Here is an 89,805-nt window from a genome sequence, read left to right on the forward strand (position 1 = left end):
CAGTTTCATCTGTTGTTATTAATATACCGTTTCTAGCAGTATCTAAACCATTTATATCATGTGTAAATGATAGTGTATTTCCATGTCCATTTATAGTTACTGCTCTATCAACTTCTATTCTCTCATCTATACCCTCTCTATCATTACCTATTGATTTATTTATATTTATTGTCTTTATATTATCATCTTCTAATGCTGTTTTTAATCCATCTAAATCCAATACATATGCTTCAGTTGAATCATATACTGTAGCAGTATAGAAATATTGATGCTTTCCTTCATTATGTTCACTACCGTATAAATTATTACCATTTTTAATATCTACTACAGTTGTTTTTAATCCATCATTTCCATCACTTGCAAATCCATCAATCCATATAACTGGTTTTGATTCATCAGCATATATCTTTGTTACATCTACTGTTAAAATTGGGTCGTCTAGGCCCTCTGCTGTACCTTTTGATACTTCTATTCCTCCAAGTTTATTTCCACTTACATCTACTTCTCCTTTTAATGTTACTTCAGATCCATTTACAAGTATTCCACCATCTGCTCCTTTTGATGATATATTATTTAATGTAACATTTTTCGCATTATAAACTTGAATTCCGTACACTGGTTTCAATTGACCATCAACATTCTTCATTTTTACTTTTAAATCATTTATTATAGTACTAGTACTAGTTTCAGTTTCATCTGTTGTTATTAATATACCGTTTCTAGCAGTATCTAAACCATTTATATCATGTGTAAATGATAGTGTATTTCCATGTCCATTTATAGTTACTGCTCTATCAACTTCTATTCTCTCATCTATACCCTCTCTATCATTACCTATTGATTTATTTATATTTATTGTCTTTATATTATCATCTTCTAATGCTGTTTTTAATCCATCTAAATCTGTTACACTTGCTACTGACGATACAGATCCACCTCCACCGCCTCCAGTTGAACCACCTGGTCTATTTCCTTCTATATCTGGTGTTTGATTTCCTGTTGGATTATTAGTTATAGTACCACTATTATTTATTACAGTTCCTGATGCATCATTTTTTACATTTGTTACTGTTCCTTTATTTACTACTTCTACGTTACTAGCACTTCCTTGAACTTCTATATCAATTATTTTTGATCCGCTCGTATTTTCAATTTTTCCACCAACACTATCTTTAACTACAATTTTAGATATTGTACCTTTGTTTACTATACTTGCATTTGGCGCACTTACAGTTATAGTATTTTTGTAGTTTCCTGATAAGTTTATTGCTATAGCTTTGTTAGTTTTTATAACTATTTCTTCATTTATATCAGCTGTATTGTTTGCGTCACCTTTAGCCATCGCTTTATTAAGCGCAGCTGGTGCCATATTTATAACATCATTTGCATCAGCTTTAGCCATAGTTTCATTAAGCTTAGCTACAGTAGATACATTATATGTAGTAACTTGTTGCATAGTTTTTAATTCATTAAATGAAGCTTCATTACTTCCTCCACCAACTTGAGTTATAGTTTTGAAAGTCTTAGTATTAGTTACATCCTTTTGACCTTGACTTAAGTTTTTTCCAACTAATAAAACTGGTGAATCGTTTTTAGCAGCTAATACTCCAACAGCTAATCCATCTATTAGTTCATTTTCTTTAGTCATACCATTTTTAGCTACATAAACATTCTTTAATTCCTTTTCTTTATAGAATGTTTCTATAACCTTTGCATTAGTTTCATTTCTATCTTTACCTTCTACTCTTGTTGCATTTGGAAGTTTACTTGTTACTTCATTTGATACTGAGTTTGTTCCACCTATTACATATGAAGATTTTATAGACTTTTCTGCTATAAATTTATCTGCTACTTCAGTTCCCTTACTTGGACTTGCAAGTATTATAGGCATATCTTTCTCTGCTGCTACTGGAGCTATACTTATAGCATCTACTATACCTTTTTCTCCATTAGCTACTGAGATTTCAGATACTTTTTTTATATTGTCTAAATTTTTTGCTAATTCTAGAGAAGTTTCGTATCTAGTATTACCCCAAATTCTGTCAGTTGATATTTTTTCAGAATTTAATGCAGATTCTACAGATTTATTTAATGAACTTTCTCCACCTATTAAGTATACCTTTGTTACTCCTAGTCTTTTTAATTCAGCTTTAGTTCTATCATCTAATTTATTATTTTGTGTTAAAAGTATTGGAGCATCTTTTGCCTCTGCAAAAGGTGTTGCAGTTAGTGCATCCGCTAAAGAGTTATCATTTACTATTACTGCTTCTTTAGCTTTTGTCCATCCTTTTTTACTTATTTCTATTGCAGTTTCCCATCTTCCATTTCCCTTTAATGTTTCACTTGATACACCTTCTGCTGCATCTACAGTTGCTAAATTTCCTAGTCCGCTTCCTGCTACTAATGTTACAGTAAGCAGTGATACTATTTTCTTTGGTAGTTTCATTATTCTTATCCTCCTAATTCTAAATTCTCTCTTATTTTATTGTAGCATACCCATTTGTCATATTTTGTCATTTCACGCAGTAATATATTGTTTTTTTATAGAATCTTGTCATAATATAAAAAATGTATGCTTCGCCTTTTGCTCTGCATACATTGTACTCACTACATCTTATGTTTTTCTTTAAATCTGAAATATGTACATTATCTCCTACTATAAGTCTCTTTCAAATGAATTTCAATAATATTAGATCTACTAATAAATAACAAACCACTTACTTATGTTATTGTTCTATGTTAAATAGGAAACATTATCTACATATTGTCATAACTAAAACAATTAAGGGTGGTTTGTAAAAACCACCCTTAGTTTCTGGTATATCAGAAATTTTTATAATATCTAAGTAAAATAAAGTTAATTACTTTACTTAGATTCCTTATTATCTAAAATAATAACCTCTGACTTAACTTCCTTTGCTTCCTTCTTTGTATGATTTACAAGTTTTATAACATCTTTATACGATTGCTTTGCTCCCTTTATAAGCAAGGGTACTCCTATAAAATCAATTTTAAGCCACCTAGAAAATAAGCCACCAAAGGTCATTGATAAGGGAACCGTCGGCGATGTATTGGAAAATATAATTTTCTCCTTTAACAGATCTTGTTTATGAAGCATAGAAGCTAAATTATATAATCCTGGAATTAGAACCTTTGAACGTCCCCTACCTATAGTATAGACTTTATTTCCATCCTTATCACTTCCATAATAAAAAAGTTCTGCGCGATTTCCAGATTCTAACTTATTAAAGTTAGGTAAATTTAGTATTTCTTCATTAGTCGGTTCTCGAGTTTCATCCAGCATTTCTAAGTGATAAGCAATTGCTAGAATAGATGAATGGGTTCCTCCAAAACAATTATAAATGTATATCATTAAAATCACCTAATTTCTTATTTTAATAATTGTAGTATATGCATTGAGCATTGAAATTAAACAATATTTGAACAAATTCGATCCAAGGTCTTATCTATCTTGGGGTTTAATCTTCATTACGTTCAATAAGTTTTTTAGCATATTTGTATCTAATAGCCGGGTCTTTTACAATCGCTGTAATGATTCATTTATTGTATTTTATCATTAAAAACACCACTAATAAACCAATGACACTTTCAGCATCATTGGTTTATTTCTTAGTCTCTATTAATCTTTACTTATATCAAGCTTTTCATCTTATCTTTATATAAAACTGTAAATATTCACATTATTTATTAAGGATTTTCATTTCATTATTAACATATGCTTCACAAGAACGCATAGCTTGAATTGTTTCTTCAAACAATTTATCTAACTCCCATCCAAGCATCTCTGCACCTTGTTTAATTACATCACGCGAGCATCCAGCTGCAAATTTTTTATCCTTGAATTTTTTCTTAAGACTTGAAAGTTCCATATCCATAGCACTCTTAGATGGACGCATTCTTGCTGCTGCACCAATAAGTCCGGTAAGTTCATCAACTGCAAACAATATTTTTTCCATCTGATGCTCTGGTTTAGGCAGTTCTCCTGAGCAAAGTCCATATCCATGACTAGCTACCGCTCTTATTAATCTTTCATCAATACTTCTTTCTCTCATGATTTCTTGAGTTTTATTACAATGTTCTTCTGGATACATTCCAAAGTCTAGATCATGGAGCAATCCAACCATGGACCAAAATTCTACTTCATCTCCATATCCCAATTTCTCTGCAAAATACTTCATAGCTCCTTCAACTGTTAAAGCATGTTGGATATGAAACGGCTCTTCATTATATTCATTAAGTAAACTCCATGCCTCTTCCCTTTTTATCATAATAATATCCTCCTTTAAAATTATAAAATATGATACAGAAATTAATCTGGCTAAAATACTTCAGTTCACTATTTCTAAATGTCAAAATAAATTTTTTCTATTTATTTTCCTTGTTTCATTTAAGTGATTACTGTATAATATTTTACGAACGTTAAATATATTTATCGTTAATTTTATTTTACTTTCGTTAATTATATTTGTCAATACTATAATAGGAGGTTATACCTTAGTGAATATAAATTTAATTATTGCAGAAAATCTTAAAACACTTCGTATTGAGAGAAATTTAAGCTTAGGTCAACTTGCTGAATTGTCTGGTATAAGTAAAGTCATGCTATCTCAAATTGAAAAAGGTGATACTAATCCAACTATAAACACTTTATGGAAAATAGCTAATGGGTTAAAAGTTTCTTATACCTCATTACTTGAACAAAAGGAGCATGATACCTATATTATAAGAAAAAGTTATATTGAAGCTCAGCTTACTGAAGAAGGTCACTATCGAGTATATTGTTATTACACTAGTACACCCTATCGTAATTTTGAACTTTTTCAAATTGAAATAGATGAAGGTTACTCATATAAATCTATAGGTCATTCTAATAAGTCACAGGAATATATCATGGTTTTAGAAGGGGAATTGACATTAGAAGTAAACAATGAAACTTATAAGCTAACTCCTGATGATTCAATAAGTTTTTCTGCATCTAGTCAACATATATATGTTAATAGTGGAAGAGGAACTTTAAAAGCTACTATAACAAATTTTTATCCTGCTTAAGATTAGGATGATTACCTAAATTTAAATAACTTAGAGCAAAAAGAATATTTATTTCATTCAAGTTATCAGCATAAATATTTCTCGTTTAAATAGAAAAAGGAATACTCATAGTTCTTGTTACTCTGAGTATTCCTTTTGTTATATTATCTTATTATAATTATTTTTAATTTCATCATCAATTCAATTCTTATAATTAACTCTTAACTTCATACTTTTTTACCCTTATTTGTGATAAGGTTCTCCGTATTAAGGAAGCTAAACCTTTTTTATAGTTAATATAATATCTCAATATTTTTTAAATTAAGGTCGTGAATTATATAACAAAATAAACATATTATCTTTTAGCGTATTTAGTAAAAGTATTTTTAATCTTAGATGTATCTATTGAATAAGCCATAAATGTTAACAATGTAAATACAGTTACACCTAAGCTTCTGTAAGTAAACCAAAAATGCATATAGGAGTGGTTCTTTAATACTGAATACCATATAAATGGATAAAGGCTTACGGTAAGTATAGGAAGCATATTGACTATTTTATTTTTTCTACACAAAACTAATAATATTAGCCACAAAATAAGTATTACTAAAAATATCTTTAATGTAAAGTCATTAAATATTAAATCGCTATTTTTTTGTATTACTTCTTGTTTATTTAATATTGTATTTTCTGCCGTTGAAGATGTTCTAACTAATATTTGTGATAATGACTCTTTTACTATATTTTTTCTAAGTACAAGACTTGCTAACAGCCATTTTGACGCCCATGTTATACCGTATCCTAAAGTCCACATAATAGATAGTTTTATTGTATCTATTATATTTTCTATGAATTTACTTTCTCTTCCCTCTAATAAAATATATGTTACTAAAGGTATACCTAAGGATAAAACAGGTGTAGTCAATAAGTCCATAAAACTTGTTACAGCACCTATTGCAAAGAAAGTATATATACTCAAATCATCTTTCTTCATTTTTTTATGATAAATAAGTACTACTATCATACTCAAAAATGTTACATAAAACATATTTGAAAATTGTAGTGACATAGGCACTATAAGTATCCTTATTGTAACCATAGTTATTAAAAAGATCAATGAATACCTAGTCCCAAGTTCTCTTTTAATAAAATAACACACTGACATAAACACACTCATTATCATAAATGTATTTAGATATCTTATCTCTTCATAATTAAACTTTGTTAGTAGTGGTCTAAGTATTGTCAAATAACCATGCCAATACCTACTATAAGACCCCCTATCTGTACTATTACGGTCTATTGTCTTAACTAGGTTGTCTATTTTGTCCTCAGCCGTTTTATCATATTTGAATGAATTCTCGAGTGCCGACTTTATTGGGTGACTATTATCCCCACCTATAGCCATACTCAACATCCATGTATCTGTAAAATTGTCTAGTTGATTGGAGTGATAATTTGACATTACTTTTGGGTACAATCCTTCAGACTCTAATAGTTGTATTGACTCTCTAGTATGATTGATTATACTTTGATTAGGTATAGCATATGATAAAGACATAGTTGCCAAAAATGTAACCATCAAGCCAATGTATAAAAGTGATAATTTCTTACATTTCCAAAAAATATTATTTAATTTATCCAGGTCCATATACTATTTATTACCTTTCTCTAATAAGTTAATTGCTAACTCATAGAATTGATCTGAATGCTTCTTAACTGTATCAAGTATAAGTCCACACGCTAGTGATACTAATGCCGATGTTATAAGCCCAATTGATACTATCAAAGTTGGAAATTTGGCCACTAGCCCCGTTTTTATAAATCCTAAAAATACAGGTACGAATGCTAATATACCTATTATAAATAATATTAATGATATGCCTCCAAAAAATGAAAGTGGCTTATAATCTTTATATAAGTTTAATATAGTTTTTAGTACCCTGAATCCATCTCTAAACGTATTTAATTTTGATTCACTTCCGTCTGGTCTATCTCTATAGTCTATTTCTACTTCTCCAATTAAGAATCTTTTATCTAGTGCATGTATACTCATTTCCGTCTCTATTTCAAAACCTTTAGATAAAACTGGGAAAGATTTTACAAATTTTCTATTAAATGCTCTGCATCCTGTCATTATATCTTTTATATTGCTTTTAAATATTTTATTTATTAGAGCTCTAACTAATTTATTTCCTGTATTATGAAACGGCCTCTTATTTTCTGTAAAATAAGTACTCGATAGTCTATCTCCTATCGCCATATCAGCCTTACCTTCCATAACAAGTTTTGCGACATTATATGCATCCTTAGCAGGATATGTATCGTCACCATCAACCATTATGTATACATCTGCCTCTATATCCCTAAACATGCTTCTCACAACATTACCTTTGCCTTGACGATATTCCCTTACAACTATAGCCCCCTCATTTTTTGCTATTTCTGTAGTTTTATCTTTTGAGTTATTGTCGTAAACATAAATATCAGCATCTGGAATTACATTCTTAAAGTCAGCAATAACCGATTTTATAGTCATTTCCTCGTTATAACATGGTACTAATACTGCTATTTTTTCCATATATTTTTCTCTCCTATTAGATTTTTTCTATCTTTTCATTTTTGAACACAATTAATTTACTAAATATGAAGTTAAGAATTACAACCACTATATTAGTTATTATTTTTACTATGAAATCATTTATTAGTAATAAGTTTTGCATTACAAACATTAATATAAGTTCGATTACTCCTGATAATACTCTACAGCTCATAAATGATAACAACTCTTTTATAACATACTTATATTCAATAGATTTACTTTCAAAAACATAAAACTTGTTTGTTATATATGCAAATATTACAGCAACAAGCCACGCTATTATATTTGAAATATAATAATTAATACCGAGAACACTTGTGTGCAAAAATCATATGTCCCTATATTAATTAATGTTAAAAGTACTCCAAATATCAAATAAAGTATTGTTTCTTTATATTTTTGAAACATCTCCATAGTATACTTCTAAACAGTTTTTACAACTATGATAATATAGTAACACTTATATATACGATCTTACAAGTTTCTAGGTTTAATAACTTTTTGTGCTTAGTCTATATACAGTTGGGTTGGAAGTTTGCACCTTCTTTAGGTACTACATAAAAAGGTTGCCTTTTTGTTTAGGCAACCTTTCCTCCATTAAGTATTTTACAACATCACTTTTCAATCAACTCATTTGCTACTACTACATCTATATCTTCTAAATATATTTCACCTATACCATCACTAGAGAAAATGACAATGACTTCATCTACATAAACAGCTCTCTTCTTTATTACTATCGATTCAACAATATTAATATTATTGATAAACGTATTGCAAATTGCAATACGACATCTCAATATTTAGTACTACTTAATATATCAAACTTTATTTTGTTAAAACCATGCTCCCTTACTTGTGATAAGGTTCTCCGTATCATTGTTAAGGAAGCTATTTATTAACATATTATCATATGTAAAATAATTAAGGATGGTTGTATAAACCATCCTTATTAGAAGACTGAAACATTTCAAATAAATATTAGAATTTATTTTACTTATAATATGGCATTTTTTTTATGTATAAAAATAGCCTTAACCAAGAAGTATAAATAGTTAATGCTAATAAACTACATTATTTGTGACAATATTCTCGTAATAATTATGATTTAAATATGAATAAAAATTAACTATTATTGATTATTCCATTGCAACATACTCAGAAATTGAATATTTATTACTTTTTCTATCTATATATTCATCTAGGCCTTCTCTAAAGTAAGACATAAATATTCCTCTGTTCGGTATCTCAAATAATGCATCTGCTATTATAGCTCTAGTATCATTATTTAATTTAGTAAACGTTTCCCAATCTAATGATAATTCATTTATTAATTCTATTGAATACCTACATAAATAAAATGTATTGTCATCTTTAACTAAAGCACTACCTCTTCCCATAGAACCTCGTTCTCTCAACCCATCTATTTCTCGGCAATCTAAAATTTTAACTATTCCGTAATCTTCAAGTAAATCATCCCAAGCTAATACTTATCTTTATCGCATTAAATTCTATAATCCTCAATCTTTGGAAAAACTCAAATAGTTTTCTATATTTTACTACTCCCATAGCTATGTCTTTTTGATTATTTGTACCTATTGATGTAAGTATTGCCGCTTTTAAATCCTCAAATTGGTCAGTCAAATTCTCTAATCTTTTGCCCTGTATACATGTTATACGAATAAATACTTATAGTAAATATGTTGAAATTTAACATTACTAGCTCTTTATAATATTTAAAATGGGTGTTTATTACCATTTAATATATTAACAGCCGTCATAGCAAATATACCAGATATTTTACTTAATATATTTTCACATATACGAAAGTCACAAGAATGAAGAGAAACTTTTCCTACATTTTCTAAGGGTACACATCCAACAAAAAAGTAGGCACTTTTTCTTTCTTCAGAATAAAAACAAAAATCCTCACCGCCTAGATAACTTTCGTGTGAATACTCAACATTCTCTCTGTGTAGTAGCTGAACAGTAGAATTATATATTATTTCAGTGCATTCTTTATCATTAATAACATGGTTAACTCCATTTGACCATACTACATTAGCCATAGCACCATTTGCTTTTGCCATATTGTAAACCATACTATCTACGTTATTAATCATACTTTCTAAACCTTCTTTAGCTGTGTGTCGTAAGGTACCTTTCATTGTACACGTATTTGGTATAATGTTACCTTTATCAATAGGACCAGCATGTATAGACCCGATAGTAAGAACAGCTGGTTCCATTGGATTTAATTTTCTAGATACAATTTGTTGTAATCCATTGTATATCTGAGTGGATACAGCTATTGGATCTATACATTTATCTGGCCATGAACCATGGCCACCTCTACCTTCAACTATTATACTAAATGGTCTTGTAGCAGAAAAGGCAGTTTTAGCTGGTATAATAATTTTACCAGCTTGGTATTCAGGAAAGCAATGAGCTCCAATTACAGTGTCAACATAAGGACATTCTAATACTCCATTACTGATCATTAACTTTGCACCAGCACCAGTTTCTTCAGCTGGTTGAAACACAAATTTTACTGTGCCTGAAAATCTTTCTTTCAATTTAGACAGAATCATAGCTGACCCTAGTAGCCAAGTCATATGAGCATCATGCCCACATGCATGCATCATACCTTCAGTTAATGATCTATATTCGCAATCATTAGATTCAGTAATTGGAAGTGCATCCATATCGGCTCTTAACATTACACATTTGCCGCTTCCTTTTTTTTCACCTTGTAAAATACCAACTAATCCTGTTTGTCCTTCAATACTTCTAACTTCAATTCCATCAATAGAATTTAGATATTTTTTTATAGTATTACAAGTTAAATATTCTTGCATAGATAGTTCAGGTATACTGTGAAGCTCTCTTCTGATATCAACAAGTTCATTTTGGATTTCGTTCATATATTTTAAGATTTCTTTTTTCATATAAACCTCTTTTCAAATAAAATAGCTGTAGATTAGATTTCTAAACTACAGCTATTTTGTTATTTGTTATTGTAATATTTCTACTCCTTCGGGTGCATTTGAAAAATCCATTCCGTACCATTTATCATAAATCTTTGCTAAAGTTCCATCTTCTTTCATATCTTGTATTGCTTTTGATACTGTTTTACGAAGTTCCTCAGATTTTTTATCTCCTTTTTTAAATGGATAAGCTTTGGCACCTACCGTAACATCTTCTTCAACCATTCTTGCATCTAAAATTCCTTCTTTTATCTTATAAGCAGTTTCTCCAGCAGCAAGAAGCATAACATCCACCTTTTTTTGTTTAAAAGCTTCATCTAAAAGTTCTGCGCTGTCATAAGCAACTACATCTATGTTTATACCTTGATCTTTAGCTACTTGTTCAAATAAATTTTTACCATTTGAACCTGATGTAAATCCACAAACTAAACCGTCAATATCTTTTAATTTTTTGATATTTGTTTTATCAGCATGAACTATTAATTTTTCAGGAATATATGCATAGGCCTCAGAAAAATCGTATTTTTCTAAACGGTCTTCATTTATAGTAATAGTGTTTCCAACAGTGTCTGCTTTACCTGAATCTAAATAGCCGAATAATGAATTAAATTCCCCTGTAATAAACTCTACTTCAAGTCCTGTTTTCTTTGATATTTCTTTCCATATATCAGCTTCTTGCCCTTTATGAATTCCGCTTTCTACATATGAATTAGGTACTGAACTTGATCCAGATGCAACTACAATCTTAGTTGGTTTTTCAGCTTTAGTATCTGCGTCAGTCTTTTCTTTGTTATTATTGCTAGTGCAAGCTGTAAATCCAACAGCCATTAATAGTGATAGTAGAATTGCTGTTACTTTTTTTAGTTTCATTATTAAGTTCCTCTCCCTTAATGATTATTTTTATATAAAGTTTATTTATATACTTAATATAATTTTGCCACATAATTTTCTAATATATTTTGAACTTTCTCTACTAAAACAACTAGTATCAAATAAATTATTGTTACACATAAATATGCTTCAAAAAAACGTGTACTTAATGCTGCTTCAATTTTTGCTGCAGACATAATGTCTGCCAAACCAACTGTGAATCCAAGCGCAGATCCCTTTATTATTCCAATAAACTGATTTCCGATGGAAGGCAAAGCTACTACAAACGCTTGAGGTAATACAGCCCTTATCATAGTTTGATACTTTGTCATACCCATGGAATAACAGGCTTCAAGTTGTCCTTTATTTACAGATTCCAATGCAGCCCTAAAGTTTTCTGCCATAAATGCCGATGTATTAAGAGTTAATGCAATAACAGTTGCTTGGAAAGCAGACATTGATTGCAATGAGACTATTACAGTAGGTAATCCAAAATAAAGGATAAATAACTGAGCAACTAATGGCGTTGCTCTAAAAAATGTTATATAATATCCAAATAAACGGTTAATAACCGGTACCCTATAATACCTGAAAATAGATATAACGATAGATAAAAACAAAGTAAAAATTAAAGATAATAACGAAATTCCAATTGTCATCTTTAAAGAAGGTAAAACTATTGGAAATAAATTAAAAAACCATTCAAAATTAAAATTCATATAAAATTTCCTTTCTATTCTATGCCATTTATTGTATTAACAAATTTTCTAATTCTCTCGTTTTTACAATTTTCAAATATCTCCTTGGGAGTACCCATGCCGGCTACTAATCCATTTTCAAGAAAAATCATTCGGTCTGCAACTTCTTTTGCAAATTTCATTTCATGAGTAACAATTATCATAGTTGTTTTGTTTGATTCTGCTAATTTTTTTATTACATTTAATACTTCTCCTACCAATTCAGGATCAAGAGAAGATGTCGGTTCGTCAAATAATATTACTTTCGCTGATACTGCCATAGCCCTTGCAATTCCTATTCTTTGTTGTTGACCGCCAGACATTTCTCTAGGATAAGCATTTTTTTTATCTAATAAGCCTACTTTATCCAATATATCTAAAGCCGTTTTTTCTGATTCTTTTTTAGGTTTTTTCTGCACAGTAATCATCGGTTCAATAATATTTTGTAATGCAGTTTTATTGTTTAATAGATTGTAATTTTGAAATACCATTGCGGTTTTTTTTCGTAGATTATAGATATCTTTTTTTGTTGCAGTTTTAGCATCTATAGTAAATCCATCAATAGTTATTACACCTTCCGTAGGTTCAGTTAAATAATTTAAGCATCTGAGTAATGTAGATTTGCCTGTACCAGATGGACCTATCAAAGCAACAACTTCACCTTCTTCGATATCTAAACTTATATCTTTAAGAACGACTAAGTCACCAAACTTTTTATTTAAATTTTTAATACTTATCATAACGTTTTCCTTTCTTGAATAACAATTATATTAATAAAAAACTATAAAATTTATATCGATATTTGTCATATTTAATTATATATGAGATATTATTTTGATTCCAATTGATAATATCGATATAAACACTATAACTGATAGGTATTTATTATTCAGAAAATATGTAAGTTCACAATGTTACTTTCTCAAAAAGATAGAGTAGATGACAAAACTCTATCAGAAATAAAAAGATTAAAGCTGGAGGTATAATAATTTCAGTATATTGAGAACAAATAAGCTGAGAGAGTTGCTGGACAAGATAGATATGAAACAGCAGTAAAATTATCTGAAAGACTTCTCATACAAATTACAAACTTCAAACTTCCACAATTTATATCTTTGAAAGACAAAAAAGATAGGTTGCCTTTTTGTTTAGGCAACCTATCCTCCATTAAGTATCTGACAACATCACTATTTATTTGTAGCTCTATACTATCAATCTCTCGTTCTTCATCTATAGTTATCTTAGACACTAAAAGATGTATTAGTTTTTTCCTCTGCTCATTTGTACTTGCACTTAGAAATACTTCTTTAAACTCGTACATTATGGGCTTAGTCATTTTAGGATCAATTATTTCCCCATCTATAAAACTTTCTTCTTTCTTGAGCTCTAAAACTCTTTGCTCTAGTAATGAAACTTTATTATTAATCTTATTTAATCTTTCAGAAAGGTCTACTTTATTATAATCCTTGCACTACCTAAAATTCACATACATGTACTCTTCTTATCTATCAATCTAAGACTTCTTGATCTTAGCCTTCCTTCATAATCTTGCAAATTGATTTAGCATGTTCAACTCTTGGCTTTCCCTGTGGGTGAACTGTGAAAATATATGTTATTCCATTCACTTTATAATAATTTATTTTTCGATTACCATTGTCCCATACAAGTTCTCGCGCCTTCTCCTTACTTGTATCAAATATGTCTACAACAAAATCCTTCTCCCAATTTGAAGTTAAGAAAACTACAAATTTAGGTGAAAATACTTCAATCTCTTTAATAAGTATTTTTTTACATAAATCTTTTTGCTCTTTCATTAATTTAGATTTTGGATTTCCTGACTCTTTAGGTGCAATTTTATACAGATTGGTCCAAGCCACGTGCTTATACCATTCATCACCTAATAATAGGTTCTTGTAAACTTCTTTTATTAACATCCAAAATGATGATCTATTTGAATTATAATAACCATCCCTATTGCCTTCACATTGTTTTACCCAATATATTTGATCCTCTCTTGCAAACACTAAATCATCGTCATATTCTGATAGAACTTCTCCAAATAAAACTTCTATAGGAATCTTCGTATTACCATGCCACCCATTCGATGCTTTACCAACAAATAAAATACCATTCTTTTCACTTATTGGAAACTTATCACCCCATTGTGCACAGAATACCCCTAACTCCTCTTCGGAATTTACTTTATTTAACAACTCTGAATATAGAGGCATTATAGCCCTTTTTAGTGGTACTTTTATATCCAATCTTACACACCCCTTTTTTTACTTTATTGATAGTTTAAATTTCTTCGAAATTAATGTATTTATTTGCATTAATGATAAACTGCTATATTGGTATTTAATTTACCTACCTATCTATTTAATTAAAACTAAGCATTTAGTATTTTTACAACTGATCTATAAGATATGGCTAATTATGTAAAACATAAGTGAATCAAATAATTAGGTGATATTTATGTAAAACGAATTATTATATATTTTTTTATTTTTATTTACTTCAATTATATAACAAACTTCAGACTTCTACAATTTACCTCTTCAAAAGATAAAAAAGATAGACTGCCCTTTTGTTTAGGCAGTCTATCCTCCATCATCAGATACTTTACAACATCACTATTTATTTGTAGCTCTATACTATCAATCTCACGTTCTTTATTTATAGTTATCTTTGACACTAAAAGATGTATTAGTTTTTTCCTCTGCTCAATTGTACTTGCACTCAGAAATACTTCTTTAAACTTGTCCATTATGAGCTTAACCATTTTAGGATCAATTACTTCCCCATCTATAAAACTTTCTTCTTGCTTAAGCTCTAATACTCTTTGCTCTAGTAATGAAACCTTATTATTAATCTTATTTAATCTTTCAGAAAGGTCTGCTTTATTTAATATTCCATCTTCATATAGTTCTATTGCCCTATCTTTTTTATCTTTATTAGACTTTATCTCATTTTCAATCTTTTGCAAGGTTTTTTTAACTGGCTTTGCTTTGGTCGTTTTATTTTTATTTATATTCTCTATCACATTATTTAATAATGTTTCCTGATTTAAGATCTCCATCAACTTAGCCAAAACATATTGATTAGATTTGTCTACTCTAATAGAGTTAGAAGTACATGCTGAGCTACCTTTATTTTTCCACTTACCACAAACGTAATATTCAAGTACATTTTTAGAACCATCCTTTCTTTTGTAAGTAGATCTACCTAAAGTCATCGAACTCCCACAAACAGGGCATTTAAGTATACCCGTAAGTAGATAATTATTATCATGATTCCTTTTATATACTTTACTTCTATCTTTAAGAAGAACCTGCACCTTATCCCATAATTCAAGGTTAATTATAGGCTCTTGTATCCCGTCTGTAATTATCGGATCAGCATTTTTGTTTTTCCTTCTATATTTTGAGTAGTCCTTGTGTACGTTAAAACGTATCTTACCAATGTATACAGGATTATTAAGGATGTCCCTCACAGTAGATACCGAGAATTGATTGTCTCTTTTAGTCTTATATCCATCTTTGTTTAAAGAATTTACAATTGCTTTATATCCATTTCCTTTACTATATAGCTCAAAAATTCTTCTCACAGTATTTGCCTCTTCTTCATTAATAACTAAAGCACTATTCCTTCTTTTCTTCCCTTCATTAGGAAATTCTTTTACATCATATCCTAAAACAACTCCTCCGTTCCATCTACCTTCTCTTGCTCTAGCAATCATCCCCATTTTAACGTTTTCTGATATAGTACCTCTTTCAAACTCAGATATAGCACCCATTATGTTTAATTGAAATTTTCCCGCTGGAGTTTCTGTTTCAAAACCTTCTGTTAACGACCTAAATGCGATATTATTTTTTTCTAATAAATTATATATGCTTAGAATATCTGCCAGATCTCTACTTAAACGATTTAATTTCCAAACAATTAATAGACCAAATTTTTTATCCTTAACATCTTTTATGAGCTCCCTTACCCCTGGTCTTCCTGATATATTTTTACCACTTATACCTCTATCTTGATATACCCTATATATTTCATAACCTTTAGAATTACAATATTCTTCTGCCTTCCTTCTCTGCTCATCTATACTATATCCTTCCTCAGCTTGTTCAACAGTTGATACTCTACAATATATTGCCACTTTTTTATCCATAGTTTTTATCCTCCTATATATTAATTGGACTTTCCAAATAATTTTGAATGATTCTACATATAATCTCCAATACTTCTTCACTGTATATTTCTTCTATCTCCATATCTTCACCTATTTCCTTTTTATAATATATATTTATAAGTGCTTTTGTTCCATTTCTATAGTGATCTATGGAAATAAAGATATCTTTTATTGTAACAATCAAATAACATCTCCCTTCTGATGTATTTGATCGTTAGCATTAAAATAGATCATTATTTTCAATTGATCACCATATAAATTTAAAATGTATTAAATCTAAGTTAACTTTATGAAACTTTTTAAAGTATAAAAAATATTAGGGCAATGGTGGCAAGTAAAATAAAAACTTTTTTAAAATTATATCAATAGTATTTTTCATTATAGTAGCCCCAATAGCCCTTTTTTTTAATATCTTCACCCTATATTTTTTATATATCTAATTCCAGATGATTTTACTTCCTCAATTTCTATCTTTTCAAGTTCAGCCACTCGTCTAAACTCTTTCCAAAATTTCGAGGTGCTATCAGTACCTTTTGTAGCAACAGAATTTACGTTACACCAATCTCTATAATCATCTATAAGTTCTTTTTTTTGTATTTTTCCTCCTTTATCATATTGTATATTTTCACTAAAGTACATTCTGACTGGATCTTGACTACTTTTATATTCTTTAGTAATTTTATTTATTGCCTTAGATTCACTAAAAATATAATTATTTTTAATCAACCTATGCATTCCATCAATAGCCCATTTTAAAATACCCTCTCTTTCTTTTCTAAGCTTGTCTAATAAATTGACATCCTTTTGCTCATCAGATATCATATTTTCAAATGGTATAATTTTGAGCCTTCTATAAAAACCATGACTATTATCAGGTGTATTTGGCAGCGTATTGCTTATAAATACTAGCTTTGATGTGGGTTTATATTCAAAAGGTTCTTTATATTTTTGATTTATTGTAATTGTGTCACCGCTAGTTAAAGCTTTCAGCCTTTCTGTCTCAAAGTCCCCGTCATTTTCAGTAGATACATTTACTTTCTTTCCTACTATATTAGCAATAGTAAAGTTTTCGTTCATCTGTTTAAGTGAAACAGATGATACATTATTGACACCAACCATATCAATTATCACATCTGCTAACACACTTTTACCATTACTCCCTATGCCATAAAGAAGAAAGAACTTTTGAGCTTTATTAGAGTCAATCAGGATATAACCTAACATTTCCTGTATAACGTTTATTAGTTCATTATCTCCGCACATAGACTCCTCAATAAACTTGATAAATTTAGGACACTTCGCATTTTTATTGTAGTTATTGGCTACTTTGCTAGTGACTATAATATTTGGACTATATTCAATAATACTCATAGAATTTATATCATATATGCCATTATTAAAAAAAATATAGTTATTATAAACAGGTATCTCTGTCATAATATCTACCTCTCTCTTTAAAATTTCTTTTACTATACTACTAATACTAAGAGTCCAAAGCCTTCTATCAATTTCATCAATAATAAACTTTATAATTATCTCAAGCTCTAAATCTTTTACTTTATCGGTAGTCCCTGTCTTATAGTTGTATAGCATAAAAGTTCCATCTATACATCTAATATTGACTAGATCCTTGAACTCATTTACAAATTTTTTCTTGTCTAGTTTGATACCTTTTTCATCTTCTATAACTGTTTTCCTGTAAAGATTTTCTATAGTTAACCTTTTTTTATTTATATATAAATATGAAAAATCTTTCTTCGTATTTGTCATCTATTTACCTCCACATTTTAATTTGTAAAAATTTTTAATCATATATCCATTTTTAAATGCGCATTTAATTAATCAAATATTAACACCTATACTTAGTATTTTCAAGTATTACATCTAGCCATTTAAAATGATTATTCATATCTCTGAATAAAATACCGATTTAGTATTAAATTTTATGGTATAATTTCAAATTATAAGTATTTTTTTAATATAACTGTAGAGAAGATTCATCACACCCATTTTATATTTATTCATTAAAAAAAATATATAATAGGAGGACTTTGTATGACATTTGAAAAAAAATATCAAAACCTTTCAAAAAATGATAATAATGACTCTGAGATAGCATTACAAATAATTAAAAAAAATCTAAAAAAACGAAAATTTGAAACGCAAACACAGATGGTAAGTTTTTTAAAAAGCAATGGAATCTATATTTCCCAAGCAACATTATCTAGAATATTAAGTGAAAATAATATTGTAAAAGGTGATGCAGGCTATATGAAGATACTATAGAAAGGATTAAATCTAGCCGATTAAGTGAGATAATGAATAGGTCAAATACTTTTGTCAATAGACCTATGGTGTATGGTTTTACGGCGAACGAAGAAAAAGATAGAAAAATATATTTTCTATTTCTAAAATTAGACATTGGTTTTGAAACTTTTTATATGAAGTTTTATCTGATTACCTTGGTAAGAATACATTTAGTTATTCAGTTGGACATGGTTGTATCCAAGTTTATCATAAAAATCTGGCTGTGTTAAATAGAATCTACAATGAATTATATTTGATCAAAAAGGGTAATAAGTAATAATTTATTTGATTTTAGATATAACTTTAATAGCACACAAAATTATTTTAAAATCTAAAGGTATAAATTAAAAAGAGTCAATCTACTTTTCTAAATAATAAAAGCGATAGCATTAAATAGCTATCGCTTTTATTATTTCAGATTTTTATATATACTTTAACAAGGGCTAAAGTTAACTAATTAAGTACACTCGATTTTAAGATAAAAAACCTTAAAATTCAGCTTCCATCTCAGCTAAACCAATCCAAACTAACTTTTCTTTCTTATTTCAGCTACTTATTATTCAATATTGATTTTAATAGAAATCTGATCCTTCCCCTACTGTTCCATCCCAATATACTATTACACCACCATCACCTTGTTCAATACTAGGGTCAACAGGATATACTTCATAATAATAACCTTGCTCACCACTTATACCTGAGTATAATTCGTACCCTTTCAAATTATTTTGAACATACTCTTCAGCTAACTCTCTAGCTTTACCAAATGTTAACCCAGGAGAACCTTCTTTACTAGTATTGTTATCAGTGTCAGCAATGTCTACATTTGTATTATTATCATCGTATTCTATGTCTTGAGTTAAATCATAATTAAATTCAAATGTAACTCCTAAAACCTCCTCTAACCTCTCTATACATTTAGTATTCTTTACTCCGCTATTTTCTATCATTTTCTTAAGAACTTCTATTTGATTGCTAAATTTATCAATATTCTTTTGATCATCATCCGTAATGTTATCTTTTTCTTTTAATTTATTTTTTTCTTCGATTAACTTTATCATATCACCATTTAGTTTTACTCTATTTGAAAATATATCTATTAATTGATCATGGTATTTATTAACGTTTTCATCATTTGTTCTGAATTTAGATAAGCTCTCAACAAGTTCTTTATGTTGAGCTTTAGATGCCTTATAGTATTCGATACTATCTCTATCTGGATGATGGACTTTTTCACCATATTTTTTATACAATTTATTAAATAAATTTTGAAACTCATCTACATACTCATAGTTTTCTATCTTCTTTGCTTTATCTGTTAACGTAACCTCTACTCCATTTACTATCTTTGTTGTCTTTTCTTTATTTATATCTTGCTTATTATTTGCGTTATTTCCTATGTTACCATTAGAACAAGCAACTAATCCTAATGAAATTATCACAGCAAAAACTAACAGTACTTTTTTCATGTAAATATCTACCTCCATTCTTAATAAAAATGTAAAAAACAATAAACTACATCATATAGTTATTCACTAACTATAGCATCTCTATTTAGTGCTACTTATCAGTTAATGTATTAATATTACTAACCTTTTCATAAACCCTCCTTAAAAAATTTATAAATATTTTTATACTAAAATCTTATAACTAAGTAATAGTGCAGATTCTTACAGATAACAACAAACCTTAATCAATTATTTACTATATAAAACCATAAGTTTTTATTAATTATTTTCCTCAAACAATTCGGATTCCTCTAAATTTGTAGTATCAGTATCATTACTATTTTTAAAGACTTTTTGTGATATAAATTTAATGGTAATAACCACTACTCCTGCTAAAACAGCCCATTTAATAATAGGTAATATTGAAATTATTAAAAATGCTATTCCTTCCCCTAATATACCAACTATAAGACTTGATATTACACAACATATCATCCAGATGCTACCCAATGCTTTAAAACTATAAAATTCAAAAATTCCACTCTTTATGACTCTCCAAAATATAACTGTACCAAGAATTATTGCAATGACTACCATTTTATCACCCCTCATTATTATTTTTAATCTAATAATTCACTATAACTAACTTCTAATACTTCTGCTATTTTTCTAAGTGTATCAATTGAAGGATTACTTCTACCTACTTCAATATCAGATAAAAAAGTATTAGAAATACCTACTTTTTTAGCTAATTCAATCTGTTTAATCTTCTTTTTCATTCTCTCTTCTTTTATCTTACGACCTACTTTCAAAACCCTCACCTCCTATTTTCATTTTACGTTATTAAAGTAATTAAAGCAATATTTTTACGTTTCCAGAGTAATCACACTTATAAAAGATTAACTTTTTTATTTTAATTAGACTTTTTTGATTATATATAGTATAATTTTCTACAAATATACGTTATAAACGTATTAAGGAGGTTTTTATGATATCTTCAAAGTTAAGAGATCTTAGAAAATTTAAAAAAATGAGTTTAAAAACGTTGAGTGAGCTTACAGGAATATCTATTACATTTTTAAGTGATATTGAGCATGGAAGAGGTAATCCTTCTATTGATACATTAAAAGCTATCTCAAGTGCTTTTAATGTAAGCCCATCTTATTTCATTGATGACATAGTTTCTAATAAAAGTGTAAATAATGAAATTCTTGAACTCATTAAAGACTACGACAACTGGAATAACAGTGATAAAGAAGAACTTATCTATTACCTTAAGGCTAAGAAAACGATTAGAAATTATAAAAACAACTAGTTTCTATTGAATTAGCTTTATTTGAAATTTCTATTCATTTTAGACCTGATTTATTATTATATCTAGATTTTTCTATTTATTGTAAATAGACCTTGTTACTTTAAATTAGAAACAAGGTCTATTTTTAAAGATGAATAAACTATTAAATAGTTATCATACATTGTTAGCTAATCTTTAATTTTATTCCATATCTCACTTACTGATATTCCGAATCTATCCCTTGCAATATCAATCGCTTTTTCAGGATCTAATCCTTCAGCGATCAATCTAAAAACAAATGCCATTACTATCCTCCACATAACTTTCTCCCTCTTATATAATTTTTAATCTCTAGTACTCTGTAGCTAACAACATTGTGCTATAATAGCCAGCATCTATTACATAAATCTTAATTGAGGATTTAATTTTATCTGTAATTAAGTAAGATACTTTTATATATCTAGAATCCTCTTGTTTATGTACAATTTCTAAAGCTCCCTCTTCTATTGGGATTAATTCAAATATCTGAAGGTAATCTTTTTCTACTTTTAGTTCATCTATTTTATTCCATAGTATAATTTGTACGCTTACTGGTATTTCATTTTGAACACCTGCTGTCATATATCTGTTCTCTTTATTGAACATATTACCACTCCTTTAGTTTTCTATTTTTCAGATTAAATACAACATCATCTCCATTAGAACGTTGTTTTTAAATTGCTTGTGAAACAATTAATTTGGGCAAAATAAAAAGCACTCTAAACAAATATCTCTATTTGAGTAAAGTGCTATTTTAGTAGCTCATCTGTTATTTTATTTTTTGTAATTACTACTACACTGTAATCTGTTGATAGTAAGTATAGTGTGGAGTTATAAATCTCATTATCTGATGTGTAAATTACATCACTATACTCTTCTATTAGACCTTTTAGTACATTTTCTTTTAGCTCTTTTACTTCTTCTATACTCTTTGGTATGCAAATGTGACCTCCATCATCAGTAAGCTTTCGATCAACCCCATAGTTGTTATTTAGTTTTTTAATAATTGTTTTTATATACTCCGATAATCTATCGGGTAATTCCTTTTCCAACCTTATAATATCTTCTGTCTGAAAGATTTTATCTATCATATTTATACCTCCATTTTTAAATTAAAAAATAAAAAACATATGCTTCGCTATTTGCTATGCATACCTTCTACTCACTACATTTTATGATTTTACTTAAAACTAAAGTATGTATCAATCTCTACTATTATATGGTCAATCACCTCTATTCCTAATGATTCTCCATATTCTTTTAGCATTTTGGTTATATTTCCATCCTCTCTACTGTAATTTGGATTGCCTACGGATGGATATGAAAACATATTATTTTTGAAGCATCACACAGAATACCAGCTTTAAAAATTACCCTTGGATGAAATATCACTGAATCTATGCTTCCTATGCTTACTAAAATTTTATCTACCATTATATTTTTATTTGTTTTTTTATACAGCTATAAATTTTTATAAATAAAATAGCATTTTACTCAAATAATTTGAATAGAATGCTATTTTGTTAAATCGTTTATTTGTACTTTTATTTAGTAATTTCATCTATTTCCTCTAATAAAATCTTTGTCATATCACTACTCTTTTTCTCAATACTATTTAATAAACTTTCTATTGAAATAATATTTATAATTTTATCCATCAACTTTCCATCATCTTTAATCTCATTATAAATAAAATCAAGCAATAAAAAAGCTATCTGATCCTCGATATCATAATCTTCAGGACTCGCAATTCTATGGTTTATTAAATCCCAATTTCTCTAGATTTATTCCCAATATTAATATATGTGGAATTATAACACTCTGAGTCTTCTCCATACACAGCTATTACTAAATCAATATTACCTAAAAGTGTTATTTTTGTCTTATTAATAATAGCTAATTTAACTTTGTTTTCTGCTGTTTTATCCATATAAATATTTGTTTTATCTGGTTTTGGAATGTTTACAAACTCTACTAATCTTTCTTTTAGGAATTCTTCATATTCTCTTAAAAACAAACTATACTCCTTTTGCAACTCTTCCTCAAAGCAATTAATTAAATCTTTATACTCCTCTAATAATTTTTTAGATTCTAAAGAAAGGTAAACTCTTTTAGATGCTTTCAAATATTCAAATGGTTTTTTCAAATTTATAAACCACTGTTGTAAAATGTCTTTATCTAAATTCTTCTCCATTGTATAGACTTTATTAATTTCTGCCATAACGTCTTCTAAGCAAGTACAATATGGAATTAATATTTGTTCTAATTTCTCCCTTTGTAATTGAATCTTATTTTTTACTTTTTCTGCTCTGGACGTCGATACATAGGATATAACTCCACCTATTATTACTGCTATTATTGTCCAAACTGGCTCAAATTTTTTATCTAGTAATTCAAATAACTGCTCCATTGTAATCTCTCCTTAATGATATATATGTAATTATTCGACTAATTCCAAACCTAATTATATAAATTTTTTTATTTACTCTAGAAATCCCTTTTTTCTCTTAACCTATCTATAATGAATCACCTCATGGCATACTGCATATAGTATTACAATATCATGACTTAAAGCATTTCTTTCTTTCCAAATTTAGTACCATAACTATATATTATCATGCAATCTATTATATTACTATTTTTAGGAAATCTATTATTAATTAAGTGTGTAAAATATTATCTATTTGTATTATATACAATCTATATTTAATTCATCTATTTAATTCAATAGTACAATTTGTACGCCTACTGATATTTCATTTTAAACAATAAAGTGTAGGGTTGTATTTCTCTCTCTGACATGTAAATCACTTCGCTGTACTCTTCTATCTGATCTCTTATTATATTTTTCCTGAGTTTTTCACGTCTTCGACACACAGTAGTATACAAATATATCCGCCGTCAACAGTGAGATTTAGTAAACCATTGTAATTATCATTTTTAAGCTGACTTTTATGAACCAATACCAATTTTAAATAATATATCTTTGAATAAAATTAATTATCTAATCTATTTTATTAATATTGTTAAATTATGGATTATATATTTTTTATGATATAATTGAATATATCGTAAAAAGGAGTATAAGTGAATATGCAGAAATTAAGAATATATGGCGATAATATTTTAGAGTGTGAAAAAACACTGGATTTAATTTATAAAAGCATTAAAATAAATACAGTTAATAGTACAATTATTTTAAAATTTGATTTTAAAAGTAATATTTTTTGTCCTTTGTATATAATACAATCATCTAATGATAATAAAGGTCTTTTTGAAATCCAACTTTTCGCTGGGTACAATAGGTGGACATCTAATATTCTTGATAAATTAACATCTCTAGGTTCTTCATTAAATGAAGGTGCAGATTCAATTGTTACACAACTCATGGATGATAGAGAGGAAATACTTTTTGGTTGTGAGTATTGTGGTGCTTTACCCGCTGGTAACAATGCTTGGCAAAGGAGTGGGAGAGCATTACTTTTGCTGAAGCAAAATACCTTTCTTATACTATTCAGAAATAGGTGGTATGGAATTAGATTCTGATAGAAAACTTAAATCTGGGAGATTACCTAATCCATTGGTTCCTTTTTCATATATTACGGCTAATATAAATTATGAAGATTCAATAATAGCTCCAATTTATATACCAAGCCCTACTATTTCAGATAATAATTTAGACTTATATAAAAATTGCTTTATTAATGATGAAGATTTAAATATAATCTATGGTCTAATAACAGGAAATAAAGAAATATATTTATTAAATAGTAAATATATTCGAAATAAATCTTTAGAAATAACTAAACTATTAATAGATAATAGACGAATTAAAGATACTCTCACTTCAGAACAGCTATTTATGTTATTAGACTTAATAATGAAAAGCTCTAGCAAACTCCTTTTTGAAAAAGATATAATGAAATGGAGTAAATCCATTACTATAAATCTAACTGATTCTATGGAAAATATATTTAAATATTGTAAAAATTATTGTTATGCAATGGGGAGTAAAACTCTTCCTTTTTGTCTAATTCCAGAAGATAAGAAAAACGAATTTATCTCATTATTAGATTCTATTTATAAAGATAAAAATATTATTGATAAAATTAAAAACTCTAAGAAACCAATTGCATTAGTTTGGATAGCAGGATTTAAACCTCGTGGAGATGATTCTCGACCAGATAGAGGATTACTTCCCTTATTTAAAATGTTATTTGGAGATGAATATACTGTATTATCATTAATATTTGGTCCTATGAAAAATACAGCAATAAATACTCTTATTAATAACCCACATAAATTAATTAATTCAAATGGATTATGGAAATCATTATATACTCAAAGCGATTATATAATAGTTGACAATTATATATCAGGAACCTCAGATTTAGGTTTATGTAAAATCTTTGGGACAAATACATACACTATTGCTTCTAATAACATTATTTATAACCCATGTAGTACTATTCCTAAATTAGGTGAAGACGATATAGATACTATTATTCATTCTATTTTTAGAACTTTTTTTAATAATAATTTTTCTTCTGATACAACTTTTATATATGAAAGCCTTTGTAACCCTCCCGGCGGTGACTGGAGTGGAATTGAATTTCTTGATATAACTAGAAATATACTATTTAGATGGAGCTCGCTACCTAGGGTATCTGGTGAAGATAAAAGACCTGACCATATTGTACAATTTAAAGACAAATTCTTAATTGTTGAAAGTAAATTGTATAAGAGAAATCTTGAATGTAATATAGGGCCTAGACTGAAAAACTATGTAAGGAAATTAGTTAATATTCCAGCTATAGCTTACAAAAATTATCCTCTTGGAAATTGGACCTTGAATAACAATACAATTGCCAATACATATAACTATGACTATCTAAGTGCCATTGCATTTTTAAAAAATAATAAAACACATGATATTTATTACTCTAATACAAAAGAAAATACTTTTTTTGATTACAATGAAGAATATTACTCTGAATTATTTAATTTAACGAATACTGATATTATTTTTGAAATTACAATTTACTCAAATACTGTGTTAATAGATATATCCAGTAGAAATGAAATGGTTAAAAACTGGGTTGAAAATATGGTAAAGTATAATAAAAATATAGTATCGCTTAAAAATAGTAAAAATATTTATATAAATATTTTTTAAAAATAAGCCTCCTGATTTAAAGGAGGCTTTGTTTCGTTTCAATGGTATTTTTAAATTTTTTAAATCATTGTTACTATTCGTTCTTTATTTATATTATCTAACCAATATATAATGATTCATATACTTTTTCAATTTTCTTGTCAATTACTTTTCTAAATGTTGAGTTTCCTGACTCTAAAAGTATATGTTCATTGTATAAATCTTTTGGTATATCAACTATATATGATATATCATCTCTTGTTCCATCATACGACAAAATATAGTTAATTTTTCTTTTTTTCAAGTCGTATAGATATTCTATAAAATCACTGTAATCTATAGTCCCAAAATATCTTCCTTTCGTTGAAAAGTAAGGTGGATCCAAATAAACTAAATCTCCTTCTTTTGCATCTTTTGTAGTTTGCCTATAATCAGCATGTATAAACTGTATATTAGCTATTCTTATTGACCATTTCATTATAGTATTTTTTAAGGTTTTGGGATTTATACCTGGCCTTGAATGATGAAAAGAATTATTAAATTTACCATAATTATTATATCTAATTAGACCATTAACGCATGTCCTACTTAGGAATAACAAATCATATGGCGATCCGCAATTATTAAATCTTTCTCTTACTTCATAATAATATAAATGACCTTTTGCTTGCAAATTATTCCACCTTGACTCATATTCATCAGCCAATTTGTTAGGATTATACTTTATTTCATTCCATAAGTCAATTAGAGGTTTATTTATATCTCCTGCAACACCACTCAAAGGATTAGCAGCATACAAAACTGCACCGCCTCCAATAAATGGCTCATAATAGTTTCTATATTCACCAAAATAAGATATAATAATATGAGCTTGAGATCTTTTTGAGCCTGACCATTTTATAATTGGTTGAAAACTTTCTTTTTTTATTTCTAACATAATGAACTATTACTCCTCAACTATATCTTTCATATATATTTGTACTTCTTTTTTATTATTTAATTCTCCATTTATTCTTTTTTTCGCTATTTCTATATACTCATCTTCAATTTCAAAACCTATAAACTTTCTATTTAACTTTAATGCTGAAATACATTCTGATCCTGCTCCTGCAAAAGGTGCTAGAATAATATCCCCTTCATCTGAAGATGATAATATTATACGTTCGCATACCCTTATAGGTTTTTGAGTAGGATGTTTACCATATGCTAGTTCTTCTTTCTTTTTATTATTTGGAATATCCCATACAGTCCTAAGCTGTTTACCTTTTTGTTTTAATAAGTCACCTTGGAACTCAGACTCCTTCATTAAGTCATAATTAAATTTATAGGATCTCTTTTTACCTCCTGAATGTCCCCATAAAATGTTCTCATGACTAGCTGTTAATCTTCTACCGCTTAAATTCGGGAATGAATTTCTCTTATACCATATAACTTCATTTATTATTTCAATTTCCAATAATTGAAATATGAAATTAATTATTCCAATATTGTGATAGGATCCAAATACCCATATAGAGCCTGTCGGTTTAAGTATTCTCTTACATTCTGTTAACCAATTGACAGTAAAACTAAAATAGTCAACTAATTGAATATTATCCCACTTCTCCATTACCTTATTCCAATCACCACCAAAGCCTTTAACTTTAATACTATTATTCCACTTTAAATCTTTCCCTTTAGAAAGGTTATATGGTGGATCAGCAATAATTAAATCCACTGAATTGTCTTCAATTTGTTTCATACCGTCGATACAATTTTGTTTTATTATTTTATTTATATAATTTTTTATCATAATTATCATTCCTTATTGTTATAAATTGAATTTCTATATTCTATACTAAAATAATAATTCATACAAGTCAAATTCGAAGACTATTATTTCATTAAATAGTTTATCTTTTATAGAATAACCTCTGCCTTTACTTGTGATAAGGTTCACCACAATTAATTCTGTAAGCCCTATAAATCTGCTCCAACAAAATCAACCTCATCAACTGATGAGGAAAAGTCATCTTAGAAAAAGACAACTTAAAATCGGCCCTCTTCATCACCTCATCAGAAAGCCCTAGAGAACCTCCAATCACAAAAGTAAGACTACTGTTGCCCGTAACAGCCAAATTGCTCATATGGCCTGCTAATTCCTCGGAAGATAGGTTCTTACCATCTATAGCTAGTGCAATAACATAACTGTTTTGCTTTATCTTACTTAAAATCTTGTTTCCCTCTTTATCCTTAACTATCTCCCTGCCTTTGTCACTCAAATTCTCAGGAGCTTTTTCGTCGTCTAACTCTACTATATCGAGCTTGCAATACTTGCTAAGCCTTTTGTTAAACTCTTCAATTCCAAGTTTTAGATATTTCTCTTTAATTTTTCCAACCGATACTATTTGTATATTCATAAAAACCTCTCAAAATTCAACTCTTCGTTTTACGTTTCTATTTTACTCTGTAAATCTTAGATGGACTGTTTCTTAAAAGTATATCCAAAGTTACATCTTGTCCCACTGCCATGTCGTTTGCAGCTAGAGTCCCATTCGCAGTTTCAAACGCTAATTCTGGGAAGTTGTTTTCTTTACTTAAATGCGCTAATAAGATTGACTCCGTCCCGTTATTGATTAAATCCACACAGAATTGAGATGCTATATCGTTTGATAAGTGACCTATATCTGACATAACCCTCTTCTTTAGAGAGTAAGTATAAGATCCCATCATCAACATATTTTCATCGTAGTTTGATTCTAAAACCACTAGCCTTGATTTATAAAGATGTTTTTTTACGTTCTCTGTTACACACCCTATATCTGTAGCTATAGAAATCTTCTCATCATTATCAGCATAGAAATTGTATCCTACTGGATCTGCTGCATCATGTTGTATCGAAAATGGTCTTAAAACAATATTCTCAAGAGCGTAAGTCTTGTCGTTTTCAAAAACCTTCATGTTCTTATCCTTAATTTCACCTATCTTGTCCTTCATTGAACACCAAGTCTTTATATTCGCATAAATAGGTATATCAAATTTTCTAGATAAAATACCCGCACCCTTTATGTGATCCGAATGTTCGTGAGTAATAAAAATCCCCTTTAAACTCTGTGCATCTATATCAATATCCTTTAGACCTGTAGTTATAGTCTTTCCACTTAAACCCGCATCTACTAATATATTTGTTCCTTTATATCCTACGTAGTGGCAGTTTCCACTACTGCCGCTTCCAATTGAACAATACTCAATCATGTCTCTGCCCTCTCTTCCTTACTCTATAAGTTACATTATACCAAAAAAGAATACTAGAAACGGTTTAAAGTATTTCTTGTATTAAATTTACAGTTTGTGTTGACTTTAGTCGCTAAATTATATTACAAAAATATAAAGGGCAAGTTCTAAAAGTCCTAATACCTTTAAAACTTACCCTTTATACTAAATAAATCTTTATTATAACTACTTACCATTAATTTACTTATCTTTAGTTCACTTTATTTATCTTTACTTATATATTGCTTACTGCCTTTAAATTAATTTTACTTCTGTAGAGGCACTACAATATTATATTTCTAACAATACTTACTCGCATTCACTTATTATTTTATCAATATCTACGCCCTTACTGTTCCAAAGATCTACAAAAACCCTACCGTTTACATTTTGGTGTTTATTCTTGTTGTAGTATTCTTTTAAAGTACTGAAAAATACTTTATCCCCTACTTCTTTTCTAACATTATGTAGTGCTACAGCTCCTTTTGTATATACGTTTAAGCTGTAATCCGTTGAATTTTTATAGTCAGTTGTAGGTTTAAATATATTTTCACTTCTGTAGCTCTTCGATTGTACTTCCATTGTCTTCATAAGCTTTTCAGCCGTATCTTTTCCGTATTTATTTTCAAAATAAAGAACTGTAGAGTACTCTGTAAGAGCTTCATCCAACCATGGTTCGCTTATTTCATCATTACCGACTACAGAATACCACCATTGATGAGCTGCTTCATGAGCTATAACATACTCAAGCAAAAACTTATTTTTTTCGTTATATAGACTCTGATCTATCATTACTAGCATTGGGTACTCCATTCCACCTATGTAAAAATCACTTGCAACAACTGAGAATCCTTTATATGGGTACTTTCCAAACAGGTCGCTGAAAATTCTTATTGAATCCTCTGCAACTTCCGTACTTTTATGAGCCAAATTTTTGTTTAAATTATATGTATTTATTGATACTCCCTTGCTTCTACCCCTTGCAATATCGAAATCTTTACTCATAACAAATGCGAAGTCTCTTACATTCTTAGCCTCGATTTCATACATCTTTTTCATTTCGTCGTATTTATCATTTACTACAATACCTGTATTCGCTAACTTATACTTTCTCGGCAACAATAAATTTACATCAAAGTCGCTAGTTTCACTGTAAAAAGGATCTCCAATCGCCTCATAACTCTTTAAATTCCATCCTCTACCATCATTTACACATGCTATGGGGAACCAATTTGTTACATTTACAGTGTTGTCGCCATACCCAAACCTTCCTAAAGAGTTTGGAAGCTTTACATTGTATTTAAAATCAATAGGTACGCTATCTCCTGGTTTTATTTTTTTATTTAGTTTAATCTCTAGTATATCATTTTTCTCACCTTTAACTTCATATTGCAATTTTTTCTTTGAGCTCAAAACATTTTTGATATCTATATAACCCTCATTAAATCCATTTGGGTAAGCTTGAGTCATCTCTTCCTTTTCAAATGGTGCGTACTCCCTTTTAGAAAAAGCATTGGGGTATATATGGAAATATACTTTGTCTAAAACTTCTTTTGTGTTGTTAACATACTCTGTAGTCTGATTACACATGATTTTTTTGCTTTCATCATTAAAAATAGCATCAATTTTATACTGATTTATTTTAGCTGGTCCTTTTATCATAAAAGTCTCTAATGTCTGTGTTTTTTCAATTAACACTCCTCCAACTAGTAGCATAAATATAATAGCTACAGAAAAAGTTTTTCTTACCCTTTGGTCCATCCTAATAACCAAAATATCTCCTCCTATTCACGTAAGTTCTTTGATATATTTGCAATATTATCCTTCGTCAAATTTCTCCTTAATAACCAATAACTCAGTAAAAAATGATATAATCTTATCTGAGGTGATTATATGTTTTATAAGGAAGTCAACGATATAGATTTAGGTGATACAGCAATACCTAATATCTTTATAGATATATTTATGCCAATGGCAAATGGTTTATACGTAAAAGTTTATTTGCTTGGCTTCAGACAGGCATGCGATAAATCAGCTAATCCAAATTTTGATAACAATTCTATAGCTAAGAATTTGGACGTGCCTTTGGAGGATGTGCATGACGCATGGAAGTTCTGGGAAGATAAACACATAGTTAAAATTCATAAAAACGAAGGATATAATGATTTGAATTATTCCATTGAGTTTTTAGATATTAAAAAGTACTATATTGAGAATACCGCAGTTGGATCACCTACAAAATCTAGTACAGATACTATTGTAGAGGCTTCTGAAAATCCAAGTATTAGAAGTATGTTTAATTCTATAAATAAAATTGTCGGTAGGTATTTGGACCCAAGTGAAAAGATTAGTTTAATGGAGTCTATGAACAAATACAACATGAATTCAGATATGATAATATGTGCTTATGAATATGTAAAAGAAAAATCCGGTTTTTCTAAATCGGTTAAATACATCGATGGAATTCTTAGAAATTGGTATGATTCCAACTTTTATACACCACAGGATGTCGAGGAAAGTTTCAAATTTCAGAGTGATAGATACACAATGTACAAAGATATTTTCCGCCAGCTTGGATTTTCTAGACAACCTACCAAGTCTGAGAAGAAAATTATGGATGAATGGTTTGACAAGTTTGAGATGAATATGGACCTTATATTAAACGCATGTGATAGGTCTAAAAATATCTCAAATCCATCTATTTCTTACATCAATGGTATAATTAAAAATTGGAACACCAAAAGTATTAAGACCCTTGAAGATCTTGCTAAAGATGAAGAAGAATATAGATCTAAAGAAAAAGATAACAAAAAAGCTAAAACTACAAACAATCAAAATAACAATACAAAAAGCTATCAAAGTAAAAAAACTAAGTTTCACAATTTCAATGAGACCTTTACTCAATACTCATCGGATGAACTTGATGAAATAATAAGAAAGAGCCAAAGAGAAAAATTTAAGTAGGTGATTAGGTGAACGAAAACAAAGTTAAAAGAATTCTTAAAAAGTACGAAGAGCGAAGAGATGAAAACGAACTGCTACTTGAAAAAAGAAAAAAACAAGTGTACGATAAATTACCTCAAATTAAGGCAATTGATAATGAAATATCTTTAATAGGATTAAAATTAGCAAAGTCTGTACTTACAAATCCGGACGACAGAGAGCATATCGTAAAAAAATCAAAAGAAGATATAGATTCACTGAGAGAAAGAAAATACAAAATTTTCTCAGAAAACAAAATCCCAGAAAACTACCTAGAAATGAAGTATCACTGCAATGTTTGCAAAGATAAAGCATTTTTACCTACTGGAGAGAAATGCAACTGCTTTAAACAAGAGATTGTAAATGAAGCATACAAAATGTCAAATATAGAAAATGTACTTAATAAAGAGAATTTCTCTAATTTTAAGTTAGAAATTTTTCAACAGAAAAATTAAAAGAAAAAGGCATATCTCCTAGAGAAAATATGCTCGATATTTCAAGTTACTGTGAAGAATATGTACGTAATTTTAACCCTAGAGAATCGAATAATATCCTGTTCCACGGATCTACAGGACTAGGAAAGACATATATGTGTAACTGCATAGCAAAAGATCTACTTGATAGAGGCTTTCTTGTTATTTACCAAACTTCATTTAAAATTCTTGAGATACTTGAGGATTACAAATTTAGAAGAAATTCAGAAAACAAAATCAGTGAAGAAAACTACAGAAATTTATTCGATTGCGATTTGCTGGTAATAGATGATTTAGGAACTGAACTTACGAATACTTTTACAAGCAGTGAACTATTCAATATTGTAAATACTAGACTTACAGCTGGTAAAAGTATGATTATTTCTACGAATTTAACTCCTATACAAATCGGCGAGACCTATACTCAGAGGACTCTCTCTAGAATTTTGGATCAGTTTAAGATTTTCGACTTCTTTGGAAGTGATTTGAGATGGGAAAGATTTAAGTAAATAAAAATATAAATGACTAAAAAAAGCTGTATTTAATACAGCTTTTTTATTTTATTGACCCTCACTGATGTATAGTAAAGCTTGCTCCCATTTTATATGTATATAAACCTGCGCTTATACCTCTCAGAGTAACTAGTTGTCCTCTAGAGCTCTTTCACTAACAAAACTGATGTCGTATTCAGCATACATAACTTTATCATAATTACCATTAACAGATAGCCTTATTGATTTAAATGTTTTTAATTGTTATTATCTTTAATCATATTTTTAAGGCTAGTTATTATTCGTTATCAATAATACAAAAGATGGATAAAACTATAAAGTTCTATCCATCTTTAAAAATATCATCTTTGTGACTTACTTTTCAACATATCCTTTTCTTCGCTTTTCTCTTTTGAAATTGCGTAGTACGGTATAGTCAAAAATAAGATCGCTCCAACTATGTTGCCCAGTGTTACTATAAGAATATTATAGAAGTAGCCCCCAAGCGTAATTGCTGCACCCATAGGCTTTAATAATCCAACTGTAAGCAAAGTCATATTAGCGATACTATGCTCATATCCTGAAGTTATAAAAGCAAATAGACACCAAAATATCATTATAAGTTTTCCGCTCTCTGATTTCAGCTTATAATTACACCATACAGCTAAACAAACTAGTATATTACAAAGCATACCTCTAAAAAATAATTGTATTGGTTCGATGCTCATTTTAGTTGCAGTTGTAGCCGCTATAAACTCGCCTACTGGCCCTTCTGCAAGCCCTGCACCAATAAACATAAGTGATACTATAATTGCTCCTATCCAGTTCCCTAGATAACAAACAACCCATAATTTGATAGTTTGCTTTAAGTTGACTGTCTTTTTTAACATTCCTGCCGTCATAATCATATTATTCCCTGTGAATAACTCTGACCCTGCCAAAAGTACTAAACTAAGTGCTATCCCAAAAGTTGCACCCATGAAAATCTTTACGTATGGTGCACCTGCGAGCATTCCACCTGATGTATAGATAAATAAGATAGCTAATCCCACGTATAAGCCAGCTAGCATTGATGCCATTAAATAACCAGTAAAATTACTTTCTAAAAACATAACTTTTTTTCTGGCAGTCTCTACTATTACCGAAAACTCCTCTTGAAACATATACACACCTCTTTATCATTTTATTTAATCTAAGTATAACAAATCTATATTAAGCTTCACAATAAAAAATTCGTATTACTATATTATTAATAAAGTTAATTACTAACATAGTTAATATTATAAACTCGTTATACTTTATATTACATTAATTATAATAAAATAACTAAATATTAGCACTTTAATATGTATTATTGAGACAATAAAAAAACTAGCTTAAAATATTAAGCTAGTCTATATGTTGTAGTAAATGGTGACCCGTAGGGGAATCGAACCCCTGTTACCGCCGTGAAAGGGCGGTGTCTTGACCGCTTGACCAACGGGCCACTTATTGGTGATCTATCCGCGACTCGAACGCGGGACACCCTGATTAAAAGTCAGGTGCTCTACCGACTGAGCTAATAGACCGTATTTTTTTGTCTCTGTTTTACCACAAGTAAGATTATATCGTGTGACAGATATTTCGTCAATACTTTTTTACAAAATTATTTATTTTTTTTATATTTTCTACAAAAATATAGGGAAAAGCACAAAAGTACCTAAAATCTTTTGTGATTTCCCCACTTTTTTAATAAATTCTTTGCTTTTTGTTTATAAATTTCAAATAAAATCTATCTCTAATTCCTAAGAAAATATATTTCTTCTAACTATCGTTTGAAGTCTATTTGGTCCAACTGATACTATATCAGCACTAACTCCTATAAGTTCTTCTATTCTCTTAATGTACTTTTTAGCGTTTTCTGGAAGTTCATCGTAGTTAGTAACTTTAGTTATATCTTCGTTCCATCCATCTAATTCTTCATAAACTGGCTCACATTTTGCAAGATCATCTAAAGATGCTGGGAAGTTTTTGATTATCTTATCTCCCATTTTGTAAGCAGTACATATTTTTAATTTGTCAAAACCGCTAAGTACGTCTAATAACATGAAAGACATGCTAGTAAGTCCATTTACTCTCGCAGCATAACTAACCATAACAGCATCGAACCAACCACATCTTCTCGGTCTACCTGTTACTACTCCAAATTCATTTCCTTGCTTTCTTATTTGTTCGCCTATTTCGTTGTTTAACTCAGTAACAAATGGTCCTTCTCCAACTCTTGTTGTATAAGACTTAACTATACCAACAACGTCTTTTATCATGTTTGGTCCAACTCCAGCTCCTACTGCAAATCCTCCTGATATAGGATGTGAAGAAGTAACAAATGGATACGTTCCAAGGTCTAAGTCTAGGAATGTTCCTTGAGCACCTTCAAATAATACTTTTTTTCCTTCTTTTATAGCATCGTATACTACTACTGTAGTGTCATCTATGAATTTTCTAATTTGATCAGCATATCCTAAGTATTCATTGTATATAGTTTCAAAGTCGAATAGCTCTTCTTTTCCGTATATATTTTTTACTATTTTATTTTTAGCTTCTATTTGAGGCTTTAATTTAGCTGCAAATATATCTTTGTCCATTAGATCACATATTCTTATTCCAGATCTTTCAGTTTTATCCATATAGCAAGGTCCGATACCATTTTTAGTAGTACCTATTTTATTGTCTCCCCTAGCTTCTTCAGCTAAAGCATCTATTTCCTTGTGATATGGGAATATAACATGCGCTCTGTCACTTATTTTTATGTTATCTGGGTTTATAATCCCCTTTTCAAACATCTCTAGTTCTTTTAAAAATCCTTTTGGGTCAAAAACTATTCCGTTCCCTATTACATTTATAGCTTCTGGATTTAATATTCCTGATGGTATTAAACGCAGTGCATATTTTTTATCTCCAACTACTAGAGTATGACCAGCATTGTTTCCACCTTGTCCTCTTATTACTACATCGGCTTGTGTTGCAAGATAATCTATAACCTTACCTTTACCTTCGTCACCCCACTGAGAACCTACAACCGCAACTGTTTTCATATGTTCCACCTCTACTCATATATTATCGAATGTTTTACATATATATACTATCAAATATTCGTTATTAATTCAAACAATTTAACAACTTAATAACTTTAATACATGTTTTTCTATCTCTGACAAGTCTTTCAATGACTTGATCTTGTTTTGATTTTCTTTTATATAATTTACAGCTATTTCTAGTTTATCCACACTTTCTAGCTTAAGCATAGGTACTACTTCACCTATATTTGTATTTGTAAGGTTTATAATTACTTCATTGCCTTTATCCTCTGCAAAGATAATTATTCCTTCTTTTATTTCATTGTCTACTATTCTAATTAAATTTATTTCGTTATTTATCTTAACAAAATCAGGATAAAAATATAATATGCTTATTTTTTCCATAATATTTTCACCGACCCTTCGTTTTTAAAATTAATAAAAAACGTAAATATATAAACTTTAAACTTCTTTTTTTACACTTGATAACAGTGATTTATAAGTTTATTCACATAAATATACATGTTATTCACATTTATCAACAGGCTATCTGTGGATACTGTGTATAAACATATATCTATTTTTCAATGTTTATAGATATTTTACCGACATATATCCACATTTTTGTTGTAAAAAGAAAGGTTGTTCTGTGGACATATGTGTATATTTATCGGATTTTTAAAGATCTCTAAGCTTGTCTCCAAATCTCTGAACTTCACCTAACCATACTAGCTCAACAGCACCTGTTTCTCCATGTCTGTTTTTAGAAATGATAACTTCACATATATTCTTGCTCTCTGAATCTGAATTGTAGTACTCATCTCTGTATAAAAACATTACTATATCCGCATCCTGCTCTATAGAACCAGATTCTCTAAGATCTGAAAGCATAGGTCTGTGATCTGCCCTCTGCTCAGGAGCACGAGAAAGCTGAGATAATGCTATAACAGGACAGTTAAGCTCTTTGGCAAGTATCTTTAACGATCTTGATATCTGAGCTATCTCCTGCTGTCTACTCTCATTTTTTCCATCTCCCTCCATAAGTTGAAGGTAATCTATAAGTACTAAATCCAATCCCTGCTCGATCTTAAGTTTTCTGCATTTCGATCTAAGCTCCGATATTTTAATACCTGGTGTATCATCTATATGGATCTTAGTATCAGAAAGTACAGCCATTGCATCTATAATTCTAGGCCAATCACTATCCCCTAGTGTACCAGTCTTTATTCTTTTAAGATCAACACTAGACTGAGACGATAGCATACGCTGTACAAGCTGTTCTTTAGACATTTCAAGACTAAATACTGCTACAGACGCATTGCCCTTTATAGCGGCATTTTGAACCAGATTCAGAGAAAAAGCGGTCTTACCCATTGCAGGTCTGGCCGCTATAAGTATGAGGTCTGTTCTCTGAAATCCATTCATTTTCTTATTCAGGTCTTTAAACCCTGTTGTCACACCTGTAACATCGCTCTTGTTTGTATACAATTGTTCAATCATATCATAAGTATCCATTAAGACTTCATTTATAGGTTTGAAATCATCACTGGCTTTTTCTTGCGATATATCAAAAATCTTTTTCTCCGCTTGATCTATTACATCTTCTATCTTTATAGATTTTTCGTATCCAAGTTTAATTATATCGTTTGATGCTTTTATTAGTTTTCTTAATACAGATTTTTCTTTAACTATATCTGTATAGAATTTAACATTTGATGTGGTTGGAACTACAGTCGATAAACTAGTTATATAGCTGATTCCTCCTACATCAGTTAAGTGTCCTTTTCCTTTTAGTTCCTCGGTCAAAGTTATTATATCAATCGGTTCGCTTTTATTGCTAAGCGAGACCATACTTTCGTAAATAATCTTGTGTGCCTCTTTATAAAAATCATCTGGATTTATAATTTCTGCAACAGTAATCATTGCATCTTTATCCAGAAGTATCGATCCGAGTATTGATTGTTCGGACTCGACACTATGAGGGGGAACTCTCGTTATATCTTCCATCATATCACCTCGAGAGATTATTGCTTTTCTTTTACATCAACTCTTATATTTGTAGTTACTTTTGGGTGTATTTTTATCTCTACTTTAGTAGATCCCAAACTCTTATAGGCTCTTCTAGTACTATTTTTCTCTTATCTACATCTATATCTTTTTGCTTTTTAAGTTGCTCTGCTATGTCTTTAGAAGTTATCGATCCAAATAATCTTCCGCCTTCGCCAGCTTTTGTGTATATATCTATACTCACTTTTTCCATTTCTTTGCCTAAAAGTACAGCGTTGTCGTACTCTTGTTGAGCTCTAAACTCTTCTGATTTATTTTTTTCTTTTAGTTCTTTAACAGCTGTGCTATCTGCAGCTACAGCCATCTTTTTAGGGAACAAGAAGTTTCTCGCATATCCATCACTTACTTCTTTCATTTCCCCTTTTTTACCAGTTCCCTTAACATCTTTAAGTAATATTACTTTCATCTATTCTTCCTCCTCTAAATAATCTAGTATTATGTCTTGAACCATTTTATACGCGTCTTCTAGAGTGACATCTTTTAGCTGTGCACCAGCTATGTCCATATGTCCTCCCCCGCCTAACTTTTCCATAAGTACATGGACATTAATCTTTCCTAATGATCTAGAACTTATAAATACCTTACCATCTTTATGTCCAAGTACAAATGATGCCTCAACTTGCTTTATATTAAGCAGTTCATCTGCAACTTGAGCTACTACTATATTTATATTGCTCATCTCGGTCTCTGAGTAAGCTATACATATTCTATCATCAATTATTTTTGCATTTTGTATTGTTTCTGCTTTTACTATAAAGTCCTTTACATCTGAGTTAAAGAACTTTTTAACTTCCACAGTATCTGCTCCTACTTTCTTTAGATATGATGCAGCCTCAAATGTTCTAACACCTGTTTTAAACGAAAAGTTCTTTGTATCCAGGCTTATTCCACCTAAAAGTCCTTCCGCTGTAAGTTTATTTATATTTACATCGTCTTCCATATACTGCACCAACTCTGTAACCATCTCACACGTAGATGATACATAAATTTCGTGGAATAAAAGAACCGTATCGTTGATAAATTCCACACCTCTTCTGTGGTGATCTATCACAACAAGTTTTCTAGATATATTTAAAAGCTCCTCACACTCAGTATGATTAGGTCTATGTGTATCAACAACAACTACTAAGGTATCCTCTGTGCAATTATCTACAGCTTCCTCAGAAGTCACAAACAATCCATTGTAGTATTCAACTTCTTTAAGTTTATCTATAAATATTTCCACTGCCTCATTTTCGCTATCTAATACTATATTTGCACGCTTATCGCACGATTTACATATATCGTATATTCCAACTGCGGCTCCCATTGCGTCCATATCTGGATACTTATGCCCCATAATATATACGTTTTCACTCTGCTTGATTACCTCTCTAAGTGCGTGTCCTATAAGCCTAGACTTAACTTTTGTCTTCTTTTCTACCGCTTTTGATTTACCACCGAAGAATATAAAGTTGTCTTTTGTCTTAACAACAGCTTGATCTCCGCCTCTTCCCAGAGCTAAATCCAAAGCTCCAGTAGCTAACTCTAAATTATCCTTTAGAGAATCTCCATCCACACCGATCCCGATACTTATTGTAACTGGGAGGTTATTTCCATGGTCGATTTCCCTTATTCTATCTAGAATTGAGAATTTTTCTTCTTCTAATTTTAGTAAATCTTCTTTATAAAGTACAACCATATACTTATCTCTAGCAGTTTTTTTGATTGCACAATTATTATTAGCTTCTAAAACTCCTAGTTCTCTTTCAATGTCCATATTAATAAGGGATCTATGCTCTTCTTTAGCACTTTCAATTACTTCATTGTAACCGTCAACCTGAATCAACATCATTGCATTTTTTTCATTGTTGTAATCACTCTCAAGCTTCAGGCTATCAGTTTTATCCAGCCAATAAAGTATCATGTAGTACTTTGCACTATCCTCTTTATCGTTTTTTACTACATTATATACGATTGTATACTCTCTATCTTTGAAGCTGATGTCAGTATACATCTCTTTATTTTCATTTAAAACTTTTCTTAAATTAAGATCATTAATCAGTTCTTCTATATTCTGATTTAGAAGATCTTTAACATCCATCATTTCATAAAACTTCTTATTAAACCAAGATATATGCCCATCAAATTCAAGAATACAAAGCGGTATTGGCAAATTTAAAATCGCCTGCTTAGTTGTCTCGTCTATATTCAAAGACAGGCTCTGAATATAATCAGCCCATTCCTTTGTTCTCATTGTATTTAATCTCCAATTGTGGAAAACTAAGTACAAAAAACAAACAAAGAATGTGCCACCTATAAAAAAGTTGTAATAAATCAAAATAACGCTTAAAATTCCTATAGCTATTATATATAGATTTATCTCCGGCATATTGATCTTAAAGGTCGATCTCTTATTCATTCTCATCCTCCTAAGTGGATTTGTTACTTTTAACTTTTCTAAAATCTAATACGCAGTCAAACATACCAATAACTGTTGCCCCAAGTATCCCTGCTAAAAAAAGTACTAGCAATAATACACATACTACTAATCCATTTTTTGATAGATTCTTTATATAGTAAGCATATAAAGATATCGCTTGTATTAAGAATAATACAGCAAATGCAGAAAATAAATTAAGAATTATTAGTTCCTTATTCATTTTTAATCCAACTACATCTAATATCAGGATTGATATGTACATGAATATTAAAGCCCACACTGCATGACCTGGAAGAAAGATTTCAGTAAATTTGGCAGATTCTAATTTTTTCTTATTTATCCTATTCATAGCGAAAATACTCAAATAATAAACTATAAAGGAATACATTATATTTTGTGCTATCAACCATATTGGCATAAAGTTTAGAAAATTGTTCATAACCTCATCCGCACTAATTGATTCCATACCTTTTATATTTTTAAATATAAGATTGCCTGACTCCATATCCATTGCTTTTATTTGTTCTTCAATCATTTGAGTTATTCCAGACATAAGATCAATTTTAAATGCAAAGTGTACAATTGAAAAGTAAATTATTGTACTTATTAAAAAAATAATACTTCCCCAAAATATCGGCACAAGTTTATCAGCATTTTCATCTTTAAAACTTGTATTTATCATTTTACCTATTAATATTCCAGGTAGCATAAATGTTATACATATATTTAATGTGTATGAAATATCTACACTAACCCAAAGCATAATAAATGTAATTATCACCGCTTGTACTGTAAGCTTGACATTGTTTTTAGCTCCCACTAAAACGTAAGTTACTGCAATAAGCGGGCTAAACAAACTTAGTACTGGAATATATACAAAAATTGCTGCTAATGCAATGGTCAAAAAACTACACCGAGTAGTTGAGATGGCCTAATCTTTATCTCCAATTCAGAATCACTCCCTATTGTCTAAATGTTTCTCTAGATTGGTAAGATCTCCATACCATCTTTCAACACTATGATCTTCTTCTTTACCTATTTTTATTTTTTCTTTCACTTTATAATCAACATCTTTAAAACTAATACCTAGTCTCTTTGCCAAAAGATACGTAATCATAATTATATTAGCAAGCGTATCTTGAATAGCTTCATCTAGTGGCTTTACTCCTTTGAAAAGCAAGTTGAATAGATCACTCACACTCATTAAAATTTCCGTCTTCATCCATTCAATTATCTTAATGTTTCTAGTTATCTCAGAACCTTTATCTACTCTCACAAATCAGCCCTCCTTAATAAATATTATTATAACATAAATCATAATTTATTTAAGTATATATAGGAAAAAACGGCTCCACTGACTTAATTTTAGGTAAATAAATTTAAGTTAATTTATGACAAAAAAAGACTCTATTTTAAATTTAATTAAATATATTCTTACGTGATAGAGATTTGATAGTCCAATTAAAATGTTGTTTTGCTCCAAGACAATCTTTCTAAAATAAAAAATACCTTAATTATAGCTTTATGTATTGGAGTTGTCTTGAAATTAGATATATGCTAATATTAAAATAAATTAAAAAATATAATATTTATAATACAAAATAAATCTTAGCATTTTAAGATAGGAGAATATAAAATGGAAAAAATAGCTAGTTTCGTTGTTGACCACAGATATATAGATCCCGGTGTATATATCTCTCGTATTGATGGCGATATTACAACATACGATTTAAGAACACGTAAACCAAATACAAATGACTTAATGAGCAATTCTGTAATGCATTCAGCTGAACATTTATTTGCTACATTTGTAAGAAATTCTGAATTAAAGGATGATGTAATCTATTTTGGCCCTATGGGATGCCAAACAGGGTACTACTTACTTGTAAGAAATGCAAACCATGCTAAAGTAATAAATCTAATAAAAAAAGTGATTGAAGATATTATATCATATCAAGGTGAGATGCCTGGTATGAGCGAAATAGAATGTGGTAATTACGCTAATCTCAATGTAGATCTTGCCAAGGAAGATTTAAGAAATTACTATGATAAAATTAAAGACATAACTGAAGAAGATTTAAAATATCCAGAAGCTAAATAAAATATTCAATATTTTCGGCTTTAATATTTCTACGATCAAAACTGAGTATTCTCAATGCAGAGTACTCTTTTTTATTTATATAGTTTTTTCGCATCATACAGAAAACTATTTTAAATACGAAATTTGAGTCAACTATACAACAAACCTTTATTATATAAAAAAAGATGGGCGATTGCCCATCCTCTTAGTCTAATGTATATGGTAAAAGAGCTATGTTTCTAGATCTTTTTATTGCTACAGTTAACTCTCTTTGGTGCTTAGCACATGTTCCTGAAATTCTTCTTGGTAATATTTTACCTCTTTCAGTTATATACTTAGTCAATCTTTGAGAATTTTTGTAATCTATTTTAGCGTTTTTATCAGCACAGAACTGACAAACTCTTTTTTTCTTACGTCTTTTTTTATTCATCATGACTGGTTTCCTCCTTTTCTATTAAAAATGGTCCATCTAAAACTCTTTTTTAGAATGGTATGTCGTCATCGTCTATAGCTTGGAAACCTTGAGGATCAAGTCCCTGTGGCTCAAAGCTAGGCTCAAACTTTTGAGAATCATCTCCGAATGAATTCTCAGATTTATTTTTATTACTATCTAAAGCTTGTACAGATCTAGTACTTACTTTAGTAAAAGTTCTTTTTTCGCCTGATTGGTTTTGATAATTATCAACCCTTATTGAACCTTGTAGCGATACTAGTCTTCCCTTAGTAATATAGTTAGCGCAGAATTCTGCAGCTTTTCCCATAACTTCTATAGGTATAAAATCTGTATCTCTAGAACCATCTTTCTTTACAAAGTCTCTATCTATTGCAATTGTGAAAGTGGCTACTGGTGTTCCTGTTCCTGGGATATATCTCAACTCAGGGTCTCTCGTAAGTCTTCCAACTAAGGTCACGTTATTCATAAAAACACCACCTATTCATAATAAAACTAGCTATTAAGCAACAACTATCATATGTCTTATTACGTTTTCGTTTATCTTTAAGTTTCTGTCGATTTCTTTAGGAACATCAACACCTGATTTAAAGTTAACTAATACATAGTAACCTTCAGTAAGTTTTTGTATTGGGTAAGCTAATTTCTTATTTCCCCAAGTATCAATTTTAACAACTTCACCATCAGTTCCTATAACGTCTTTAACTTTGTTAAGTACAGTCTCTTTTACCTCTTCTTCAGAGTTTGACTTTACTACATAAATTAATTCATAATCTCTCACTTATTTCACCTCCCTTTGGACTAACGGCTCTAAAATTTATTTAGAGCAGAGAAATGAGACATATTTAGTCTCATACCCAACTATTTTACCATTAATTTATTGAGGTGTCAATTATTTTTCATTTTAAACTATCCTTCTATCACATCAATATAGTATAATTTAAACTAACCGAATAAATATACTGTCTAATTAAATTATTAATATCTACTAGTATTAAATCGTCCTTGTTACCATTTAAAGCTCTTGCTTCTTCTCTTATGATAGTTGCTGCTTCATATCTATCTGATCCGCCTAATCTGCTTACTTTACTTACTCAATCATTGGCTAGAGGGATTAACTATACAATCTCTTGGACTACATCCGTAAAAGTTCCAGGTACATTACATGGAAGTGGTATAATTACTGTATATTAATTTTTAAAGCTAAAATCAATACGACATTGGAGATATAAGAATAAATAATAATCAAAAATTTCAAGAAAAATACAAAATTAAAAGAGGTTGTCTCAAAACCGATTTTATCAATCAGTTTTGGGACAACCTCTATATACTGTTTAAGTAAAGTTGTTTAAGTAAAATTACTTAACTTCTACTTTAGCTCCAGCAGCTTCTAATTTTTCTTTTATTTCATCAGACTCTTCTTTAGTAGCAGCTTCTTTTACTGCTTTAGGAGCATTGTCAACTAATTCTTTAGCTTCTTTTAATCCTAGTCCAGTTACTTCTCTAACAGCTTTGATAACTCCAACTTTTGAAGCTCCAATTTCTGCTAATATAACATCGAACTCAGTTTGCTCTGCAGCACCAGCAGCAGCACCAGCATCACCAGCTACCATTACTGGAGCAGATGCAGATACACCGAATTTTTCTTCTGCAGCTTTAACTAATTCATTTAATTCTAAAACTTTCATGTTCTCTATAGCTTCTAATATTTGTTCTATTGTCATTTTTCGCACCTCCGAAATTATTTTCTTTTATTTATTCTTTATTTTTTAACTTGCTATTAAGCTTCTTGTTCTTCTGCTTTTTTTGCTATTGCATCTACTAAGTATGCAAAGTTTGAAACTGGAGCTTTTAAGCTGCCAAGTAATTTTGCGATAAGAACTTCTCTTGATGGTATACTTGCAAGAGCTTCAATTTGAGACTCATTGTAGAATTCACCTTCAACAACACCCATTTTTAATTCCAATTTAGGATGGTTATCTATAAAGTTTTTTAATATTCTAGCTGGAGCAACTGGATCTTCATATCCAAATGCTATTGCATTAGCACCAACTAATAATTCATCATTAAACTCATTTATTCCAACTTCTTGTGCTGCTCTTCTTACTAAAGTATTTTTGTATACTTTGTAGTCTATACCAGCTTCTCTCATTTGCTTTCTAAGCTCAGTTACCTCTTCAACTGTTAACCCTCTGTAGTCAACAACTATTGTAGATGTAGCTTTGTTAAGTTTTTCAACTATCTCAGCTACAACACCTGATTTAACTTCTATAGCTTTATTCATATAAACGTGCACCTCCTTTATCAATTTGAGACTAGTTTTCACCGTAAAACCGAAAAAGCTTTTGTTGTCATTGTAGACACCAAAAGCTTTAGCATAATAATTTATCTAAAAACCTCGGTGGGAAATTAAGCTAATGCACCCACTGTCTACGGTAAATCTATTCTATATTTGATTGACAAATATTATATTAACACTTTTGACAAGCGTCGTCAAGCATTAATTACTCTGCTGATTTAGTAGTATTTACCTTTACTCCAGGTCCCATTGTAGAAGTTACTGTAACACTTCTTAAATATTGACCTTTTGCAGCTGATGGCTTAGCTTTTACTATTGCATCCATAAGAGCAGCATAGTTTTCTTTTAATTTTTCTCCACCAAATGATACTTTTCCTATTGGAACGTGTATTATGTTAGTTTTGTCTAATCTGTATTCAACTTTACCAGCTTTTATTTCATCTATAGCTTTAGCTACATCAAATGTAACAGTTCCTGATTTAGGGTTTGGCATTAAACCTTTTGGTCCAAGTACTCTACCTAATCTACCAACTACACCCATCATGTCTGGAGTAGCAACAACTATATCAAAATCAAACCAACCTTCACCTTGTATTTTTTGAACTAATTCTTCAGCTCCTACAAAGTCTGCTCCAGCTTCTTGAGCTTCTTTAGCTTTTTCACCTTTAGCAAAAACTAAAACTTTTTTAGTTTTACCAGTACCGTGTGGAAGCACAACAGCACCTCTTACTTGTTGGTCTGCGTGTCTTGAGTCAACACCTAATTTAATATGAGCTTCAACAGTCTCATCAAATTTAGCTCCTGCTATATCAGTAACTAAAGTTAACGCTTCTGAAGCATCATAGAATTTTTGTCTATCTACTTTTTCTAAAGCTCCTGAATATCTTTTACCTTTTTTTGCCATTTTATTTTCCTCCTTGTGGTTAATATTCGGTTTTTTAAAACCTCCCACTGATTTAAAGCGAAATCTTTAATATTAATTATATAATATCATTTAATATTAGTCTATTACTTCAACACCCATGCTTCTAGCAGTTCCAGCAACCATTCTCATAGCAGCTTCTACTGATGCAGCATTTAAGTCAGGCATTTTTAACTCAGCAATCTCTTTAAGTTGAGCTTGAGTTATTTTAGCAACTTTCTTCTTGTTTGGTTCCCCAGATGCAGTTTTTAAGTTTAATGCTTTCTTTATTAGCACTGCTGCTGGTGGAGTTTTTGTTATAAAACTGAATGATCTATCTTGATACACAGTTATAACAACTGGTATTATCATACCAGCTTGATCTGCAGTTTTAGCATTGAATTCCTTTGTGAATCCCATTATATTAACACCATGTTGCCCTAATGCTGGTCCAACTGGTGGTGCTGGTGTAGCCTTTCCTGCAGGTATTTGTAATTTAATTTGACCTATAACTTTTTTAGCCATTTTAGCGCACCTCCTCTAAATCTCTCTATAAAATAAGTATTAGATTTTCTCTATACCTTCAACATCCATTGTAAATGGTGTTTGCTTACCAAATGCATTAATAGATACTTTAACTTCTTTTTTCTCTATATTAATGTCTTCAACATTTCCAATTTGTCCCTTAAAAGGCCCTGAGGCAATTCTTATTGTATCTCCAATTTCTAAATCAATCTCTCCATCCACTATCTTAGGAGTATTGATATCTATTCCCATTGATCTAACCTCTTCCTCACTTAGCGGAACTGGCTTAGATCCTGGACCAACGAATCCAGTAACACCTTTTGTATTTCTAACAACATACCATGATTCATCAGTTATTACCATTTTGACTAATACATAGCTCGGGTATACTTTACGTTGTCTAATTTTTTCTTTTCCAGTTTTTGTAGTTTCAACTACATCTTCAGTGGGAACAACTACTTGTGTGATGCAATCTTCCATTCCCCTTGTCTTAACAGCCTTTTCGATAGTTGCTTTGACTTTGTTTTCATGTCCCGAATAAGTATGAACTACATACCAACTTTCTTTTTGTAACTCTGACATTTTGTCCACCTCTTTTCGACTATTTTACTATAAGTGATAGAAGCCATGATAAACCAGTATCTAGCCCCCAAACTATAATAGTAAATGAAACAACTACAGCTAAAACTATCCCAGTGTTTTTAAATAATTCTTTTCCTGTAGGCCATGTAACTCTTTTAAGTTCTTGACGGGTTTCTTTTAGATATCTAAACAAACTGAATCTTTTCTTTTTTATTTCTTCAGTCACTCCAAACTCACATCCTTATAAAAACCTATTTTGTTTCCTTATGAGCTGTATGTTTTTTGCAGAATCTACAATATTTTTGTAGCTCTATTCTGTCTGGGTTATTTTTCTTGTTTTTAGTAGTGTTATAGTTTCTTTGCTTACACTCTGAACACGCTAATGTTATCTTAACTCTCATGACACACCTCCACTTTGTTATACAATAGTATATATATATTGAATATAATATCCTCAAACTACGCATTTAAAAAAACACACAATTCAAGATATTATTACCTTCCATAATCATTACCTTGTATAAGTTACCACATTTTTATATGAAAGTCAACAGAAATTAAAGCTCAATATTAAAAAAAGAGGAGTTAAAACTCCTCTTTGAATATTTTTTGTTATAATCTGGAAAGTCTGTTATCACTGGATATCAGAGCATTTAAACAACGACTCTATTCTTAATATTTAAAAACCCAGTTGCCTTATTATCTGATTAGCATATTGGCTTATAAATAGTCAATAGTACACTATTACTAAATTATTATTCTAGTATAGAAACAACAACTCCTGAAGCAACAGTTCTTCCACCTTCTCTTATCGCGAATCTTTGTCCTTCTTCTACCGCGATTGAGTTGATTAAGTCTACTTCCATTGTTACGTTATCTCCTGGCATAACCATCTCTATTCCATCTGGTAATTTGCAAGCACCTGTTACATCTGTTGTTCTTAGGTAAAATTGCGGTCTGTATCCATCAAAGAATGGAGTATGTCTTCCACCCTCTTCTTTTTTAAGAACGTATACTTCTGCAGTAAACTTAGTGTGAGCTTTCACAGAACCAGTTTTACAAAGAACTTGCCCTCTTTCTATCTCATCTCTTTGGATTCCTCTTAAAAGAGCTCCTATGTTATCTCCAGCTTGAGCTTGGTCTAGTAATTTTCTAAACATCTCTACTCCAGTTACAACTAACTTTCTTGGAGCTTCTGAAAGACCTACTAAATCTACTTCATCTTGAACTTTAAGTATTCCTCTTTCAACTCTACCTGTAGCAACTGTACCTCTACCTGTTATAGAGAATACATCCTCAACTGGCATTAAAAAGTCTTTATCTATATCTCTTTCAGGAGCTGGTATATACTCATCTATTTGTTCAAATAATTCAATTATTCTGTCTCCCCATGCGCTTGAAGTGTCTTCTAAAGCCATTAGAGCAGAACCTTTAACTATTGGAGTATCGTCTCCTGGGAAGTCGTATTCAGTTAATAAGTCTCTAACTTCCATTTCAACTAACTCAAGCAACTCTTCATCATCTACCATGTCGCATTTGTTTAAGAATACAACGATGTATGGTACACCAACTTGTCTTGAAAGTACTATATGCTCTCTTGTTTGAGGCATTGGACCGTCTGTTGCAGAAACAACTAGTATAGCACCATCCATTTGAGCTGCTCCTGTGATCATGTTTTTAACATAGTCAGCATGTCCTGGGCAGTCAACGTGAGCGTAGTGTCTGTTCGGTGTTTCGTACTCAACGTGAGTTGTAGATATAGTGATACCTCTTTCTCTTTCCTCTGGAGCCTTGTCTATATTCGCAAAGTCTACTGCTTCTCCTAAGTTGTATCTATCATGTAGTGTTTTAGTGATAGCTGCAGTTAAAGTAGTTTTACCATGGTCAACATGACCTATAGTTCCTATATTAACATGGGGCTTAGTTCTTTCGTATTTAGATTTAGCCATTTTACTTTCCTCCCTATTATATTTGATATATTTAAAAACTTTATTTTAGTCCTTATGGTAAATATTCTACTATTAATCATTATTGTTTTCAAGATGTTTTTCCAATTTTCTCTTTACCCTCTGAAGGGCGTTGTCAATCGATTTCACATCCCTATCGAGTCTATCCGCGATATACTGATACGATTTTCCATTTAGATATAATTCTAGTACTTTTTGCTCTAATTCGCTCAGTAATTCATTCATTTTTGATTCTATATTTTTTATTTCTTCTTTACTAATAATAAGTTCTTCGGGATCAGTCACCATACTAGTGGTTATTATATCCAAAAGCGTACGGTCTGACTCCTCATCGTAAATTGGTTTGTTTAGTGATATGTACGAATTCAAAGGTATATGTTTCTGTCTTGTGGCTGTTTTAATCGCAGTGATGATCTGTCTAGTTATACAAATGTCGGCAAAACACTTAAAGGAATTTGTCTTTGTTCCATCAAAATCTCTGATAGCTTTGTAAAGACCTATCATTCCTTCCTGTATAATATCTTCTTTATCGGCACCGATTAAAAAATAAGACTTTGCTTTAGCCTTTACAAAATTCTTGTACTTAGAAATAAGGTACTCTAGTGCGATCTTGTCTCCTCCACTCGCTTTTATGACCAAGTTGTAATCATCAATCTGTGAAGCACTCATTTCTTCAAAACTTTTTTCTTTTGCTACTAACATGTATATCTCCCCCATATAAAAACAAAATAAACAATCATAGCTATATTATAGTCTAAAGAATCCAGTAATTTCAACGCTTTTTACGAATGTTCTCAAGTTTCGACAATATTTCCTTATCTAACCTTTCATCCAATCTATTTCGATCAATTTTTTTACCAAATACAACATTTTTTTCTCTAATTTTCACTTTAGAATTGTCAATATCGAGCCTTAATTCTCGGGCGGAAACTCTAGCTGCTCCCTTACCCAAAATAATTTGTTGCTCTGCGTAATCATTTGTTACTACTTTTACATCATCATACTCAGATAGCGTAGTGATAAATTTCTCAATATAGCTATCTGCAGTTTGATGTTCTTTTGTATAAACCACTGTTATATGTTCTCGTTTTTCTACTTTTTCACGAGAATTCTTTACGTTGTAAGCATCAAATACTATTATTGCCTTGTATCCACTAAATTCTGCATACTCAATAACTTCATCTATAAGCTTCTCTCTAGAGTCTTCTAGATCTTCTCTTGCCAACGCTCTTAAATCTTCCCATGCGTTAATAATATTGTAACCATCTATTATTAAATACTGGGTTTTCTTTCTCAGTGTTCTATTTGCCAATTCTTTGCTTTAGCACCTCGTAAAGGACAATACTTCCTGCTACCGAAGCATTCAGAGATGTAACATTTCCTACCATCGGCATTTTAACTTTAAAATCGCAGTTTTCCTTTACTAGCCTAGATATACCATAGCCCTCACTACCAATAACTAGCCCTAAAGGTCCTTTCATATTTTGTTCGTAGAAAACATCTCCATCCATATCGACAGCTGCAATCCACAGACCTTCATCTTTAAGCTTTTTAATAGTGTTAACTATATTGGTTACTTTACAAACTGGCACGTATTCAATGGCTCCAGCAGAAGCTTTTATAACCACTGGAGTGATATGAACTGATCTTCTCTTTGGTATAATAACTCCATGTGCGCCAACTGCGTCGGCTGTTCTTATTATAGATCCTAAGTTATGTGGATCGTTTATTTCATCTAATATTATAAAGAACGGATCTTCATCCTTTGATTTAACATCTTGTAAAACTTCATCTAAATCAGCGTACTTGTACTCGCTTACCTGAGCTATAACACCTTGGTGTGCATGACTCTCACCTATTTCATCTAGCTTTTGTTTTTCTACATATTGAATTACTAAATTCTTTTCTTTCGCCATACCAATTATTTTTTTGATAGACCCCTCTTTTGCTGAATTCGCTATCATTATTTTATCTATTTCCCTATTATTTTTTATTGCCTCAATAACGGGATTTCTACCTTCAACAAATGCCAAAAGCTTCACCTCCTATTTTTAATTACTAGTATCGAAACTATTTATATTTTATAGATTATTATTCTTATATGTTGTAAAAACATACTCTATATCTTTGTGCTGTTGTTTTTCGCTCTCATATATCATTTCCCAATTTGAATCTTGATCTATTCTCGGGAAGAACTTGTCCGCATCATTTACACTGCTGTTCTTAGTTATATACGCTTCTTTACAATAAGGTAAAAGTTGCTTGTAAATCATTTCCCCACCAATAATGTATACTTCGTCTTCACTGTACTTTGTAACCTCTTTAAGAACTTCTTCTACCGAGTTTAAAACAATAACTCCATCATTTTGAAACGACTTGTTCTTCGTTAATACTATATTAGTTCTATCTTTTAAAGGTTGCTTTCCTGGAAGAGAATCAAAAGTAGTTCTACCCATTACAACTACATTTCCAATTGTATTTTCTTTAAAAAATTTCATATCTGCTGGAATGAACTGAAGTAAATCACCATCATTTCCTATTCCCCAGTTTTTATCTACATTTACTATAGCCTTCATATATCCTACCTCCTATATAGCAACAGGTATTTTCTTTATTTGTTCATGAGTTTCGTAACCTTCTAAAACAAAATCTTCTACTTTAAAATCATAGAAATCTTTAACATCCGGATTTATTTTAAGCTTTGGGGCTTTAAATGGCTCTCTGCTAATAAGTTCTTCTACTAATGGTATATGTCTATCGTAAATATGAGCATCTGCTATAACATGTACAAATTCTCCAACTTCAAATCCAGTAACTTGTGCTAACATGTGAACAAGTATCGCATACTGAGATACATTCCAGTTATTGGCTACTAAAACATCGTTTGATCTTTGGTTTAATATAGCATTAAGCTTATTCCCAGTAACATTAAAAGTCATGCTGTATGCACATGGATAAAGATTCATAGCATGTAGATCGTCATGATTGTACATATTTACTATTATTCTTCTACTGTAAGGGTTATTTTTTAGATCGTATATAACTCTATCTATTTGATCGAATTCGCCCTCTTTGTACTTGTGTTTTTGCGCTATTTGATAACCGTAAGCTTTACCTATAGTTCCTTCTTCGTCCGCCCAAGAATTCCATATTTTACTGTTTAAATCTTTTATATTGTTAGACTTTCTTTGCCATATCCAAAGAAGTTCATCTATAGCTGCCTTTAAATTTGTAGGTCTAAGTGTAAGTATAGGAAACTCCTCAGATAAATCATATCTATTTACAACACAGAATTTTTTTACTGTATGAGCTTCCGCTCCATCAAGCCACTTTGCTCTTACTTCTTGTCCTTGTGATGATACCCCTTTTTCTAAAATATCTTTACACATATTTATAAAAATATTATCTGTTTTACTCAAAATGAAACCCTCTTTCTTCTTTAGTTTTGTGATAGTTTTTTATTATAAAAATTTTATTCTATTCGAAAAACAATTCCTTATCACTTGAATTTTTCATTGATTATATTATACATTAATTCAAAGATTTTGTCGCTGTACTCTAGGTTACATAAATGTTAAATAGACTTTATTTACTAGATTTGAATAACAAATAAATTTAATTTATTGTGAAATTTGAATTTTAAATACACTTGATTATGCTGAGATTATCTCCTTAAATTTAACATCCAAGTAAAAGTAAGTTAAAAGTTATACTACTCTTTTCTGAAAATAAGTAAATTAAATAAGCATTCGAACAATTACTGCTCGAATGCTTATGAAAAAAATTAACATATAGTTTTATGCAACAGCTAATTTAAATAACTTTGTTTCTTATTAATATCATTTAATTTCTTGTTTAATTAGACCCTATTTATACTGTTTCAGTCTATTAAAGTCAAATTATAATTTATACTATTTTTCAATAAAATTGATACTTTTATTAATTAGGTATTGTAACCTATCCATCTGTTTATCCAGATATAGATAACCAATAAGAGCTTCAAACCCTGTTGCGTGTTTGTAGTCTATTATATCACCATTCTTAGGAGATGTATTAGACTTTTGATTTCTTCCTCTTTTGTAAATTCTATGCTCATCTTCAGTTAATTCATCCTCGATACAATGGATTATATCCGCTTGAGCCTTTGCCTTTACATAATTTATAGCCAATTTATGAAGATCATTAACTTTTTTATTCTTGTTGCACTTAATTAAGTGATCTCTTATATATGTTTCATATACTGTGTCTCCAATATAAGCAAGTACTAATGGAGACATAGTTATAAGGTCACTTTTTCCTAAGATACTTTCTATACTCTTTTCCACTGTACACCTTGTCTAGTGTCTTCAAGCACTATACCTTTATCTAAAAGTTCTTGTCTTATCTGATCCGCTAATTCAAACTGCTTGTTTTTCTTAGCTTCGGTTCTTTTATTGATTAGATCTTCAATTTCATCATCTAGAACTTCATCTTTTTTCTTATTAACTATATTTATTACTCTTGTAAGCTCTTCAAATAAAGCTAAAGACTTCTCTACAAACTCTTTTGATGAGTTTTCATTTACATGAGTATTTATAAATTTTGCTAATTCAAATATTATACTTACAGCATCTGCAGTATTTAAATCATCATCCATAGCTTCTATATATTTAGCTTTGTATTTATCTAACTCTGGCAGTAATGCGCTCTCTGTGTCGCTTAAAACAGCATCAGTTATATTAGATAGAGTAAACTCTAGTTTATTTTTAGTGTTGTAAAGTCTCTCAAGTCCAGCTTTTGCTTGATTAAGCATTTCATCACTAAAGTTAACTGGATTTCTGTAGTGAGCAGATAGCATAAAGAATCTAACTATCTCTAAATCGTAAAGTTTAGATATATCCCTTACTGTAAAGAAATTCCCTTTAGATTTACTCATTTTCTCATTGTTTATATTTATATATCCATTGTGCATCCAGTACTTAGCAAATGGCTTTCCACTTCTAGCTTCACTTTGAGCTATTTCGTTCTCATGGTGAGGGAATGTTAAATCTTGACCTCCCGCATGTACATCTATAGTTTCACCTAAGTATCTCTTAGACATCACAGAACACTCTATATGCCATCCAGGTCTTCCTTCTCCCCATGGACTATCCCATCCAGGTTCATTCTCTTTTTTTGCTTTCCAAAGAACAAAGTCCATTGGATTATTCTTTTTATCGTTTATTTCTATTCTTGCACCAGCTTCTAGCTCTTCTTGATTTTGCTTAGAAAGCTTTCCGTATTCATTGAATTTTTTTGTATCAAAGTATACATCGCCCTCTGATGCGTATGCAAATCCTTTATTTTCTAAATCTTTAATAAAATCTATGATTTGCTCGATATTCTCAGTCACTCTTGGGTGTACATCCGCTCTTTTTATACCTAAACCATCGCAATCAATAAAATATTCCTTTATATATTTATCAGCAACTTCAGTAGGAGTTATCCCTTCCTCAATGCTTCTCTTTATAATTTTATCGTCAACATCTGTAAAGTTCTGAACGTAAGTTACATCATATCCTCTGTACTCAAGGTATCTTCTAAAAGTATCAAATATTATAAAAGGTCTTGCGTTACCTATATGGATAAAATTGTAAACAGTAGGCCCACAAACGTACATTTTTACCTTTCCTTCTTCTAACGGCACAAATTCTTCTTTTGACTTACTTAACGTATTATATACCTTCACACTAATCACCTCACAAGTATTTATTTTAATTATTATTAATTATCATATTATTATATTATAAGTTAAAATCTGTATAAATAATAGTATTACTACTACTTTTTAGCTTATACACAAATAATAGTAATACTAGCATTTATTTATTCCTCTAGAAATGAAACCTTTTGCGCTGAACATTTTTCATAAGTATCTTGAGAAATAAGTTCCTCATCTTTTAAATCATCCAAAATCGTTAAATACTCACTACAAAGTTCTTGTAACTCCTTTTTTATTTCATCCATGCTACTATACATATTAATTACCCCCTATAATTAAATAAAAACAACAACAGTACTATTTTTTATGAATTCATCAAATGCAAAAGGTCAACTCTAATAAAATACTTTTAAGCCCCCACTTAATATGTTTATTACAAAACAAGTATTTTATGTCTGCATAATATATTAAATTTATTCTGCCAAACTCCTTCAGGTAGTTATTTAAACATATTCGGTTATTTATGATAAAATTTAATAAAGAATTACAATAAAATTATTTAAAACATATCTTACTTCAATTTAATTTATTGTAAATGATAAGATATTGTTGATTTTTCTTAAAAGCTATCTAGTTTTTATTTGTAATTTTTTTATCGACACGCAGATTTTTTAATCAACAAGATGTAAAAGTCAACTTTTATACGCTTAAATTTTTAAAATAACCTCTTCTCTTAACAACTCAATTAATTTTTTACTACCTGCTATTTTTTCTAAACAAAGTTCTAAAAGAAGTTTGTTATCTGCTATAAGTTTTCTCAGATTAGAAAATAAAATACATAAAACAAAGAGACACCTGAACGGCAATTCAGATGTCTCAAAGACGGTTAAATTTATTTTTATTGTTTAAGGAACGACACCTAAAGCCGAATTAGTCTTGATCCTTTCAATTACTATGTTCTTTTCTTATTTTTAGTATATCTCTTAAATAATCCCCAAATCAAATTAAAGCTGTATGAATATTTACTTTTAATATGGATATATATAATCTTCTGTTGGATCTGCGGAATATATATTATTTACATTAATTTGTGGATCTTCTATACCATTTCTTTCTTCTTTTATTATGGTTCCTTCCACTGTTACCCATGTATCAGACTCCAGCTCACTTCCCTTGTTATACTTACATACAAAACCACATGGCGACAAATCTGCTGCACAACATGTCATCATAAGTCTAGCTGCAACAAATTCGTCCTCGTCCATTTCTAGATCCTTATATACAAAACCTTTTATAGAGATTTTAAACCCTATATATTTATCAATATCCATATATATTTCATTGTACCACTGAGAGAATTCATTATGAGATACTGTTATCTTCTTATTTTCTTCATCATATCCATGAAGTAGTATTTCTTCACCAAATACATTTACGGTTACATATTTTCCGCTACCCACTGAATCATTGTCCATATTACTTTTTTTAGATAAATTCTTTGAATCTCGACTCTTTAGTGCTCCATTATTTTCTCTCATATCATTTGTAGCACCACTAGTTAGATCATTTCCATTTATTAACTTAGATGAGAGATTCTCTACAGATACTGAACCATGAGGCAATACAAATAGTAGTATAGGTAAAATTAATACAAAACAATGGTATACTCTTTTTCTATATTGTGGTCTATATAAGTTTCTAATGCTAAAAATAATCCATATGAGCATTACTGCCATTATATAAATCAAATAAGGCATCATTTTAGAAGTTACATAATTCAAGTACTTGCCAGTATATACTAAGTGTAATATTACAACGAAAAAAACAGTATAACAAGAGGTTTCTATAAGAACCTGGTAGTTTAACTCTCTCCCCTTCATAGTAAATAACCTCCTAATCCAGTGCTAAAGAATATAGCCACCGTACTATAACATATAAAGAATGTTATTAAAGCTAATTTTACTATGAATTTCGCTGAAAATCCGCTTGACAACATTATTATATTTTTTATATCAATCATAGGTCCGAATACAAGGAATCCTATAATAGAGCCTACTGGCAATTTAATTGCAAAACTCCGTGCAATTGTTGCATCTGAAGAAGAACAAAGTGACAGGAAAAACGCCATTAACATCATAACTACAATAGATATGTATAAATTAGTATCTTTGTGTATCAATAACGTATTTGAAATAAATACTTGATAAGATGATGAAATAAATGCTCCTATCATTAGGAATTTCCCCACATTAAAAAACTCCATCTGAGAGTGACGTATGAATAATGCTATTTTATCAGACAACGTAGTGATATTCTCAATCCCCTCAAAACAACCACAGCTACAAAGATTATTATCAATACTGCTCAATAAAAACTCGCCTCTCGGTTTCCATACAGAAAATACTATACCAACTAATACAGCTATTATGACCCCCATACAAACTCTAGCAAGTACGATTCTAATGTTTCCATTAAAAGCAACATAAGTAGATAAGATTACCACTGGGTTAACAATAGGGGCAACTAATAAAAACACTATTGCAGAAGAAATAGGCACTCCCTTTTTCACAATACTTCTGAAAATAGGTATAGAAGCACAATCACATACAGGTAAACAGAACCCCGCTATTATCGAAAATAAAAAGCCTGTACTAATTCTTTTAGGATACTTTCTTTCTAACCATTCCTTTGATATGAAAACTTGAATTAGCGATGACAGTATTACACCTATCATTAAAAAAGGTAACCCCTGAAGCAATATCCCTAAAAATATATTTATCGTAGTATCAACCTGAATAAACATCGTATTAAATAACATTCTAAATACATAATAGAATACAATAAATAACAATATGCAACTACATAATCCATTTATGGGATGAAATTTTTTTTTATACAAAAGCTTATCAATCTTTTTAATAGACTTTAAAGGATAAATTTTTACACCTTTATTGATACTATGAATGATTCTTTTAAAGCTAGTGAACCCTTTATTTATATTTCTCGCCATAACTATATCACTATTTGCAATCTGCTCTATTAGCGGACTACCTACTTTTCCTATTATAACTTCGAACTTTCCAATATCCACTATATTAATTACCTTCTGTATCTTGCACAAATCGCATAAAAACTCATCTTTTGGGTTGCTTTTGGATGGTACATATAAAAACATCGATTGAAGAATTGAAAAAGACGTAACCCCATTCCATTCTATCCATATCTCATCTATATCGTTATCAAGCAAGTATTCCTTTATTTGCCTAACTACACAATTTTTATCTTTATCAAGTTCTTTTTTGGAAAAATAAAGAACATCATGATTTGGGTGCTTATCTGCAATCCCTACTTCACCTGACTCAAATTGTATTATACATAATCGTTTCTGTAACATCTTTTGCCTGTTAAAAAACTGATTCAAAAATGTTGTCTTTCCTGAATACAAAAACCCTGTGATGATGTATACAGGAATATAACTTGCTCTCATATCCTCTCATTAAATAAATCTTTCAATTTTTGGCGGTCTAAGTTCTCCCCAATTATAGATAAAAAATTTTCTTTAACCGCGGATTCTTCTATTTTTACTTCTCCAGGCAAGTATTGAAGATTTACAAAGTGATCTTTCTCTTTTAAGATTCCTTTTGCTCTTAAAACAGTTCCATAATTAAATTTTTCTATTTCATTTATCTTTTCTATGATTTCTTCGCACTTTACATTATTCTCAAAATATATGGTTATTGTATCAAATACATCATTTGCATTGTGACTATGACTGCAACTACAACATTCATTCGCTCCGTGATCGCGACAATCATTATTCTCAACAGAATTACAATCCTCATATAAATTACATTTCTGTATATCTTCTTGAATATCTATAAAGTCATTGAACTCTGCACTAGTAAGGAAATCATCAAATTGTATATCGTCCCACGAATTTGTGAAAATGCCTGCCTTAGTGTTTATTTTATTAATAATACTCAGAGCAGATTGGCTCTTTTTATTATTTTCTTCATACCTACTAAATATGATAATATCTGCATTTTTTACCTGATCCTCAAAAAAATCCCCGAAATTCTCCAAATATATCTCACATCTATTGGCATCTACAACAGTTATTTTTTTTGCTATTTTAATCGATTCACAAATTGAAGGATCTTTACATGCATCTATAACATCGGACAGCTTACTTACACCAGAAGGTTCTATTATTATTTTATCTGGTTTATACTGATCTATAATCTCATGTAGAGATTTTACGAAATCACCTGAAAGAGTACAACAAATACAACCTGAATTCAGTTCTTTAACCAGAAAACCATTGTCTTTCAAAAGTGCTGCATCCATGCTAACTTCTCCAAAATCATTTTCAATTAATGCTATGTTTTGATCCTTAAACGATTCTCTTAATAGTTTTTGTATTAATGTGGTCTTTCCTGAACCCAAAAAACCCGATATAACATAAACTTCTCTATTCATTTTTTTCTCCTTATTTTATACAATCCATTTTCTCTAAAATTAACGTAACAACTTAAAGAAAACTCTTTTGAATAATAAAATAAAGGTAAATATTATTACACCTATTAAAACAATTGTTCCGCCCGGTTTTAATCTTAAATAATAAGATATGAATAAGCCTATAATTGTAAAAACAACCGCAAAAATTATTGAATACAATACAGTTTGCCTATAATTTTTTGCAAATTGCATTACACAAGCTACGGGTATAACCATCATAGAGGATACAATTAAAGCTCCGACCGTACGAGCTGCAATAGACACAGTAATAGCCGTTAATATTGTAAAAATAAAATTAGTTATATTTACTGGAACTCCTGCTAATCTTGCAGATCGTTCGTCAAATGTTATAAAAAATAATTCTTTATACAAAATAATAAAGGTAATTAAAACTACACAACTTACGATAATTACCATATACATTTCAAAATCACTAATAGCTACTATACTCCCAAAAAGGAAGCTATTAAAATTAGCCGAGTTTTTAGTAAAGCTGGATAGTATACCAGCTAGTCCTACGCCAGCTGACATTATAATAGCTATAGATATTTCAGAGTATTGAGGAATTTTTTTACGAATAAACTCAATCCCCAATGCGGCAATAATACAAAATACTATAGCACCTAAAATGGGGTTTATTCCCAATATCAAGCCTGCCGCTACTCCTGCTAATGAAGTATGCGATAATGCATCACCCATCATGGATAGTCTTTTCAATACAATTATAACCCCAATACACGGAATGATCATGGCTAGTAAAATCCCAACTATAAAGGCCCTTTGCATAAATACATATTCAAATATCTCCATAAATTTCTACCTCTCTATTGATGGAAAATAATTGTCGCCAATAGGCTCATCCTAATTATTTACCTCTTTTAAAACGCCATCTTCAAGTAACATTGTCTTTGTAACAAAATTATATGTTCGCTTTATGTCATGTGTTATCATAATGATTGTCATACGATTATTTTTATTAAGCTCTGATAATAGCTCATAAAATGAATAAGAACTTTTTTCATCTACCCCAGTGGTTGGCTCATCTAAAATCATTACCTCTGGATTTGACACTAAAGCTCTTGCAAGTAAAACCTTTTGCCTTTGCCCACCGGACATACTACCTATTAAACTTTTAGAATATCCCTGCATACCAACCATCTCTAACGAATTTTTAGTTTTTTGATTATGTTCTTCCTTAGCGAAACGAAATAAACCTATTTGTGAATAAAGATTGGCACGGACAACTTCTTCAGCAGAAGCTGGGAAAAAACGCTGATAGGATAATCCGCTCTGTGATATATATCCTATTTTTGTCCATTGATTAAAATTTTTTATATTTTGTCCTAGAAGTTTGATTTCGCCCTCTGTTGGTGAAAGCTCTCCCAACAATAATTTAATTAATGTACTCTTTCCAGCACCATTAGAACCAATTATCGAAACGAAATCTCCTTTTGATACATCAAAATTTATATCTGAAAGAACTTGTTCTTCTCTATATGAAAACTTTAGATTTTTAACACTTATAATATTCATTTATATCACCACTTCACTACTGTAATGCTAATTTTAGTGATTCCAAGTTTTTACGCATTACAGAAAAATAATCTTCATCACTTGAGGTTTCCTTTGCACTGAGTCCTTCTATTGGATTTAACACATCTGTCTTTGCACCAGTTGCATCAGCAATGGTTTTTGCCACTTTTGGACTCACCAATTCTTCAAAGAAAATCACCTTTACCTTGTTTTTCTTTACGAATTTGATAATCTCAGACATTCTAGCTGGATCCGGCTCTGAATCAGGAGACATTCCTTCGATTCCTACTTGGTTTAATCCATAAGCTTCGCATAGGTAACCAAATGCCTCATGAGAAACAACAATGTCTTTGTTTGAAAGCGGAGTTAATACCTCTTTATATTCTTTATCTAATTTATCTAATTCTTTAGCGTATTTAGCATAATTATTTTCGTAGAATTCTTTATTAGTAGGATCCACTTGAACAAATGTATCCTTTATATCTTTCATTTCCTGTTTTGCATTTTTAGGATCCATCCAAACATGTGGATCAGAAATACTATTTTCATTATATTCATTAGCGCTGCTGTGATTTTCATCCTCTTTATCATGAGAGTGACCTTTAGTTAATTTTATATTCTTTGATGCTTCAAGCTTAACGAGATCTTCATTTTGTGTGCTTTTTAAAATGTCCTCAACCCAATGCTCCATACCCGCTCCATTATATATAAATAAATCTGCTTTTTCTAAATTAGTTATGTCTTTAGCAGTAGGCTCCCAATCATGGGGTTCGACCCCTGATGGAACCATATTTATAATTGTTGCTTTATTTCCAGCAATTTTTTGAGCGAAGTCATACATAGGGTATATACTAGTCAAAACATTAAGCTCTTCTCCCTTAGAATCTAATTGTTCAATTTCTTTATTGCAACCCGTTAACAAACTAAATAACACAATTGTAATCATAGTTAGAAAACAATTTCTTTTAAGTTTTTTCATAATAACCCTCCATAATATTGTATTTAAGCTTATGTATGAGTTAATTATTTAACCTAACTTTTAACGTAATCAGCGTATGTGTTGCCTTATATGAATTCGCATAAAATAGTAGATTTAAATATGCACCGATAACTAGAAATACTCCTGTTATCGGCATTATACCAGTACTTAATTGTCTTAGAGCATTTTCTACTTCTTGTATATGTACGCAAATCTGACATGTATCTCCAACACAATTGTGATTTGTTTCTTCAAATATGTAAAAAGATGAAAGGAGGTAAATAACAATAAAAGTAATACACATCGTAAGTGCAAGTGAATTTCTAATTTTAATATTATTTTTCATTGTAATTAACCTCCTTCCTCATAATTTTTATTTTATATTTTCTTATTAGAACATTTATCGCATTTACCATAAAACATTGTCTTTAATGAATTTAGATTAAATCCATGATTTTTTAGTAAATGCTTCTGTATATTATTTAATTCGTCACACTGAAAATGGATTAGGCCTCCACATTCATCGCATTTAAAATGAAAGTGCTCCTCTAATTGATCTTCTTCATCCACATATTGATAACATGCACCTGATACGCCATCGATTACATATTTTCTAACCGCACCATCATTTACAAGTTTATCTAAATATCTATATACAGTTGACATACCTATTTTCATATCATTTTCTAAGAAATAATCTGTAATTTGATTTATTGTTACATGTTTACCATCAAGTGATTTTATGTAAGACAGGATAGATTCCTTTTGCTTCGTTTTATAATTTGTAGATTTCTTCACTTATATAACCCCTCCAATTTGAAAACCATTTTCAATTTACCATATTAAATTTTTGATGTCAAGCAAATTGACAATCATTTTCAAATTTAAATCTAAATTAAATATATAAGATTTAGTCATTTCATAAGAATATAAAAAAACTCTAAAGTAACTTTAGTTACTTTAGAGTCTATAATATTTTTATTTCTATAAAAGATTTTCTTTAACAAAAGCAAGTCTCTTCAAGCAAATTTCCTTGCCAAGTACCTCTACGACTTTTGGTAAATCTGGACCGTGCATTTGACCTGTAAATATTATTCTAGATCCCATAAATAAGTTTTTACCTTTTATTCCATGCTCTTTTTGGACTTCTTTAAGCATAGCTTTTACACCATCTTCTATAAGCTCGTCAGTGTTTGATATCTTCTCTTCAAGAGCTCCAAGTAAAGTTGGAATGTGCTCAAGTGCTAAGAATTCTTTACACTCATCAGTCTCAAGCTCAACTTTATCACCAAAGAATATACCTGCGTGATCTGTTATTTCCTTCATATATTGTAATTTTTCCTTAACGGCAGATACCATTCCTTTTAAGAAATCGTATCTATTCTTAGCTTCTTCCTCAGTAATAAATCCACCTTCAATTAAAAAAGGTATTGCTAATTCTGTTAAACGGTTGTCATCGCCATCTTTAATGTAGTGTTGATCAACCCAGTTTAGTTTTTCTGTATCAAATACTCCACCGCTTTTAGATACTCTATCTATAGAAAAAGCTTCCTCTAATTCCTTCATAGTAAATAGCTCTTGGTTATCTTCTGGAGACCAACCAACTAGTGCAACATAGTTAACTAGTCCTTCTGGTAAATATCCTTTTTTCTTGAAATCCTCTACGGCTACATCGCCTTGTCTCTTACTTAATTTTTTCTTTTCAGTGTTTAATATATTTGGAAGGTGCACAAATACTGGTGCTTCCCATCCAAAAGCTTCATACAGATACACGTGCTTTGGAGTAGATGAAACCCACTCTTCACCTCTTATTATATGAGTTATCTTCATAAGATAATCGTCAACTACAACTGCGAAATGGTATGTTGGGAAACCATCAGTTTTTATAAGAACTTGATCATCTAGATCATTTGTATTAAATTCAGTTTCTCCTCTTACTAAATCAGTAAACTTAATCACATGATTTTCAGGAAGTCTAAGCCTAATTACATGCGGTTCACCTGCTGCTAATCTCTTCTCTACCTCTTCTTTAGAAAGATCTCTACAGTGGCCATCGTATCTTGGAGTATCTCCCGCTTCTTTTTGTTTTTCTCTTACATCATCAAGTCTTTCCTTAGTACAGAAACAGTAGTAAGCCTTACCAGAGTCTAATAATTCTTTGATGTATTCTTTGTATATATCAAGTCTTTCTGATTGAATATAAGGTCCGAATTCACCTTTTTGAACTATATTACCTTTTTCATCTAAATCTACACCTTCATTATGTTCAATTCCAGCCCATTTCATGGCATTTAGCATGTTTTCTATAGCTCCGTCAACAAGTCTACTCTGATCTGTATCTTCTACCCTTAAAATATATTCTCCGCCCATTTTTTTAGCAAATAAATAGTTATAAAGAGCTGTTCTTAAACTACCTATATGTACAAATCCTGTTGGACTTGGTGCAAATCTAACTCTAACGCCCATCTTTAGTACCTCCTGATTAATTTATTCAATATATTTATATTATTAAAATACACTGCTGTTTTGCAAGTGTAATTTTTTATCTGTGGAAAACTCTTAATAACTCCTTATTTCTTATATAAACTTATCCACAATTACAAGTATATCCACATGGATATGTTGATTATACATTTTAAGATAATCGAGTTATAAATTCCTATACTATTATATCAGATTCTATTGATTAAAATATAGCTAACATCAAAAATAGCTCTAGTTAATCCAGATTTTAATCTAATTCCAACTACCAGCCTCATTTATAACATGTAGGTTTTCCCATCCCATTGCTGCTGCATATATGTAAGTTTCACTCGCTCTCCCTCCAGTTCCAAAGTGTAATGAAACTTTCAAAAATAAAAAAATCTTCCATCTCTATAAACGTGCTATAGAGACGAAAGATTTTTCGCAGTACCTCTCTTAGAGGACTTCAATACTTTGCTATCTTATTATCCTAATTTAACTTCGTTTTTAACGAACTCAGCTTTTACTTTTTCAATTATTTCAGAGATTTCTACAAGTTCTTTATCAGCTGCATCTCTAAGTTTGTACTCCACTTTTCCATCCTTAGCATCTTTTCCAACGGTTATTCTTATAGGTATTCCAAGAAGTTCTGAGTCTTTAAACTTAACTCCTACTCTTTCATCTCTATCGTCTAGAAGAACTTCGACACCCATAGCTTCAAGTTTATTTTGTATATTTTCAGCTATTTGACTATTCTCCTCATTCTTCATATCTACTTGAACTATACTCACATGGTATGGAGCTATTGAAAGTGGCCATATTATTCCATTTTCGTCATTGTGTTGCTCTATTACTGCTGCTGCAGTTCTCTCAACACCTATTCCATAACATCCCATAAGTATTGGCTTAGATTTTCCATCTTTATTTATAAAATTAGCGTTCATTGCTTCTGAATACTTTGTTCCAAGTTGGAATATGTGTCCTACTTCTACCCCTCTAGCTATTTCTAATGGGCTACTACATTCTAAACACTTATCTCCTTCTTGAACATTTCTAAAGTCACCTACAACACCTTCATAATCTCTTCCGTAGTTTGCATTCTCTATATGGTACTCAGTTTTGTTAGCACCGATTATCATATTATTTTGATCTGCTACTTCTTTATCTATAAATACATAATCAGCTTTTATATTTATTGGTCCTGCGAATCCTACATCTGCACTTGTAACCTCTTTTACTACTTCATCAGTTGCAAGGGCAAACTCTATAACTCCACCAATAGCATTTTCAACTTTTACCTCGTTTACATCTCTATCTCCTCTTACTACAACAGCTACTGTTTTTCCATCAGCTGTATATACAAGAGTTTTAGCTAATTTCTTAGGAGAAACTTTAAATAAATCTTCTAATTCTTTGATTGTACCTACTCCTGGAGTATGAACTTCTTTTAATTCTTTTAAATCTTCTTTTTCTAATGTATCATTTACTGATTCTGCTCTTTCTACGTTTGCTGCATAATCACATTTGCTACAGAATACTACTTCATCTTCTCCAACATCTGACTTAACCATAAATTCCGCTGATACTGAACCACCTATAGCACCTGAATCCGCCATAACTGGGCTATTATCAAGTCCACATCTTCTAAATATATTTACATAAGCATCAAACATATCTTGGTATGATTTAGCCATTCCATCATGGTCAACATCAAAACTATAAGCGTCCTTCATAGTGAAAGTTTTAGTTCTCATAACACCAAATCTAGGTCTTCTTTCGTCTCTGTACTTAGTTTGTATTTGGTATAAATTCATTGGCAACTGCTTATAAGAAGTTATTTCTTGTCTTACTATATCAGTGAAAGCCTCTTCATGAGTAGGTCCTAGGCAGTAGTCTCTAGATGTTCTATCTTTAAGTCTAAACATTTCCTCTCCCATAGCTTCCCATCTTCCAGATTCTTGCCATAATTCTGCTGGTATTATTGCTGAACAAAGTATTTCTTGAGCTCCCTTTGCGTTCATTTCTTCTCTAATTATCTGAGCTACCTTGTTGAAAACTCTAAGTCCTATAGGAAGTTGATTGTAAACTCCTGAAGACATTTTTTTGATCATTCCAGATCTAATCATCAACTGATGACTTCTAATTTCTGCATCTGCTGGAACTTCTTTTAACGTTGGTAAAAACATTTTAGACATTTTCATTGTATTGACCTCCTAATTTTTATTTAATTAAATTATTTATTACATGATTAGTTTTAAATCTGTTTCTTGTGAGTTTAAGCATTTTGAATATAAAAAAAACCCATCATCTCTATAAATATAGAGACGAAAGGTTATAATTTCCGCGGTACCACTCTAGTTAGCTAACTTAGCCCACTTTTTGGAATATAACGGTTCCTACCGTAAAGTTTTACTTTAAGCTAGAAGTCAGGTTCGAAGTTTTCCTCTTAGAAACTTTCAGCATTCGTTTCCTCTCTGTGAAGATTTCACCATCTACTATTACTTCATAATTGCATTAATATTTTGATTAATATTTAACTTATATCATATAATATATTAATTATTGCCAGATGTCAATAATAATAAACAAATACTTTGAGAAGAAATTCCATCCTCTGATCCAGTAAATCCAAGCTTTTCTTCTGTTGTCGCTTTTATGTTTATATTATCTATCTCTGTTTCAAGTGTTTTTGCTATTACTTCTCTCATCTGATCTATGTAAGGAGCCAGCTTTGGTCTTTGAGCTATAATCGTACTGTCAATATTTCCTATTTTATAGCCTTTAGATTTAACTAACTCGAATACATGAGATAATAGTTTTACACTATCTGCGCCTTTGTATTTTTCATCCGTATCAGGGAAATGCTTCCCTATATCACCTAGCGCCAGTGCCCCTAATATAGAGTCTGTTATCGCATGTGTAATAACATCAGCATCAGAGTGGCCTAGCAATCCCTTTTCATGAGGAATTTCAACTCCTCCTAAGATAAGTTTTCTACCTTCTACTAGCCTGTGCACGTCGTATCCTAAACCTACTCTCATATTATCTCCTCCTAATTAACTTTTTATTTATATTTATCAATATTTTTTAATTTAAATTCTCCAAACTACATACCTGTATACTTGAAATTTATTTAAAGTAGTTTTCTAACCCATTATTTATAATATAGGAACCTTTTGGAACTTGTGTTGCAATTAGGAACATATTTAAAAAATCAACACAAGAGCCCATTGAATTAAGTAAACATAAAAATAGTGTAAATAAATTTAGATATCCCAATACATTTAGAAAAAAAGGTAAAATAACTGATAACAGCATAAATGGCATAACACTAATTATTAAAAATCTATTTTTCTTGATTTTTTCTGTGGTATAAACGAATCCAAATAATCCATTTAAACCCCAATAAGTTTTATCAGAGTTTAAAATATTTGGTATAAATGCTGCATGAATAAATTCATGTAATAGCATAAATAAAACCATTGCGACAATATACAACAGAATCGTTAAATTTATTGTAAATGTAACGTCGAATTTGTGACTATTATTTAAAACTTCTCTTATAGGAGCGTATAGATAAAATGCTATAACAATAGATATAATACCATTTATAATCATAAATGGTATTGATAGAAAAGTCGCTGAGACTAAACTAGAAGGCTCTTTTAATTTTGTCCATCCATCTGATATGAGAATTTTTCTTAAATTTTCATCTGCATTGGGTATTGTTTTTGTATATATCATAATTCACGCTCCAAATATAAATAAACAAATAGTTGTAATGCAAATTACAACTATTTGTTATCTATTAAATATCCTGTATTATTTGATTTGCTGTCTTTAAATCTTCTGGGTTCGTTATCTTAATATTTTTTTGAGATCCCATGACCATGCTGACTTTTTGCCCGATTCTTTCTACAAGCATTGAATCATCAGTTCCGTAAAATCCAGACTCGTACGCATCTTCATATGCTTTTTTTATAGTGTCGTACTCAAAAACCTGTGGAGTCTGTGCAGCCCACAGTAAACTTCTATCTGGAGTACTTTCAATTTCCCCATTTTTCACTATTTTTATGGTGTCACTTACTGGAACTCCTACTACTACAGCTTTTTTAATTTTCGCTTCTTCTATAGATTCCGCAATAATTTTATCGTCTACAAATGGTCTAGCTCCATCGTGGATTAAAACTATGTCGCATTTTTCATCTAGTTTTTTTAGACCATTGTATATGGAATCCTGTCTCTCTTTTCCACCGTATGCTATCTTTACGCCTTTGAAATTATACTTATTTATAATATTGTCTAAAAAGTATTCCTCTTCCTCGGGCTTAATACATACAACTATTTCATCTATGTCTTTATTAATGTAAAAAACTTGAATGGTATGCGCAATTACTTCCTTCTCGCCTAGTTTTATAAACTGTTTATTTATTCCAATATTCATTCTTTTTCCGTTTCCGGCAGCTACTACTACTACACTATTCAAGTTTGTCACCTCATATCTATATATATATCTATCTTAAGTTATTCTTAATTAAACATTATTCTAAGTTAAGTTTATTATCTAAAATATAACTTGTTCCGAAGAAAAATGCAAGTACTTGAGCAAGTGTCCATCCCAATACTGATAACATGCCTGGATTGTTATATAAGTGATTGTACACTGGTGTATCTGTATACATATACATGCTGTTGTTAATTCCTGGTATAAACTCTCCTAAAACACTTTGTAAAATCGATAGTACTACCATTATTGCAATAAATGCTGTGAATGCAACTAACTTTCTATGTTTATTAAATGCAGGTAATTGACCCAATGAAAGTACGAAATATATTAAAACTATAAAAGATGCAAATCCTAATATCATTGTAAACATCAATATTAGCAAGTCTAACATATTTTCAAAGTTAAATAACCACTTGAAAAGTTCTCCGAAAGCTTGTGGCATAAATCTAATAACTTCAAATCCACCTGTACTAACCATTATTATAAATAATACAATCATTGCTACTATAAAACTCAGAGCACCGTATATGCAAGAAGATAGGCACTTAGATATTATTAGTTTTTTACTACTTACTGGAAGTGTAAACATTAAATAACCTTCATCTTCTAATAAGTTCTTACTAAATCTTTGTATTATAACCATTATTGTTAAGACAATAAGTGAAATGAACAATCCACCCATGACAAATCCTGATATTCCTTGTGCAAGTAAAGAAGTAGTTTTGCCAGACACCGCTGCTATAATAGAAACAACTATTAGCGCTAAATAAAGCGGTAAAAATGTTCTTGCACTAGCTTTAAGTTCATATTTTAATAATTTTCCTAACATTTGAATTCCTCCCTAAACAATGCATCTATAGATTTTCCTTTTTCCTCTTTGATCTCTTCTACATTCCCTTGTAGAACTATATCTCCATAAGATAAGAATATAATTTCATCACATATATTTTCAATTTCACTTATTAAGTGAGTCGCTATAAGAAGTGTACTGTCTTCATTGTAGTTTTGAAGTATTGTTTTAAGTATATACGATCTTGCTGCAGGGTCAACTCCACCTATTGGCTCATCAAGTATATACAATTCAGCTTTTCTAGACATTACTAGTATTAACTGTACCTTTTCTTTTGTACCCTTTGACATTGTTTTTAATTTTTCTTCAGTATCTATATTTAAATCCTTTAACATTTTTATTGCTTTATCTATGTCAAAATCACTGTAAAAATCAGAGAAAAATTTTATTATATCTTTTACTTTCATCCAATCATTTAAATAAGTTCTTTCTGGCAAATAAGAAACTATTGATCTTGTCTCTATTGAAGGTTTCATACCCTCTATCAAGATTTCACCACTGTCCGGATGTAATAAACCGTTAAGAATTTTTATCATTGTACTTTTACCACTACCATTTGGTCCTAGAAGTCCAACTATCTTTCCTCTTGGTATATTTAAATTAATATTTTTTAAAGCTTCTTTTTTACCATAATTTTTTTGTAAATTTTTAAATTCAGCTACGTATCCTTTATCGACCCTAATACTGTTCATTTAGTTCTCCCCTTTCAAACTCTCAATAATTATTTCTATCATCTGATCTTCATTGTAACCTAGTCTATTTAATATCTCTTTTAATTTTTTTATTTCAATTTTTGCTATATTCTTTTTCATTTCATCTATCTTAGTTTTATCTTCAGTTACAAATCTACCCTTAGTCCTTTGACTGTAAACAAGACCTTCTCTTTCAAGTTCTGAAAGAGCCCTCTGCATAGTATTTGGATTTACCTCAGCATCTTCTGCCATTGTCCTAACTGACTCCAGTCTTGAACCTATCTGTAATTCACCAGAAATTATTTTAAACTTTAAGTATTCAATCAATTGAATATATATAGGCTTATTATTATCAAATTGTAATTCCACTTAGAGCACCTCCTCTGTATTTTTATGTATCACTGTATTAAATTAATCACTGTATTAATCTGTTAATACAATAATACAATGCCTATTATATTCTGTCAACTATTTTTTTAAAAATCTTTATAAAATAAAAATCCCTGAAAATGATCCAGGGATTTAGCTTTTATCTTTTTAGTTTTTTGGCTTTGCAAATATCATCCTACCTGCTGGTGTTTGAAGTACAGATGTAACTAAAACTTTTATAGTCTCGTTCATATGTCTCCTTCCACCATCTACTACAATCATAGTTCCGTCGTCAAGATATGCAATACCCTGCTGAGCTTCCTTACCATCTTTAACAACTTGAACAACCATATCCTCTCCAGGAATTACTACTGGCTTTATAGCATTGGCAAGTTCATTTATATTTAAGACATCTACTCCTTGGAACTGAGCTACTTTATTTAAATTGTAATCGTTAGTAACTACTTTACCATTTAAAACCTGAGCTAGCTTCAGTAATTTACTATCGACTTCAGCAATATCTTCAAAGTCCCTCTCGCTTATCTCAACATCTATATTCAGTTCTTGTTGTATTATGTTTAGTATATCGAGGCCTCTTCTTCCCCTGACCCTCTTTAAGTCATCAGATGAATCGGCAATATGTCTAAGTTCTTCTAAAACAAATGAAGGGATTATTAATGTTCCCTCAACAAAACCTGTTTTACATATATCTGCTATTCTACCGTCAATTATTACACTTGTATCTAATACCTTTGGTGGTATTGGTTTAATTTTTTCTTTTTTTGATTCCTTGTCCTTATCTTTAGGTGATCCTGAAAGTCTAGATAACTTATTTATATTAAATAAGTCATTTTTACTTTTAAGCACAATCTTCATTCCTACATATCCTAAACATAGATAAAGCAGTAAGGATATAACTCCCCCGACTACTGGTATCTTGTCAAAAATACCACTAATTAGGTAAGCAACTACAAATCCGCCAATTATACCTATCGATGCTAGCAAAATATCTACTTGTGGATATTTAGAAAGCTCTTTATCTAAAATCTTTGCGACATCTTTTGTTTTTTTAGATGCCCAAGGCTCAATTAGATAACCTAAGATAGCAATTACAATACCAAATATAATAGCAGCTATGAATCCATATAGTTCTCCACCAAAAGTCAATATGTCAAAAGACTTTGCCAGAGTTGAGTAAGAAGTAAAACCAATTATAAGTCCAATTAAACTAAATACTAGTCTTATGGCTTTCCTTATCAAATTTTCACCCCCCTTGTATTTTAATATTATAGACTAAAGTATACACTATTTACAACATAAATAAGGAAAATTCACCTAAAATTCACTATATCTTCTTATCTAAAAGCACTAGCTGTTGCATTTTAATAAGCTCATTTTTAATGTGTTTAGCCCTTATTTCTCCAACCCCATCAACATCACAAAGCGCATCTAATGATGCATTTAAAACACTCTGAAACTCCTCAAAATATAGCACTAAGTTATCGACAATTGAATTTGGCAATCTATGAATTTTACTCATAATCCTATATCCTTTTGAATTAATTTGCATATCCATATTTTCAGCTGTATCTTTGTATCCAAGAAGTTTTGCTATTTTAGTCAAATCTATTATATCTTCTGAAGAAAGTTTTTTAATATTAGTTTTAAAACCCGAAATATCATCATTAGAAATATTGTAGTCTTTAAATACTTGTTCTAAATCTAAATATGTTGTTCCCATAAGTTCTTCTAGCTGCATACTTACAAGAGTTCCTTCATCTCCAAGTTCTATAACATATTTTTCTATAATATTTGTAACTCTCATTACCAATTCAATTTTTTGCATAACCAATGCTACATCGTAAACAGTAACTAAATTGTTGAATTCTAGTGTATTTAAATTTGCGATAACTTGATCCAAAACGGATTTATACTTCTCTAAAGTTTGTATCGCCTGATTTACTTTAGTAAATATCTTAGATATATCTTCTATTTCATACTTGTGATTTCCTCTATAAATTGTTATAACACTTCTTTTTTGTGAAACACTTATTACAATTGCATCAGTTTGCTTTGCAACCCTCTCAGCTGTTCTATGCCTTGTACCCGTTTCAGATGAAGGTATCGAGTTATCTGGAACTAACTGGACATTTGCGCAAAGTATCTTTTTTAAATTTCCACTTAAAATTATAGCTCCGTCCATTTTTGCAAGTTCGTATAGATAAGCCGATGAATAGTCGGCGTTTATTGTAAAACCTCCGTTGACTAAACTCATAACCTCATCTTTTTTTGAAAGTGCAATTAAAGCACCTGTTTTTGCTTTTAGAACATTGTTTAGACCTCTTCTGAGAGGAGTTCCTGGAGATATCATTTTTAAAGCTTCTAACATATCTTTATTGTTCAAAATATCATCCATATATATAACTAGCCTCCTAACACTATATTTATAGCTTGCCTTAAATTCTCTGCTGGCAAGATTTTTATTCCTTTCGTGTCCTTTACTAAGTCGTAATTGGTCTTCGGAATTACAATTTGTTTAAATCCAAGCTTTTTACATTCTGCTATTCTTTTCTCAATAAAACTTACGGCTCTAATTTCTCCAGTAAGTCCCACCTCACCTGTAACAGCTATATTTTCGTCTACAGCTATATTTTTAAAGCTAGATGCTACAGCAATTGCTATCCCTAAATCTATAGAAGGTTCGTTTATTTTGATTCCTCCTACAATATTTAAGTATACATCTTGATTTTGAATTTGAAGACCAACCCTCTTTTCAAGTACTGCAAGAAGCATTGCAACCCTATTATAGTCTACTCCCGTAGCAGTTCTCTTAGGTATACCAAAACTAGTTGGTGATACAAGCGCCTGAAGCTCTATAAGCATAGGTCTTGTTCCCTCTACTGTAGAAATTATTACAGATCCCGAAACGTCTTTTGGCTTTTCTGAAATAAGCACTTTTGAAGGATTTTCAAGTTCTTCTAGACCAGTGTCTCTCATTTCAAAAACTCCTAGTTCATTGGTAGATCCAAATCTATTTTTTACGGCTCTAACTAGTCTGTAAGTATTGTACCTTTCACCTTCGAAGTATAAAACAGTATCCACCATATGTTCCAGTAATTTAGGTCCAGCTAATGAGCCTTCTTTTGTTACGTGACCAACTAAAAAAGTAGATATTCCCATTTTTTTAGCTATTTTCATAAACTTAGAAGTTCCTTCTCTTATCTGGCTTACTGTACCAGGAGCAGACGCTATATCAGGACTGTAAACAGTTTGAATAGAGTCGAGTATTATCATCTCAGGATCTATTTTATCTAGTTGAGCCTCAATTAGATTTAAATTGTTCTCTGCAAATATATACAAGTTGTTTGAGTTTATTCCAAGTCTTTGAGCTCTCATCTTTATTTGAGATTCGGATTCCTCTCCTGTAATGTACAGAACTCTTTTTCCAGACTCTGCAACATTGCTAGAAACTTGAATAAGCAAAGTGGATTTCCCTATTCCAGGATCTCCTCCAACAAGTACCAAAGATCCCTTTACAACTCCACCTCCGAGAACTCTATCCAACTCATTTATACTAGTGCTAAATCTCTCTTCATTTTTTGATTCAATAGTGTTTATTGACATTGGCTTAGAGCTAGATTTATCCACTATGAATGTCTCTTTTTTTGCGCTTTTATCATCTATTTCCTCTACAAATGTATTCCATTTTGTACATTCAGGGCACTTTCCTAGCCATTTAGCTACTTCATAACCACAGTTTTGACATACATATTTTGTTTTAATCTTTGCCATTATTATCTTCCCCTATTTTTTGAATATTAGTTATATATTTTAATATTTTCCATTAATTTATTTTATTTCAGTTTAAACTAATCTTGTATATTAATATTAACATATGTTCGATTGTTATGTTGGATTTATAATATATAAAAGCTTTTATTTGCTTATCTTAGTTATCCATTCTTTTTTTATTTCCCACAGAGTTCCCACCCTTGCATCACTTAATATTATGCTATCGTCAAATAACCTTTCCCAGCTTTTTACTATTTTATTTTTTATATTTGGATAGAAATTGCTCATATATGCTTTTGTATCATCTATTCCATATGATTTGAGAAATTTTGCATGATTTTCTTCGTCCTCTTTGTCTTTTGCAATATACATATAGTTTACTATATAGCCCCATTTATCCAAATCCATTGTGATAAGAAGATTCTCATCTACTTCAATTTCAAGAAGCACATTTCCTTCGCTATTTGGAATTTTAGATTCTTCTGTAACGCTTACCCAGATTGGAAATACAACGTCATCTGGAACAGGTACAATTTCTTTTGCCATATTTCTAAACCAGTTATAAGAGTTAAAATACAAATTAGAGTGATCTTCCATCTTATTTTCTATATATTCTTTTTTTACTATGTATCTGCCATTATCATTTAAGTCTTTAAGTATATCTTTATGCTGCTTTGTCCAAACCTTAACCTTTTTCGACATAAACTGCACTCCTTTAAATGTATAAATTTATTAGATCCGTCCTTTAATTATACCATTACTTACTATGTACTCATTTTTATTATTACCTTATTGTTATAACCTTTTATTAAAATAGTTTTTTGAATTATGGATATTAAAATTAAAATAAAAAAGCTACTCCAAAGCTAAATAAATACCTTTGGAATAACCTTTAAATATAAATAGTATAAATTATCTAATTCATAGTAAATACAATTTTATCGTTTTCTACGTCCGCAACTACTTTACTTCCTTTTTTAACATCACCTTTTAAAATAGCTTCAGATAACTCGTCTTCAAGGGCCTTCTGAATTGCTCTTTTAAGCGGTCTTGCTCCGTACTCAAGATCAGTACCTTCTTTTGAAATCAAATCTACAGCTTCACTACTAATATCCAAGTCTATATCCATATCTTTAAGTCTGTTTATCACTTCTTTGGCCATTAGTTTTACTATCTTGCCTATATCTTCTTTTGATAATGAGTGGAATACAACTATATCGTCAATTCTGTTTAAAAACTCTGGTCTAAATTTGTTTTTAAGCTCACCCATTATGTTTTCTTTCATTTTTTCATATTTATTTTTAGCCTCATTTTCTGCTTTTCCTGTAGAGAACCCCATAACTTTCTCTTTTCGTATAGTAGATGCTCCTACATTTGATGTCATTATTATTATTGTATTTTTAAAGTCAACTGTTCTTCCTTTTGAATCTGTAAGTCTTCCGTCGTCAAGTATTTGAAGTAGTATATTAAACACATCTGGATGCGCTTTTTCTATCTCGTCAAATAGTATTACTGAATAAGGAGATCTTCTCACTTTTTCTGTTAATTGACCACCTTCATCATGACCTACATATCCTGGAGGTGAACCTATCATTCTAGATACTGCATGTTTTTCCATATACTCAGACATATCTATCCTTATGATTTGGTTTTCGTCACCAAATTGAACTTCTGCAAGTGCCTTAGATAATTCAGTTTTACCTACACCAGTTGGCCCTAGGAACAGAAATGAACCTATTGGTCTGTTTGGATCTTTAAGACCTGCTCTCGATCTTCTTATAGCTCTAGAGATAGATTCCACAGCTTGCTCTTGACCTATTACTCTATTGTGAAGTTTTTCTTCCAGATTCAGAAGTTTGTCTGCTTCTTCCTCTACTATTGTATTTACTGGTATACCAGTCCACAATCCAACTACATCTGCTATCACTTCGCTGTTCACCAAATCAGCATTTTTAGAAGATTTATTCCAATTTTCCCTAACTTCTTTTAGTTTATTTTTAAGGTAACTTTGTTTATCTCTTATCTTAGCCGCATTTTCAAAGTCTTGGCATCTTACTGCCTCTTCTTTTTCTTTATCTATACTCTCAATTTCTGATTCTATCTCTTTGATTTCAGAAGGTGGAGTATTTTCTTTTAATCTAACCCTTGAAGCAGCTTCGTCGATTAAGTCTATTGCTTTATCCGGTAAATATCTATCGGTAATATATCTAACTGATAGCTCTACTGCTGATTTTATAGCTTCATCAGTTATCTTTACTTTATGATGAGCTTCATATTTATCTCTAAGACCTTCTAGTATTTTAACAGCATCTTCTTTTGTAGGCTCATTGACCATTACCGGTTGGAATCTTCTTTCAAGAGCTGCATCTTTTTCTACATGTTTTCTGTATTCATCTATTGTAGTAGCTCCTATAATTTGCATTTCACCTCTTGCAAGGGCTGGCTTTAGTATATTTGAAGCATCTATAGATCCTTCACCTGTAGTTCCTGCGCCGATTATAGTGTGCATTTCATCTATAAACAGAATTATATTTCCATTTTCGATAACTTCATCTACTACATCTTTGACTCTCTCTTCAAATTCACCTCTGTACTTTGCACCAGCTAAAAGCGATCCCATATCAAGAGTGTAGATTGTTTTGTTTTTCAATGTATCAGGTACATTTCCATTTGAAATATCTGTTGCTAACCCCTCTATTATCGCAGTTTTACCTACACCAGGATCCCCTATAAGTACAGGATTATTTTTAGTTCTTCTACTTAAAATTTGTATGATTCTCTCAATTTCTTTAGATCTTCCGATTACAGGATCCACTTTGTTTTGTTTTGCGTATTGAGTTAAATTTTTTCCGTATTTTTCAAGTGTTTTAGCTCCCTTTTCACTATTGTTTGACGTGTAACTATTATTTTCACCTTCGCTTTTACTTCCCATTCCCATCATATCAACTGTAGCTTGAGCTAATGTTCTGTCATTCACTCCAGCTGCATGGAGAATTCTATTTGCAATTCCTTCACCTTCTTGAATTACAGCTAAAAGAATGTGCTCTGTACCAATATAATTTGTCTGTAGTTTATTTGAAAACATTCCAGATAACTCTAGTATTTGCTTGCTTCTAGGGCTAAAAGGTACATCTTCTGTGATAGGATCTCCTTGCCCTTCAATTTCTACAATTCTGCTCTCTAAGTACTCTTCTGTAATACCTGCCTCTTTAAGTACTTTAGCAGCCACTCCTTCACCTTCTTCTAAAAGACCGAATAAAAGATGTTCACTTCCCACTATGTTGTGCCCTAGTCTCTTAGAAAATTCCATTGCTAAATCTATTGCTTTTTTTGCTCTTTGCGTAAACTTATTGAAGTTCATAATTTGCACCTCCAACTTTTAATTTTTTTAGCGTTTCTCTAATATATTTTGCTCTATTTATGTCTCTATTTTTTATCTCTGCATTTTCAAACATAGTGCTTTGATGCGCTGGTTGAATATTTATCATAAGTTTATCTAAGTCGTCTAGTTTTATATTTTCTATATATCCCATCTCAACTCCTACCTTAACTACAGATAAATATCCCATGGCTTCCGATGTGTCGATTATTCTAGCTCCTTCAAGTAGCCCTAAAGCTCTAAATATCTTATCTTCAAGTTTTATACCCCAGGTTTTCTTGATCATCTCTCTCGCTTGGAGTTCTTTAGATACTATATCGGTCGCCATACCTTTTATATTTTCTATAGTATTTTTTTCAGTTCTTCCCAGTGTAAGTTGGTTTGAAATTTGATAAATATTTCCTAAAGCTTCTGTTCTCTCTCCGTATATCCCTCTAACTGCAACACCTATTTGAGAGGATACCTTATATACATCGTTTATATATCTCAATTGAGTAAGTGCAGGTAAGTGAATCATCACCGATGCCTCATTCCTGTACCAGTATTTGTAGGGCAAGAAGTTAAATACCCCAATTTCACATCAAATGCGTATTCTAACGTCTCTTCAAGGAAATCGTCTATTTTATTTGCTATTTCGTAAGCTTTTTCTAATTCTAAACCATCACACATTGTCTGTATTCTAATATGGTCTTCTTCGTTGATCATTATACTGACTGTCTCATCTTTTTTTACCAAAACAGCACCATTTACATTACTTGCTAAATCCGGACTTATAAGATGATTTTCAACCATACATATTTTTTTCAGTTGGCTTAAATCAGCCATTTTGTAGAAATCATATTCTCTTTCTAGTCCGCTATTATCTTTGAAGAGGGCTTCCTTAACTTTATCAATGACTTCTGAAGACTTATCTTCATCAAGTCTATTTGGAAATGGAAAGTCCGCTAGATTTCTAGCAAGTCTCACTCTAGATTTTATAACTATTTTATTTTCCACAACCTATCTCCCTCCTAATCTATTGAATCCTCCAAAGTTTTAATTTTATCTCTTAATTTTGCAGCTTCTTCGTAATCCTCAGATTTTACTGCTCTATCCAATTCTTCTTTAATTTTTTTTACTTCATTTTTTACACTTATACTGTGATAAGATTTTTTAGGCGCTTTACCAACATGATCTAAATGACCGTGAATATTTTGAAGCATAGGATTTATCTGACTGCTAAATGCTTCGTAGCAATCACTACATCCAAATCTACCAGTATTCTTAAAGTCGCTGTAAGTGCTATTGCATGTTGGGCATATAAGCTTGCTTTCAGCTTCTTTTTCAGGTTGAAATCCTAATTTTGATATTACATCCATCATAGAAAATGGCATATTAAAATCAAAATCAACATTTGTGTACTCTTTTGCACACTCACTGCATAAGTATTTTTCTAATTTCTCACCATTTATATTTTCATTGTAGTAAACTGATGCTTTATTTTTATTACATTCTTGACATAACATAATTATCACTCTCCCGTGTTAATTAAAAGTATTATTAAATTTTTTAATATGCTTGCCCTCACTTTTTCCTTCATATCGCAAATTGGAATAATCAGTGATTTTTCATCAATCGAGGACAGTATTATCTTTGACTCTCTTTCGGTAATTAATTCAGTATCTTTTAAGTTTTCTACAATATCTTTAGCTCTTTTAAAAGATATCTGGTTTCCTATCTTTTCATTGAGAAGGTCTTTTATATAGTCCTTTTTGTTTTGCTGTATTTTTGCAATCTGAACATATCCTCCTCCACCTTGCTTGCTCTCTACAAAATACCCTCTATCTAAGGTAAACCTTGTTGTAAGAACATAATTTATCTGAGATGGGACACAAGAAAACAAACTCGCAAGCTCGTTCCTTTGAATCTGAATTGAATTACTTTCCTTCATTAATTCCTTTATAAAATTCTCTATTATATCAGTCATTGTCGCCACTTTTATCACCACTTACTTTCTTTTGACTATCTTTGACTACTATTTTACACCTTTTTGATTTTTTGTAAAGTGTCTAATAAATAATTTTTAATATTTTTATAAATTATTTTATAACATTATTATTTATAGCAGTTTTATGCACTTTGTAATATACTTTTTACCACAAAAAGACAGAGTTTAATCGATACTCTGCCTTTTTGTTATTTTATTTAATATGTTTTTAAGTTTAATATGAAATTATACTAATTATTTATTATCTATTGATATACTTACCTGAGAAAGTCTTTCTGATATCTTTACTGCTGTATCATATTTGATTTTTACCTTTATATATTTGAATATAAAGGTTTTTTATCATCGTTTAATAAAAAGTTGATTCACTATTAAAGTGGAATCAACTTTTTATATTTTTCTTTATTTATTATTATATAAATATCCACAGCTATTATGAAAGGGCTTTTTCTTTCTTAAGATTTCCAGATTCCTCAATTATTTTCTCTGATAAGTGTTGTGGAACCTCTCCATAACTCTCTAATTCCATTTCAAATACCCCTCGACCTTGAGTCAAAGATCTCAAATCTATTGCATACTTAAATGTCTCGGCCTGTGGCGCAAGAGCAAATATAATTTGTTTGCCTTTTCCGTCTGGCTCCATTCCAAGAATCTTACCTCTTCTCTTATTTATATCTCCCATTACATCACCCATATAGTCGTCTGGAACTGTTATCTTGAGCTTCATAATTGGCTCAAGCAGTATTGGGTCTGCTTCTTCCATTCCCTTTTTAAAAGCTACACTAGCAGCCATTTTAAATGCCATCTCAGATGAATCAACATCGTGATACGATCCATCGTAAAGAACCGCTTTTATATTAGTAACAGGGAATCCCCCTAATATACCTTTTGACATTGAATCTTTTAATCCTTTTTCTACTGCTGGAACATATTGTCTTGGAACCGAGCCTCCAAATAGTTCCTCGGAAAAATCAAAATCATCTATAGATCTTGAGAATCTTATCTTAACATCGCCGTATTGTCCATGGCCTCCAGATTGCTTCTTATACTTACCTTGAACATCCGCACTTCCTTTTACAGTCTCCTTATATGGAACTTTTAGATCGGTCAATGATACATCTACTCCAAATTTATCCTTCATTCTATTTTTGATAGTCTTTATATGTAGCTCCCCTTGACCGCCAAGTAGTGACTGTCTGGTATCCACATTTCGGAACCAATGAAGTGTTGGGTCCTCTTCAACAAGTTTATTTAAAATTGTTCCTACCTTATCTTCGTCGCCTTTATTTTTAGTTTCAACGGCGTAATATATCTGTGGTTTCGGAAAACCAATACCCTCTCGTAAGTCTGCATTTTTATCTGTAGACAGTGAATCACCTGTTTTTAATGAATCAACCTTAGTAACTACTACAATATCTCCGCCTTTAGCTTTTTTTATATTTACAAGCTCACCATTTTTTAAAGTATAAAGTCCTGCTAATCTTTCTTTATTTTTTTTGTTCAAGTTATAGAACTCTGTATCTTTAGTTATCTCTCCGTCTACAATTTTTATATAAGACATCTTTCCTACAAAAGGATCCATTAAAGTTTTGAATACAAAACCGTTAAATCCTTTTTTATTTTCTTTAACTCTAGGGGCCAAGAAGTTTGTAATCGTATCTAAAATTTCTTTTGTACCTATATTGTTTATAGTCGATCCACATATTACAGGAATTATATCTCCTCTTTGAATACCTATTATAATTCCTCTCTGGATCTCTTCTTTGGTAAGCTCTTCTCCGCTAAAGTACTTGTCTAGTATTTCATCATCAGTCTCTGCTATTAACTCCATAAGTGCTTCTCTAACACTTACTGCTTGCTCTTTGAAATCGCCTTCTAAATCATCTACATTTTCAAATACATTGTAAAGCTTAACAAACTCTTTATCCTTGTATATAGGACTTATCATAGGTACTATCTTATTGTTGTACTTATCTCTAAGCATTGCTATTGCATCTTTATATCTAGCTTTTTCATTATCTATTTTATTAATAAACATTATTTTAGGCATATTTTCAGTTAACTCTAGCGATTTTTCTGTACCAACTTGAATTGGCGAAGTTGCATCAATTACTATCACTGACGCATCACTAGCACTAAGAGCTGAAATCACATCTCCATTAAAGTCAAAATACCCTGGTGTGTCCAATAAATTAAATTTATAGTCGTTGTATTCAATAGGTTTTAACGACATGTGGTAAGTCATGTTTGCTTTATCTGTCAGTTTTGGGATTTTATTTGTATTTGCTGTGTAAGCTATTGTTTCTATAAGATTAGTCTTACCGCATCCACTGTGTCCAAGTACTGCTACATTTCTCAACTTGTTGCTCTCATAGACTTTCATATAAGCACCCACCTTTAATTATGTATTTTGTTTTTATTTCCTAAGAAATACCTTCTAATATTTTATTAATAATTTTTGAAAATAGTACAGATATCAATAAAGTATTTCTATATACACCCCTCAAACCCCTTCTATATTTTGAATATTCTATCATACTTATAAATTTGAGAAATAAAAAATGACAATAATGGACGACATTGTTACTATTTTTGATTATTAAAATGCCATAGTTCCTACTGAAAAGGATTTTAACACATTACTATCTTTTACCATTTAATTCTTTACTACATAAATATATTTTGAATCTTTATTTGTATAAAAATGCTATACAATTTTGCATTTGTCTCATTTCTATCCATTCCAAATAGTCTTGTTACATTTGAAACTTATCTTTCTTAATTTTTTTTTAGATTTCTCTAATTTCATATCGTTTTTATTTGTATTGCAATCCTTTTTAATAATATAAGACGCATTATTAGGTTATTTTATTAGTTTGTTATAATTAAGCATCTTATATTACGATAAAAAGAGAGTTAATATTTAAATTAACTCTCTACTTTTGTTATATAAAATTATATTTTATTCTGAAATTTCGCTTGTCATCATTAATAACTGTTTATCTACAACCATGTCATTTTGAGCAACTTTGATAGACTTAATTACTCCAGCAGCTTTAGCAACTATATTTGTTTCCATTTTCATAGCTTCTATAACAATCAACGGTTGATTTGCAGTTACAGTATCCCCTTCTTTTACAAGTATCTTTACAACCTTACCAGGTATGCTTGCTCCAACTTGATGAGGATCACTCATATCAGCTTTTTCGATATTTGCGACTTGACCAGTGTAATTAGTGTCTTTGATCTCAACTTCTCTAAACATTCCGTTAAGCTCAAATCCGATAGTTCTCATTCCATCTTCTTTAACTTCACCAATTTCAACTAATCTTATTGTTAAAACTTTTCCTTCTTCTATCTCAACTTCACATTCTTCATTTTTGTTTAGTCCATAGAAGAATACATCACTTTCAAGTTTTGATATATCATTGTACTCTTCAAGATGACCTAAATAGTCTTCATAAACTTTTGGATACAGAGCGTAGCTCAATATATTTCTGATGTTAGCTTCCATTTTGTATTTGTCTTCTAAGTGTTCTTTTATCTTACCGAAGTCTTCATCTGGAAGTAAAGATCCTGGTCTCTCAGTTATAGCTTTTTCACCTTTCAGAACAACTTCTGATAAGTCTTTTGGTATTCCACCTTCAGGTTGACCTATCATACCTTTACAGAAATCAACAACCGAATCAGGGAATGATAAATTCTTTCCTTCTTCTATTATATTTTCTTGTGTAAGCTTGTTCTTAGTCATAAATATAGCTAAGTCTCCAACTACTTTTGAAGATGGTGTAACTTTTATTATATCTCCAACTACTTGGTTTGCTACTTTGTAGTTAGCTTTTACTTCATCAAATCTATTTACTAGACCTAAACTATCTGCCTGTGGCTTAAGGTTAGTGTACTGTCCACCTGGTATTTCGTAGTTATATATTTCTGCATATGAAGTAGTTAAATCACTTTCAAATTTTCCATATACTTTTCTTAAATCTTTGTAGTACATGCTCAGCTCATCATATCCGTATAAGTCGATATTAGTGTCTCTTTCTGTATTTCTAAGAGCCTCAACAATAGCGTTTAATGATGGTTGACTTGTTATACCTGCAACAGATTCTAATGCAGCATCTACTATATCAACACCCGCTTCAGAAGCCATTAAACATGTAGCAACACCATTTCCACTTGTATCGTGTGTGTGTAGGTGTATTGGAGTCTTAACATTTTTCTTAAGCTCTTTAATTAGCATATACGCAGAGTATGGTTTTAAAAGGCCTGACATGTCTTTTATTGCTATTATATCAGCTCCAAGACTTTCAAGCTCTTGTGCCATTCTTACATAGTACTCCATATTGTACTTAGTCTTAGTTTTATCTAGTACATCACCAGTATAGCATATTGCCGCTTCAGCAATTTTTCCCGTTTCAAGAGCTGTCTCTAAAGATGGTTTTATATTCTCTATCCAGTTTAATGAGTCAAATATTCTAAACACATCTATACCTTGTTTAGCTGATTCTTTAGTAAACTCTGCTATTAGATTGTCTGGGTAGTTTTTGTAACCTACACCGTTTGATGCTCTAAGTAACATTTGGAACATTATGCTCGGTATTTCTTCTCTTAATTTTTGAAGTCTTCTCCATGGTGACTCTTTAAGGAATCTATAAGCAACATCATAAGTCGCTCCACCCCACATCTCTAGTGAAAATAAATCTTTCATGTATTTCTCAGTTGCAGGCGCTGCTTGAAGTAAATCGTAAGTTCTAAGTCTTGTAGCAAGAAGCGACTGATGAGCATCTCTCATAGTTGTGTCAGTTAAAAGAATCTTTTTATCATTTTTAATCTTTTCTAAGTATTTCTCTTTTCCTAATTTGTAGAATAAATCTCTACTTCCCTCTGTTTGGATCGCGGGTACTTCTAATCTTGGCTCGTGTAGTGCATCAAAGAATGGTTTTTCTTTACATGCGTTGTCATTGACTACAACATCACCTATAAATTGAAGTAATTTAGTACCTCTATCTTTGCTCTCTCTTATATCGAATAATTCTGGGTTCTCGTCTATAAATTTAGTACTGCACTGACCATGTAGGAACTTATCGTTGTTTAGTACATTTATTAAGAATCCAATATTCGTTTTAACACCTCTAACTCTAAATTCTCTTATAGATCTTAAAGTCTTACTAACAGCTCCCTTAAAAGTTCTATCCCATGATATAGTCTTTACTAGCAAACTGTCATAGTGAGGGCTTATATTAGATCCTGTAAACCCATTCCCACCATCTAGTCTTATACCAAAACCTGATCCTGTTCTATAAACTTGAATTTTTCCTGTATCAGGCATAAATTGATTTTTAGGATCTTCAGTAGTTATTCTACATTGTATAGAGTAACCCCTTACTTCAACACTATCCTGTGATTTTATATCTATCTCATCACTGTCTAGAGCATATCCTTGAGCTATTAGTATCTGGCTTTGAACTATATCAATTCCAGTGACCATTTCTGTTACAGTGTGCTCAACTTGAACTCTAGTATTCATCTCTATAAAATAATGCTCTCCACTAGCATCTACTAAGAACTCTAGTGTACCTGCATTTATATATCCAACGTGTTTTGCAAGCTTAACTGCATCATCACATATAGCTTTTCTAATTTTATCATCTAATGAAAATGCTGGAGCGTACTCTATTATCTTTTGATGTCTTCTCTGTACTGAACAGTCTCTCTCATATAGATGAACTACATTTCCATGCTCATCTCCAAGTATCTGTACCTCAATATGCTTAGGATCTGATATATATTTTTCTATAAATATTATATCTTCACCAAAAGCCTTTCTAGATTCACTACAAGCAGTTTCATACTCTAATTCTAAATCTTCCTCACGAGTTACGATTCTTATTCCTCTACCGCCACCGCCGTTAGAAGCTTTTATCATCACAGGGTAACCAATTTTTTTAGCAATTTCTTTTGCTTCATCAGTAGATTTGATAGCTTTATCTACACCAGGTATTGTAGGAACCTCTACCTCATGTGCGATCTTCTTAGAGTTTATTTTATCTCCCATCATATGCATAATATCTGATGATGGTCCTATAAATGTAATTCCCTCTTCTTCACATCTACGTGCAAACTCAGCATTTTCAGCTAAAAACCCATATCCAGGATGTATAGCATCTACTTTCTTTCTCTTTGCTAAATCTATTATTCCATCAATATCTAAATAAGCATCTATAGGACCTTTATCTTCTCCTATAAGATACGATTCATCAGCTTTTGTTCTAAATAAACCATATTTATCTTCTTTACTATATATTCCAACACTTTTTATACCTAATTCAGAGCAAGCTCTAAATACTCTGATAGCAATTTCGCCTCTATTTGCAACTAACACTTTGTTAAACTTTTTAAGCATATGGCATTCTTCTCCTTTTAAAAATATATAATATAAAGAGTATAGACTAAATTACTTTATTTTTGAATACTTTTTCGCAAGTTCCTTAATTAATAAGACAAATACGTATAAAGAAGTAATTTTCCATATGTAATATTCGATTTTACCAATCATTTTTTAAGGGTTCTTTTTACGAAAAATTACAGTTTATACTAAATATGAATTATTTTATATATAAATTTCTTCTTTTTAATCCACTTGTGATAGCAATCTTTTTAAAACATCTGTAAGCTTGATTAAACCTAAGTCTGTATGCGATATTGCAACCACTATTTTAATGCAATTTTCTGATAAATCGAATTTGTACGATCTATATTTCATTATTGTGTATTTAGGCATTAATTTTTCTATACTTAAAACAAGATTTTCACTTAAATTCATATAAACCTCGAACTTTTCCTCTTCATCCATACCTTTTACTTCATCCTTAATAAACTTTCCTTCTTTATCTAAAATTTTGTCTAATTCATCTATATCAACTTTGAGTTTGTATGCAAGAACATCTTCTCTTTTAGATGCTTTAGATAAATCTGTTTCTACTTCAAATACACTGTTTTCTTTTATACTAGACTTTAACTCTTCACTGTCCACTATATCCATCCCTATAATAATATACAAAGTCGCTTCCTCCTAAAAATATCTCTATTTTTTTTAATATATTTTTTATTGCCGTGCTGATTTAATTTATTTAATCTCTATGATGTTTTTCCGCTTTTAATAATATTGAATAAAACAAAATCCTCTAGCAAATATTCACTAGAGGATGAAATGGTGGGATTAACAGGGCTCGAACCTGTGACCCCCTGCTTGTAAGGCAGGTGCTCTCCCAGCTGAGCTATAATCCCTTACAAAGTAGTCTCTTATATAAACTTATATGGTGCGCCCAAAGGGACTCGAACCCCTAACCTTCTGATTCGTAGTCAGACACTCTATCCAGTTGAGCTATGGGCGCAATATTGGAGGCGACACCCAGATTCGAACTGAGGATCAAGGAGTTGCAGTCCACTGCCTTACCACTTGGCTATGTCGCCGCCTTATAAAATTACAATTAATCTGGTGATCTATCCGAGGATCGAACTCGGGACACCCTGATTAAGAGTCAGGTGCTCTACCAGCTGAGCTAATAGACCTTATTTTGGGGTGGATAATGAGATTCGAACTCACGGCCTCCAAAGCCACAATCTGGCGCTCTAACCAACTGAGCTATACCCACCACTATTGGTCGAGGTGAAGGGACTCGAACCCCCGGCCCCATGGTCCCAAACCATGTGCGCTACCAAACTGCGCTACACCTCGAAAATAACTTAAATGTGGTGGACCATCAGGGACTCGAACCCCAGACCTACCGGTTATGAGCCGGGCGCTCTAACCAACTGAGCTAATGGTCCACATTTATTGGTAGCGGTAACAGGAGTCGAACCTGTGACCTTTCGGGTATGAACCGAACGCTCTAGCCAACTAAGCTATACCGCCACACTGGTGCCCAAAGGCGGAATCGAACCACCGACACGGGGATTTTCAATCCCCTGCTCTACCGACTGAGCTATTTGGGCTCTGGCGGAGAGGGTGGGATTCGAACCCACGGTGCCGTTAAGCATCACTGGTTTTCAAGACCAGCTCCTTAAACCACTCGGACACCTCTCCGTATTTAACTGGCAGGGGATGCAGGACTCGAACCTACGCATGCAGCAGTCAAAGTGCTGTGCCTTACCGACTTGGCGAATCCCCTATTTATTTAAATGGTGAGCGCACAGGGATTCGAACCCCGGACACACGCCTTAGAAGGGCGTTGCTCTATCCAGCTGAGCTATGCACCCACATTGTGATATGGAGCGGGAAACGAGATTCGAACTCGCGACATCGACCTTGGCAAGGTCGCGCTCTACCACTGAACTATTCCCGCGAAATAAATAAAATGGTGCGGATGAAGGGAGTCGAACCCCCACGCCAAAGGCGCTAGATCCTAAGTCTAGTGCGTCTGCCAATTCCGCCACATCCGCATCTTATTTATTCTGGTGGAGGATGGTGGATTCGAACCACCGAAAGCGAAGCTAACAGATTTACAGTCTGCCCCCTTTGGCCAACTCGGGAAATCCTCCATGTTTTTGTGGAGCTGGTGATAGGAATCGAACCTACAACCTGCTGATTACAAGTCAGCTGCTCTACCGTTGAGCCACACCAGCACAAAAATTTAAAATGCTATTTATATTATTTAGTTAATAAAATTAGTTTGGCGACCTGGAAGGGGTTCGAACCCTCGACCTCCAGCGTGACAGGCTGGCATTCTAACCAACTGAACTACCAGGCCGCAAATGGTGGGATTAACAGGGCTCGAACCTGTGACCCCCTGCTTGTAAGGCAGGTGCTCTCCCAGCTGAGCTAT

91 protein-coding genes, 19 tRNA genes, 3 pseudogenes and 2 other annotated features are annotated in these 89,805 nt (G+C 30.9%); of the genes and pseudogenes, 10 read left to right on the forward strand and 103 right to left on the reverse strand.

Going from position 1 to position 89,805, the window contains the following annotated elements:
- The 3 genes from T473_RS17255 to T473_RS0108730 form a co-directional block, all read right to left on the reverse strand.
- A partial coding sequence (locus T473_RS17255) for a cell wall-binding repeat-containing protein (RefSeq protein ID WP_024621563.1) occupies nt 1-2,446 on the reverse strand: 2,446 nt, incomplete at its 3' end.
- A gap of 420 nt (nt 2,447-2,866) precedes the next feature.
- Nucleotides 2,867-3,373: a DUF3189 family protein gene (locus T473_RS0108725; RefSeq protein ID WP_024621564.1), complete on the reverse strand. Its 507-nt coding sequence runs from the start codon at nt 3,371-3,373 to the stop codon at nt 2,867-2,869.
- Between the two features lie 328 nt (nt 3,374-3,701).
- Nucleotides 3,702-4,289 carry a hydrolase gene (locus tag T473_RS0108730; protein WP_024621565.1) on the reverse strand — a complete coding sequence of 196 codons (588 nt, stop codon included), beginning with the start codon at nt 4,287-4,289 and terminating at the stop codon, nt 3,702-3,704.
- Between the two features lie 229 nt (nt 4,290-4,518).
- On the opposite strand from T473_RS0108730, the gene T473_RS0108735 reads away from it, so the two are divergent.
- Nucleotides 4,519-5,070, forward strand: a complete 552-nt coding sequence (locus T473_RS0108735; RefSeq protein ID WP_024621566.1) for a helix-turn-helix domain-containing protein — start codon at nt 4,519-4,521, stop codon at nt 5,068-5,070.
- Nucleotides 5,071-5,404: 334 nt separating this feature from the next.
- Here T473_RS0108735 and T473_RS0108740 read toward each other — a convergent pair whose 3' ends face one another.
- From T473_RS0108740 to T473_RS0108810, 15 genes are all read right to left on the reverse strand, one after another.
- Nucleotides 5,405-6,619 (reverse strand): hypothetical protein, encoded by a 1,215-nt coding sequence (locus T473_RS0108740; protein ID WP_024621567.1) that lies wholly within the window; start codon nt 6,617-6,619, stop codon nt 5,405-5,407.
- An 84-nt stretch (nt 6,620-6,703) separates the two neighbouring features.
- On the reverse strand, nt 6,704-7,630 hold the full coding sequence (locus T473_RS0108745) for a glycosyltransferase family 2 protein (protein ID WP_024621568.1): 927 nt from the start codon (nt 7,628-7,630) through the stop codon (nt 6,704-6,706).
- Between the two features lie 16 nt (nt 7,631-7,646).
- Entirely contained in the window at nt 7,647-7,976 is a 330-nt protein-coding gene (locus tag T473_RS16565; protein WP_242825897.1) for a GtrA family protein, read from the reverse strand.
- Between the two features lie 289 nt (nt 7,977-8,265).
- Nucleotides 8,266-8,451: a hypothetical protein gene (locus tag T473_RS0108755; protein ID WP_024621569.1), complete on the reverse strand. Its 186-nt coding sequence runs from the start codon at nt 8,449-8,451 to the stop codon at nt 8,266-8,268.
- A 339-nt stretch (nt 8,452-8,790) separates the two neighbouring features.
- Nucleotides 8,791-9,051, reverse strand: coding sequence for a hypothetical protein (locus T473_RS17260; RefSeq protein WP_024621570.1), 261 nt, complete (start codon nt 9,049-9,051; stop codon nt 8,791-8,793).
- Nucleotides 9,052-9,124: 73 nt separating this feature from the next.
- Complete coding sequence (locus T473_RS18495) at nt 9,125-9,295, reverse strand: hypothetical protein (protein ID WP_161627550.1); 171 nt, start codon at nt 9,293-9,295, stop codon at nt 9,125-9,127.
- Between the two features lie 92 nt (nt 9,296-9,387).
- Nucleotides 9,388-10,599 carry a M20 metallopeptidase family protein gene (locus T473_RS0108770; RefSeq protein WP_024621571.1) on the reverse strand — a complete coding sequence of 404 codons (1,212 nt, stop codon included), beginning with the start codon at nt 10,597-10,599 and terminating at the stop codon, nt 9,388-9,390.
- Between the two features lie 66 nt (nt 10,600-10,665).
- Nucleotides 10,666-11,508, reverse strand: coding sequence for a transporter substrate-binding domain-containing protein (locus T473_RS0108775; RefSeq protein WP_024621572.1), 843 nt, complete (start codon nt 11,506-11,508; stop codon nt 10,666-10,668).
- 53 nt (nt 11,509-11,561) lie between these two features.
- A complete protein-coding gene (locus T473_RS0108780) occupies nt 11,562-12,227 on the reverse strand; it encodes an amino acid ABC transporter permease (protein WP_024621573.1) in 666 nt (221 codons plus the stop codon).
- 14 nt (nt 12,228-12,241) lie between these two features.
- Nucleotides 12,242-12,985 (reverse strand): amino acid ABC transporter ATP-binding protein, encoded by a 744-nt coding sequence (locus tag T473_RS0108785; protein ID WP_024621574.1) that lies wholly within the window; start codon nt 12,983-12,985, stop codon nt 12,242-12,244.
- A gap of 251 nt (nt 12,986-13,236) precedes the next feature.
- Nucleotides 13,237-13,581 (reverse strand): hypothetical protein, encoded by a 345-nt coding sequence (locus T473_RS0108790; RefSeq protein WP_152522283.1) that lies wholly within the window; start codon nt 13,579-13,581, stop codon nt 13,237-13,239.
- 193 nt (nt 13,582-13,774) lie between these two features.
- On the reverse strand, nt 13,775-14,509 hold the full coding sequence (locus T473_RS0108795) for a uracil-DNA glycosylase family protein (RefSeq protein WP_024621576.1): 735 nt from the start codon (nt 14,507-14,509) through the stop codon (nt 13,775-13,777).
- Nucleotides 14,510-14,766: 257 nt separating this feature from the next.
- On the reverse strand, nt 14,767-16,416 hold the full coding sequence (locus T473_RS0108800; protein WP_024621577.1) for a recombinase family protein: 1,650 nt from the start codon (nt 16,414-16,416) through the stop codon (nt 14,767-14,769).
- 13 nt (nt 16,417-16,429) lie between these two features.
- A complete protein-coding gene (locus tag T473_RS0108805; protein WP_024621578.1) occupies nt 16,430-16,621 on the reverse strand; it encodes a hypothetical protein in 192 nt (63 codons plus the stop codon).
- 230 nt (nt 16,622-16,851) lie between these two features.
- The gene (locus T473_RS0108810) at nt 16,852-18,207 is read right to left on the reverse strand and encodes a DNA primase family protein (protein ID WP_024621579.1); all 1,356 of its coding nucleotides are present in this window, start codon (nt 18,205-18,207) and stop codon (nt 16,852-16,854) included.
- Nucleotides 18,208-18,492: 285 nt separating this feature from the next.
- Here T473_RS0108810 and T473_RS0108815 point away from each other — a divergent pair, with 285 nt between their 5' ends.
- Entirely contained in the window at nt 18,493-18,723 is a 231-nt protein-coding gene (locus T473_RS0108815) for an arginine repressor (protein ID WP_024621580.1), read from the forward strand.
- 593 nt (nt 18,724-19,316) lie between these two features.
- Here T473_RS0108815 and T473_RS0108820 read toward each other — a convergent pair.
- The 3 genes from T473_RS0108820 to T473_RS0108830 all read right to left on the reverse strand — a co-directional run bounded on the left by T473_RS0108820 (nt 19,317) and on the right by T473_RS0108830 (nt 21,004).
- Entirely contained in the window at nt 19,317-20,213 is an 897-nt protein-coding gene (locus T473_RS0108820; RefSeq protein WP_024621581.1) for a hypothetical protein, read from the reverse strand.
- 258 nt (nt 20,214-20,471) lie between these two features.
- Nucleotides 20,472-20,789 carry a hypothetical protein gene (locus tag T473_RS0108825; RefSeq protein ID WP_024621582.1) on the reverse strand — a complete coding sequence of 106 codons (318 nt, stop codon included), beginning with the start codon at nt 20,787-20,789 and terminating at the stop codon, nt 20,472-20,474.
- A gap of 23 nt (nt 20,790-20,812) precedes the next feature.
- Nucleotides 20,813-21,004, reverse strand: a complete 192-nt coding sequence (locus tag T473_RS0108830; protein WP_024621583.1) for a helix-turn-helix domain-containing protein — start codon at nt 21,002-21,004, stop codon at nt 20,813-20,815.
- Nucleotides 21,005-21,180: 176 nt separating this feature from the next.
- Here T473_RS0108830 and T473_RS0108835 point away from each other — a divergent pair, with 176 nt between their 5' ends.
- On the forward strand, nt 21,181-21,507 hold the full coding sequence (locus T473_RS0108835; protein WP_024621584.1) for a helix-turn-helix domain-containing protein: 327 nt from the start codon (nt 21,181-21,183) through the stop codon (nt 21,505-21,507).
- A 330-nt stretch (nt 21,508-21,837) separates the two neighbouring features.
- Here T473_RS0108835 and T473_RS0108845 read toward each other — a convergent pair whose 3' ends face one another.
- From T473_RS0108845 to T473_RS0108865, 4 genes and pseudogenes are all read right to left on the reverse strand, one after another.
- Nucleotides 21,838-22,131 carry a DUF960 family protein gene (locus tag T473_RS0108845; RefSeq protein ID WP_024621585.1) on the reverse strand — a complete coding sequence of 98 codons (294 nt, stop codon included), beginning with the start codon at nt 22,129-22,131 and terminating at the stop codon, nt 21,838-21,840.
- Nucleotides 22,132-22,274: 143 nt separating this feature from the next.
- Entirely contained in the window at nt 22,275-22,616 is a 342-nt protein-coding gene (locus tag T473_RS0108850; RefSeq protein WP_024621586.1) for a hypothetical protein, read from the reverse strand.
- A gap of 89 nt (nt 22,617-22,705) precedes the next feature.
- Nucleotides 22,706-22,959: pseudogene (locus tag T473_RS20240) on the reverse strand (JAB domain-containing protein).
- Nucleotides 22,960-23,287: 328 nt separating this feature from the next.
- Nucleotides 23,288-23,935 carry a hypothetical protein gene (locus T473_RS0108865; RefSeq protein ID WP_024621587.1) on the reverse strand — a complete coding sequence of 216 codons (648 nt, stop codon included), beginning with the start codon at nt 23,933-23,935 and terminating at the stop codon, nt 23,288-23,290.
- 683 nt (nt 23,936-24,618) lie between these two features.
- Here T473_RS0108865 and T473_RS0108870 point away from each other — a divergent pair.
- Both T473_RS0108870 and T473_RS0108875 read left to right on the forward strand, forming a co-directional pair.
- A complete protein-coding gene (locus T473_RS0108870; RefSeq protein ID WP_024621588.1) occupies nt 24,619-25,071 on the forward strand; it encodes a hypothetical protein in 453 nt (150 codons plus the stop codon).
- Nucleotides 25,055-26,701 carry a hypothetical protein gene (locus T473_RS0108875; protein WP_024621589.1) on the forward strand — a complete coding sequence of 549 codons (1,647 nt, stop codon included), beginning with the start codon at nt 25,055-25,057 and terminating at the stop codon, nt 26,699-26,701. Before T473_RS0108870 ends, T473_RS0108875 begins: the two co-directional genes overlap by 17 nt.
- A 97-nt stretch (nt 26,702-26,798) precedes the next feature.
- Here the strand turns inward: T473_RS0108875 and T473_RS0108880 are convergent, their stop codons facing one another.
- From T473_RS0108880 to T473_RS0108900, 5 genes are all read right to left on the reverse strand, one after another.
- Entirely contained in the window at nt 26,799-27,617 is an 819-nt protein-coding gene (locus tag T473_RS0108880) for a DNA adenine methylase (RefSeq protein WP_024621590.1), read from the reverse strand.
- A gap of 9 nt (nt 27,618-27,626) precedes the next feature.
- Complete coding sequence (locus T473_RS0108885; protein WP_024621591.1) at nt 27,627-28,472, reverse strand: DNA-methyltransferase; 846 nt, start codon at nt 28,470-28,472, stop codon at nt 27,627-27,629.
- 127 nt (nt 28,473-28,599) lie between these two features.
- On the reverse strand, nt 28,600-29,079 hold the full coding sequence (rlmH, locus tag T473_RS0108890) for a 23S rRNA (pseudouridine(1915)-N(3))-methyltransferase RlmH (RefSeq protein WP_024621592.1): 480 nt from the start codon (nt 29,077-29,079) through the stop codon (nt 28,600-28,602).
- A 37-nt stretch (nt 29,080-29,116) separates the two neighbouring features.
- Nucleotides 29,117-29,914: an MBL fold metallo-hydrolase gene (locus tag T473_RS0108895; protein WP_024621593.1), complete on the reverse strand. Its 798-nt coding sequence runs from the start codon at nt 29,912-29,914 to the stop codon at nt 29,117-29,119.
- A gap of 327 nt (nt 29,915-30,241) precedes the next feature.
- Nucleotides 30,242-31,705, reverse strand: a complete 1,464-nt coding sequence (locus tag T473_RS0108900; RefSeq protein WP_024621594.1) for a M1 family metallopeptidase — start codon at nt 31,703-31,705, stop codon at nt 30,242-30,244.
- Between the two features lie 120 nt (nt 31,706-31,825).
- On the opposite strand from T473_RS0108900, the gene T473_RS0108905 reads away from it, so the two are divergent.
- Genes T473_RS0108905 through T473_RS19145 form a run of 3 tightly spaced genes read left to right on the forward strand, consistent with a single transcriptional unit; the run spans nt 31,826 to nt 33,896 of the window.
- Nucleotides 31,826-32,896: a DnaD domain protein gene (locus tag T473_RS0108905; RefSeq protein WP_024621595.1), complete on the forward strand. Its 1,071-nt coding sequence runs from the start codon at nt 31,826-31,828 to the stop codon at nt 32,894-32,896.
- An 8-nt stretch (nt 32,897-32,904) separates the two neighbouring features.
- Nucleotides 32,905-33,369: a P-loop NTPase family protein gene (locus T473_RS19140; RefSeq protein ID WP_242825899.1), complete on the forward strand. Its 465-nt coding sequence runs from the start codon at nt 32,905-32,907 to the stop codon at nt 33,367-33,369.
- Between the two features lie 29 nt (nt 33,370-33,398).
- On the forward strand, nt 33,399-33,896 hold the full coding sequence (locus tag T473_RS19145) for an ATP-binding protein (RefSeq protein WP_242825900.1): 498 nt from the start codon (nt 33,399-33,401) through the stop codon (nt 33,894-33,896).
- A gap of 344 nt (nt 33,897-34,240) precedes the next feature.
- Here the strand turns inward: T473_RS19145 and T473_RS0108915 are convergent, their stop codons facing one another.
- The 10 genes and pseudogenes from T473_RS0108915 to T473_RS0108960 form a co-directional block, all read right to left on the reverse strand.
- Nucleotides 34,241-35,041, reverse strand: a complete 801-nt coding sequence (locus tag T473_RS0108915) for a formate/nitrite transporter family protein (protein ID WP_024621596.1) — start codon at nt 35,039-35,041, stop codon at nt 34,241-34,243.
- A gap of 248 nt (nt 35,042-35,289) precedes the next feature.
- Nucleotides 35,290-35,364, reverse strand: a tRNA-Glu gene (locus T473_RS0108920).
- Nucleotides 35,365-35,370: 6 nt separating this feature from the next.
- Nucleotides 35,371-35,446, reverse strand: a tRNA-Lys gene (locus T473_RS0108925).
- Between the two features lie 216 nt (nt 35,447-35,662).
- Nucleotides 35,663-36,952 carry an adenylosuccinate synthase gene (locus T473_RS0108930; RefSeq protein WP_024621597.1) on the reverse strand — a complete coding sequence of 430 codons (1,290 nt, stop codon included), beginning with the start codon at nt 36,950-36,952 and terminating at the stop codon, nt 35,663-35,665.
- Nucleotides 36,953-37,030: 78 nt separating this feature from the next.
- Nucleotides 37,031-37,339, reverse strand: a complete 309-nt coding sequence (locus T473_RS0108935) for a hypothetical protein (protein WP_024621598.1) — start codon at nt 37,337-37,339, stop codon at nt 37,031-37,033.
- 273 nt (nt 37,340-37,612) lie between these two features.
- Complete coding sequence (dnaB, locus tag T473_RS0108940; RefSeq protein ID WP_024621599.1) at nt 37,613-38,941, reverse strand: replicative DNA helicase; 1,329 nt, start codon at nt 38,939-38,941, stop codon at nt 37,613-37,615.
- A 17-nt stretch (nt 38,942-38,958) separates the two neighbouring features.
- Nucleotides 38,959-39,407 (reverse strand): annotated as a pseudogene (rplI, locus tag T473_RS16585) (50S ribosomal protein L9).
- Complete coding sequence (locus T473_RS0108950) at nt 39,408-41,402, reverse strand: DHH family phosphoesterase (protein ID WP_024621600.1); 1,995 nt, start codon at nt 41,400-41,402, stop codon at nt 39,408-39,410.
- A 10-nt stretch (nt 41,403-41,412) separates the two neighbouring features.
- Nucleotides 41,413-42,327 carry a DUF2232 domain-containing protein gene (locus T473_RS0108955; RefSeq protein WP_024621601.1) on the reverse strand — a complete coding sequence of 305 codons (915 nt, stop codon included), beginning with the start codon at nt 42,325-42,327 and terminating at the stop codon, nt 41,413-41,415.
- Between the two features lie 51 nt (nt 42,328-42,378).
- Nucleotides 42,379-42,699: a MazG-like family protein gene (locus tag T473_RS0108960; protein WP_024621602.1), complete on the reverse strand. Its 321-nt coding sequence runs from the start codon at nt 42,697-42,699 to the stop codon at nt 42,379-42,381.
- A 360-nt stretch (nt 42,700-43,059) separates the two neighbouring features.
- Here T473_RS0108960 and T473_RS0108965 point away from each other — a divergent pair, with 360 nt between their 5' ends.
- Nucleotides 43,060-43,524, forward strand: a complete 465-nt coding sequence (locus tag T473_RS0108965) for an S-ribosylhomocysteine lyase (protein ID WP_024621603.1) — start codon at nt 43,060-43,062, stop codon at nt 43,522-43,524.
- A 184-nt stretch (nt 43,525-43,708) separates the two neighbouring features.
- On the opposite strand, the gene rpsR is transcribed toward T473_RS0108965, so the two are convergent.
- From rpsR to rpsF, 3 genes are read right to left on the reverse strand one after another with little or no spacing between them, the layout of a single operon-like run.
- On the reverse strand, nt 43,709-43,936 hold the full coding sequence (rpsR, locus tag T473_RS0108970; RefSeq protein WP_024621604.1) for a 30S ribosomal protein S18: 228 nt from the start codon (nt 43,934-43,936) through the stop codon (nt 43,709-43,711).
- Between the two features lie 49 nt (nt 43,937-43,985).
- Nucleotides 43,986-44,423 carry a single-stranded DNA-binding protein gene (locus T473_RS0108975; RefSeq protein ID WP_024621605.1) on the reverse strand — a complete coding sequence of 146 codons (438 nt, stop codon included), beginning with the start codon at nt 44,421-44,423 and terminating at the stop codon, nt 43,986-43,988.
- A 33-nt stretch (nt 44,424-44,456) separates the two neighbouring features.
- Nucleotides 44,457-44,735: a 30S ribosomal protein S6 gene (gene rpsF, locus T473_RS0108980; RefSeq protein WP_024621606.1), complete on the reverse strand. Its 279-nt coding sequence runs from the start codon at nt 44,733-44,735 to the stop codon at nt 44,457-44,459.
- Nucleotides 44,736-44,959: 224 nt separating this feature from the next.
- On the opposite strand from rpsF, the gene T473_RS18295 reads away from it, so the two are divergent.
- Nucleotides 44,960-45,148, forward strand: coding sequence for a hypothetical protein (locus tag T473_RS18295; protein ID WP_152522284.1), 189 nt, complete (start codon nt 44,960-44,962; stop codon nt 45,146-45,148).
- Between the two features lie 164 nt (nt 45,149-45,312).
- Here the strand turns inward: T473_RS18295 and rplL are convergent, their stop codons facing one another.
- The 60 genes and pseudogenes from rplL to T473_RS0109285 all read right to left on the reverse strand — a co-directional run bounded on the left by rplL (nt 45,313) and on the right by T473_RS0109285 (nt 89,730).
- Nucleotides 45,313-45,678 (reverse strand): 50S ribosomal protein L7/L12, encoded by a 366-nt coding sequence (rplL, locus tag T473_RS0108985; protein ID WP_024621607.1) that lies wholly within the window; start codon nt 45,676-45,678, stop codon nt 45,313-45,315.
- A gap of 56 nt (nt 45,679-45,734) precedes the next feature.
- A complete protein-coding gene (gene rplJ / locus T473_RS0108990; protein WP_024621608.1) occupies nt 45,735-46,238 on the reverse strand; it encodes a 50S ribosomal protein L10 in 504 nt (167 codons plus the stop codon).
- A gap of 42 nt (nt 46,239-46,280) precedes the next feature.
- Nucleotides 46,281-46,408: a sequence feature (ribosomal protein L10 leader region), on the reverse strand.
- A gap of 50 nt (nt 46,409-46,458) precedes the next feature.
- Entirely contained in the window at nt 46,459-47,157 is a 699-nt protein-coding gene (gene rplA, locus T473_RS0108995; RefSeq protein ID WP_024621609.1) for a 50S ribosomal protein L1, read from the reverse strand.
- Between the two features lie 96 nt (nt 47,158-47,253).
- A complete protein-coding gene (gene rplK, locus T473_RS0109000; protein ID WP_024621610.1) occupies nt 47,254-47,679 on the reverse strand; it encodes a 50S ribosomal protein L11 in 426 nt (141 codons plus the stop codon).
- Nucleotides 47,680-47,718: 39 nt separating this feature from the next.
- On the reverse strand, nt 47,719-48,261 hold the full coding sequence (gene nusG, locus T473_RS0109005) for a transcription termination/antitermination protein NusG (RefSeq protein ID WP_024621611.1): 543 nt from the start codon (nt 48,259-48,261) through the stop codon (nt 47,719-47,721).
- Nucleotides 48,262-48,280: 19 nt separating this feature from the next.
- Nucleotides 48,281-48,487, reverse strand: a complete 207-nt coding sequence (gene secE / locus T473_RS0109010; RefSeq protein ID WP_024621612.1) for a preprotein translocase subunit SecE — start codon at nt 48,485-48,487, stop codon at nt 48,281-48,283.
- Nucleotides 48,488-48,512: 25 nt separating this feature from the next.
- The gene (gene rpmG / locus T473_RS0109015; RefSeq protein WP_024621613.1) at nt 48,513-48,662 is read right to left on the reverse strand and encodes a 50S ribosomal protein L33; all 150 of its coding nucleotides are present in this window, start codon (nt 48,660-48,662) and stop codon (nt 48,513-48,515) included.
- Nucleotides 48,663-49,016: 354 nt separating this feature from the next.
- Nucleotides 49,017-50,210 (reverse strand): elongation factor Tu, encoded by a 1,194-nt coding sequence (gene tuf, locus T473_RS0109020; protein ID WP_024621614.1) that lies wholly within the window; start codon nt 50,208-50,210, stop codon nt 49,017-49,019.
- A gap of 72 nt (nt 50,211-50,282) precedes the next feature.
- Entirely contained in the window at nt 50,283-50,930 is a 648-nt protein-coding gene (gene sigH / locus T473_RS0109025) for an RNA polymerase sporulation sigma factor SigH (protein WP_024621615.1), read from the reverse strand.
- A 70-nt stretch (nt 50,931-51,000) separates the two neighbouring features.
- Nucleotides 51,001-51,540 (reverse strand): NYN domain-containing protein, encoded by a 540-nt coding sequence (locus T473_RS0109030; protein ID WP_242825901.1) that lies wholly within the window; start codon nt 51,538-51,540, stop codon nt 51,001-51,003.
- Nucleotides 51,530-52,261: a 23S rRNA (guanosine(2251)-2'-O)-methyltransferase RlmB gene (gene rlmB, locus T473_RS0109035; RefSeq protein ID WP_024621617.1), complete on the reverse strand. Its 732-nt coding sequence runs from the start codon at nt 52,259-52,261 to the stop codon at nt 51,530-51,532. The genes T473_RS0109030 and rlmB overlap by 11 nt, the downstream gene beginning before the upstream one ends.
- 48 nt (nt 52,262-52,309) lie before the next feature.
- Nucleotides 52,310-52,804, reverse strand: coding sequence for a dihydrofolate reductase (locus T473_RS0109040; RefSeq protein ID WP_024621618.1), 495 nt, complete (start codon nt 52,802-52,804; stop codon nt 52,310-52,312).
- A 12-nt stretch (nt 52,805-52,816) separates the two neighbouring features.
- Nucleotides 52,817-53,647 (reverse strand): thymidylate synthase, encoded by an 831-nt coding sequence (thyA, locus tag T473_RS0109045; protein WP_024621619.1) that lies wholly within the window; start codon nt 53,645-53,647, stop codon nt 52,817-52,819.
- A 492-nt stretch (nt 53,648-54,139) separates the two neighbouring features.
- Nucleotides 54,140-54,505 carry a Mini-ribonuclease 3 gene (locus tag T473_RS0109050; RefSeq protein WP_051365897.1) on the reverse strand — a complete coding sequence of 122 codons (366 nt, stop codon included), beginning with the start codon at nt 54,503-54,505 and terminating at the stop codon, nt 54,140-54,142.
- A gap of 32 nt (nt 54,506-54,537) precedes the next feature.
- Complete coding sequence (cysS, locus tag T473_RS0109055; RefSeq protein WP_024621621.1) at nt 54,538-55,935, reverse strand: cysteine--tRNA ligase; 1,398 nt, start codon at nt 55,933-55,935, stop codon at nt 54,538-54,540.
- A 137-nt stretch (nt 55,936-56,072) separates the two neighbouring features.
- Nucleotides 56,073-56,225, reverse strand: coding sequence for a hypothetical protein (locus T473_RS18860; protein ID WP_200865886.1), 153 nt, complete (start codon nt 56,223-56,225; stop codon nt 56,073-56,075).
- Between the two features lie 711 nt (nt 56,226-56,936).
- Nucleotides 56,937-57,788 (reverse strand): TIGR03943 family putative permease subunit, encoded by an 852-nt coding sequence (locus T473_RS0109065; protein ID WP_024621622.1) that lies wholly within the window; start codon nt 57,786-57,788, stop codon nt 56,937-56,939.
- Nucleotides 57,785-59,395, reverse strand: coding sequence for a permease (locus T473_RS0109070; RefSeq protein ID WP_029791671.1), 1,611 nt, complete (start codon nt 59,393-59,395; stop codon nt 57,785-57,787). Before T473_RS0109070 ends, T473_RS0109065 begins: the two co-directional genes overlap by 4 nt.
- The gene (locus T473_RS0109075) at nt 59,392-60,387 is read right to left on the reverse strand and encodes a CobW family GTP-binding protein (RefSeq protein ID WP_024621624.1); all 996 of its coding nucleotides are present in this window, start codon (nt 60,385-60,387) and stop codon (nt 59,392-59,394) included. Before T473_RS0109075 ends, T473_RS0109070 begins: the two co-directional genes overlap by 4 nt.
- Nucleotides 60,388-60,426: 39 nt before the next feature.
- Nucleotides 60,427-61,236, reverse strand: coding sequence for a metal ABC transporter permease (locus tag T473_RS0109080; protein WP_024621625.1), 810 nt, complete (start codon nt 61,234-61,236; stop codon nt 60,427-60,429).
- Nucleotides 61,237-61,287: 51 nt separating this feature from the next.
- On the reverse strand, nt 61,288-61,959 hold the full coding sequence (locus tag T473_RS0109085; protein WP_024621626.1) for a metal ABC transporter ATP-binding protein: 672 nt from the start codon (nt 61,957-61,959) through the stop codon (nt 61,288-61,290).
- A 16-nt stretch (nt 61,960-61,975) separates the two neighbouring features.
- Complete coding sequence (locus tag T473_RS0109090) at nt 61,976-62,938, reverse strand: metal ABC transporter substrate-binding protein (RefSeq protein WP_029791673.1); 963 nt, start codon at nt 62,936-62,938, stop codon at nt 61,976-61,978.
- A gap of 40 nt (nt 62,939-62,978) precedes the next feature.
- On the reverse strand, nt 62,979-63,284 hold the full coding sequence (locus T473_RS17265; RefSeq protein WP_024621628.1) for a hypothetical protein: 306 nt from the start codon (nt 63,282-63,284) through the stop codon (nt 62,979-62,981).
- Between the two features lie 32 nt (nt 63,285-63,316).
- Nucleotides 63,317-63,736 carry a Fur family transcriptional regulator gene (locus T473_RS0109100; RefSeq protein ID WP_024621629.1) on the reverse strand — a complete coding sequence of 140 codons (420 nt, stop codon included), beginning with the start codon at nt 63,734-63,736 and terminating at the stop codon, nt 63,317-63,319.
- A 186-nt stretch (nt 63,737-63,922) separates the two neighbouring features.
- Nucleotides 63,923-65,404: a glutamate--tRNA ligase gene (gltX, locus tag T473_RS0109105; RefSeq protein WP_024621630.1), complete on the reverse strand. Its 1,482-nt coding sequence runs from the start codon at nt 65,402-65,404 to the stop codon at nt 63,923-63,925.
- Nucleotides 65,405-65,886: 482 nt separating this feature from the next.
- A complete protein-coding gene (locus tag T473_RS0109115) occupies nt 65,887-67,602 on the reverse strand; it encodes a proline--tRNA ligase (RefSeq protein WP_024621631.1) in 1,716 nt (571 codons plus the stop codon).
- Nucleotides 67,603-67,718: 116 nt separating this feature from the next.
- Nucleotides 67,719-67,920 (reverse strand) — a binding site (T-box leader).
- Nucleotides 67,921-67,956: 36 nt separating this feature from the next.
- A complete protein-coding gene (ispF, locus tag T473_RS0109120) occupies nt 67,957-68,442 on the reverse strand; it encodes a 2-C-methyl-D-erythritol 2,4-cyclodiphosphate synthase (RefSeq protein ID WP_024621632.1) in 486 nt (161 codons plus the stop codon).
- Between the two features lie 88 nt (nt 68,443-68,530).
- Nucleotides 68,531-69,145 carry a DUF3267 domain-containing protein gene (locus T473_RS0109125; RefSeq protein ID WP_024621633.1) on the reverse strand — a complete coding sequence of 205 codons (615 nt, stop codon included), beginning with the start codon at nt 69,143-69,145 and terminating at the stop codon, nt 68,531-68,533.
- A gap of 64 nt (nt 69,146-69,209) precedes the next feature.
- Nucleotides 69,210-69,896: a 2-C-methyl-D-erythritol 4-phosphate cytidylyltransferase gene (gene ispD, locus T473_RS0109130; RefSeq protein WP_416361140.1), complete on the reverse strand. Its 687-nt coding sequence runs from the start codon at nt 69,894-69,896 to the stop codon at nt 69,210-69,212.
- 46 nt (nt 69,897-69,942) lie between these two features.
- On the reverse strand, nt 69,943-70,737 hold the full coding sequence (locus T473_RS0109135) for a hypothetical protein (protein WP_024621635.1): 795 nt from the start codon (nt 70,735-70,737) through the stop codon (nt 69,943-69,945).
- The gene (locus tag T473_RS0109140; protein ID WP_024621636.1) at nt 70,731-71,450 is read right to left on the reverse strand and encodes an ABC transporter ATP-binding protein; all 720 of its coding nucleotides are present in this window, start codon (nt 71,448-71,450) and stop codon (nt 70,731-70,733) included. Before T473_RS0109140 ends, T473_RS0109135 begins: the two co-directional genes overlap by 7 nt.
- Entirely contained in the window at nt 71,451-71,819 is a 369-nt protein-coding gene (locus tag T473_RS0109145) for a GntR family transcriptional regulator (protein WP_024621637.1), read from the reverse strand.
- A 168-nt stretch (nt 71,820-71,987) separates the two neighbouring features.
- Nucleotides 71,988-73,079, reverse strand: a complete 1,092-nt coding sequence (locus tag T473_RS0109150; protein ID WP_024621638.1) for a PIN/TRAM domain-containing protein — start codon at nt 73,077-73,079, stop codon at nt 71,988-71,990.
- A gap of 85 nt (nt 73,080-73,164) precedes the next feature.
- Nucleotides 73,165-74,235, reverse strand: a complete 1,071-nt coding sequence (gene disA, locus T473_RS0109155) for a DNA integrity scanning diadenylate cyclase DisA (protein WP_024621639.1) — start codon at nt 74,233-74,235, stop codon at nt 73,165-73,167.
- A gap of 8 nt (nt 74,236-74,243) precedes the next feature.
- A complete protein-coding gene (gene radA, locus T473_RS0109160; protein ID WP_024621640.1) occupies nt 74,244-75,611 on the reverse strand; it encodes a DNA repair protein RadA in 1,368 nt (455 codons plus the stop codon).
- A gap of 144 nt (nt 75,612-75,755) precedes the next feature.
- Nucleotides 75,756-76,313, reverse strand: coding sequence for a DUF3841 domain-containing protein (locus T473_RS0109165; protein WP_024621641.1), 558 nt, complete (start codon nt 76,311-76,313; stop codon nt 75,756-75,758).
- Between the two features lie 214 nt (nt 76,314-76,527).
- Complete coding sequence (locus tag T473_RS0109170) at nt 76,528-78,972, reverse strand: ATP-dependent Clp protease ATP-binding subunit (RefSeq protein WP_024621642.1); 2,445 nt, start codon at nt 78,970-78,972, stop codon at nt 76,528-76,530.
- Nucleotides 78,959-79,986: pseudogene (locus T473_RS20145) on the reverse strand (protein arginine kinase). The gene T473_RS0109170 and the pseudogene T473_RS20145 overlap by 14 nt, the downstream one beginning before the upstream one ends.
- A 14-nt stretch (nt 79,987-80,000) precedes the next feature.
- On the reverse strand, nt 80,001-80,495 hold the full coding sequence (locus T473_RS0109180; RefSeq protein ID WP_024621643.1) for a UvrB/UvrC motif-containing protein: 495 nt from the start codon (nt 80,493-80,495) through the stop codon (nt 80,001-80,003).
- A 5-nt stretch (nt 80,496-80,500) separates the two neighbouring features.
- A complete protein-coding gene (locus T473_RS0109185) occupies nt 80,501-80,956 on the reverse strand; it encodes a CtsR family transcriptional regulator (protein WP_330369453.1) in 456 nt (151 codons plus the stop codon).
- A 454-nt stretch (nt 80,957-81,410) separates the two neighbouring features.
- Complete coding sequence (locus T473_RS0109190) at nt 81,411-83,360, reverse strand: elongation factor G (RefSeq protein WP_024621645.1); 1,950 nt, start codon at nt 83,358-83,360, stop codon at nt 81,411-81,413.
- Nucleotides 83,361-83,939: 579 nt separating this feature from the next.
- Nucleotides 83,940-87,383, reverse strand: coding sequence for a pyruvate carboxylase (locus T473_RS0109195; RefSeq protein ID WP_024621646.1), 3,444 nt, complete (start codon nt 87,381-87,383; stop codon nt 83,940-83,942).
- A 228-nt stretch (nt 87,384-87,611) separates the two neighbouring features.
- Entirely contained in the window at nt 87,612-88,040 is a 429-nt protein-coding gene (locus T473_RS0109200) for a hypothetical protein (protein WP_024621647.1), read from the reverse strand.
- Nucleotides 88,041-88,191: 151 nt separating this feature from the next.
- A tRNA-Val gene (locus T473_RS0109205) sits at nt 88,192-88,267 on the reverse strand.
- Between the two features lie 30 nt (nt 88,268-88,297).
- Nucleotides 88,298-88,374, reverse strand: a tRNA-Arg gene (locus T473_RS0109210).
- A gap of 5 nt (nt 88,375-88,379) precedes the next feature.
- Nucleotides 88,380-88,453, reverse strand: a tRNA-Cys gene (locus T473_RS0109215).
- A gap of 23 nt (nt 88,454-88,476) precedes the next feature.
- Nucleotides 88,477-88,552 (reverse strand) — tRNA-Lys (locus T473_RS0109220).
- Between the two features lie 6 nt (nt 88,553-88,558).
- Nucleotides 88,559-88,635 (reverse strand) — tRNA-His (locus tag T473_RS0109225).
- A 6-nt stretch (nt 88,636-88,641) separates the two neighbouring features.
- A tRNA-Pro gene (locus tag T473_RS0109230) sits at nt 88,642-88,718 on the reverse strand.
- A 15-nt stretch (nt 88,719-88,733) separates the two neighbouring features.
- A tRNA-Ile gene (locus T473_RS0109235) sits at nt 88,734-88,810 on the reverse strand.
- A gap of 8 nt (nt 88,811-88,818) precedes the next feature.
- Nucleotides 88,819-88,895, reverse strand: a tRNA-Met gene (locus T473_RS0109240).
- A 4-nt stretch (nt 88,896-88,899) separates the two neighbouring features.
- Nucleotides 88,900-88,975: transfer RNA gene (locus tag T473_RS0109245), tRNA-Phe, on the reverse strand.
- Between the two features lie 2 nt (nt 88,976-88,977).
- A tRNA-Ser gene (locus T473_RS0109250) sits at nt 88,978-89,066 on the reverse strand.
- Nucleotides 89,067-89,075: 9 nt separating this feature from the next.
- Nucleotides 89,076-89,151, reverse strand: a tRNA-Gln gene (locus T473_RS0109255).
- 11 nt (nt 89,152-89,162) lie between these two features.
- Nucleotides 89,163-89,239, reverse strand: a tRNA-Arg gene (locus T473_RS0109260).
- Between the two features lie 11 nt (nt 89,240-89,250).
- Nucleotides 89,251-89,325, reverse strand: a tRNA-Gly gene (locus tag T473_RS0109265).
- Nucleotides 89,326-89,338: 13 nt separating this feature from the next.
- Nucleotides 89,339-89,422: transfer RNA gene (locus T473_RS0109270), tRNA-Leu, on the reverse strand.
- A 13-nt stretch (nt 89,423-89,435) separates the two neighbouring features.
- Nucleotides 89,436-89,521 (reverse strand) — tRNA-Tyr (locus tag T473_RS0109275).
- Nucleotides 89,522-89,530: 9 nt separating this feature from the next.
- Nucleotides 89,531-89,605, reverse strand: a tRNA-Thr gene (locus T473_RS0109280).
- Nucleotides 89,606-89,653: 48 nt separating this feature from the next.
- A tRNA-Asp gene (locus T473_RS0109285) sits at nt 89,654-89,730 on the reverse strand.
- Nucleotides 89,731-89,805: the final 75 nt, after the last annotated feature.

It is taken from the genome of Clostridioides mangenotii TR, assembly GCF_000498755.1.
Classification (GTDB): Bacteria; Bacillota; Clostridia; order Peptostreptococcales; family Peptostreptococcaceae; genus Metaclostridioides; species Metaclostridioides mangenotii_A.

Excerpts from the sequence above, each read along its gene's own strand:
- T473_RS0108725 (WP_024621564.1), bottom strand. The coding sequence starts at position 3,373 with ATGATATACATTTATAATTGTTTTGGAGGAACCCATTCATCTATTCTA.
- T473_RS0108730 (WP_024621565.1), bottom strand. The coding sequence starts at position 4,289 with ATGATAAAAAGGGAAGAGGCATGGAGTTTACTTAATGAATATAATGAA.
- T473_RS0108745 (WP_024621568.1), bottom strand. The coding sequence starts at position 7,630 with ATGGAAAAAATAGCAGTATTAGTACCATGTTATAACGAGGAAATGACT.
- T473_RS17260 (WP_024621570.1), bottom strand. The coding sequence starts at position 9,051 with ATGGGAAGAGGTAGTGCTTTAGTTAAAGATGACAATACATTTTATTTA.
- T473_RS0108770 (WP_024621571.1), bottom strand. The coding sequence starts at position 10,599 with ATGAAAAAAGAAATCTTAAAATATATGAACGAAATCCAAAATGAACTT.
- T473_RS0108775 (WP_024621572.1), bottom strand. The coding sequence starts at position 11,508 with ATGAAACTAAAAAAAGTAACAGCAATTCTACTATCACTATTAATGGCT.
- T473_RS0108780 (WP_024621573.1), bottom strand. The coding sequence starts at position 12,227 with ATGAATTTTAATTTTGAATGGTTTTTTAATTTATTTCCAATAGTTTTA.
- T473_RS0108785 (WP_024621574.1), bottom strand. The coding sequence starts at position 12,985 with ATGATAAGTATTAAAAATTTAAATAAAAAGTTTGGTGACTTAGTCGTT.
- T473_RS0108790 (WP_152522283.1), bottom strand. The coding sequence starts at position 13,581 with ATGACTAAGCCCATAATGTACGAGTTTAAAGAAGTATTTCTAAGTGCA.
- T473_RS0108800 (WP_024621577.1), bottom strand. The coding sequence starts at position 16,416 with ATGGATAAAAAAGTGGCAATATATTGTAGAGTATCAACTGTTGAACAA.
- T473_RS0108810 (WP_024621579.1), bottom strand. The coding sequence starts at position 18,207 with ATGACAAATACGAAGAAAGATTTTTCATATTTATATATAAATAAAAAA.
- T473_RS0108815 (WP_024621580.1), top strand. The coding sequence starts at position 18,493 with ATGACATTTGAAAAAAAATATCAAAACCTTTCAAAAAATGATAATAAT.
- T473_RS0108820 (WP_024621581.1), bottom strand. The coding sequence starts at position 20,213 with ATGAAAAAAGTACTGTTAGTTTTTGCTGTGATAATTTCATTAGGATTA.
- T473_RS0108825 (WP_024621582.1), bottom strand. The coding sequence starts at position 20,789 with ATGGTAGTCATTGCAATAATTCTTGGTACAGTTATATTTTGGAGAGTC.
- T473_RS0108835 (WP_024621584.1), top strand. The coding sequence starts at position 21,181 with ATGATATCTTCAAAGTTAAGAGATCTTAGAAAATTTAAAAAAATGAGT.
- T473_RS0108845 (WP_024621585.1), bottom strand. The coding sequence starts at position 22,131 with ATGTTCAATAAAGAGAACAGATATATGACAGCAGGTGTTCAAAATGAA.
- T473_RS0108850 (WP_024621586.1), bottom strand. The coding sequence starts at position 22,616 with ATGATAGATAAAATCTTTCAGACAGAAGATATTATAAGGTTGGAAAAG.
- T473_RS0108865 (WP_024621587.1), bottom strand. The coding sequence starts at position 23,935 with ATGGAGCAGTTATTTGAATTACTAGATAAAAAATTTGAGCCAGTTTGG.
- T473_RS0108870 (WP_024621588.1), top strand. The coding sequence starts at position 24,619 with ATGCAGAAATTAAGAATATATGGCGATAATATTTTAGAGTGTGAAAAA.
- T473_RS0108875 (WP_024621589.1), top strand. The coding sequence starts at position 25,055 with ATGGAATTAGATTCTGATAGAAAACTTAAATCTGGGAGATTACCTAAT.
- T473_RS0108880 (WP_024621590.1), bottom strand. The coding sequence starts at position 27,617 with ATGTTAGAAATAAAAAAAGAAAGTTTTCAACCAATTATAAAATGGTCA.
- T473_RS0108885 (WP_024621591.1), bottom strand. The coding sequence starts at position 28,472 with ATGATAAAAAATTATATAAATAAAATAATAAAACAAAATTGTATCGAC.
- rlmH (WP_024621592.1), bottom strand. The coding sequence starts at position 29,079 with ATGAATATACAAATAGTATCGGTTGGAAAAATTAAAGAGAAATATCTA.
- T473_RS0108895 (WP_024621593.1), bottom strand. The coding sequence starts at position 29,914 with ATGATTGAGTATTGTTCAATTGGAAGCGGCAGTAGTGGAAACTGCCAC.
- T473_RS0108905 (WP_024621595.1), top strand. The coding sequence starts at position 31,826 with ATGTTTTATAAGGAAGTCAACGATATAGATTTAGGTGATACAGCAATA.
- T473_RS19145 (WP_242825900.1), top strand. The coding sequence starts at position 33,399 with ATGCTCGATATTTCAAGTTACTGTGAAGAATATGTACGTAATTTTAAC.
- T473_RS0108915 (WP_024621596.1), bottom strand. The coding sequence starts at position 35,041 with ATGTTTCAAGAGGAGTTTTCGGTAATAGTAGAGACTGCCAGAAAAAAA.
- T473_RS0108930 (WP_024621597.1), bottom strand. The coding sequence starts at position 36,952 with ATGAAAACAGTTGCGGTTGTAGGTTCTCAGTGGGGTGACGAAGGTAAA.
- T473_RS0108935 (WP_024621598.1), bottom strand. The coding sequence starts at position 37,339 with ATGGAAAAAATAAGCATATTATATTTTTATCCTGATTTTGTTAAGATA.
- dnaB (WP_024621599.1), bottom strand. The coding sequence starts at position 38,941 with ATGGAAGATATAACGAGAGTTCCCCCTCATAGTGTCGAGTCCGAACAA.
- T473_RS0108950 (WP_024621600.1), bottom strand. The coding sequence starts at position 41,402 with ATGAATAAGAGATCGACCTTTAAGATCAATATGCCGGAGATAAATCTA.
- T473_RS0108965 (WP_024621603.1), top strand. The coding sequence starts at position 43,060 with ATGGAAAAAATAGCTAGTTTCGTTGTTGACCACAGATATATAGATCCC.
- rpsR (WP_024621604.1), bottom strand. The coding sequence starts at position 43,936 with ATGATGAATAAAAAAAGACGTAAGAAAAAAAGAGTTTGTCAGTTCTGT.
- T473_RS0108975 (WP_024621605.1), bottom strand. The coding sequence starts at position 44,423 with ATGAATAACGTGACCTTAGTTGGAAGACTTACGAGAGACCCTGAGTTG.
- rplL (WP_024621607.1), bottom strand. The coding sequence starts at position 45,678 with ATGACAATAGAACAAATATTAGAAGCTATAGAGAACATGAAAGTTTTA.
- rplJ (WP_024621608.1), bottom strand. The coding sequence starts at position 46,238 with ATGAATAAAGCTATAGAAGTTAAATCAGGTGTTGTAGCTGAGATAGTT.
- rplA (WP_024621609.1), bottom strand. The coding sequence starts at position 47,157 with ATGGCAAAAAAAGGTAAAAGATATTCAGGAGCTTTAGAAAAAGTAGAT.
- rplK (WP_024621610.1), bottom strand. The coding sequence starts at position 47,679 with ATGGCTAAAAAAGTTATAGGTCAAATTAAATTACAAATACCTGCAGGA.
- nusG (WP_024621611.1), bottom strand. The coding sequence starts at position 48,261 with ATGTCAGAGTTACAAAAAGAAAGTTGGTATGTAGTTCATACTTATTCG.
- rpmG (WP_024621613.1), bottom strand. The coding sequence starts at position 48,662 with ATGAGAGTTAAGATAACATTAGCGTGTTCAGAGTGTAAGCAAAGAAAC.
- tuf (WP_024621614.1), bottom strand. The coding sequence starts at position 50,210 with ATGGCTAAATCTAAATACGAAAGAACTAAGCCCCATGTTAATATAGGA.
- sigH (WP_024621615.1), bottom strand. The coding sequence starts at position 50,930 with ATGTTAGTAGCAAAAGAAAAAAGTTTTGAAGAAATGAGTGCTTCACAG.
- T473_RS0109040 (WP_024621618.1), bottom strand. The coding sequence starts at position 52,804 with ATGAAGGCTATAGTAAATGTAGATAAAAACTGGGGAATAGGAAATGAT.
- T473_RS0109050 (WP_051365897.1), bottom strand. The coding sequence starts at position 54,505 with ATGTCTCCATTAGTACTTGCTTATATTGGAGACACAGTATATGAAACA.
- T473_RS18860 (WP_200865886.1), bottom strand. The coding sequence starts at position 56,225 with ATGTATAGTAGCATGGATGAAATAAAAAAGGAGTTACAAGAACTTTGT.
- T473_RS0109065 (WP_024621622.1), bottom strand. The coding sequence starts at position 57,788 with ATGAAGGGGAGAGAGTTAAACTACCAGGTTCTTATAGAAACCTCTTGT.
- T473_RS0109070 (WP_029791671.1), bottom strand. The coding sequence starts at position 59,395 with ATGAGAGCAAGTTATATTCCTGTATACATCATCACAGGGTTTTTGTAT.
- T473_RS0109075 (WP_024621624.1), bottom strand. The coding sequence starts at position 60,387 with ATGAATAGAGAAGTTTATGTTATATCGGGTTTTTTGGGTTCAGGAAAG.
- T473_RS0109080 (WP_024621625.1), bottom strand. The coding sequence starts at position 61,236 with ATGGAGATATTTGAATATGTATTTATGCAAAGGGCCTTTATAGTTGGG.
- T473_RS0109085 (WP_024621626.1), bottom strand. The coding sequence starts at position 61,959 with ATGAATATTATAAGTGTTAAAAATCTAAAGTTTTCATATAGAGAAGAA.
- T473_RS0109090 (WP_029791673.1), bottom strand. The coding sequence starts at position 62,938 with ATGAAAAAACTTAAAAGAAATTGTTTTCTAACTATGATTACAATTGTG.
- T473_RS17265 (WP_024621628.1), bottom strand. The coding sequence starts at position 63,284 with ATGAAAAATAATATTAAAATTAGAAATTCACTTGCACTTACGATGTGT.
- gltX (WP_024621630.1), bottom strand. The coding sequence starts at position 65,404 with ATGGGCGTTAGAGTTAGATTTGCACCAAGTCCAACAGGATTTGTACAT.
- T473_RS0109115 (WP_024621631.1), bottom strand. The coding sequence starts at position 67,602 with ATGAAAATGTCTAAAATGTTTTTACCAACGTTAAAAGAAGTTCCAGCA.
- ispF (WP_024621632.1), bottom strand. The coding sequence starts at position 68,442 with ATGAGAGTAGGTTTAGGATACGACGTGCACAGGCTAGTAGAAGGTAGA.
- T473_RS0109125 (WP_024621633.1), bottom strand. The coding sequence starts at position 69,145 with ATGATATATACAAAAACAATACCCAATGCAGATGAAAATTTAAGAAAA.
- T473_RS0109135 (WP_024621635.1), bottom strand. The coding sequence starts at position 70,737 with ATGTTAGGAAAATTATTAAAATATGAACTTAAAGCTAGTGCAAGAACA.
- T473_RS0109140 (WP_024621636.1), bottom strand. The coding sequence starts at position 71,450 with ATGAACAGTATTAGGGTCGATAAAGGATACGTAGCTGAATTTAAAAAT.
- disA (WP_024621639.1), bottom strand. The coding sequence starts at position 74,235 with ATGGATGATATTTTGAACAATAAAGATATGTTAGAAGCTTTAAAAATG.
- radA (WP_024621640.1), bottom strand. The coding sequence starts at position 75,611 with ATGGCAAAGATTAAAACAAAATATGTATGTCAAAACTGTGGTTATGAA.
- T473_RS0109165 (WP_024621641.1), bottom strand. The coding sequence starts at position 76,313 with ATGTCGAAAAAGGTTAAGGTTTGGACAAAGCAGCATAAAGATATACTT.
- T473_RS0109170 (WP_024621642.1), bottom strand. The coding sequence starts at position 78,972 with ATGAACTTCAATAAGTTTACGCAAAGAGCAAAAAAAGCAATAGATTTA.
- T473_RS0109180 (WP_024621643.1), bottom strand. The coding sequence starts at position 80,495 with ATGTTATGTCAAGAATGTAATAAAAATAAAGCATCAGTTTACTACAAT.
- T473_RS0109185 (WP_330369453.1), bottom strand. The coding sequence starts at position 80,956 with ATGACTGATATAATAGAGAATTTTATAAAGGAATTAATGAAGGAAAGT.
- T473_RS0109190 (WP_024621645.1), bottom strand. The coding sequence starts at position 83,360 with ATGAAAGTCTATGAGAGCAACAAGTTGAGAAATGTAGCAGTACTTGGA.
- T473_RS0109195 (WP_024621646.1), bottom strand. The coding sequence starts at position 87,383 with ATGCTTAAAAAGTTTAACAAAGTGTTAGTTGCAAATAGAGGCGAAATT.